At 56.0% G+C, this 113,943-nt stretch carries 105 protein-coding genes, 1 tRNA gene and 4 pseudogenes (1 of these 110 only partly in view); 45 read left to right on the top strand and 65 right to left on the bottom strand.

From position 1 onward, the window contains the following. The first annotated feature begins 332 nt into the window (after positions 1-332). From ftsK to cysG, 6 genes are all read left to right on the top strand, one after another. Positions 333-2,747, top strand: coding sequence for a DNA translocase FtsK (ftsK, locus tag RAC97_RS04565; RefSeq protein ID WP_375097612.1), 2,415 nt, complete (start codon positions 333-335; stop codon positions 2,745-2,747). A gap of 61 nt (positions 2,748-2,808) precedes the next feature. Further along, positions 2,809-3,432: an outer membrane lipoprotein chaperone LolA gene (gene lolA / locus RAC97_RS04570; protein ID WP_375097613.1), complete on the top strand. Its 624-nt coding sequence runs from the start codon at positions 2,809-2,811 to the stop codon at positions 3,430-3,432. Between the two features lie 11 nt (positions 3,433-3,443). After that, positions 3,444-4,769, top strand: coding sequence for a replication-associated recombination protein A (locus RAC97_RS04575; RefSeq protein ID WP_375097614.1), 1,326 nt, complete (start codon positions 3,444-3,446; stop codon positions 4,767-4,769). Further along, positions 4,766-5,140: a fluoride efflux transporter CrcB gene (crcB, locus tag RAC97_RS04580; protein ID WP_375097615.1), complete on the top strand. Its 375-nt coding sequence runs from the start codon at positions 4,766-4,768 to the stop codon at positions 5,138-5,140. The genes RAC97_RS04575 and crcB overlap by 4 nt, the downstream gene beginning before the upstream one ends. A gap of 30 nt (positions 5,141-5,170) precedes the next feature. Beyond that, complete coding sequence (serS, locus tag RAC97_RS04585) at positions 5,171-6,451, top strand: serine--tRNA ligase (RefSeq protein WP_375097616.1); 1,281 nt, start codon at positions 5,171-5,173, stop codon at positions 6,449-6,451. Beyond that, positions 6,452-7,840, top strand: a complete 1,389-nt coding sequence (gene cysG, locus RAC97_RS04590) for a siroheme synthase CysG (protein ID WP_375097617.1) — start codon at positions 6,452-6,454, stop codon at positions 7,838-7,840. It abuts the gene before it with no gap. A 37-nt stretch (positions 7,841-7,877) separates the two neighbouring features. Here the strand turns inward: cysG and RAC97_RS04595 are convergent, their stop codons facing one another. The 8 genes from RAC97_RS04595 to RAC97_RS04630 form a co-directional block, all read right to left on the bottom strand. Then, positions 7,878-8,837, bottom strand: a complete 960-nt coding sequence (locus RAC97_RS04595) for a glutathione S-transferase family protein (RefSeq protein WP_375097618.1) — start codon at positions 8,835-8,837, stop codon at positions 7,878-7,880. 96 nt (positions 8,838-8,933) lie between these two features. Further along, complete coding sequence (locus RAC97_RS04600; RefSeq protein WP_375097868.1) at positions 8,934-9,917, bottom strand: glycosyl transferase family protein; 984 nt, start codon at positions 9,915-9,917, stop codon at positions 8,934-8,936. A gap of 14 nt (positions 9,918-9,931) precedes the next feature. Continuing rightward, positions 9,932-10,267: a TusE/DsrC/DsvC family sulfur relay protein gene (locus tag RAC97_RS04605; protein ID WP_375097619.1), complete on the bottom strand. Its 336-nt coding sequence runs from the start codon at positions 10,265-10,267 to the stop codon at positions 9,932-9,934. Beyond that, the gene (gene tusB / locus RAC97_RS04610; RefSeq protein ID WP_375097620.1) at positions 10,264-10,575 is read right to left on the bottom strand and encodes a sulfurtransferase complex subunit TusB; all 312 of its coding nucleotides are present in this window, start codon (positions 10,573-10,575) and stop codon (positions 10,264-10,266) included. The genes RAC97_RS04605 and tusB overlap by 4 nt, the downstream gene beginning before the upstream one ends. Next, positions 10,575-10,934 carry a sulfurtransferase complex subunit TusC gene (tusC, locus tag RAC97_RS04615; RefSeq protein WP_375097621.1) on the bottom strand — a complete coding sequence of 120 codons (360 nt, stop codon included), beginning with the start codon at positions 10,932-10,934 and terminating at the stop codon, positions 10,575-10,577. Before tusC ends, tusB begins: the two co-directional genes overlap by 1 nt. A 1-nt stretch (position 10,935) precedes the next feature. Next, entirely contained in the window at positions 10,936-11,328 is a 393-nt protein-coding gene (gene tusD, locus RAC97_RS04620; protein WP_375097622.1) for a sulfurtransferase complex subunit TusD, read from the bottom strand. 84 nt (positions 11,329-11,412) lie between these two features. Next, positions 11,413-12,798 (bottom strand): nucleobase:cation symporter-2 family protein, encoded by a 1,386-nt coding sequence (locus tag RAC97_RS04625; RefSeq protein WP_375097623.1) that lies wholly within the window; start codon positions 12,796-12,798, stop codon positions 11,413-11,415. 123 nt (positions 12,799-12,921) lie between these two features. Further along, positions 12,922-13,593, bottom strand: a complete 672-nt coding sequence (locus tag RAC97_RS04630) for a Bax inhibitor-1/YccA family protein (protein ID WP_375097624.1) — start codon at positions 13,591-13,593, stop codon at positions 12,922-12,924. Between the two features lie 144 nt (positions 13,594-13,737). Here RAC97_RS04630 and RAC97_RS04635 point away from each other — a divergent pair. The 7 genes from RAC97_RS04635 (at position 13,738) to RAC97_RS04665 (ending at position 25,084) form a co-directional block, all read left to right on the top strand. Continuing rightward, positions 13,738-13,825 (top strand) — tRNA-Ser (locus tag RAC97_RS04635). A 648-nt stretch (positions 13,826-14,473) separates the two neighbouring features. Beyond that, the gene (locus RAC97_RS04640) at positions 14,474-18,268 is read left to right on the top strand and encodes a hypothetical protein (protein WP_375097625.1); all 3,795 of its coding nucleotides are present in this window, start codon (positions 14,474-14,476) and stop codon (positions 18,266-18,268) included. A gap of 379 nt (positions 18,269-18,647) precedes the next feature. Further along, positions 18,648-18,809, top strand: a complete 162-nt coding sequence (locus RAC97_RS04645; protein WP_155737851.1) for a hypothetical protein — start codon at positions 18,648-18,650, stop codon at positions 18,807-18,809. 287 nt (positions 18,810-19,096) lie between these two features. Further along, on the top strand, positions 19,097-20,149 hold the full coding sequence (locus RAC97_RS04650; protein WP_375097626.1) for a ComEC/Rec2 family competence protein: 1,053 nt from the start codon (positions 19,097-19,099) through the stop codon (positions 20,147-20,149). Further along, a complete protein-coding gene (locus RAC97_RS04655; protein ID WP_375097627.1) occupies positions 20,133-21,440 on the top strand; it encodes an ABC-three component system protein in 1,308 nt (435 codons plus the stop codon). The genes RAC97_RS04650 and RAC97_RS04655 overlap by 17 nt, the downstream gene beginning before the upstream one ends. Continuing rightward, a complete protein-coding gene (locus tag RAC97_RS04660; RefSeq protein WP_063425432.1) occupies positions 21,424-21,963 on the top strand; it encodes a hypothetical protein in 540 nt (179 codons plus the stop codon). Before RAC97_RS04655 ends, RAC97_RS04660 begins: the two co-directional genes overlap by 17 nt. After that, positions 21,953-25,084, top strand: coding sequence for an AAA family ATPase (locus tag RAC97_RS04665; RefSeq protein WP_375097628.1), 3,132 nt, complete (start codon positions 21,953-21,955; stop codon positions 25,082-25,084). Before RAC97_RS04660 ends, RAC97_RS04665 begins: the two co-directional genes overlap by 11 nt. 57 nt (positions 25,085-25,141) lie before the next feature. On the opposite strand, the gene mobH is transcribed toward RAC97_RS04665, so the two are convergent. After that, on the bottom strand, positions 25,142-26,896 hold the full coding sequence (gene mobH / locus RAC97_RS04670) for a MobH family relaxase (protein ID WP_375097629.1): 1,755 nt from the start codon (positions 26,894-26,896) through the stop codon (positions 25,142-25,144). Positions 26,897-27,117: 221 nt separating this feature from the next. Here mobH and RAC97_RS04675 point away from each other — a divergent pair, with 221 nt between their 5' ends. Next, complete coding sequence (locus tag RAC97_RS04675) at positions 27,118-27,312, top strand: hypothetical protein (protein WP_375097630.1); 195 nt, start codon at positions 27,118-27,120, stop codon at positions 27,310-27,312. Between the two features lie 126 nt (positions 27,313-27,438). Next, complete coding sequence (locus RAC97_RS04680; protein ID WP_375097631.1) at positions 27,439-27,804, top strand: histone-like nucleoid-structuring protein, MvaT/MvaU family; 366 nt, start codon at positions 27,439-27,441, stop codon at positions 27,802-27,804. Between the two features lie 86 nt (positions 27,805-27,890). Here RAC97_RS04680 and RAC97_RS04685 read toward each other — a convergent pair whose 3' ends face one another. The 3 genes from RAC97_RS04685 to RAC97_RS04695 all read right to left on the bottom strand — a co-directional run bounded on the left by RAC97_RS04685 (position 27,891) and on the right by RAC97_RS04695 (position 29,900). After that, the gene (locus RAC97_RS04685) at positions 27,891-28,829 is read right to left on the bottom strand and encodes an ArdC family protein (RefSeq protein WP_375097632.1); all 939 of its coding nucleotides are present in this window, start codon (positions 28,827-28,829) and stop codon (positions 27,891-27,893) included. Positions 28,830-28,913: 84 nt separating this feature from the next. Further along, entirely contained in the window at positions 28,914-29,237 is a 324-nt protein-coding gene (locus RAC97_RS04690; protein ID WP_379671403.1) for a hypothetical protein, read from the bottom strand. A 297-nt stretch (positions 29,238-29,534) separates the two neighbouring features. Further along, positions 29,535-29,900: a DUF3085 domain-containing protein gene (locus RAC97_RS04695; RefSeq protein ID WP_375097634.1), complete on the bottom strand. Its 366-nt coding sequence runs from the start codon at positions 29,898-29,900 to the stop codon at positions 29,535-29,537. A 436-nt stretch (positions 29,901-30,336) separates the two neighbouring features. Between RAC97_RS04695 and RAC97_RS04700 the strand changes: the two genes are divergently transcribed. Next, the gene (locus RAC97_RS04700) at positions 30,337-30,699 is read left to right on the top strand and encodes a hypothetical protein (protein ID WP_375097635.1); all 363 of its coding nucleotides are present in this window, start codon (positions 30,337-30,339) and stop codon (positions 30,697-30,699) included. Here the strand turns inward: RAC97_RS04700 and RAC97_RS04705 are convergent. From RAC97_RS04705 to RAC97_RS04775, 15 genes are all read right to left on the bottom strand, one after another. Next, on the bottom strand, positions 30,688-32,229 hold the full coding sequence (locus tag RAC97_RS04705) for a conjugal transfer protein TraG N-terminal domain-containing protein (protein ID WP_375097636.1): 1,542 nt from the start codon (positions 32,227-32,229) through the stop codon (positions 30,688-30,690). The two genes, RAC97_RS04700 and RAC97_RS04705, sit on opposite strands and share 12 nt — an antisense overlap. A 9-nt stretch (positions 32,230-32,238) precedes the next feature. Beyond that, a complete protein-coding gene (locus RAC97_RS04710) occupies positions 32,239-32,544 on the bottom strand; it encodes a hypothetical protein (protein ID WP_375097637.1) in 306 nt (101 codons plus the stop codon). Next, the gene (locus tag RAC97_RS04715; RefSeq protein WP_375097638.1) at positions 32,541-33,896 is read right to left on the bottom strand and encodes an integrating conjugative element protein; all 1,356 of its coding nucleotides are present in this window, start codon (positions 33,894-33,896) and stop codon (positions 32,541-32,543) included. Before RAC97_RS04715 ends, RAC97_RS04710 begins: the two co-directional genes overlap by 4 nt. Then, complete coding sequence (locus tag RAC97_RS04720; RefSeq protein WP_375097869.1) at positions 33,896-34,786, bottom strand: TIGR03756 family integrating conjugative element protein; 891 nt, start codon at positions 34,784-34,786, stop codon at positions 33,896-33,898. Before RAC97_RS04720 ends, RAC97_RS04715 begins: the two co-directional genes overlap by 1 nt. A 299-nt stretch (positions 34,787-35,085) precedes the next feature. Then, positions 35,086-37,827, bottom strand: coding sequence for a conjugative transfer ATPase (locus RAC97_RS04725; protein WP_375097639.1), 2,742 nt, complete (start codon positions 37,825-37,827; stop codon positions 35,086-35,088). Beyond that, complete coding sequence (locus tag RAC97_RS04730) at positions 37,827-38,246, bottom strand: TIGR03751 family conjugal transfer lipoprotein (protein WP_375097640.1); 420 nt, start codon at positions 38,244-38,246, stop codon at positions 37,827-37,829. Before RAC97_RS04730 ends, RAC97_RS04725 begins: the two co-directional genes overlap by 1 nt. Then, entirely contained in the window at positions 38,209-39,717 is a 1,509-nt protein-coding gene (locus RAC97_RS04735; RefSeq protein WP_375097641.1) for a TIGR03752 family integrating conjugative element protein, read from the bottom strand. Before RAC97_RS04735 ends, RAC97_RS04730 begins: the two co-directional genes overlap by 38 nt. Next, entirely contained in the window at positions 39,707-40,513 is an 807-nt protein-coding gene (locus RAC97_RS04740) for a TIGR03749 family integrating conjugative element protein (protein WP_375097642.1), read from the bottom strand. Before RAC97_RS04740 ends, RAC97_RS04735 begins: the two co-directional genes overlap by 11 nt. After that, positions 40,513-41,151 (bottom strand): PFL_4703 family integrating conjugative element protein, encoded by a 639-nt coding sequence (locus RAC97_RS04745; protein ID WP_375097643.1) that lies wholly within the window; start codon positions 41,149-41,151, stop codon positions 40,513-40,515. Before RAC97_RS04745 ends, RAC97_RS04740 begins: the two co-directional genes overlap by 1 nt. Then, the gene (locus RAC97_RS04750) at positions 41,148-41,549 is read right to left on the bottom strand and encodes a TIGR03750 family conjugal transfer protein (protein WP_375097644.1); all 402 of its coding nucleotides are present in this window, start codon (positions 41,547-41,549) and stop codon (positions 41,148-41,150) included. The genes RAC97_RS04745 and RAC97_RS04750 overlap by 4 nt, the downstream gene beginning before the upstream one ends. A gap of 7 nt (positions 41,550-41,556) precedes the next feature. Continuing rightward, the gene (locus tag RAC97_RS04755; protein WP_375097645.1) at positions 41,557-41,934 is read right to left on the bottom strand and encodes a TIGR03745 family integrating conjugative element membrane protein; all 378 of its coding nucleotides are present in this window, start codon (positions 41,932-41,934) and stop codon (positions 41,557-41,559) included. Positions 41,935-41,949: 15 nt separating this feature from the next. Then, a complete protein-coding gene (locus RAC97_RS04760) occupies positions 41,950-42,189 on the bottom strand; it encodes a TIGR03758 family integrating conjugative element protein (protein WP_375097646.1) in 240 nt (79 codons plus the stop codon). Continuing rightward, positions 42,176-42,511, bottom strand: coding sequence for an RAQPRD family integrative conjugative element protein (locus tag RAC97_RS04765; protein WP_375097647.1), 336 nt, complete (start codon positions 42,509-42,511; stop codon positions 42,176-42,178). Before RAC97_RS04765 ends, RAC97_RS04760 begins: the two co-directional genes overlap by 14 nt. Before the next feature lie 192 nt (positions 42,512-42,703). Then, positions 42,704-43,123 (bottom strand): helix-turn-helix domain-containing protein, encoded by a 420-nt coding sequence (locus tag RAC97_RS04770; RefSeq protein WP_375097648.1) that lies wholly within the window; start codon positions 43,121-43,123, stop codon positions 42,704-42,706. Between the two features lie 242 nt (positions 43,124-43,365). Further along, positions 43,366-43,929 carry a thioesterase family protein gene (locus RAC97_RS04775; protein ID WP_375097870.1) on the bottom strand — a complete coding sequence of 188 codons (564 nt, stop codon included), beginning with the start codon at positions 43,927-43,929 and terminating at the stop codon, positions 43,366-43,368. A 109-nt stretch (positions 43,930-44,038) separates the two neighbouring features. Here RAC97_RS04775 and RAC97_RS04780 point away from each other — a divergent pair, with 109 nt between their 5' ends. Further along, entirely contained in the window at positions 44,039-45,010 is a 972-nt protein-coding gene (locus tag RAC97_RS04780; RefSeq protein WP_375097649.1) for a GlxA family transcriptional regulator, read from the top strand. Positions 45,011-45,161: 151 nt separating this feature from the next. On the opposite strand, the gene RAC97_RS04785 is transcribed toward RAC97_RS04780, so the two are convergent. The 23 genes from RAC97_RS04785 to RAC97_RS04895 form a co-directional block, all read right to left on the bottom strand. Further along, the gene (locus tag RAC97_RS04785; RefSeq protein WP_375097650.1) at positions 45,162-45,890 is read right to left on the bottom strand and encodes a TIGR03747 family integrating conjugative element membrane protein; all 729 of its coding nucleotides are present in this window, start codon (positions 45,888-45,890) and stop codon (positions 45,162-45,164) included. A gap of 34 nt (positions 45,891-45,924) precedes the next feature. Then, entirely contained in the window at positions 45,925-48,051 is a 2,127-nt protein-coding gene (gene traD, locus RAC97_RS04790; RefSeq protein WP_375097651.1) for a type IV conjugative transfer system coupling protein TraD, read from the bottom strand. Between the two features lie 9 nt (positions 48,052-48,060). Further along, positions 48,061-48,522: an integrating conjugative element protein gene (locus RAC97_RS04795; protein ID WP_379671404.1), complete on the bottom strand. Its 462-nt coding sequence runs from the start codon at positions 48,520-48,522 to the stop codon at positions 48,061-48,063. After that, positions 48,519-49,073 (bottom strand): transglycosylase, encoded by a 555-nt coding sequence (locus RAC97_RS04800; RefSeq protein WP_375097653.1) that lies wholly within the window; start codon positions 49,071-49,073, stop codon positions 48,519-48,521. The genes RAC97_RS04795 and RAC97_RS04800 overlap by 4 nt, the downstream gene beginning before the upstream one ends. Then, positions 49,055-49,771 carry a TIGR03759 family integrating conjugative element protein gene (locus RAC97_RS04805; protein WP_375097654.1) on the bottom strand — a complete coding sequence of 239 codons (717 nt, stop codon included), beginning with the start codon at positions 49,769-49,771 and terminating at the stop codon, positions 49,055-49,057. Before RAC97_RS04805 ends, RAC97_RS04800 begins: the two co-directional genes overlap by 19 nt. A gap of 10 nt (positions 49,772-49,781) precedes the next feature. Beyond that, a complete protein-coding gene (locus RAC97_RS04810) occupies positions 49,782-50,450 on the bottom strand; it encodes a hypothetical protein (RefSeq protein ID WP_375097655.1) in 669 nt (222 codons plus the stop codon). Further along, the gene (locus RAC97_RS04815) at positions 50,447-50,965 is read right to left on the bottom strand and encodes a PilL N-terminal domain-containing protein (RefSeq protein ID WP_375097656.1); all 519 of its coding nucleotides are present in this window, start codon (positions 50,963-50,965) and stop codon (positions 50,447-50,449) included. Before RAC97_RS04815 ends, RAC97_RS04810 begins: the two co-directional genes overlap by 4 nt. Positions 50,966-51,095: 130 nt before the next feature. Further along, complete coding sequence (locus RAC97_RS04820; RefSeq protein ID WP_375097657.1) at positions 51,096-51,812, bottom strand: hypothetical protein; 717 nt, start codon at positions 51,810-51,812, stop codon at positions 51,096-51,098. Between the two features lie 65 nt (positions 51,813-51,877). Next, entirely contained in the window at positions 51,878-52,372 is a 495-nt protein-coding gene (locus RAC97_RS04825; protein WP_375097658.1) for a JAB domain-containing protein, read from the bottom strand. 61 nt (positions 52,373-52,433) lie between these two features. Continuing rightward, entirely contained in the window at positions 52,434-52,691 is a 258-nt protein-coding gene (locus RAC97_RS04830) for a hypothetical protein (protein WP_375097659.1), read from the bottom strand. A gap of 60 nt (positions 52,692-52,751) precedes the next feature. Continuing rightward, a complete protein-coding gene (locus tag RAC97_RS04835) occupies positions 52,752-53,264 on the bottom strand; it encodes an STY4534 family ICE replication protein (protein ID WP_375097660.1) in 513 nt (170 codons plus the stop codon). A 742-nt stretch (positions 53,265-54,006) separates the two neighbouring features. Further along, positions 54,007-55,986, bottom strand: a complete 1,980-nt coding sequence (locus RAC97_RS04840; RefSeq protein ID WP_375097871.1) for a DNA topoisomerase III — start codon at positions 55,984-55,986, stop codon at positions 54,007-54,009. A 258-nt stretch (positions 55,987-56,244) separates the two neighbouring features. After that, on the bottom strand, positions 56,245-56,673 hold the full coding sequence (locus RAC97_RS04845) for a single-stranded DNA-binding protein (protein WP_375097661.1): 429 nt from the start codon (positions 56,671-56,673) through the stop codon (positions 56,245-56,247). Beyond that, the gene (locus RAC97_RS04850; protein ID WP_375097662.1) at positions 56,670-57,173 is read right to left on the bottom strand and encodes a DUF3158 family protein; all 504 of its coding nucleotides are present in this window, start codon (positions 57,171-57,173) and stop codon (positions 56,670-56,672) included. Before RAC97_RS04850 ends, RAC97_RS04845 begins: the two co-directional genes overlap by 4 nt. Then, positions 57,170-57,925: a PFL_4669 family integrating conjugative element protein gene (locus RAC97_RS04855; protein ID WP_375097663.1), complete on the bottom strand. Its 756-nt coding sequence runs from the start codon at positions 57,923-57,925 to the stop codon at positions 57,170-57,172. Before RAC97_RS04855 ends, RAC97_RS04850 begins: the two co-directional genes overlap by 4 nt. A gap of 182 nt (positions 57,926-58,107) precedes the next feature. Beyond that, positions 58,108-59,304 carry an STY4528 family pathogenicity island replication protein gene (locus RAC97_RS04860; protein ID WP_375097664.1) on the bottom strand — a complete coding sequence of 399 codons (1,197 nt, stop codon included), beginning with the start codon at positions 59,302-59,304 and terminating at the stop codon, positions 58,108-58,110. Beyond that, positions 59,298-59,849 carry a DUF2857 domain-containing protein gene (locus RAC97_RS04865; RefSeq protein WP_375097665.1) on the bottom strand — a complete coding sequence of 184 codons (552 nt, stop codon included), beginning with the start codon at positions 59,847-59,849 and terminating at the stop codon, positions 59,298-59,300. The genes RAC97_RS04860 and RAC97_RS04865 overlap by 7 nt, the downstream gene beginning before the upstream one ends. A gap of 16 nt (positions 59,850-59,865) precedes the next feature. Beyond that, positions 59,866-61,437, bottom strand: a complete 1,572-nt coding sequence (locus RAC97_RS04870; RefSeq protein ID WP_375097666.1) for a ParB family protein — start codon at positions 61,435-61,437, stop codon at positions 59,866-59,868. Positions 61,438-61,520: 83 nt separating this feature from the next. Continuing rightward, positions 61,521-62,408, bottom strand: coding sequence for a ParA family protein (locus tag RAC97_RS04875; protein WP_375097667.1), 888 nt, complete (start codon positions 62,406-62,408; stop codon positions 61,521-61,523). A gap of 4 nt (positions 62,409-62,412) precedes the next feature. Further along, positions 62,413-62,628, bottom strand: coding sequence for an AlpA family transcriptional regulator (locus RAC97_RS04880; RefSeq protein WP_375097668.1), 216 nt, complete (start codon positions 62,626-62,628; stop codon positions 62,413-62,415). Positions 62,629-62,741: 113 nt separating this feature from the next. Then, positions 62,742-63,479 carry a hypothetical protein gene (locus RAC97_RS04885; RefSeq protein ID WP_375097669.1) on the bottom strand — a complete coding sequence of 246 codons (738 nt, stop codon included), beginning with the start codon at positions 63,477-63,479 and terminating at the stop codon, positions 62,742-62,744. 1,112 nt (positions 63,480-64,591) lie between these two features. Next, on the bottom strand, positions 64,592-65,569 hold the full coding sequence (locus RAC97_RS04890; RefSeq protein WP_375097670.1) for a hydroxymethylglutaryl-CoA lyase: 978 nt from the start codon (positions 65,567-65,569) through the stop codon (positions 64,592-64,594). 77 nt (positions 65,570-65,646) lie between these two features. Beyond that, positions 65,647-66,570, bottom strand: coding sequence for a LysR family transcriptional regulator (locus RAC97_RS04895; protein ID WP_375097671.1), 924 nt, complete (start codon positions 66,568-66,570; stop codon positions 65,647-65,649). Between the two features lie 150 nt (positions 66,571-66,720). Here RAC97_RS04895 and RAC97_RS04900 point away from each other — a divergent pair, with 150 nt between their 5' ends. The 3 genes from RAC97_RS04900 to leuD are packed head-to-tail and all read left to right on the top strand — an operon-like array spanning position 66,721 to position 70,032. Next, positions 66,721-67,926 (top strand): CaiB/BaiF CoA transferase family protein, encoded by a 1,206-nt coding sequence (locus RAC97_RS04900; protein ID WP_375097672.1) that lies wholly within the window; start codon positions 66,721-66,723, stop codon positions 67,924-67,926. Between the two features lie 46 nt (positions 67,927-67,972). Beyond that, on the top strand, positions 67,973-69,391 hold the full coding sequence (gene leuC / locus RAC97_RS04905; RefSeq protein WP_375097673.1) for a 3-isopropylmalate dehydratase large subunit: 1,419 nt from the start codon (positions 67,973-67,975) through the stop codon (positions 69,389-69,391). Next, complete coding sequence (gene leuD / locus RAC97_RS04910; RefSeq protein WP_375097674.1) at positions 69,388-70,032, top strand: 3-isopropylmalate dehydratase small subunit; 645 nt, start codon at positions 69,388-69,390, stop codon at positions 70,030-70,032. The genes leuC and leuD overlap by 4 nt, the downstream gene beginning before the upstream one ends. A 269-nt stretch (positions 70,033-70,301) precedes the next feature. On the opposite strand, the gene RAC97_RS04915 is transcribed toward leuD, so the two are convergent. Continuing rightward, a complete protein-coding gene (locus RAC97_RS04915; RefSeq protein ID WP_375097675.1) occupies positions 70,302-70,703 on the bottom strand; it encodes a winged helix-turn-helix transcriptional regulator in 402 nt (133 codons plus the stop codon). Positions 70,704-70,829: 126 nt separating this feature from the next. Between RAC97_RS04915 and RAC97_RS04920 the strand changes: the two genes are divergently transcribed. Together RAC97_RS04920 and RAC97_RS04925 are read left to right on the top strand one after the other, a co-directional pair. Further along, complete coding sequence (locus RAC97_RS04920) at positions 70,830-71,825, top strand: zinc-dependent alcohol dehydrogenase family protein (RefSeq protein ID WP_375097676.1); 996 nt, start codon at positions 70,830-70,832, stop codon at positions 71,823-71,825. A gap of 1 nt (position 71,826) precedes the next feature. Next, positions 71,827-72,256: pseudogene (locus RAC97_RS04925) on the top strand (transposase); the annotation flags it as partial. Between the two features lie 265 nt (positions 72,257-72,521). Here RAC97_RS04925 and RAC97_RS04930 read toward each other — a convergent pair. Next, positions 72,522-73,625, bottom strand: coding sequence for an NADH:flavin oxidoreductase (locus tag RAC97_RS04930; protein ID WP_375097677.1), 1,104 nt, complete (start codon positions 73,623-73,625; stop codon positions 72,522-72,524). Between the two features lie 109 nt (positions 73,626-73,734). On the opposite strand from RAC97_RS04930, the gene RAC97_RS04935 reads away from it, so the two are divergent. Together RAC97_RS04935 and RAC97_RS04940 are read left to right on the top strand one after the other, a co-directional pair. Beyond that, entirely contained in the window at positions 73,735-74,625 is an 891-nt protein-coding gene (locus RAC97_RS04935; protein WP_375097678.1) for a LysR family transcriptional regulator, read from the top strand. Positions 74,626-74,667: 42 nt separating this feature from the next. Beyond that, a complete protein-coding gene (locus tag RAC97_RS04940) occupies positions 74,668-74,973 on the top strand; it encodes a hypothetical protein (protein ID WP_375097679.1) in 306 nt (101 codons plus the stop codon). Between the two features lie 146 nt (positions 74,974-75,119). Here the strand turns inward: RAC97_RS04940 and RAC97_RS04945 are convergent, their stop codons facing one another. Both RAC97_RS04945 and RAC97_RS04950 read right to left on the bottom strand, forming a co-directional pair. Continuing rightward, positions 75,120-76,301 (bottom strand): hypothetical protein, encoded by a 1,182-nt coding sequence (locus RAC97_RS04945; protein WP_375097680.1) that lies wholly within the window; start codon positions 76,299-76,301, stop codon positions 75,120-75,122. Positions 76,302-76,432: 131 nt separating this feature from the next. Then, positions 76,433-77,785, bottom strand: coding sequence for a purine-cytosine permease family protein (locus RAC97_RS04950; protein ID WP_375097681.1), 1,353 nt, complete (start codon positions 77,783-77,785; stop codon positions 76,433-76,435). A gap of 441 nt (positions 77,786-78,226) precedes the next feature. Between RAC97_RS04950 and RAC97_RS04955 the strand changes: the two genes are divergently transcribed. From RAC97_RS04955 to RAC97_RS04985, 7 genes are all read left to right on the top strand, one after another. Then, complete coding sequence (locus tag RAC97_RS04955) at positions 78,227-78,745, top strand: MarR family winged helix-turn-helix transcriptional regulator (protein ID WP_375097682.1); 519 nt, start codon at positions 78,227-78,229, stop codon at positions 78,743-78,745. A gap of 72 nt (positions 78,746-78,817) precedes the next feature. Beyond that, positions 78,818-80,869 carry an NAD(P)-binding protein gene (locus tag RAC97_RS04960; protein ID WP_375097683.1) on the top strand — a complete coding sequence of 684 codons (2,052 nt, stop codon included), beginning with the start codon at positions 78,818-78,820 and terminating at the stop codon, positions 80,867-80,869. A gap of 36 nt (positions 80,870-80,905) precedes the next feature. Continuing rightward, the gene (locus RAC97_RS04965) at positions 80,906-81,895 is read left to right on the top strand and encodes a LysR family transcriptional regulator (protein WP_375097684.1); all 990 of its coding nucleotides are present in this window, start codon (positions 80,906-80,908) and stop codon (positions 81,893-81,895) included. Positions 81,896-82,118: 223 nt separating this feature from the next. Further along, the gene (locus RAC97_RS04970) at positions 82,119-82,703 is read left to right on the top strand and encodes a flavin reductase family protein (RefSeq protein ID WP_375097685.1); all 585 of its coding nucleotides are present in this window, start codon (positions 82,119-82,121) and stop codon (positions 82,701-82,703) included. Between the two features lie 244 nt (positions 82,704-82,947). Then, a complete protein-coding gene (locus RAC97_RS04975) occupies positions 82,948-83,607 on the top strand; it encodes an isochorismatase family protein (protein WP_375097686.1) in 660 nt (219 codons plus the stop codon). A 24-nt stretch (positions 83,608-83,631) separates the two neighbouring features. Continuing rightward, positions 83,632-84,522 (top strand): polysaccharide deacetylase family protein, encoded by an 891-nt coding sequence (locus RAC97_RS04980; RefSeq protein WP_375097687.1) that lies wholly within the window; start codon positions 83,632-83,634, stop codon positions 84,520-84,522. A 77-nt stretch (positions 84,523-84,599) separates the two neighbouring features. Continuing rightward, positions 84,600-85,679, top strand: a complete 1,080-nt coding sequence (locus tag RAC97_RS04985) for an LLM class flavin-dependent oxidoreductase (protein WP_375097688.1) — start codon at positions 84,600-84,602, stop codon at positions 85,677-85,679. A 115-nt stretch (positions 85,680-85,794) separates the two neighbouring features. Here the strand turns inward: RAC97_RS04985 and RAC97_RS04990 are convergent. The 3 genes and pseudogenes from RAC97_RS04990 to RAC97_RS05000 form a co-directional block, all read right to left on the bottom strand. Next, positions 85,795-86,085: pseudogene (locus RAC97_RS04990) on the bottom strand (methyl-accepting chemotaxis protein); the annotation flags it as partial. Continuing rightward, positions 86,068-87,093: pseudogene (locus tag RAC97_RS04995) on the bottom strand (PAS domain-containing protein); the annotation flags it as partial. The pseudogenes RAC97_RS04990 and RAC97_RS04995, both read right to left, overlap by 18 nt. Before the next feature lie 1,610 nt (positions 87,094-88,703). Further along, positions 88,704-89,918, bottom strand: coding sequence for an MFS transporter (locus tag RAC97_RS05000; RefSeq protein ID WP_375097689.1), 1,215 nt, complete (start codon positions 89,916-89,918; stop codon positions 88,704-88,706). 101 nt (positions 89,919-90,019) lie between these two features. On the opposite strand from RAC97_RS05000, the gene RAC97_RS05005 reads away from it, so the two are divergent. Further along, positions 90,020-90,358 (top strand): ArsR/SmtB family transcription factor, encoded by a 339-nt coding sequence (locus RAC97_RS05005; protein ID WP_375097690.1) that lies wholly within the window; start codon positions 90,020-90,022, stop codon positions 90,356-90,358. A 150-nt stretch (positions 90,359-90,508) separates the two neighbouring features. Further along, positions 90,509-91,678, top strand: coding sequence for an MFS transporter (locus RAC97_RS05010; RefSeq protein WP_375097691.1), 1,170 nt, complete (start codon positions 90,509-90,511; stop codon positions 91,676-91,678). 46 nt (positions 91,679-91,724) lie between these two features. On the opposite strand, the gene RAC97_RS05015 is transcribed toward RAC97_RS05010, so the two are convergent. Next, positions 91,725-92,618, bottom strand: coding sequence for a LysR family transcriptional regulator (locus tag RAC97_RS05015; protein ID WP_375097692.1), 894 nt, complete (start codon positions 92,616-92,618; stop codon positions 91,725-91,727). Between the two features lie 201 nt (positions 92,619-92,819). Between RAC97_RS05015 and RAC97_RS05020 the strand changes: the two genes are divergently transcribed. Together RAC97_RS05020 and RAC97_RS05025 are read left to right on the top strand one after the other, a co-directional pair. Further along, a complete protein-coding gene (locus RAC97_RS05020; RefSeq protein ID WP_375097693.1) occupies positions 92,820-94,181 on the top strand; it encodes an FG-GAP repeat domain-containing protein in 1,362 nt (453 codons plus the stop codon). 83 nt (positions 94,182-94,264) lie between these two features. Next, the gene (locus RAC97_RS05025; RefSeq protein WP_375097694.1) at positions 94,265-95,410 is read left to right on the top strand and encodes a metallophosphoesterase; all 1,146 of its coding nucleotides are present in this window, start codon (positions 94,265-94,267) and stop codon (positions 95,408-95,410) included. 428 nt (positions 95,411-95,838) lie between these two features. Here the strand turns inward: RAC97_RS05025 and RAC97_RS05030 are convergent, their stop codons facing one another. Then, entirely contained in the window at positions 95,839-97,230 is a 1,392-nt protein-coding gene (locus tag RAC97_RS05030) for an aldehyde dehydrogenase family protein (protein ID WP_375097695.1), read from the bottom strand. A 230-nt stretch (positions 97,231-97,460) separates the two neighbouring features. On the opposite strand from RAC97_RS05030, the gene RAC97_RS05035 reads away from it, so the two are divergent. From RAC97_RS05035 to RAC97_RS05060, 6 genes are all read left to right on the top strand, one after another. Further along, positions 97,461-98,363: a LysR substrate-binding domain-containing protein gene (locus RAC97_RS05035; protein ID WP_375097696.1), complete on the top strand. Its 903-nt coding sequence runs from the start codon at positions 97,461-97,463 to the stop codon at positions 98,361-98,363. A gap of 461 nt (positions 98,364-98,824) precedes the next feature. After that, a complete protein-coding gene (locus tag RAC97_RS05040) occupies positions 98,825-99,205 on the top strand; it encodes a hypothetical protein (protein ID WP_133973017.1) in 381 nt (126 codons plus the stop codon). Positions 99,206-99,208: 3 nt separating this feature from the next. Continuing rightward, positions 99,209-100,087: an alpha/beta fold hydrolase gene (locus RAC97_RS05045; RefSeq protein WP_076384822.1), complete on the top strand. Its 879-nt coding sequence runs from the start codon at positions 99,209-99,211 to the stop codon at positions 100,085-100,087. Positions 100,088-100,205: 118 nt separating this feature from the next. After that, positions 100,206-101,567 carry an MFS transporter gene (locus tag RAC97_RS05050; protein ID WP_375097697.1) on the top strand — a complete coding sequence of 454 codons (1,362 nt, stop codon included), beginning with the start codon at positions 100,206-100,208 and terminating at the stop codon, positions 101,565-101,567. 70 nt (positions 101,568-101,637) lie between these two features. Next, positions 101,638-102,513 (top strand): NAD(P)-dependent oxidoreductase, encoded by an 876-nt coding sequence (locus RAC97_RS05055; RefSeq protein WP_375097698.1) that lies wholly within the window; start codon positions 101,638-101,640, stop codon positions 102,511-102,513. A gap of 265 nt (positions 102,514-102,778) precedes the next feature. Continuing rightward, on the top strand, positions 102,779-103,171 hold the full coding sequence (locus RAC97_RS05060) for a carboxymuconolactone decarboxylase family protein (protein WP_375097699.1): 393 nt from the start codon (positions 102,779-102,781) through the stop codon (positions 103,169-103,171). Positions 103,172-103,352: 181 nt separating this feature from the next. Here RAC97_RS05060 and RAC97_RS05065 read toward each other — a convergent pair whose 3' ends face one another. Beyond that, entirely contained in the window at positions 103,353-104,093 is a 741-nt protein-coding gene (locus tag RAC97_RS05065) for a YkgJ family cysteine cluster protein (RefSeq protein WP_375097700.1), read from the bottom strand. A 326-nt stretch (positions 104,094-104,419) separates the two neighbouring features. Between RAC97_RS05065 and RAC97_RS05070 the strand changes: the two genes are divergently transcribed. From RAC97_RS05070 to RAC97_RS05085, 4 genes are read left to right on the top strand one after another with little or no spacing between them, the layout of a single operon-like run. After that, positions 104,420-105,076, top strand: coding sequence for a 2Fe-2S iron-sulfur cluster-binding protein (locus tag RAC97_RS05070; protein ID WP_375097701.1), 657 nt, complete (start codon positions 104,420-104,422; stop codon positions 105,074-105,076). 1 nt (position 105,077) lies between these two features. Continuing rightward, complete coding sequence (locus tag RAC97_RS05075) at positions 105,078-106,055, top strand: FAD binding domain-containing protein (protein ID WP_375097702.1); 978 nt, start codon at positions 105,078-105,080, stop codon at positions 106,053-106,055. 16 nt (positions 106,056-106,071) lie between these two features. Continuing rightward, the gene (locus RAC97_RS05080) at positions 106,072-108,309 is read left to right on the top strand and encodes a xanthine dehydrogenase family protein molybdopterin-binding subunit (protein WP_375097703.1); all 2,238 of its coding nucleotides are present in this window, start codon (positions 106,072-106,074) and stop codon (positions 108,307-108,309) included. 2 nt (positions 108,310-108,311) lie between these two features. After that, positions 108,312-109,286: an XdhC family protein gene (locus RAC97_RS05085; RefSeq protein ID WP_375097704.1), complete on the top strand. Its 975-nt coding sequence runs from the start codon at positions 108,312-108,314 to the stop codon at positions 109,284-109,286. A gap of 387 nt (positions 109,287-109,673) precedes the next feature. On the opposite strand, the gene RAC97_RS05090 is transcribed toward RAC97_RS05085, so the two are convergent. From RAC97_RS05090 to RAC97_RS05110, 5 genes and pseudogenes are all read right to left on the bottom strand, one after another. Further along, positions 109,674-110,360 carry a GntR family transcriptional regulator gene (locus RAC97_RS05090; protein WP_375097705.1) on the bottom strand — a complete coding sequence of 229 codons (687 nt, stop codon included), beginning with the start codon at positions 110,358-110,360 and terminating at the stop codon, positions 109,674-109,676. 237 nt (positions 110,361-110,597) lie between these two features. Further along, a pseudogene (tnpC, locus tag RAC97_RS05095) lies at positions 110,598-111,674 on the bottom strand (IS66 family transposase); the annotation flags it as partial. 431 nt (positions 111,675-112,105) lie between these two features. Continuing rightward, on the bottom strand, positions 112,106-112,567 hold the full coding sequence (locus RAC97_RS05100) for a hypothetical protein (RefSeq protein ID WP_186598329.1): 462 nt from the start codon (positions 112,565-112,567) through the stop codon (positions 112,106-112,108). Beyond that, entirely contained in the window at positions 112,564-113,031 is a 468-nt protein-coding gene (locus RAC97_RS05105) for a DUF6152 family protein (protein WP_375097706.1), read from the bottom strand. Before RAC97_RS05105 ends, RAC97_RS05100 begins: the two co-directional genes overlap by 4 nt. Before the next feature lie 61 nt (positions 113,032-113,092). Continuing rightward, positions 113,093-113,943, bottom strand: partial view of a type 1 glutamine amidotransferase domain-containing protein gene (locus RAC97_RS05110; RefSeq protein WP_375097707.1) — the 3' portion only. The gene runs 46 nt beyond the window's last position; the window shows 851 of its 897 coding nt (coding positions 47-897); its start codon lies off the right edge, out of view — the gene reads right to left on this strand; it ends in the stop codon at positions 113,093-113,095.

Genomic DNA, 113,943 nt, shown 5'->3' on the forward strand with positions numbered 1-113,943 from the left:
CAGCTCAGCCTGGAATATCGAGGCTAAGCCCGCTCTGACGACCGATGCTGGGTGATCTGACTGCTGATAAGGGAATTTCCCACGATTCATTCGCCATCCGGCACCAACCCGGACATTTGCTGTCATACCTGTGCAAAAATACAGCATAAGCCTTTGTCACAGAACAAAATGCGTGCTCAAATTGCACCCATGGAAATCGCTCCTCCGTTCATGCGCCGTGCGGCGTACCGTCATGGCGGCAGGTGGGCAGTAATGTTAAAAGTAGTGGTTCGCCAGTCGGCGACCGGCCCGGACCCTATTTAACGCGCAGCGAGCGCAGGAATAGACGCGTTTTGAAGAAATCCACCACAACCCCGACCCCCTTGCCCGTGCCGCTGTGGCGCCAGCAACTGCATTATCGCCTCAAGGAAGGCGCGCTGATCGCCGTCGGTGCGCTGTGCCTTTACCTGTGGATGGCGCTGCTGACCTACGACAAGGAAGACCCCAGTTTCAGCCACACCAGCAACATCGACCAGGTGCAGAACGCCGCTGGTCGTGCCGGTGCCTATTTCGCCGACATCCTGTTCATGGTGCTCGGTTACTTCGCCTACATCTTCCCCTTGCTGCTGGCGATCAAGACCTGGCAGATCTTCCGCGAACGCCACCAGCCCTGGCAGTGGAGCGGCTGGCTGTTCTCCTGGCGCCTGATCGGCCTGGTGTTCCTGGTGCTGTCGGGCGCGGCCCTGGCGCATATCCATTTCCATCCGCCGGAAACCTTGCCGTTCTCGGCCGGCGGCGCCCTGGGCGAGAGCCTTGGCGACCTGGCGCGCAACCTGCTGAACGTGCAGGGCAGTACGCTGATGTTCATTGCCCTGTTCCTGTTCGGCCTGACCGTATTCACCGACCTGTCCTGGTTCAAGGTGATGGACGTCACCGGCAAGATCACCCTCGACCTGGTCGAGCTGGTGCAGGGCGCGGCCAACCGCTGGTGGGAGGCACGCAATGAGCGCAAGCGCCTGGTGGCGCAGCTGCGCGAGGTGGACGAGCAGGTCGACGAGGTGGTCGCCCCGGTGGTGGTGGACAAACGCGAGCAGGTCAAGGCCCGCGAGCGCATCATCGAGCGCGATGATGCCCTGACCAAGCACGTGGTGCAGCGCGAAACGCAACCGGCCCCGGTGATCATGCCGACGCCGGTGAAGGCACCGGAGCCCAGCAAACGGGTAATGAAGGAAAAACAGGCGCCGCTGTTCGTCGACAGCGCCGTGGAAGGCACGCTGCCGTCCATTTCCATTCTCGACCCGGCCGAGCAGAAGAAGATCGAGTATTCGCCCGAGTCCCTGGCCGGCGTCGGCCACCTGCTGGAAATCAAGCTCAAGGAATTCGGCGTCGAGGTGGCGGTGGACTCCATTCACCCAGGCCCGGTGATCACCCGCTACGAGATCCAGCCTGCGGCCGGCGTCAAGGTCAGCCGTATCGCCAACCTGGCCAAGGACCTGGCGCGCTCGCTGGCGGTGACCAGCGTGCGTGTGGTGGAGGTCATTCCCGGCAAGACTACCGTGGGCATCGAGATTCCCAACGAGAACCGCCAGATGGTGCGTTTCTCCGAGGTCTTGTCCACGCCACAGTACGACGAACAGAAATCGCCCGTCACACTGGCCCTGGGCCACGACATCGGCGGCAAGCCGGTGATCACCGATCTGGCCAAGATGCCCCACCTGCTGGTGGCCGGTACCACCGGCTCCGGTAAGTCGGTGGGCGTGAACGCGATGATCCTGTCGATCCTGTTCAAGTCCAGCCCCGAAGATGCGCGGCTGATCATGATCGACCCGAAAATGCTCGAACTGTCGATCTACGAGGGCATCCCGCACCTGCTCTGCCCGGTGGTCACCGACATGAAGGACGCCGCCAACGCCCTGCGGTGGAGCGTGGCGGAGATGGAGCGTCGCTACAAGCTGATGGCTGCCATGGGCGTGCGTAACCTGGCGGGCTTCAACCGCAAGGTCAAGGACGCCCAGGAAGCCGGAGAGGTCATCCATGACCCGCTGTACCGCCGCGAGAGCATGGAAGACGAGCCGCCGGCGCTGAAGACCCTGCCGACCATCGTGGTGGTAGTCGACGAGTTCGCCGACATGATGATGATCGTCGGCAAGAAGGTCGAAGAGCTGATCGCTCGTATCGCACAGAAGGCGCGGGCGGCGGGTATCCACCTGATCCTCGCCACCCAGCGTCCGTCGGTGGATGTCATCACCGGCCTGATCAAGGCCAACATCCCGACCCGCATGGCGTTCCAGGTGTCGAGCAAGATCGACTCGCGGACCATCATCGACCAGGGCGGTGCCGAGCAGCTGCTCGGCCACGGTGACATGCTCTACATGCCGCCGGGCACCAGCCTGCCGATCCGTGTTCATGGCGCGTTCGTCTCCGACGACGAAGTTCACCGCGTGGTGGAAGCCTGGAAGCTGCGTGGCGCGCCGGACTACAACGACGACATCCTCAATGGCGTCGAAGAGGCCGGCAGCGGCTTCGATGGCGGCGGTGGTGGCGGTGGCGATGGCGATGATCCGGAAGCCGATGCCCTGTATGACGAGGCCGTGCAGTTCGTGCTTGAAAGCCGCCGCGCGTCGATCTCGGCGGTGCAGCGCAAGCTCAAGATCGGCTACAACCGCGCCGCCCGCATGATCGAGGCGATGGAAATGGCCGGTGTCGTGACCCCGATGAACAGCAACGGTTCGCGCGAAGTGATTGCCCCTGGCGGCCCGCGCGATTGATGAAACTCCTGCCGGGCGCCAACGGCGGCGCCCGGCTTTTCTACGTTCAATGAGGATTCCCATGCGCGCGATTCGCATGCTGTTGGTTTCTGCCCTGGCTGCGGCCAGCCTGTCTGCCCATGCCGGCGAGCAGGACGTCCAGCGCCTGACCCAATTGCTGGAAAAGTCCCAGACCATCACCGCCCGCTTCTCCCAGCTGACCCTGGATGCTGGCGGCACGAGCCTGCAGGAGACCAGCGGCGAGATGGCGGTCCAGCGCCCAGGCCTGTTCTACTGGCACACCGATGCACCGCAGGAGCAGGTGGTGGTATCTGACGGCCAGAAGGTCACCTTGTGGGATCCTGACCTTGAACAAGCCACGGTCAAGAAACTTGACGAGCGCCTGAGCCAGACCCCGGCGCTGCTGCTTTCCGGTGATGTATCGAAGATCAGCCAGAGCTTCGACATCGTCTCCAAGGAGCAGGGCGAGGTCATGGACTTCACCCTCAAGCCCAAGACCAAGGACACCCTGTTCGACTCGCTGCGCGTATCGTTTCGCCGTGGCTTGATCAACGACATGCAACTGATCGACGGCGTGGGCCAGCGCACCAATATCCTGTTCAACGGGGTCAAGGCCAACGAGCCTATCGCCAAGAGTAAGTTCCAGTTCAAGATCCCGGAAGGCGCTGACGTCATCCAGGAGTAACGAGAGGCACCATGGACCTGTTTCGAAGCGAACCTGTTGCCCAGCCGTTGGCCGCACGCTTGCGTCCATCCAACCTGGACGAGTATGTCGGCCAGGAGCACCTGCTGGCTCGCGGCAAGCCGCTGCGCGAGGCGCTGGAACAGGGTGCGCTGCATTCGATGATTTTCTGGGGGCCGCCGGGGGTGGGCAAGACAACCTTGGCGCGGCTGCTGGCACAGTTCTGCGATGCTCATTTCGAAACGGTGTCGGCGGTGCTGGCTGGGGTCAAGGAGATTCGCCAGGCGGTAGAGGTGGCCAAGCAGCAGGCCGCCCAGTATGGCCGGCGCACGATCCTGTTCGTCGATGAAGTGCACCGCTTCAACAAGTCCCAGCAGGATGCCTTCCTGCCTTATGTGGAAGACGGCACGCTGATTTTCATCGGCGCCACCACGGAAAACCCCTCCTTCGAATTGAATAATGCGCTGCTGTCGCGTGCGCGGGTTTACGTGCTCAAGAGCCTGGACGAGCCCGCGCTGCGCAAGCTGGTAGACCGTGCCTTGGCAGAGGAGCGCGGCCTTGGCAAACGCCAGTTGAGGGTGGGTGACGAGGCCTTTCGGATGCTTATGGCTGCCGCAGATGGCGATGGTCGGCGCATGCTCAACTTCCTCGAAAACGCCTCGGACCTGGCCGAAGACGGCGGCGAAATCGACGTCGAGCTGCTGCAAAGCCTGCTCGGCGACAGCCGCCGTCGCTTCGACAAGGGCGGCGAGGCGTTCTACGACCAGATCTCGGCCCTGCACAAGTCGGTACGCGGCTCCGACCCCGATGCAGCGCTGTACTGGTATGCACGCATGCTGGATGGCGGCTGCGACCCGCTGTACATTGCCCGCCGAGTGGTGCGCATGGCCAGCGAGGACATCGGCAACGCCGACCCGCGGGCACTGAGCCTGTGCCTGTCGGCCTGGGATGTGCAGGAGCGGCTAGGCAGCCCCGAGGGCGAACTGGCCGTGGCCCAGGCCATCACCTACATTGCCTGCGCGCCGAAGAGCAACGCCGTATACATGGGTTTCAAGGCTGCCATGCGCGAGGCGGCCGAGCACGGCTCGCTCGAGGTGCCGCTGCACCTGCGCAATGCCCCGACCAAACTGATGAAACAGCTCGGCTATGGCGAGGAATACCGCTACGCCCACGACGAGCCGGATGCCTACGCCGCCGGCGAAGACTACTTCCCCGAACAACTCGAGCCGCGCCAGTACTACCAGCCAGTGCCACGCGGCCTGGAACTGAAGATCGGCGAAAAGCTGCGCCACCTGGCCGAGCTTGATCGCACCAGCCCTCGCCAACGGAGAAAACCGTGATCGCACTTGTCGCCGCCGTCAGTGCAGGTGGTATCGCTGGCACCCTGCTGCGCTTCGCTACCGCCAGTTGGGTCACGGCCCACTGGCCACGCCACTTCTATCTCGGTACGCTGGCGGTCAATCTGGTGGGCTGCCTGCTCATCGGCTTGCTTTATGGCCTGTTTCTGAACAAGCCATTGGTGCCGGTGGAACTGCGCGCCGGGCTGATCGTCGGTTTCCTGGGCGGGCTGACGACGTTTTCCTCCTTCTCGCTCGATACCGTGCGCCTGCTGGAAAGCGGGCACGTGCCGTTGGCACTGGGCTATACCGGTATCAGCGTGCTAGGCGGGCTGCTGGCAACCTGGGCAGGCCTTGCCCTGACACGATTCTGAACCAACACATACATACAACGAGAGAACGATATGCTCGATTCCAAACTGTTACGCGGCCAACTCCAGGAAGTGGCGGACCGCCTGGCCTCACGTGGCTTCAGCCTGGATGTCGCGCGCATCGAGTCCCTGGAAGAGCGCCGCAAGTCGGTGCAGACCCGTACCGAACAGCTGCAAGCCGAGCGTAACGCCCGCTCCAAGTCCATCGGCCAGGCCAAGGCCAAGGGCGAGGACATCGCTCCGCTGATGGCCGATGTCGAGCGCATGGCTAATGAACTGGCCGCTGGCAAGGTGGAACTGGATGGTATCCAGGCCGAACTGGACGGCATCCTGCTGACCATCCCCAACCTGCCGGACGCCAGCGTGCCGGTCGGCGCCAGCGAAGACGACAACGTCGAGGTGCGCCGCTGGGGCACGCCGAAGGCGTTCGATTTCGAGATCAAGGACCACGTCGCCCTGGGCGAAATCAGCGGTGGCCTGGACTTCGAAGCCGCTGCCAAGCTGTCCGGCGCGCGTTTTGCCGTGCTGCGCGGCCCAATCGCCCGCCTGCACCGCGCCCTGGCGCAGTTCATGATCAACCTGCACACCGGCGAGCATGGCTACGAAGAGGCCTACACCCCATACCTGGTGCAGGCTCCGGCGCTGCAAGGCACTGGCCAGCTGCCGAAATTCGAGGAAGATCTGTTCAAGATCAGCCGCGAAGGCGAGGCCGACTTCTACCTGATCCCGACTGCCGAAGTGTCGCTGACCAACCTGGTCGCCGGCGAAATCGTCGATGCCAAGCAACTGCCGATCAAGCTGGTCGCCCACACTCCATGCTTCCGCAGTGAAGCCGGTGCTTCCGGTCGCGATACCCGCGGCATGATCCGCCAGCACCAGTTCGACAAGGTTGAGATGGTCCAGGTGGTCGAGCCTTCGAAGTCCATGGAAGCCCTGGAAGGCCTGACCGCCAACGCCGAGCGCGTGCTGCAACTGCTGGAGCTGCCCTATCGGGTGCTGGCCCTGTGCACCGGTGACATGGGCTTCGGCGCGGTGAAAACCTACGACCTGGAAGTGTGGGTACCGAGCCAGGACAAGTACCGCGAAATCAGCTCGTGCTCCAACTGCGGCGACTTCCAGGCCCGCCGCATGCAGGCGCGCTGGCGCAACCCGGAAACCGGCAAGCCGGAGCTGGTGCACACCCTCAACGGTTCGGGCCTGGCCGTGGGCCGTACCCTGGTGGCGGTGCTGGAGAACTACCAGCAGGCCGATGGTTCGATCCGCGTGCCTGAAGTGCTCAAGCCTTACATGGGTGGCGTCGAGGTCATTCGCTAAATGAACTACCTGCCGCTGTTCCACAAGTTGCGTGGTGGCCGGGTGCTGGTGGTCGGCGGCGGCGAGATCGCCTTGCGCAAGGCGCGCCTGCTGGCCGACGCCGGGGCCATCCTGCGCGTGGTGGCGCCGGAGATCGACGGCCAGCTGGCTGCGTTGGCCAAGGAAGACGGCGAGGTGCTGGTGCGTGGCTACCAGGTCGATGACCTGGACGGCTGCCGCCTGGTGATTGCCGCCACCGACGATGCGGCGCTCAATGCCCAGGTCTCGGCCGATGCCCAGGCACGTAGCCTGCCGGTCAACGTGGTGGATGCGCCGGCCCTGTGCACGGTGATCTTCCCGGCTATCGTCGATCGCTCACCCTTGGTGGTGGCGGTATCCAGCGGTGGCGACGCGCCAGTGCTGGCGCGGTTGATACGCGCCAAGCTGGAGGCCTGGATTCCTTCGGCCTACGGCGAACTGGCCGGGTTGGCTGCGCGTTTTCGCGACAAGGTCAAGGCGCTGTACCCGGACGTCAACCAGCGTCGCGGCTTCTGGGAGAACGTGTTCCAGGGGCCGATCGCCGAGCGCCAGCTGGCGGGCCAGGGCGGGGAGGCCGAGCGTCTGTTGCAGGCGATGGTCGATGGCGCGCCGGTGCAGCAGGGTGGCGAGGTGTACCTGGTAGGTGCCGGCCCTGGCGACCCGGACCTGCTCACTTTCCGCGCATTGCGTCTGATGCAGCAGGCCGATGTGGTGCTGTACGACCGCTTGGTGGCCCCGGCCATCATCGATATGTGCCGGCGTGATGCCGAACGTATTTATGTCGGCAAGCGCCGCGCCGACCACGCCGTGCCCCAGGAGCAGATCAACCGCCTGCTGGTCGATCTGGCTCGGCAAGGCAAGCGGGTGTTGCGCCTGAAGGGCGGTGACCCGTTCATCTTCGGTCGAGGCGGCGAGGAGATCGAGCAACTTGCCGAGGAGGGCATTCCCTTCCAGGTGGTGCCGGGTATCACGGCGGCCAGTGGTTGTTCCGCCTATGGTGGCATCCCGTTGACCCACCGCGACTATGCCCAGTCGGTGCGTTTCGTCACCGGGCACCTGAAGGACGGCTCCAGCAACCTGCCCTGGCATGACCTGGTGGCACCTGCGCAGACCTTGGTGTTCTACATGGGCCTGGTCGGCCTGCCGACCATCTGTGCCGAGTTGATCCGTCATGGCCGCGCGGCCAGCACCCCGGCGGCGCTGGTGCAGCAAGGCACCACGCGCAACCAGCGGGTGTTCACCGGTACCTTGGCAGACTTGCCAGGGCTGGTGGCGCGCCATGAGGTGCATGCGCCGACCCTGGTGATCGTGGGTGAGGTGGTGCAACTGCGCGAGAAGTTGGCGTGGTTTGAAGGTTCGCAGCAAGACTGATTGATGGTTGGGGCCGCTTCGCGAAGCGGCCCCCGCTTTATGCCTGCCAAATCCCCTTGCCCGCCAACCGCGCCCGATCATGGGCCAGGCCGAAGTCCTGCAATGGCCCCTTGGGCACGATGCCAGTCGGGTTGATGGTCTTGTGGCTCAGGTAGTAGTGCTTCTGGATATGCTCCATGTCCACGGTGCCCGCCACGCCCGGCCACTGGTACAGCTCGCGCAGCCAGTTGGAAAGGTTCGGGTAGTCGGCCAGCCGCCGCAGGTTGCACTTGAAATGCCCGTGGTACACCGCATCGAAGCGCACCAGCGTGGTAAACAGGCGCACATCCGCCTCGGTCAGATATTCACCAGCCAAGTAGCGCTGACGGTCCAGCAACCGCTCCAGGTGGTCCAGCTCGCTGAACACTTCGTCGAATGCCGTTTCGTAGGCTTGCTGGGTGGTGGCGAAGCCTGCCCGGTACACGCCGTTGTTCACCGCTGGATAGATGCGTTCGTTGAGTGTATCGATGGTCGCACGCAGCGGCTCGGGGTAGAGGTCCAGGCGGTTGCCGGTCAGTTCGTCGAAGGCGCTGTTGAAAATGCGGATGATCTCGGACGACTCGTTGTTGACGATGCGCTTTTCCTGTTTGTCCCACAGCACGGGCACGGTAACGCGGCCGGTATAGTGCGGGTCGTCCTGGGTGTAGCGCTGGTGCAGGTACTGCAAGCCATCCAGCGCGTCGCCGGTGGAGCCTTGCTGGGTGTCGAAGGTCCAGCCCTGCTCGAGCATCAGCCAGCTGACCACCGAGACATCGATCAACGGCTCCAGGCCTTTGATGGCGCGCATGATCAGCGTGCGGTGGGCCCAAGGGCAGGCCAGCGATACGTACAGGTGGTACCGGCCGGCCTCGGCGGCGGGCAGGGCGTTGCGGCGCTGCGCGTTTTCCCGGCGGAAGGCGCCGTCCTTGCTGTTCTGGTACCACTGGTCATGCCAGCGGCCTTCAATCAAAAGGCCCATGCTGTGCTCCTCGAAACCCGATTGTTTGTCGTTGGAGCACAGTCTAGGGGAAACCGTTCGAATGAATAGCGCAAAGACTGCGGGGTTTCTATCGGGTTACTCGATGCTTTTTCGCGTTGCCCAATACCCACGTGCTGTCTCGAAGGCTTGCTCACGGCTGTGACCGAGGCCGCGCAGGGCCAGGGCCATGGTCGCCACGACGGCCAGTTCGCCATAGCTGTCTTCGGCCTCGCCACGCCATAGGGCCAGCAGCTGCCCCGGCTGCAACGATGCGGGTTTGACATGGCGCTGGGTACTCAGGGCCGGCCATTCCTCGTCCCACGCCTCGCCGGCTGCCGTACCGTACAGGTGGCTGGTCACATCGGGATTGATCTCGATCTCGCCGCCGTCTCCCTTGATCACCACGGCAGGGTCGCCGAGCAGGCGGCTGGCCTCGCGGTGCACAGCCTGGTAGCCAGGGTGGAAGATGCTTTGCAGGCCGCAACGGGCCGACAGCGGGTTGAGTACGCGGGCCAGCGAGTGGATGGGGGAGCGCAGGCCGAGGGTATTGCGCAGGTCGATCATCCGCTGCAGCTGTGGCGCCCAGTCTTGCAGGGGAAAAAAGGCCAGGCTACGGGAATCCAGGGCCGAGGCTACCGCTTGCCAGTCGCGGCACAGGGGGATGTCCAGTAGTGCCAGCAGTTGCTCGCTGTACAGGCGTCCAGCGGTATGGGCGCCGCCACCATGCATCAGGATGCGCACGCCATTGCCGGCCAGACAGCGTGCTGCCAGCAGGTACCAGGGCAGGTGGCGTTTCTTGCCGGCGTAGCTGGGCCAATCGATGTCCACGGCAATGCGCGGCGCCTCGAGGTGGGCGCGTACCGCTTCGGTGAAACCGGCCAGCTCCTCGGCGCTTTCCTCTTTGTGACGTAGCAGCATCAGGAAAGCGCCGAGCTGGGTGTCTTCGACCTTGCCTTCGAGCAGCAGGGTCATGGCGGCGCGGGCCTCCTCGCGGGTAAGGCCGCGTGCGCCGCGCTTGCCTTTGCCGAGAATGCGCACGAATTCGGCGAACGGGTGTTCGGCCGGGGTTTCCAGGAGCAGCGGGCGAGGTTCGGTCATATGCAATTGGTCGGTTTGGGCAGGCCCGCCAGCTTGGCGGCGAGTTTGGCGGGGGTGCCGTTGAACAGGCGATTCAGATGCGGGCTGTTGCCCTTTTGCGGGCCGAGCTTGAGCGCGGCGTACTTGATCAATGGGCGCGTGGCGGGCGACAGCTGGTATTCGGCGTAGAACTGGCGCAGCAGTTCCAGCACTTCCCAGTGGTCTGCAGTCAGGGCGATGCTTTCACGCTGGGCCAAGGCCTCGGCGACAGGGTGCGACCAGTCTTGCAGGTCGACCAGAAAGCCATCCTTGTCCAAGGCGACCTGGCGGTCCTCAATGATGAGTTCGTTCATAGCCAGCCGTTGACCTTGTCGAAACGCAGTGACAGCTCGACGAACGCCGGGTAGTCCACCACTTGGGCAGGCTCGCCGCGCTGGTCTTCTTCGTGGAGCGCCCGGGCTTGCAGGTCTTCCTCGAGGGCGTAAAGGCGGCCCTCAAGGTTTGCAGCCCGCAGTTGGATGCAGGGCTCGCTGCCCGCGCGTAGGGCGTACACCGCATCGCCGCACAGCAGCAGGCCGTCGTCGGGGCCCAGCAGCCGCAGACAGCTGGCCAGGCGCTCGTCGCCGAAGGGCGAATGGCTGATTACATGCAGGGTTGTCATCAAAGCGTTACCACGTGGTCGAAGCGGGCGATCAGGGCCGCCAGGGCGGTGTCATCGAGGATATCTACCGGCAGCTCGAGGTCGCCGTTATCGAGGCCGCGCTGGCGCAGGCTATGGCCGCAGGCGAACAGTTCCTCGACGCCGAACATCGGCAATGCCTGCAGGTTGGCAGCCAGGTTCTTCTGCTGCAGCTGGGTGGGTTGCTGGCCGCTGGCGAGCTGGAACACCCCATCGTCGAGAAACAGCATACCCAGCGGCAGGTCGAACGCGCCGCCGGCCAAGGCGATGTCCAGGGCCTCGCGGGCCGATGGACCATTCCAGGGCGCCTGGCGGGTGATGATCAGCATGGATTTGGCCATTTCAATCGCCTCCGAAGCAGACCAGGCGGTCGGCAACCTGCGCGGCTTCATGCAGTTGGCCCAGCCCCGACAGGTCCCAAGGTCCTGACAGATTCACCGCCGGGCGTTGGTAGCGGCTGGCTTCGGTCTCGTCCAGCACGCCGCGGCGCAGGGCGGCGGCGATGCACACCACTGCATCCAGGCGATGGTCGTCGACGAAGGTGCGCCACTGCGCCGCAACGTCCAGCTCGTCCTGGGGCGCGACGATGTTGGCAGAGGCGCTGTGCACACCGTCCTGGTAGAAGAACAGGCGGGTAATCTCGTGCCCACCGGCCAGCGCCGCCTCGGCGAAGCGCAGGGCGCGGCGCGAGGAGGGGGCATGTGCCGGGGAAAACACCGCAATGGCGAATTTCATGGAACGCTCGCGTAAAAGAATGCCGCCATGATAAAGCAAAAAGCCCGCGCCTGTGGACGCGGGCTTGTGCGGGTAGGGGCGCGGTCAGGCTTGTCGCTGCTCCTGGCTTTGCGGCAGGAACCAGTTCAGCACCAGGGCGCAGATGCCTCCGGTGGCCACGCCCGACTCCAATACATTTCGCAGGGCTTCCGGCATGTGAGCGAGGAACTCGGGCACTTGCGCCACGCCCAGGCCCAGCGCCAGGGACACGGCGATGATCAGCAGCGCCCGGCGGTCCAGGCGGGTGCTGGCGAGGATATTGATACCCGAGGCCGCCACCGCGCCGAACATCACCATGGCCGCGCCGCCCAGCACTGGCTCCGGCACCGCCTGGATCACCCCGGCGACGCTTGGGAACAAGCCCAGCACCACCAGCATGAGGGCGATCCAGATGCCGATATGGCGGCTGGCAATGCCGGTCAGCTGAATGACCCCATTGTTCTGGGCGAAGATCGAGCTGGGAAAGGTGTTGAACAGCCCGGCCAGGAGCGAATTTGCGCCGTTCACCAGTACGCCGCCCTTGATCCGCTGCATCCACACCGGGCCTTCCACGGGCTGGCGCGATACCTTGCTGGTGGCGGTGACGTCGCCGATGGCTTCCAGCGAGGTCACCAGGTAGATGACCAGCATCGGAATGAACAGCGCCCAGGAGAAGCCCAGGCCGAAGTGCAGCGGCACCGGCACCTGGAACAGCGCCGCTTCATGCATGCCGGTGAAGTCCAGGCGGCCGAGGTAGCCGGCCAGCGCATAGCCCACGGCCAGGGCGATGACGATCGCGCAGCTGCGCATCCATACCAGTGGAATGCGGTTGAGCACCACGATGATCGCCAGCACCACGCCAGACAGCAGCAGGTTCTCGCCATTGGCGAAGGTGCCGTTGGCCATGGCGCTGAAGCCGCCGCCCATGCTGATGAGGCCGACCTTGATCAGGGTCAGGCCGATCATCAGCACCACGATGCCGGTCACCAGCGGGGTGATCAGGCGCTTGATGAACGGCAGGATGCGCGAAACGCCCATTTCCACGAAGGACCCAGCGATCACCACGCCAAAGATCGCCGCCATCACGCCTTCGACCGGGGTGCCTTGCTTGACCATCAGCGCGCCGCCAGCGATCAGCGGGCCGACGAAGTTGAAGCTGGTACCCTGGACGATCAACAGCCCGGCGCCAAATGGCCCGAAGCGCCGGCACTGTACGAAGGTAGCGATGCCCGAGATCACCAGCGACATCGAGACGATCAGGTTGGTGTCTCGCGCCGATACGCCCAGGGCCTGGCAGATCAGCAGGCCAGGGGTGACGATCGGCACGATGATCGCCAGCAGGTGCTGCAATGCCGCGAGCAGGCCGATCAATGGACGCGGCCGGTCTTCAAGGCCCAGGACCAGTTCATTGGCAGGCGCTTGCGCCTCTGGGCCGTGTTCGAGTGAACTCATGGGAAAGCTGCCCCGGAAGAAAAAAGGAGCGCATTCTACGGGCCACGAGGGGATAGGGATAGGGGCCTGGCAAACGCCCATGAAAAAGCCCGCCGAAGCGGGCTTTTCGGTACTGCAGGTGAATCAGTCGTCACGACCCATGATGCCGAACAGTTGCAGCAGGCTGACGAACAGGTTGTAGATCGACACGTACAGGCTGATGGTGGCCATGATGTAGTTGCGCTCACCGCCATGGATGATGGCGCTGGTCTGGTACAGGATGCAGACCGACGAGAACAGGACGAAGCCGGCGCTGATCGCCAGTTGCAGGCCGCTGATCTGGAAGAAGAAGCTGGCGACAACGGCGCCCAGCAGGACGAAGAAACCAGCGGTGATGAAACCGCTGAGGAAGCTCATGTCCTTGCGGGTGACCAGCACGTAGGCCGACAGGCCACCGAACACCAGGGCGGTCATGGCGAAGGCGGAGCTCACGACTTCGGCGCCGCCGGTCATGCCCAGGTAGCGGTTGAGGATAGGACCGAGGATGAAGCCCATGAAGCCGGTAAGGGCGAAGGTGGAGACCAGGCCCCAGACCGAATCACGCAGCTTAGCGGTGAGGAAGAACAGCCCGTAGAAGCCGATCAGCACCACGAAGATGTTGGGGTAGCCGACCCGCATCTGCTGCGCGACGAAGGCCATGACACCACTGAAGACGAGGGTAAGCGCCAGCAGGCTGTACGTGTTGCGCAGGACCTTGCTGACCTCCTGCTGCTCGACCTGCTGGCCGTGTTGTACGATGTAATCCTGTTCGCGCATGGCGACACTCCTTTGGATCCTGTGGGTTTGAAACCGGGTTCGAAACGTATGGTTGCAAAGAGCATAACAGAGCCTTCGCAACCCGCGACACAGAGAGTTTGACAGCTTGTTTCATTACGGTATGATTGCCGCCGCAAAACAGCTGGAAGCGTGGCCGAGTGGTTTAAGGCAACGGTCTTGAAAACCGTCGATGGGCAACTATCCTAGAGTTCGAATCTCTACGCTTCCGCCACCAATTCTCATTAAAGCCCTGATTATTCGGGGCTTTTTTGTATTTAGCCGCTTTTGGTCCCCCATCTGGTCCCCCATTTTTTGTTCGGCTTCCTCTGGTCTTCTGCGGATTCTGGTGGACGTGTTGCTTTAATGGGAGCCTCATGACGCCCGTCAGGACGGGGGCTGTTTGTCGCAAACGGCGCAGGTGGGAGATATGCTTGGCCCTTACCGACAGCTTTCGTCCCACAGGAGCTGGTACGCAGCGCCTAGTCATTTCCCGGCCGCACTCTTCTGGCACGATGTCTTCATACCCCCGCTTTTTTAAACGCAAAGGCGGCGCTAAGGCACTGCTGAGGCGGTGCCTTATCTCGGAACTCTAGCAGCTCAGTCTCGCTGAGCGGTGAGCCCTGGCGATCTTTCGCCGCCTTAAGCAGTGATACAAGTAACTGTCTTTGTTGCGCCAGCGCCGGCTCTCTCATGGGGAATAGCGGCCTAAGGGACCGCGATGCTATGCAACCCCGCCACGCCTCTCAAGGCACGAGGAAGACGCTAAACCTGGCGATTCGGCGCCCAGCCGGTGACCAGGGGACTTACGGGCAGAAGAAGATTCCTTCATCTAGCTGCGCGCACGAAATTCAAATGCGCCCCTGCCCCCTGGAGTGGTAGCGTGACCGGCTATTTTAGTGGTGTAAGGAAGCATGGGGTGGATACGGCTCGTCTCATTCAAGATCTCGAGAAAAAGATCGACTTTTACGAACGTCCGAACCGGGGCGCCCCCGACGTCGTCACACCCCTGCATGGCTATATCGCTGGGTTGCTGGCGGCCGGCACTGTTTATCCTCGCGTACTGAACCGCGCCACGGTGCTCGGCCTTTTGCAAGGACAGGCGACCTGGTTGCATGACGAGGAGGGCTGGCAGCCGTTGAAAGACTCTGTGCCGCTGGTCGAACTTGAGCAGCAGCGTGTGGTGACCTTCAAAAGTGGGCTGCTGGAGGTGGTCAGGCCGGTTCCCGTCGCCGACGACATGCCGCAAAAGCTGAAGCAACAGCTTGCGACAGTGGCTTCTCTTTATGACATCAAACACGGTGGCGACGGATGGGTGGCGCCGCATGTGCGCGTCGATGAGTGCTTTGTCACCGAAGTGGGCCACCTGCAAGCATGCCACAAGTTGTCTGCGTCACACGGTGGGTACAAGATTTCCTTCGAGGATGAAGACCTTGTCGGGGTCGGCACGCTGCTGTGGGAGCAGTTGAGGGCCTCAAGGGCGAAGCCGGAGGTTGCGTTCGAGGAATGGTGGTTAAAAATGGTGCTGGCTTGCGGGCGGCCGTATGTTTTTCACCTGAAATTCCGCTCCGCACATGCGCGCGAGGATTTTCTAGCCTGTGCATTTCAGTACGTGATGGCTGATGACTCCCTGCAGGACACTTGGGAGCAATGCGCGGCGGATATCGCGTTGTCCGCGAATGGCATGAATGCCATCGTGCGACCTGCACGGCGGGATTCAGATGAGGTGCTTACCGGCTCCGTTGCGAGCGTGCAGGAGGCCTATTGCCCAGCACTGGAGTTGTCCCAACTGGACGACGTGATCGAGTGTTATCGGCGCCTGCCGAACGAGCGTGTTTTTGATTGTTTCCAGTGGTGGAAAGAGGCGAGGAACTATTACGACTACGAAACGACTCATCATCTCGTGGCAGGCATCGTGAAGTATGAATGCGAAGAGGGTGCACGGCGCGACAGTTTTCCTTACACGCGCCTTTTGTTGCAGCACTCGACACAGGCGCCGCATCTGGCAGAGATACTGTTCAGGAAAATTCACTCTTCACGATATGCGTGCTTTCTGTTGCGCAACAGGGCGACCAGTCACATCGGATTAATCCAGATCCATGAGTGGTTGCACCGTGGCTCTCAGCGATTGTCAGACCGTTACGACTACGACAGGGCGTGGCAGCAACTGGTATTCGCCCAGGCCCTGGAGGTGTATGCCATCGCCCACGATGAGCCGATTGACGCCGAGGTGGCCATGGACACCGTACTGGCGATCGCCGAGGTGTTCGCCTGGATGGCGGAGCGTGAGACCGCATCTCATGCCGAGGGCAAGGGGCTGCTGGCGGGCTTGAAGCAGGCAGTCGAGCGTATGGAGTATCGCGGACCTGAAGACGGCAGGGCCTCGCGTCTGTTCAAAGACCATTGCCATCTGGCTGCTGATTTTTTGGTGGCCAGGCGCAAGCGACTGGTGGGAGGATATGACGAGCTACCAGTTGCTGAGTGGATGTTTTCGTTCTGGTGCATCGAGGTGTTGTCAGAGGGGTACACAGGTAGCGATGCGCGCAAAAAAGCGGGTGTCGAACAGGTTGCCACGGTATTGGCAAAGGACTACCTGAGGCATCTGAAGCAGCGCTTCACTAGCGCTTGTATCGGCATGGATGACGGTTCCGTGTTCGACAGCTTTGACTGGAGTGGGCTGCTGCGCTGTTGCAATGAGCGCCTGCGTCGGAGAGTGATTCATGCCTTTGATGATCTACTCGCACATGACACTGGGGCCACTGAAGAAAGTCACAGGGGGCTATTTGGCGCGGTAAGGACTCATTTGCGTTTTTTACTACGGCTTGTCGTCGATACTGAACTTAAATGCAAGAAAGATGTTTTCGATGCCTTGCTTTGCTTGATTCAGGATTTTGGATTTGCCGCCGATCGCTTGGCGGGGGTATTCGAAGTTTTCAACGATAGTGTTGGTCACAGCAAGGTCCAGCTTTGGGCGCGGGTGTGCCAGGCAAGCAACGTGTTCACGGAAGATGACTTCACGAAGTTCCTCGGTGTACTGCAGGAGCGGCCAACGCCCCTTGGCGGGTGGCTTGAGCTGTATGAGGCGACGCGATCGTCTGCAAGAAAGTCGCGTATTCTCGTGCAGTTGGCCACGCTGGACTTCGAGGCTGAAAGGATTGTCTGGATTCCAGAGATTTCCCGTGTGGCAGTGATGGCGGCAAACGCCGGCCAGTTAAAGCTTGCACAGCGTCTGGTGAAGTATGGCGCTTCCTGTAAGCGCAGCCATTCCTCTGTCTCATTTGAGCCGCTGGACGAGTTGATTGCGCTTAAAGCGATTGCCGACGACGTGGCCCTCAACGATAAGGAACGGATTGCCAAGCTAGACGCGTTCCTCGACGCCACAACGGAGGTCAGTGATGAGGCCTCTCGGTATGCCCGGCAGTTAAAGGCGAACTGTTATCTAAGGGTCGATGCCCAGCGTGCGTTCTACCTGTTCGATGCCCTGCTGAAGGAGCGGCGGCAGATCGCCTATGCGACAGGAAGGCTCAAGGCGAGTCGTGCCCTCGCAGAACGAGAGGGGGTGAACAAGGTAGGTAGCGAGAGCTGGCAACGCTATGTGCAGTGGCGCGAGGTCTATCAAGCTGTTGAGTCGCAGCACGTGGGTGTCTTGGATTTTGAGGAGGCACTGGGGCTGCTGTTGGAATGCAAGCAGTGGCAAGAGTTTGATGGTCTCTGGTGTGAAGTGCCGGAGCGCTTTCTGTTGTCATGCGAGCTTACGCATGTCCGTTGTGCGTACCTTCAAGAACAAGGGCGGGTGGAGGAGGCGCTGACGTATTTACATGAGGTCGAAAAGCTGCATATCGAACTACCTGCCGAGCAGAAGCAGGCATTCGAAGCGCTGGAAAGGGATCTCAGCAAGAACAACGCCTTGCGCTTGAAACATTCTCCTTATGTGATTGACCTGTACATCAAGCCCAACCACACGCAGGCAAGGGTCATGTGGCAGGAAATCCGCGCATTGCCACCGCTCGAGCAAAGCCTGGTGTTTGGTCAGGCAGAGCAGGGCGATACTTTGGAAGCTTTCCTTGCAAACAATCTGTACGGAGTGGCCCAGGAGCTTCTGACGCGAAAGAACAACTTGTACCGCCCCACGGACGGTAACGCACCAATGTCGATAGACCAGGAAAACATGATCAATGACTGGTTGACTTCGCTGCTGGGCCATCGTTTGGATTACTTGAGCTGGACGGTGAAAGACCAAGCGAGGGTGGGCAGTTCTGCCTCGAAAAAAGGAGTAGGGGAAATTGATGGAGGCATCTACGTAGGCACGAATTGCATTTCGATTGTCGAGGCCTTCCGCCTGCGCCGTTTTGAGCGCAAGACTGTCGAAGACCACCTTAACAAGGTCGCAGGATACAACTCGTTGGGGGTTACCTCTATTGCCATTGTCGTCTACTCGACCGGCGACTTCCGGTGTTTGTGTTCTGAGTACGAGCGGTGGGTCAATGAAACCATTTATGCTGGGTTTGACAGTCGGGGTACCCTCACGCTGGATAAAGAGCATCCTCATTTGAGGGGCTACCGGGAGACGCGGCCGGTGAACGGCTCGTCTGTCCATATTTACCACTATCTTCTGGATCTTCGTCTGGACTCGGCTGACGACAGCCATGAAGCGCCGGCCGCTACCCCACAGGGGTAGGTTGATCGCCTGGGGCTGGTCATGCCATCTGGAAAGATGGGAGGCCCCAGAGTGGCACCACAAAGGCTGCATTCTTTACGCTTCCTTTCTCCCTAGCTTTACGCCGTGTGCGGATTCTAGCGCCGTTTTTTCCGCCCCCACCCGCACTCGAGATGAACGAGACGCTACCCGTGAGCCAGATCGCAACAGTTGAAACCCTCGCCCAAGCCGACAGCCCGCCCGCCTCGCAATGCTGACCGTCACCATCGGTATGGTCTACGGCGGCACCAGCCCGCTCTACCCCTGAAGAAACTATTCAACGCCCATTTCGGCATGCAGGGCATGTCGAAGTCGTACTCGGGATTCTGTCGCTGGGTCTGGGTGGTGTTGATCAAGTGGTGTGCTGTTCACCCTGATCGAGATCTTCCCGGGGATCGCCGTGTACTTCGTGGCGATCATCGGCCTAGCCGGTGATTTCGCGCTCAAGCTGAAGCTGCCGTTCCTGACCTGGATGGTTTTGTTCGGTCTGACCATGCTGTGTCGTGATCCCTGGCAACGTTGATGAAGTATTGAAACCACTGATCGGTGTGCGGTAGTTGTTACACTAAATGCGCAACGTCGCGGCTTTGAGATTAGGTCAGTATTTCTAACTGCGAAAATACCGATCGATAACTGCGTCGAGGAAGTGCTACATGTCCATCCGATTCGCCTCACATACGGAGCCGTATCCCTAGCGCTGGAGCAAACGCGGGGAGGAGGGGGCAACTTTGTACTGATCTGTCCAGCCTTGGAAGTTTTCCGCGCACCGCCTATGCTACTGTCATTTTGACAGCCTGGCAGGGAGTTTTGATGGCTATCGTTGTCCGCGTTCTCAAAGCGAGGCATGGAGACTGCATCCTGGTCAGCCATGAGGGGCCTGGCGGGGTGTTCAATCTGCTGATAGATGGCGGCACGTCTACCACCTTCAGGCATGGGCCTCGGCAGCGTTATGCCGGAGCGCTATGCAACTCCCTTGATGAGCTGAAAGCCAAAGGGCAGCGCATCGATCTCGCGATTCTCACCCACATTGATGACGATCATATCAATGGGCTCATCAAAGCCTTTGAGAAGCCAGGTTATCTAGGCGATATGGTCAAATCCATTTGGTTTAACTCTTCGCGATTGATTACACGCCATTTTGACGTGCCTGAAATACCCGAAAATAACATCGAGTTGCTTGACGATGATCCGCAAACAACAGTCAAGCAAGGGAAAGATCTTGAGGAATTGCTTGATAAGATGGGCTGTTCTCGGGCTCCCATTATTATGGAAGGGCAGACACATCAAGCGGGCCCCTTCACACTCAAGGTGTTATCGCCTGGCAGGAAACAGCTTGAAAAACTGTTGCATGTATGGCCCCCTGAAGTGGATGCTGGAAAGACATCGGCGCACGAAACTGACTATCATTTAACGCTTCAAGATATCTGGTCAGACGATAAATTTCAATCTGATACCTCTGTTTACAACGGCAGCTCTATAGCATTCATACTCGAAGCTGATGACCGGCGTATGCTTTTTCTGGGTGATGCACACGATGGCGTAGTGTGCGAAAGCTTGCGGGCTAGTGGCTACAGCGAAACCAATAAGATTCAACTGGATCTTGTTAAGCTGTCGCATCATGGAAGTCAATACAATACCAGTAGTGATTTGTTGGGATTGCTGTATTCGCCGATTTACATCGTATCTACTGATGGGTCTAGGCATGGTCTTCCTAATAAAAGGACGGTGGCCAGAATTATCAAGTATACGCAGGGTAAAGTGTATTTCAATTATCATCATGTGGTTGCCCCTTTGCTGCTGGCTCATGAGATTGAAGAATACTCTTCTCGTCTAGAAGTGCTCGAAGATGAAATTAGATACTAATAAAACAGTTTCGGAAATTATGCAGTCGTACTGCGTGATGGTTAACGGCGGAAGCGGTGTTTTGATGAATGCCATGACGCTGGAGTTTTCCTACGTGCTCACGGCTAGGCACACGGTGTTTGAGGAACCCGCTAAAAACGTGGTGACCGATCATAATCAGAACGCCATTGAAGTGCTGGGGGTCATGGTTTTTCCCAAGGTGGGCCAGCAGGAACCTTTAGATTGTGCAATATTAAAAATCGCACATCAGGCAGGACTATCTCAAAAATCTTGGACTGCTGCTAACTTGCCTCCCATGGCCAATCTTACTTTTGTGGGTCTTCCAAACGCGGAAAGGGCTAGTGCAACACCAATCAAGCATCGGACTGGTCAAGCAGCCAGCGTGGTCAATGACCTTATAACCATGGAACTGGCGGGAATTCCGAGTAAGGAGGTCATTCAGGGGATGTCTGGGGGGGGCGTTTACCACATTGATGATGATTGTCCGTATCTGGTGGGCGTGGAGTTTGAAATGGAGGCCACTTGTCTGGATCACCAGTATGGTCGCGTCGAGTGTCATGGGCTCGCTCGTTACAATCAACTCCTCACCCTTCATTCTAGTGCGCCAATGGTTCCTCCACATCTTGAGTGCTTTTCGAGGATGCGAGATCGGATTTTCGCGTTTAATGTGTATGATCCAATTAATGTTCAGAACTTAAAATCTGCATTGCTTGCTTTTGCAGATTCATTGATCAAGGGCGGAATGCCTCCACCCTACGAAATCATGACGCGCTATGATACCCAGTTATTGCTAGATTCAGGAGAATCCAGCGTGCTGGAAGCCCGGGAGTTGTGGGTTGCATATCTGGAATTTGTTGTGATATCCGCAATAATGGACGGTACTGGAAGTGCAGATAATGGCTACATCAGTCGAATTGATAAGAAGCGTCGTCTGTTGTACACCGCCGACTCCACCAACTGGCTTCGCCGATTGGATGAGATTCTTAAGATAGCTCGTAAATTACTCGACAAAGATGGCACCCTCGTAGTCGCCTCGCCTGATATTGCCGCAAAGCCTGTTCCTAAAGATTTCATGCTTAAGAATGTTATTGGCAACATAGCAGTCGTCCCAGGTAAACCATTTTCTATCGATGAAGTTGAGAGTGAGATTTATACTAGTTATAAGCTGACTCATCTTGAGGGGTTGCGCAACAGCTGCGTCATCGAAAGAGAGGATGAGTACCGAAATTTGGCTCCAGGGAATATTCAGTTGCTGGAGCTCAGGAAGAATCTGGATGAAATTATTAATTAAAGATTGCAATTTCGATTTTCTCGCCGCCGAGTTCGATGGCATGGCATTTCATATGTTTCGGTCTGATGATGCGTTATCCTATATTTCGTGTATTGCCTGCTTGTGTCATGAGCCGTCAGCTATCGTGAGAAACTGGCGTGTAATCCAAAATCTTGTATCGGTCCACCACCAACCTCCCGGGAATCTTGCTGCCTGGAACGTCTATATCGCTTTTGTGACGATTGGCACTGTGCCGATTTGGGATAAATACCAGATCGAGAATAACAAATATGCTTCTCGGAAAATAATAATCGATGGGCTTTCTAAATGGCCAACCCTTGAGCAATTGACTGATCATTTGGAAGAGCAGCTCTTAGGGGCAGACTTAACGCTGGATCCCCGTGTTGCGGAATCCCGGGAGCCGTTACTGTCACTGGAGAAGTTCGTACGTGGCGCGCCGTTAGATCAAAAGACGGAGTCCAAGGAAAAACGCGCGTCAATGATTAACGAAATCATAGAATCTCTGAAAAAAAATGAAAATTAAAAAAGTTGAAATTGAGGCGTTTCGCGCTTATAAACTAAAGTCAGAAGGCACATTTGATTTCACAAATTCCGATGATCTGCCCTCTAATTTCGTGGCGATATTTGCTCCTAATGGATTCGGTAAAAGCTCGTTTTATGATGCAGTCGAATGGGCGGTCACGAATCATTTGGAGCGATTAGGTGGAGACTACAATAGAGCTAATTATGAGGGTGCTGCGCGCGCGACTAAGGATGCAGGCAAAGGACAGGAGATCCTCCGAAACAAATATATCGATGACGACGAAATTAAAACTCGGGTGGTTGTTTCAACAACCCTTCCACTTCCTTTTGCGCGAGAGTTTGGGAGAATACGTGCAAACGGGCGTGACTTACGTTTTGGAGAAAGAGGTCGCGAGAACGAATATTTTCGGCGCGTCATCTTGAGCCAAGATGAGATCGACAGGTTTCTTCGAGAGGCGAAGCCGCAAGAACGCTACACGAAGTTTATGGAAAGCTTCGGTGGGGAGACTGAGAAAGTACGTAAGGAATTAACGGTACTCATCCAAGACAACCGAGTTGAGCTTCAGGCTTTGGATTTGCAGCGCGAGGATATTATTGCTGAGCTCAATCAGCCTGTTGATCTCTCCATCTTTGATGGTTTCAATGCGGTGGCCACACAACTCAATGCTGCTGGTGAAAACATCGCGTTGGCGGACGAGAATTTTTCCGCTCAAACAGAGCATGCGTTGAGTGCACATCTTGTATCCCGGCAGCATGAATTGAGCGTAGAGCGCGAAGCAAATATTCGGTCGATTGAAGCTCTTACAGATAGACTGATAAAACTCCCTGAGATTGAACTCCACAGCCAATTCATCATTGGCCAAAAGGCGATTTCTGGCCGGCTTGATCATGGCGTAAAAGATGCTGATCGCTATGAAGAGCTTCTGAGTGCTCATGAACAAAGTTCAAGTGATGTTCGGGCAGCAAGTCAGCGTTCCGCGGATATTGCTAGTGTAATTAATCATTCTGTTGGGTTCTTCCAGTCTGAGTCACGCCTCAATGATATCGCTAAACGCCAACTGATACTGGGAGAGAGCCGTCCAGGCCATGCCGCAGAACTTTCGGGATTAGCAAAATCCTTAGATGATATTAACCAGGACCTCAAGGCGGCTGATGATCGCTCTGCCTTTCTAAGGAACTCTATTGATAATGCTGGACCGGTATATGCTGAGCTAAAATCCAATCGCGCGCGCATTGATGTGATCACTCAGCAAATGGCTGAAAAAGAAGTTGCGGCTCGCCTGGATGCAGCAAAGTTGGAGCACCTTCAACTCGATCTGAAACAGATCTCTGGTTTCAAACTTACTGATAACTTTATTCTGTCTACAGCTGAAGGTGCTAAATATCTAGGTCAGGACAAAATTGAGCGCTTGACCAAGTGTTTTGGTGAGTTGGAATCCATTGACCTCCATGACAAAACTGTGCACGCAACTCAGACAGCCTTGGCTGACCAGATGGGCGTGCACGAACGTTTGATCTCAACCGGCCTGGACTACCTTAGTGCATGGCCGTCCAATATCTGCCCGCTATGTAGCGCAACCCACTACGATGCAGAAAAACTCAGAGAGAAAGTTAGGTCTCAGACGTTGCTGTCGCGGCTGAGCCAGGAAAACGCGGACCTGCTCGCACAGTCCGAAGCACGTCGTAAGAATCTGCTGGAAGAAGTAAAATCTATCACGCGAATTGCGGAAGAGGCACATGGCCAGCATTTGGCTGATCTTCGCGGAAAAATCAAAGAATTGAGTGCAAGGCTGGAGTTCATTGATCGAGACAAGTCTGATCTAGAGGTGGAGAAGCGTGCCTTAGAAGATAGATTCAATACCCTTGATAAAATTGTGTGGAGTCTCACCCAAGATGAGCTTATAACCCGAGCCCACGCCGAAATTGCTCAGCTTTCTGTCAAGCGCTCCGGATTTGTGAATCGTCAAGCTGAGTTGTCTGAAGAAATTTCACAGCTTACTCGTAGAATTTCACAAATTGATGCCGATTTGCAGGCGCTTACAACGGAAGCCGGTACCCTCAAGTCGCAAACATCTTACCAATTGGTCTCTAAGTATCTGGTCAATAATGGTGTCAGTTCAGCCCAGTTGTCTGAGCACTGCCAATCCGAGAAGAGTAAAGTTGAAGCGCAACTTGCTAGCGCCAAGGCCGAAGTTAATGAGCTTGCAGCTCAGTGCACTGCACTCCAGCAAAAGATGGTGTCCGATGGCACATGGGTGAATTTTGCTCAACTTCGATCTCAGAAGGAAGGGGTCGATCTGCAGTTGGCACGCGCTCAGTCCGCTATTAACGCGTTCTATGAAAGTCTTGCTACCTTCGTTGTTGTTCGCTTGCAGGATAGTTTAGATCAAGTCCAAGCGCTGATTAATAGCGAGCTGCAAGCCCGTCGCGTGCGCTCCGAGCAACTTGAATCCACGGAAAACAGTTTCAAGCTGCTTTTGGAACTGATGACTTCCTTCAAACCCTACCTCAAGCGCTTATCCCTTCAAAGTGAGTTGGCTGATCTGGAATTGCGGCTAGATCAGCGTAATCAGGTGGACGCGCTTCTGAGTGCAGAGCGGGAGTCTGTGATCGAGCAACTGAAGACATTGATTAAAAATTTCTTTTACGAAGATCTTATAAATACTATCTACAGGAAGATTGACCCACACCCTTCATTCAAAAAGGTGGAGTTCAAACCGGATTTTGAGTCTTCTAGCCCCGGATTGAATATTGTCGTGAGTGACGAGAACGGAATTTTAATTTCGCCAATTCTGTATTTCAGTGCTGCTCAGTCAAATATCCTCAGTCTTAGTGTGTTTTTGGCCAGCGCGCTTCACGCCAAGGATGATCATGGGAATCCGATCGATGTAGTTATGATTGATGATCCTATTCAATCAATGGACTCCATCAATATTCTCTCGACCATCGATCTGTTACGGAGCATCTGCCTCCAGTTCGATAAGCAAGTTATTATTTCTACTCACGACGAAAATTTCTTTGGGCTTTTGCAGCGGAAAATTCCTGCGGAGATTTTGGGTGCGAAGTTCATGCAGTTGGAGAAGTTTGGTGTGGTAGTTCCGGTTGAGCCATTCCTTAACTAGCATGTCGTCACGGAAGAGATGGATTTGCCCCTTTCGTGACGCACTACCCAGCGGCGGTTATTTAAGGTGGTGGTGTTCATTTGGCTGAACTTGCACTGGATGCAGTGTGAGGAATTTGTTGCTGGCTGGAGGGGTGCTACAAATTATATTGACGTTTCGAATCAGATAGCCGTTGAGTAAACTGGTTTTGCGCGGACCTTGGACACTGCAGGTCCAGATGTTTTGCCCATTTGGCAGTTTTAGATGGATGCCCATTTTTTCAAAATGGCGTTGAATGCTCCGCCAATCTTTTTTCATTCCGTGGCCATTGGCGCTCTCCGGATGCTCAGTGATGTACAGCTGGAAAATACCAGGGGTGACTAAGAAGAGCATTCCATTCACTGTGTGAACCTTGGCCTTGCTGTCGTTGACCACCAAGCGATGAGTATGGATTCCGTCGCGCAGCCACTCAAGAAAGGCAAGCCCCGCGGCTTCCTGGGGTGCCGCAGCGGCGGATTGAAGGCTTCCCGTACTTGATCCAGTATCCAGCTCGCTTGGCACTTGCAACATGTCCAGCAAATCGTCGAGATAGTCAAAATCCTGGTTCGGGTGCTCGGGTACGGGCTGCTTTCCTTCCGGCGTTGGTTGCGGTAGATCCAAAGCAGACTCGCAGGTTTCACCGGTCGGCAGGGAACCGTCTGTTATCGGCTCTACCTTGCCCCTAAAGCAGTCTGGCCGAGGGTCATCGGCCCAGATAAGACTTGGCTGCAGACGAAGAAAGGTAAAGCGCTGTTGCCAGTTATCGTCTGCGACGGTCGCGCGCCATACCGCTTTGCCTTCGGGTGTTGCATCCACCAATCCATGGGACTGCAACTCATCGAACAGGGCGATATTGGAGGAGGGGATGCCATCCACTGCCTGAGCCAACAGGTGGGCGCGCAGTTTGTCGGTGGCGATCTTGCTGACCAGCCACAGATGGTCTTCGGTGAGCCAGCCGGACGCGCCGGGCTGGTTGAATTTGAACTCGTTTTTGACCAGGTGACGCAGGCCCGTGAGCAGGTGATGCTGCAACGAGTTTTTGGGGGCCTGCAGGGCCTTGGTGGGGTTGGCGCCGATATTCTGCGCGGTGGAGACCCGGTCAGCTTGCAGCACTATTTCCCCGAGGGTACCGGCATGCTCGTAGTGGTTGGTCAGCAGAAACAGTAGGTGGCCCCACAGGATTGGATAGCTGCTGAGCCAGTCGAGCTGGCGGGATGTCAAAACTTGTGTGTACAGCAGCCCGGTGGCGGCGCCGTGAAGCTTGTAGTCGCGGCCGACTATGTAGCGAAAGCGGTAGGGCTGGGTCAATGGACCGTGCCAGGGGTGCCACACCTCACCATTCTGATACTCCACCTGCAGGTCGACGGCAATCTTGCCAATGTCGTGGAGCAGGGCGCCGTAGGCAATCGCTGCGCTCCAGGCGTCGGCCTGCGCGGCTTGGTCTTCTGGGGCAGCACCGCTGGGCAGCAGATACGACTGGCGCAGCTTCAGGCTGCAGGCCACCAGTTCTAGTCCATGGTCCAGCATGCCGCCCGGGTAGGCATGGTGGTGGCTTTCGCTGGCAGGGAGTTGCTGTACATAGCTGGCGTAACGGCGGATCGGGTCGAGGTAGAGCTGATCGAACTGAGACCGGGATAGCGCAGTGTATTCCCAGATGCGCTCCAGCAGCTTTTTGCGGTGGTCGGCACCGAGCAGGGATTCAGAGGAGAGCGGGAGGATAAACCCCTCGGGCGCTGCAGCGAGCGTGGGCTCCGCGGCATTGCCTTTTTGATGTTTGAACCACCAGCGCTTCATCGCGGTACCTGCCTTGCATTTAGGAGGTCCTTTTGCTTTTTCGGATAGGCCTCTTACCCTTGTGCCCCCTTCCATTGCCACCGTTACCCTTTACCGCCTTGGCCTTTTTCGCGAGTGCGAAAATTCGAAGCCTGGCGCATCAGGTTACCTGTGATATCGGAATGGCCTGTCCTTTTCCCGGGAGGTAGACTGTCCGACATTATTTCGAGGAATGTGGCCTGATGACGTTGAGCGATGCCATTTTGATCGTGCTACTGGCTGACCGAGTTCTTGGGACGGATGCTGCTATTCGATCGGCCGCTACGCGTTGCGCGAAAAAGCTGCCACGCAGTCAGCGCGACATGCTGTTCAAGATCGGCAACAGTGCTGCACCTCGTGAACTAGTGGGCCACCTTTGCCAGTTCTTGCAGGACTGATTAGTCACATAGAATGTGCACATGTTGAAGGATGAAAAATTAGCTGAAGAGCGAATTAACGCTCGGCTCGTACTTGTGCCTCAGGTAATATCGCCACACATGCCCCAACCCTAGGAAAGACTTCACATGTCCAAACTTGCCGAATTCAAAGCACTGGAAGCTCAACTGGCTGCTCAACTTCAACAGCTGGACGCGATGAAAAACGATTCCGGCCTGAAGCAGGAAATCGAGTTTGAACAAAAGCTCAAGGCTCTGCTGGATGAGTACGGCATGAGCCTGCGCCACGTCATCACCATTCTGGACCCGTCCAAGGGCGTGAGCGTGGCCACCTCCAGCGCCGCCACCGGCGTACAGCGCAAGCCGCGTGAGGTCAAACGCTACAAGCACCCCCACAGCGGCGAGATCGTCGAAACCAAGGGCGGCAACCACAAGATTCTCAAGCAGTGGAAGCAGGAGCACGGCTCGGATGTCGTCGAGAGCTGGCTGCAGTAATCGCTTGCTTGATTGCAGCGGCCGATGCTCGGCGTTGCAGGCAAAACAAAGGCCCCGGTTGGGGCCTTTCTATTTGAAGTGAAAAGTCACGCCGTTAGCCGTTCGGTCGTCTCGCTGGCCTGATCCAACTGCAGCGCCAACAGGTATTCAGACGCCTCACGTGCCTGACCGCTGGCGCGGAAGATGGCGCGCTTGTCTTCTTTGAGGATTTTCAACCAGGACGCCAGGTACTCCTCGTGGCGCAACTCGCCCTGGGTGCCGGTGAGGGCGCAGAGAAATGCTGCTCCCATCTCCGCGACTAACTCCTCGAAGGCGTAGGCTGCAGAGCCAAACGCGTGCCCGCCCGTGATACCTTCCCGGTTGAGGCGGGCGTGATGACCCGACCAGTGCGTCAATTCGTGTAACGCGGTTGCGTAGTAGCTGCCGACGTCCACGAACTGGGCCTTGGTGGGCAATTGGATGAGATCCCGTATCGGTAGATAGAATGCGTCATCCCCGTAGCGATGCTCGATACGTGCGCCGCTGGCGGCCAACAGTCGCTCGGCAGGTGCATGATCGATGAACGCCACCGGATCTTCACTCTCATCGTGGTGCTGCTCTTCGTTGGGTAGTCCCTCGGTCTGCTCGATGTTGAACAGGCGATGCGTCCGCAGTAGCGCGAATTGCACCATTTTGACGTTGCCTTGCTCATCAAGGACGACCTGACCGTCTTCGTCGTGCGCTTCCTTGCTCATGGGTTTGTACAGCACCGCGAGGGTCGATTGCTCGCCCTTGCGTACGTGACCACCAGCTTTGCGCGCCTGGTTGTAGGTGAGCCAGCGATCCTGGCGGTATCCGCGCAGGCCGGCTTCGGCCCACAGCAGTGGAATGTTGATGCCGGCATAGGGTCGCCGGGTGATCGCGTTAATGGGGAAAGGTGCGTCAGCACTTGAGCCTGAAGTGGTCCAGGGTTTGATCCAGGGGATGACCCCTTGGCTCAGGGCACTAACAATCTTGTTGGTGACGCCCAGGTAAATATCGGACATGACGTTCTCCAGTCAAAGAAGGGGAACGCTGCCCGGCCGGGAAGGGTTCCCGGTGGGGTAAGTGGACAGTGGTAGTGCGGGTGTTCAGGCCGATGAGATGTCCACACCGATCTCATGTGGCAACCGGATGTGCAGAAAAACAGGGCCGGTTTCTGGCGTGATGTGAGTTACCTGAAAGTGAGTGACTGCCGCCGAGGAGCGTGAGTCGCACAGGAAGGGCTGACCGAGCAGCAACTTGAGCGATTGGCGCAAGTGTTGATCTACCGAAGCCAGAGCGATGCCCAGTACGGCTTGCAAGCGCTGTCCTGATTGCGCGACTGTGTCAGTAGCCGTACCGACCTCGGCGATGAATTGCCATACGCCAGGGCTCAGGACAATGGCGGGTAAGGAGCGGTTATTCCTGGACACTGGTGCCTCCCGGGAGCTGATCCGGCGATGGCTTCACGAACAACTCGGGGGAAGCCCCATCGCCACACCTCACACTGTGAACTGGGCGTGTCTAGGCATTAAAACGCGCTTGTCTGTGGGGTCAATACCCGATAAAGGGTACCGAACAGGGCAAGTTTCCACCCGCTTCCAGCAAAGGCTTTCCATTCGAAAGGTCCAGATGAACGGCTGCTGTCGGCGTAAAGATTGAAGTGGGCGATATCCCAGAGAGGCACTAGCTCGTGCATCCCTGGGACATCGAGGGTGTTACGAGAGCATTCAGGAATTCCCAGAGAGGGCAATCTCGGCAGTGACGTACAAGTGGGTGGATGTGGCTTCAACTACCAGCGACCCGTTGGTGCCGCGTAAGCTTTCCAGAACGGGATCATCAAGGTCGAAGTACTCGGCAAAATCATCGCCGCCGAATTCATCGTGGGCTCGATTCCACCAGTTGTCGAAGTTGTCGACCTCAGGGTTGCAGCCAGTGGCGTAAGCCACGCGTTTACGGCCGCCGCCATCTGGCTTGCTTTCGCCGATCTCAGACATGAGGTAGACACCGTGGTCCTTGACCAGTATCACTCTGCAACCATTGATACCGGCCTCGGCCAACACGGCTTGAAGTTCAGTGCCTGTAAAACGCAGCATGATGAGATCCTCCAGAAGGTGCGGAGGAATGCCACCCGACTGGGAGAATTCCCAGCACTGGAATGGATTGAGTAGGGGGCTTTGAGAGCGCGGGCTCGGTGAGCCCGAAGGGTTAGAAGGCGTCCATCACCGGGGAAAGGTGATCTTGCGAGCTGCCAAACGCGAATCGCATTTAGGGACAACCATCACAAGCGTGACGTAGCCTCAAAGGTTATGGCTACCTGGGGTGCTGGAAACCAGCGATTGCACTTACTAAATATCAGGCAAGCTGGGTTCGGTCAACGGTGGGCCAGATGCAGATTTAGGGTTCGTGTCCATATCGGTCCAAGGCGATGTATTAGTCCGCTGCTGAACGATGAGCGGTGCTGTTCGTGGGTAGGAAAGGAGTAGACTAAAATCTTGGATCCAACGGGCTATCAGCCTGTGGAGGTGTGAGATGAAGCAGGTCCCTAGTCATTCATTTTCAGGCCGTATGGGGTTTGGCCTTGGTAAAGTCTGGCGAATTTTGATCTCCAAGATAGTTAGCTATCAAAGCTCGTCTCAACGTCCACGTAATCATTTTTTGGTGATTGCAGGTGGAAAGTTGCTTTGCCTGCTTGGTCTTGCTGCCGTTGCCCTCACTTTTTCTTTGCTGATCATCACAAACTTGGTAGTTACTTTGATTCGCAGTTGGTGGTACACCGCCGAACCTATGGCAAATCGAGAAGAATCAGTCCCAGATGCGCTGGGAGCTGACCTCTACATCGGCGATTACGATAGCAATGGCCATTACATAGGCGACTTTAAGTCACCTGATTGATTTCTTGCCTGCACTCGTCAGTTGCGCTGTGCCTTTGCTTGCGGCGTCAGTTGCATTCTTGCCCCCGCTTGCCAACATGCTCTGGATCCCGTTACCAACGGCATAGCCTGCCCAGCTCATGGTGCCCACGAACAAAGCTGGTAAGACAATGAACATTGCGCCCATCACGTACTCGATCACCTGCGCGGTTACCGTCCCATCCATGAACCCTGCCGTTGGCAATGTTAAGAGCGCCTGGTCCGTGGCAGAGACCTGGTGGTACAGCGTGTCCAGCATGCTCGAGTCTATCCAGCGGGCGAGCTCCCACCAGAACGTCAGCATGTGCAGCGTGAACAGCGCGAAGGTGATCGTCATCAACGCCTTTAGCTGGTAGGTGCTGATCAGCAGCACCAGCGGCAGGCAGATGATCGTACCCATGATCAGAAAGGCCTGAACCATCGGCAATGCAGCGCGCAGCGCATTCATCGCCGGGAAGTTGCTGAACGAGCCGAGGGCCAGGCCGGTGTTGGTCGCCAGATTGTTGAGCCCCTGCGTCAACGAGCCGCCTCGGGCACTGCTGCCGTAGTCCTGGAACACCTGACCAGGCGTCATGCTCAATGACTGCTGCCGTGGGCTTACTAGCTCACGCAGGGTGGCATCTTCGATTTCAGTGGAGCTCCGCCCGGTCAGCCAGCCGCGCAGTTGCGTGAGCAGACTGGGATCGACCTCGGCGACCAGGCGGTCGCGCAAACCGACCGTGATATCGCTCCACCATTGCTTACAGGTAGGGTAACCCGCACCGCTGTTCAGCCGGGGCAGGGAGGTATCACGCGTTTCGTCATATGGCCAATCAACCCGGGGCGTGCGTGAGCGGTCCGTGTCGTAATAGCCAGGCGTGTTGAGCAAGAAGGTTGAGCCGATCCAGGACGCATCGTAGCTCTGCGATTCGTCCAGCTCGGGACGGTTGGTAAACAACCGCGAGCGCGAAAAGCCGTAGCAGTCGCGGGTAAAGTCAGCAACTTCCTGCAGCAGCACCTGGTCATTGATCCGCGAGCTGTCGATTTCCATCCGCATCTCACGGATATCGGGGGCGCAGGGGATGGACGCCGTCGCTGCAGCGGTAATGCCCTTGCTCATGGCATGCACCAAGTACCACCACACCGGCACATTTGCTGATTTCTCGCCGATGGTGTTGAAGGTGGTTCCCCAGGCCGTGTCGGCGGGTTTTGCCATCGAGATACCACAGCGCCGGCTCGCCGAATCGTCGAAGGCTACGGAGGACAGGTTGAGTGGGAAAAACGGCATGCAGCCAAACAGGATGACGACGTAGCTCATCCACAACCGGTTCTCGACGCGGGGGATCGACAGCAAGCCCTTGTTGCCCTCGTCGGCGCCCTGTTGGCGGGCGGATAACCACTCCTGGAGGATGATCGCCCCAAACGGCGCGGCGAACAGTCCGGTGTCCGCCAGCGTGTTCCAGATGCCGTTGTTGATGATCCAGGCCAGCAGCGACAGGTAATACTCGAGGTAGCTGTTGGTGCTCATGTTCATGGCTGCACCTCACACACGCGAGAGTTCGACCAGGACGATCGAGCCGAAACCGATCAGGCCCAGGCGCAAGAGCTGTTGCTGGTCTTCCGGGTGCGGCCGCAAGCGGAGTGCTGCGCTCCAGCCGAGGAAGATCAGGACGTACAACAGGGCGCGCCAGCAGGCGAAATAGGGCGTATACCGGCGTGCTCCCTCGAACCAGTCCAGCTGAGGGGCGCTCAGCTGCAGCGCCGTACAGGCAAACAGCAACGAGGCCATCATGGCGCCGAGGATCATCAGGACTAGAACGGCCTTGCTCCTCGCAGAAAACGGCATCATGGCGTGCTCCTTCCCTGATCCGCTCGCTGCAGGCGGTCTGGGCGTGGATCACGCTGGTCGATATTGCGTGAGGCATCGGCGCCACCGGCGTGGCGATCGAGGACCAGGCTGGCGGTATTGGTGGCCAGCGCTTGGCGCACCTGTAACTCGGTTTGTAGCAAGCGTATTTCGCGCTCCAGTGTTTCGACGTTGCTGTCGAGGGCGGTGGTGGCGGGCTGCGCCGACGCCACATTGGGCTCACGACTACCGGCGAGTAACGTCCGCTGCAGCAGCATCGCTTTGTAGATCACGCTTGACAACGCGGTCTCGCTGGCCAAACGTCGGGCCAGCAGGTTCTGGTCGGGGTCATCGCGCAGGCCCTCGATGACACCGCGCGAGACCTGCAGCAACGGGCTGGAGACTTTGCCCAGGTTCTCCGGTGTGGGCTCCTCAGTGCCCGACAACATGCGCTGCAAGCCCTCGAGGTGCTGGGTGTAGGTTTCCTGGATCAGTGGCGTCAGTCCTGCACCCGCACTCACGCGCAGCGTCTCGCAATCGTCACAGGTCTCCACCTCGGTTTCGCCGAGCACCCGGGTGGCCCACTCAGTCGCCTCGACGGGGCTCGACCAGGCTTGGCAGATCGCGCCGCTCTGACAACTTGAGCCGATCGCCGAGGCGTCTTCGACCGAACGGTTGTGCAGCAGGTTGTAACCCGCTTTGACCACGTCCGAGGTCACCCGGATTGGCGCCTGGCCATGGCCGCCAGCCTTGTGCCCACCGACCCAGCTGACGCCGTTGTTGCCGTTGTTGGATTCGGTGTCTTTCACCGCCGTAACGGCATCACCGTCGGACTGCTCCAGGTTGTGCTGCATTTCTTGGTTCTGCGCCAGCGCCCCCCAACCGGCCTGGTCCACCTTGTCAGCCATCTTCGCCGCCATCGCCTGGCAGGTGAGCTTCGAACGGTCAAAGTCGATGCGCCCCTGCAGCACCCCGTTGCTCAGCAGTTCATACAGTCCAGGGTTGGCGCGCTGGATGATCATTGCCGGCAGCGACATTACCGCCTGGGTGGCGTTCTGGATGACGTTGCCCATGATCTGCTGGAAACCCTGAGTGGCACCGTTGAGCTGGTTCTGCAGGGTGTTGGAGAGGTTCATGTTTCCGCACATCATGTTCGCCCGCCAGGACAGCCCCACGCCGAGTCCGCTGGGGCGGTAAAGCGAGGAGGGCGCGCCCGCTGCCGATCCGCCACCAATGGTGTACATCACCCGGTCGTCCAACACCTGGGCCTGATCGCCCAAGTGGTAGCCGCTCTCGGCGGCGTGGCCGGCGGCGCACACGAAGAGACATACCAACCCGAGCGAGAGGGTGTTCATCATTGGCCTCCATCAAAGTCGATGCTGAACAGGAAGGTCTGGCCCATACGTTGGCAGCATCTGTACGGGCGCCACAACGACCAGGCATAGGCGCCCTCGACACTTTGGATCGTTGGGCTAGGGAAGATGGCGCAGGTGCTTTGCACCACCGGTGCGAGCAACTGCCAACGGTGGTTGTTGATGTTGTTTTCTATCACTGGCTGCGGCGGCCAATAGCCAGGCGATGGCATCGGCTGCAGCGGCAGATACACGTGTGGCTGGCCAACGCGGGTGATGAAGTCGCTAGCGCGCTGCGCCATCACTGCGGCGGCCTTGAAGTCGTCGGGTTGTACCAAGAAACCCTGGCGGGGGTAGACGTTGCCCCACATATTGCCGAGGGCCTGGCTACCGATCTCACGCATGCCTGGGATAAGTGCCCGCAGGTAAACGGACTCGGGGATGGCATGGCGCCAGGCCAGCGGATCGAGCGTGCTAAGGTAGTAGGGCGCAAGCGGCACCGCCCCGCTCGGACATGCATAGCCGAAACTTTGCGCCAGGGCCGTCAGGGCAGCGCCGCCGGGATGCCCGATGCCGTCGACATTCTTGAAACGGGGCAGGTTGTTGCGCTGCAGCGAGGGCGTGATCAGGTTGCCCCCGCCTTGCGACAGGGGCGTTGGCGCCGACAAGGCAGACATCTCGCCCCAGGGATTGCTGCCGGTATCGGCATAGCTCGACACCACCAGCTCGGGAATGAAGTGCCGGACCTTGGGCGAGGTTCGCACCGTGCAGCCGAAGGGCGTGCACAGCAGCCAATAGCAAATCCCGACGACGCGGTACTCCAGACACTGCGGTGATGTGACGGAGGCAATGATGGCGGGGGTGGTCAGCGCCAGGCACTGCTCGGCAGCCATGAGCAACGCGATCGCGACGAAGGCGCGACCTCTGCCAGGTTTGCTCGGCTGTGGCGTTCGGCATGGGACATTCAGGTTCATCGGCAGCGCTCGGCAAAGGGCAACGGTGTGCATCCATGCGCCGGGTTGAAGCATCGCGGATCAAGCAGAGGAGGGGGACGGACAAACCGAGACTCGTACATTCGGTTTCTTCAGTCGCCAGGGAGGCTGCGTTTAGTCCAAAGTAACCGCTGTAGTACAAGTGTACTCCTGACGCTTTTTATTCATCAGCAGGCCCAGAACATCGTGTGTTCCGAGGTTCAGGACATGCCGCGAAGGCGATCGATTTCCGCCGCAATCCGAAGCGCGGCCTCGAGCTCGGACAGCTGATGCGCTTCCATCAACCGCCAGCGTTGAGCCTTTTCCTCGGGCTCGGTCATGGCCAGGGCGAGGTACAGGCTTGGTGGTACCGCGCGAAACAGCGTTTCCAGCTGCTTCGACAAGACCACGCCCTCGGTGTACTTGCCCGAGGCCTTGCTCGCCGACAGCAGCAGGGTCTTTTGTGCCGGCGTGAGCTTCTTGAAACGAGCAATTTCTTCGATCTCTGCTGGCGGCATGTTCAGGCAGATCCACCACTCGATCATGTTGAGCATGGTCTGCGCCGCATCGGGGAAGTCGGCCAGGTTCTGCGTTGCCAACCAGAACCAGGCACCGAGCTTGCGCCACATCTTGGTGCCCTTGACCACGAAGGGCGCCAGCAGCGGGTTTTTAGTGATGATGTGGCCTTCGTCAGTGACCATGATGATCGGACGACCGAGGTACTGGTCGCGTTCGGCAAGGTTGTTCACGGTGTTCATCAGGCTGATGTAGCTGATCGACATCTGCGCCTCATAGCCCTCGCGGGCATAGGTGGCGAGGTCGACGATCGTGACATCGCTTTCCGGCCAAGGGGTGCCTGGTCGGTCGAACAGCGCACCCTCGAAGCCCTGGCAGAACAGGTCTATGGACTCGGCCATTTCCTGGGCCCGCTCACGACGTTTGTCGGGCAGGTGGGCGTCGCTGGCTACTGCTCGGAGGGCGTCACGCACATGGCGCGTCATGACCTGCTGATCGCTGGCCGCACAATGCCTGGCGGCGTCGAAGATGCATTCGCGGATCAGGCTACGGTCAGCCCGGGTGAGGCGGGCCTCTTCCTTGGCTTCGCCCCCGGTGATCATCAGGCGGGCGGTGATCTCCAGCTCGCCCAGCACATCGCGCTGCTCGTCACTGCCCGAAGCGTCTTCATCCAGGTCTTCGGTCGAGAGACTGGCGACCTGGTCGGGCCGCTCGATCAGCCGGCGTGCATCGGCAAAGGGGGCCAAGCTCAGGCCACTGCCTGGTTTGAGCTGGACTTTGTTGACGCTAAGCCCGAGGGTGGCGAAGTAGTCGCCTTGCAGGCCGAAGGAGTTGCCGGCTTCGACAATGAACAGGCGCGGCCGGTACACGGCCATGACCTGCATCAGGATCGAGACCAGGGTGGCCGACTTGCCGGCGCCAGTGGGGCCGAACAACAGCAGGTGGCCATTCATGGAACGGTCGAAGCGGGACAGGGGATCGAACGACAGCGGGGCGCCACCTCGGTTGAAGAAGGTGATCCCTGGGTTGCCGGTACCGATGCTACGCCCCCACAGCGGCAGGAGGTTGGCGACATGCTGAGCGAATAACAGCCGGGTGTACCAGTTGCGTTTATCCCGCGCGGGGTTGTAGACCATCGGCAGCCAACGCACGTAGCTGTTGCAGGCGGCTACTTCATCGCCTTCGCGCACCGGTTGCAGGCCGGCGCCGAGCAGTACGTTGGCGGCCTGGATCGAGCGCTGGCGCAATTGCGGCTCATCGGCGCCACGCAGGTACAGTGCCAAGGTGCCGCGGTATAGCTTGTGCTGGCGGCCAATCAGCGCGCGGGCCTCTTCCACGTCCTGGCGGGTTTGGGTCGAGGCCAGGTTTTCGCCGATGGCTTTGCGCGCCAAGCGGTTGAGTTGCTCCTCGAGCACATCCTGGGGTGTGATGACCAAGGTCAGGCTCATGACGGCCTGCTCGGGTAACTGGTCAAACAGGGCGTTGAGCGCCTCGCCCTTGCGGGTCTCGCCGGTCAGCTGGCCGATGTGGGGTGGCCTGCGCAGTTTGTCGACCACCATCACCGCGTGCGGTTGTTGATCGAAATACCACAACCCCTGCTCGCTGTCCGAGCGTGGCTCCTGAAAGAACAGTCGCTCGGCAAAGTCGTGGTCGAACGGTAGCGACAGCCCATCGCCGTCATCGATCTCCGGGTAGGGCACGCGTCGATAGAATGCCGCTGGTGATTCGCCCGTGACGGTGGGGGCTGGGTTGAACCAAGGCAGCAACCAGGCGTAGAAGTCACGTCCGTTCAGCCGACGAGGATTGACCCCGCAGGCCTGTAACGATGCCATTAGGCGGTCACAAGTCCTTCCCAGCAACTGAGCGGGGTTTTGCCCTTCGTCGTCGGCCTGGTCACCGAGCCAGCGATAGACCACCAGCCGAATCCGTCGATTGCTGCCGCGCCAGGGCAGGTGCGACACGACATGGTCGTCGAACAAGCCGCCTGGCTTGGCAATGGCATCGAGGTGGTGTTGCATCGAGGCGAGGAAAGCGGCGGTGAACGGTGTGCCTGTCGCCCGTGGTGCCACGTACTGTTCCAGGCGCTCCAGGTAAGGGGAAAAATCACTGTCGTCCTGACAGAAGAACGGCACCACCCAGGGTGCCTGGTCGAGCTCATCGAAGCTGTCCTGCAGCGCATCTTCCAACGCGTCGCGCGCCGCCATCAGCCATTCGGGCTCACGACCTTCGGTGCCGATCGGCTGCAACTCGAACACGGCGCCCACCGAGCGATTGTCGTCCAGCAGAAAACACTGCTCCTCCTCGAGGTATTCGACCCAGGGCAAGTGGTCGGTGAAGCTGGGGTTGTGTGCGTACTGGGCGGCCTCATCCGCACACGTGGCGCGTCGACGCTGCGACGCCCGCCAGGGTTGCCAGCGCGGCGACGTGCGATCTGCATCCTCGTCCATCACAGATCGTCCAGGCGTTCGCCGGGCAGTGCGTACTGGACCTTTTCGTACAACGGGAACACGGTCGAGTAGCCGGGCACCGGCGCCTGCTGGGTACCGGCCAGGTGCGGGTAGACGTACATCACCAGGTCGGGATTAGGCAGGCGTGGAAACTGGGCGCGGATCTCGTTGGCGGCTGTGCGGGTGTAGCCGCTCTGGTCCTTGATCAGGCGCTCGGGATCGAGCACCGGTCGGCGCAGCTCTCCGCGGGCCTCTTGCAACTGCTGCTGCGTGCCGATCGCGCCGCCGCTGTTCCAGATATCCAGCATGGTGTGGTCGCCGTGGGGCAGCATTTCGTCCTTGCTGGTGGTGCAGCCTGCCAGGTGCAGGCACAGCAGTAGGCTAATCCAGGTCCAGTACCGAAACGGATGGGCGTTCATGGTTCACTCTCCGGCCTTTGGGTTCGTAGTCGATGCTAATTTCGTGATCCAGATGCAAGGCCACCTTGGCCCCCGGCGGAACGTAAATGGCGGCGAAGGCTTCGCCGTAGAGCTTGTTGATCCAGTCACGAATGTCGCCGATGCCACCACTGATAACTGAGTTCAGCGCGCTGTTGCCGCTGTTCTGGGACAGCCCCAGGCTGCCACTGGCCGAGTTGATGAATGAGGTGTTGGTCTGTTCGCTGCCTAGCGCTGCGGCGACGCCGGCACCGGCTGCGGTGATCAGGCTCTGGCTGCCGAGGTATTGCTGGGCGTTGGAGCGACGCTCGCCGGCGATGCAGGGAATGCCGTAAGGGTCGGAGATGTAGCCGAGGCCGCCGCGGATTTTTTCGGAGTCCGAGGTTTGGGCGCTGCTGCGGTTGCGACTGACCACCTTCTGTGGCTGTGGCACCGTGCGGACGGTGCCGTCGCTGAAGACAAAGGTGATCGACTCGACCTGGCCGCGCACGCAGGACAAGGTCCAATCGCCGGCCGCTGTACCGCTCATGACCGCGCCGACGACGTCAGGCAGGTCGATGCCGTTGGCGGTGAGGTTGTCCGGTCCCACCAGCACCTTGAACGGGTAGGGATCGTTCACCGTGCCGTCCACCGGCACCCGGCCAATCAGGGCGGTCATGGCGATCGAGCCCATCAGGGTCGAGTTCTCGGGGAGGGTGTAGACCGGCTTGGCCCCCTCGGCCCTATCGTGAGTGTTTTCCAGGTCGCGCTCGCCCTTGGCCACGGCGCGCAAATGGTCCTGGCCTCGGTCGATGGCGTTGTTGTCCAGGCCATGTAGATCCTTGAACTTCGAGGTGAGCGTCGATAACGGACCCTCAGCTTTGCTGGCTCCCTCCTGGCCGGCACGTGCATTGGATGGCTCGATCCACTGCAGCGCATCCGCTGGCGGTTGTGCTCCGGAGAATTGTTGCTCGTCACCCGGTTCGAGACCGAAGCCCACGGGTACGTCGGACTTCACGGCCGGCTTGTTGGTGAGTTGGTCCTTGAGCCGGGACAGCAGACCCTGGGTCTCGCGGTGCTGTTGCTCGGCTTTCTGCCGGGCATCGTTGGCCTGCTGACGCTGCTCGGTGACCTGCTGGGTGACACTGGTCAGCGTGCTCTGGATCCGGCTGTCGATGTTGCCTTCGCGCGTGCGCAGGCGGTTGTTCTCGGTCTGCAGCGTCTCGTTGCCTTTCTTGAGCGATAGCATCTCGCTGCGCATCGCCTTGACCTGGCCGATCAGCGTGGCCACGGTGTCGCGCGGCGTGTCGCCGGCAATGCCGAGGGCCTTGGCCTGGTCTGGACTGAGGGCGGTGTTTTCGGGATCATGGGCAGGTGGAGCGTCCGGCGCCGCCACCCAGGATTTGCCGATGATCAGCACGATCCCCAGCAGGACCGCTGGTACCAGCCATTTCAGCAAACCGTTAGCTTTCATGATCGGCTGCCTCCGGTGCAGGCGGTGGCAGCAGCAGTGCATGCTTCAGGTCGCCGCCGCGGGTGATGAGGTACGCCACGGTGGTGTCTTCAGGTGTTCCAGCGTGCCCCAGGTACTCGTGCTGGAAGGTGGCGGCATACAGCGTGGCCTGCAGATGACGCGGGTCCAGCGTGACCTTACCCGTTCCACGGTTGACGATCTTCACCGCCGTCACCCAGTAGTCGCCCAGCCGCCAGGCGGCGAGCCCCTTGATGGCCACGTGCTCGGTCGGCAGTAGGGTGCTGAACCCAGAGAAGTCGCCCAGTGGGACCTGACGCACACCAGGCAAGGGCGCCACGGTGCGCAGCGGCGCATACAGGTTCTGCGCCGCGAAGCGGGTCAGCACAACCGGTACTGGCGTCGCTGCCGGTGCTGCGTCCTTCGCTGTGTCCACGTCTGGTGCCTGGGCCTGAGCAACGATCTTGACCGGCTCCAGCGCCTCGCTGCCCTCGAACGCTTCGATGTCGACCAGGATGATGTCCCCCGACTTCACCGACTGCAGCTGCAGTCGAGTAGGGGGGATGGCTTCCGACGCACGCAGATACACCGTGCCGCCGACCGACTGCACGCGCAGCTTGCTGGTGATCGCACTGGGCAATCCGACGCGGACATCCTCATCCAGCATCAGGATACGTTCCTGGCCCACCGTCAGCGGCACGGCCAGTGGCAGACGGTCCCAGTACTTGACCTCAACGGCACCCACGGCGGAGCACCATCCAGCGATCGAGACCAGCATCAGGATCAAGACACGCATCATTATGCACCTCCAGGCAGCGTCAGCTTCTGCGGTGTGCCTTCGTAGCAGTCCAGGGCCAGGCCCCATTTGTTGTGCTCGGGGTCGACGTCGAAGCGCACCACGCGCAGGGGGTAGCGCACGACCACGCGCTTCACTGGCTCGGCGGCGTAGTACTCGTCGGCATTGAGGTCGAGCCTGACCAGCCAGCTGTGCTTATCCAGCTGCTTTACCCGCAGGTCGGGATCATCGCTGTAGCCACGACCCAGCACCTCGTACACGCCGCGCACGCGGCCGCGCAGTTCGCCGGCCGCCTTGCGGTACTCGAAGTCGCCATCGAAGAAGGTTTTGCAGGCCGGGGTCAGGTAGGGCTGCAAGGCGAAGATGGCGCGGTGGTAGTCGACTTCGCCGTCGGTGGGCCAGCGGTTTAGCTGGCCAAAGATGTACAGGGCGAAGGCATAAATGTTCTCGGGCGGCACATCCCACCATTTGCGTGTACTGCCGGAGCGAAGGTCCGGCGGCACGTTGATGGTCAGTTCGGAAGGGGCGGATTGCCAACCGTACCAGAGCCCAGTGCACAGCAACGCCAGAACTACCACGGCGAGGCGCAGGCTCAGAATATGCGCCTGCTGCGCATCCACCTTGTTGCGGAAGCGGCTCATGGGGTGGTCCTCGCAGGCCGGCGCGTGCGCCGGACGGTCCACGGGCCTGAGTGCAGGATCAGGATATGAGCGCCGATGCCCCAGTGCACCGCCAGCTGCCACTGCAGGCGTCGATACAACCAGGTCTCAGGGCGGGCGCGTTTGGCCCGGCGCAGCAGCTTGCCGCCACCGAGCAGCACCAGCGCCATACACAGGAACATGCAGGTGGGGAGGGTGGCGATGGAGGCGGTGGCCACCGCCAGCGGTGCGCCGAGAATCAGGCCCAGTACGGCACCGACGATTAACGCGACCCACATCTCGTCGTTGGTGAGACCGCGCAGGACGGCTGGGTCGCGGTTGAGGCGTTCCGGCAGGAAGGTCAGCGTGCCGTCGGGGAGAGTGGCAGGGACGTCGGACATGGCAACCTCACAGGATCGTGGCGGCTTTGGTCAGGAACCACAGGATCACCACCACCAATAGCGCGCCGACACCGACCACGGCGCCGAGGTCCTTCCAGGTCTTGCGCTGGTTCTGCACGTCGGCGTAGACCGAAAGCGAATGCCAAGCCACACCCAAGAAGGCGAGGGTAGCGATCAACAGACCCAGCAGGATTCCGCCGTCATAGGCGTAGTTCTTGATGGTGTCGATCAGGCCTGAGCCCTCGCCGCGGGATGGTGCTTCCATGGTCGGCAGATCAGCCCAAGCCAGCGTCGAACTCAGCAGTACCAAGCCGCCGAATAGGGCTTTCGAACTGGTAGTTCGCAGCAGGAGAAGCGGGCGATGACAACGACGGGAGAGATTCATGGCAAGGTCTCTTGGTTACGACAGCATGAAAAACATCAGCACGATCAAGGCGAGGGCCAGACGCAGCGCGCTGCCGCCGAGCGTACCGAAATTGAGATTGCCGGCCGCCCAACCGCGGTAGCCGGTCCACAGGGCCCAGGCGCACCAAAGCAACGCGAGCACCAGCACCGAGGAGCGCCACAACACGGAACTGAGCTGCGGGGAAAACCCGGCAACGGCCGAAAATGCGCTGAGTTGGGCGTCAGTCATGCTCATCGAAGAGGCTCGAGTGAGGTGCTTCAACACGGTACTGACCGGCCAGCTCGACTAGGTCGGCAGGCTGCGCGCGGGAGGGCGATAGGTATTTTTGGATGCCTTCACGCGCACGTTTTAGGTCTGCCGCAAACCTCGCATAGTCGAAGCGATAGCGCGCTCCATCGATACCATCCGAGCCGCGTCCCGCACGATCGGCCAACAGCTCGATGGAAGTGAGCTGTTGTTGCACGAGTCCCAGATCCGAGCGCTCGCGATTTTCTTGCGCGACAGTTGGGAGTGTTGCCAGGTAAATCACAAGCAACGGGAAGGCATGCATCCTCATGGCGGTCTCCAGAGTGATCTCTGGTCACCACCATTACTGCGCGGGCGAGTTGAGGCACGAGTTAAATGGATTCTCGGCCTTTCGTTTTCTGGTGTGGAAGGGCTTGAAGTTGCGACATTAAGCGGGATACCTACCTGTTGTCGCTGCAAGATTACGAACGCTGCAGCGAGCACCCAAGAGGCTCGCCAGCTATCAGTCGGTGAATGACAGCTCCGTCTGGCGTGCCCCTGGAGTGCGTGGCGTCATTGTTGCTCGAGGACTGCGTAAACTAATCGGTGTAGGAGTCGCAGATAAGTCATCCCCCAGAGTAGCCTGTAGTCCCGGTATTCGACCCTCCGACTCAAGTGCTCGAATCTCGTTCCTAGTCCTGACCAGCAACTCATTTGCAGTCTGCCCAGTATCCTCGCTCAGCGTCAAAGCCACCAGCGTCAAAGGGCTCACTTCCAATCGCTCGCTAAGCTGCTCAAGTTTGTCCAGCGTGAGGCTCGATCTACCCGTTTCGAGCTTGGACAAATAGGTGCGGCTGGTCGTATCGGCAAAACCGCGTTGGGTGATGTTGCGCTGACTGCGTAGTGCTCGAAGTACATGCGCAAACGATGACTTTAACGTCATGAAGATACCTGAGGAGTGGAGCGAGCAGGTGCATTTGGCGGTGACTTAAGTTGGGGAGGCGACCCGCTCAGGCCAGTTGATTCCACTCTACCATACACTCTCGAACTAGGCCCTGTGGCTACCTCAGCCATCCTGCGAGTGTCTGCTCTGGACCCATGCGGTTTCTCGCAAAAGGACAGCAACCGGCCAGCGGTTGAACATTTAGAACCCATCAAAATTTCTTTCCCGTCAACACCTCACGCTCATTTCGCTGGTTGCGGCTCTTCTGACTGCTCTGCCTCGCGCAGTCCGGCGCTCAAACCATCGCAACTGGCCGACCATTCAGCCAGCCAGCAAGGCAGTGCTGGCGACTGCTTATCCAGGCCTATTGCATCCGCAAATTCGGCGGGTGCGACAGTGCCTTTTGTACCGCGAAACAACCCGCGCATGACCACGACCGCAATTACTCGGCCATTTTTGACAAAGCGGTGTTCGACAAAGCTCCACTTGTGGTCCCAGCCAAGCATGCGCGTATGAATTTCAAAGCGCTCGAATAGCTTGAGCTCTCGGCGAAACTTGCCCCACACATCGCCCACGATCGGAATTGCGCGGTGTTTGAGTGCCACGCGAAACGCGCCGCTGCGAAGCACATAATCCATTCTGCCAACGTCGGCCAGAGTGAAGTAGCGGCCGTTGGTAACGTGCCGGTTGAAGTCCAGATCCAGTGGCCAGACGCGTAGATGCACCACCGTAGTGGCGAGACCGTGCACAGGGCGACGCCACGGTCGGCGCAATAGCATCAGGAGAAGGCGAAACCATAAGTTCATGCAAAAAATACCTGTTAGAGCGGGTGAGTGCCGCACTCTAGGCGCAGTGTTCGGGGTAAGGTAGATGCAGAAATGACTAATTTCATGCCAATTGCGCAAAAGGATTTTCATGCACGTCACGCTTCTCCTGGCCGAGTACAGCTCACAAGCTTCTGCCTCTCTGGCAATAGAGGTACTGGATGCAGCAAACCGCTTGGCGGCTCCTGCCGATAAGCCCTTTACTGTGTGCGTCGCCTCGTTGGATGGTCTGCCTGTGAGCAATGCCCTAGGGCAACCCATGCCCGTGGATGCAGGGCTCGATACGATTGATAGAACAGACCTCGTGCTGATTCCTGGTTTTCTCTTCAGCTTGCGCGAGGCACTGCCGGCTTTTGCACAATACGGTAGTTGGTTGCGTCACCAGCACCGCCAGGGCGCAATCATCGCCTCTATGTGCACCGCCGCCTTTATGCTCGCCGAAGCCGGCTTGCTCGACGGTGTAGAGGCCACCACTCACTGGGCGTTCGCTGACTTTCTACGCCGGCACTACCCGAAGGTCTGCCTGGATGAGCGCCGTATCCTTTGCGAAGACGGTCGTATAATCAGCAGTGCCGGCGCGAGTGCTGCCATGGACTTGCTGTTGCACCTGGTTCGCCGTTTTGCCTCGTTTGAACTGGCACAACAGTGTGGCCGTTACTTGTTGGTTGACAGCGTGCGCAGCGAGCAGACCGTTTATATCAGTTGGTCTATGCCACGTGGTCATACAGACGAGGCGGTCATGCGAGTGCAGGACTGGATGGAGGCCAACTTCGCCGAACCCAACAGTATCGCCCAGCTAGCCGATCATTTCGGCTTCGGTGTGCGTAACTTCAAGCGCCGCTTCAAAGAAGCCACTGGCCAAACGCCACTCAACTACCTCCAGGCTCTGCGTCTGGAAAAGGCCAAGCAATTGCTGGAAACCACACGCCTAGGTTTTGAAGTAATCACCAACCGAGTGGGCTACGAAGACAGTAATTCGTTCAGGCGGCTTTTCTGCAAGCGTATTGGAATTTCACCCGCGCTTTTCCGAAAGCGCTTTCTTCGGCTTCCGCCGAGCACGTAAACCTCGGCTGCCTTGGTCCACTGCACTGTGACCACCAAAGCGATCACCGAGCTGAGCGGAGTGCATCAAGCATCCTCGCGTTTGGACCATAAGCGCCCGCTGCTGGCTGAGTACGCATCCCCTCTGTAGGGCAGCTTTTGGTTGCAGCCATTCAAAGATATTTTTTGAATGTTGTAGAGGTGATGGCCACCATGAAACCAAGCAACGAAGCACATGGTAGTAAAACCCAATTTGGATTCAGCGACCAAGGAAGCGACAGATAGATTACCCAAGGGCTGATTATCAGCGGCAGCAGTGTTCTCTTGGCTCGGTGATAGATAAAACTGCTCTCCCTGCCCGCTCCGAATTTTCGCAGATCTCGCCGCATCAACCCGTCCACTAGGCCGGTAAGCACTGCAAGCAAGAAGAGGGGGGTGGCCAAAGTGAGCACGGCTAAGCGCACTACGAAAGTGAAGACAGTGAATAGGGATGCCAGCAAGTAGTCTTGGCCAGCGACATACGTTTGAGCAAGCTGTCCTTGCAGCGAGGCCTCGCGACTGAGTAGTTTCAGGTTGATATCGGACTGTGCCCAGCCGGATTGGACCACAACCCAATCGCTGAGGCGCTCAAGGATTCTCGCGGCCTCGAGAGCCGGTTCTTGCACGAGCAGCGAGCACTTGAAGTGACTGCTGAGCCAACCAAGCTCACTCAGCCACATGGCATAACTATGATGCCAACCCTGTTCGGGCCAGAACCACAACATGCCCATTAACTCCAACAGAATTGAGAACAGCAAGGAAGCAAATAGCAGGCCTAGCAACCGTAGGCAGAGCTCAAACGTACCGAAAATGAAACCCGGTCGTCGTTGTGGGGAAATTGGGTTGTTTTGGGCGGTAGGCATAAAGGCTCCACGGTGTTCGCGGGCACGCAGCTGCTCACGGCGCGCGTTTACTCCCAGGAGGAGGCATCTCGGGATCGAAGTCGACCGTTGGTGCACCGCCAGCACTGCTCCACCAATTCCCCGCATTGGCGTTGTATGACTCGCGCATGCTTGCAGCCAGGGCCTGCAGATCCGCCGGCATCGCATCGTCGCTGGCCGGCTTCGGTAGCGGCATCCGAACCTTCCATAGCTGTCCGCCTTCTTGGAACGAGAACATCTGTCCCTTGGGCAAAGCGATGATGTGCGCGGGCTCGATCAGCGGCACGGCGGTGATGGTCACGCGGTCTTGCGAGGACGACGTGAAGTCGGTTCGGGCGTCAGGGTCAGCGGTGTCCGTTGCACCAGAGACAAGGGTACGCGTCTGCACGTTGACCTTGGGCAACTGATTGGTCAGCAGTTCCGCGGTCGCGGTTTCCCGCACGCGCAGCATCTGCAGGGTGTTGAAGTTGCCGATGACCTGGCCGGCTTTGGCCCGGCTGCCGATGCGTGCCTCGATATCGCTCAAGGTCTGGGTGTACGCGGTAACCTGGATACCGGCACCGCCACCCTTGTTGATCAGCGGGATGAACTCGTCGCCCATCAATTCGTTGAACTCGTCGGCGTGCAGGTTGATGGGCACCTTGTCGGCCGCGCTGGAGGAGCCCGGCAGGCCGTGGTCGATGCCGTGTTTGTAGATGTACCCGGCGACGGAGACCAGATCGGCAAACATCGAGTTGCCGACTGCGGCGGCGACTTCGGCATCGGACAGTGCATCCAGGCCGACGTAGACGATGCCACGTTTACGGATGACCTGGAGCCAGTCGAAGATCGGTCGTGGATCGGCCAGGTCGGCATAGTTAGGGGCCAGCAACTGGGCCGTCTTGCCGCTGGTGAGCTTCTCCAGCAACGGCAGCAGCGAGGCGACGATCTTGTCGAAGTAGGTGCGGTCGTAGCGCACCGCCGATCGCAGGCCATCCATCACCGGGTCGAAGAGGCGCTTGGTGGTCAGGTATTGCTCAATGGCGACCACGCGTTTCTCGCGGCCGATCATGTGCCGTGGCACGTTCTTCTCGTTGAGGCGAGCTTCGAGATCAACGATGGTCTTCCAGGCCTGCGGGTCATGACGGGCGAAGAAGTGTTGGGCGTACTCGATAAACAGCGCGTCGATGTTCACCACATGGCGCTGGATCTGCAGGTAGTCCGGGCGTCGCCCCAGCTCGATCAGGGCCCGGGCGATGATATTGACGAAGCGCCAGGCGAACTCACGAAACGCTGCGGAGTTGCCTTCGCCGCTCAGTTGGCCAGCGACACGGGTGGCGACTTCCGAGATGCGACCGAAACGGCCAATGGCATTGTAGCGTGCGGAAATCTCAGGCCAGCCCAAGTGGAAGACGTAGAATTCGTGTTCACGGCCTGCCCGTCGCGCCTCCACGTACATGCGCTTGAGCAGGTCGGCATCACCTTTGGGATCGAAGACGATCACCACTTCCTGGCTCGGCCGGTGGATGTCCTGGGTGATGTAGACCTCGGCCAGGCGCGTCTTGCCGACGCGGGTGGTGCCCAACACCAGGGTATGGCCTACGCGTTCGCCCAGTGGCATGGAAGCTTCCTGCTCATTGGGCTCGACGCCATGCAGCAGCGGTGAGCCGCCCACCGGCGGCAGCGGTCGTACCGGGTTGAGTGGGCTGTCCCAGGCGGTCATCCGGGGCAGGAGGGAGAGCCCAGGCGGCGCTTTTTCCAGCACATGCTCCAGTCGCCGGGCCCACTGGTAGGCCGCAGACTGGTTAACGTAGCGGGCGAGCGCGGGGTCCTGCGCCTCCTGCAAGCGTTGGGTGTGCAGGCGGCTCCAGCGAAAGCCTCGGCCCATGAACAAGCGCTTGCTGCTGACCGGGATTTGCCGGCTGGTCAGCGAGTAGCGGGGCAGGCGGCGGATGTTGCGCCGATAGCGCAGGACAATGCGGGCCTCGTTGAGGCGCTTGAGACCGAAGGCCGTGTAGGCCAGGGCCATGCCGGCGCCGACCTCCGGCGACAGGGCCACCGCCCAGGGCGAATGTAGGCACAGTGCACTGGCGCCGACGCAGATCCCCACGGTGTACAGCTCCACCGCAGGGCGCAGCAGGGATTCCATCGCATGGTCACCCATGGCGGTACCTCACTGTTCCAGACCAGTCGGTGTGATCAATACCGGGTAGTGCTTCAGTTCCAGCCGCTCGGCGATGTCGTCGCCACTCACCGGCCAGATGGCCAACCCAGGCGCGACCGCCTGGATGCGCTGCAGCGCCGCGGCATCTGCGACCTCAACGGCCAGGCCGTTGGCCCCCAACTGCTTCAAGGCCGGCGCGTGCTGCGTCAGCCACGCCAATGAGGCGGCGTCCGCCCCAACCAGGAACAGTGGGGCTATGCCTGGCAGGTCCAACGCTCTGCGGGACACATCACCCGGCGTGAGGCGCGCGCTGTGCACCGGCATTACCCAGCTCAGTGTGCGTGGGTCGGGTCGTTCAACCGGCGCGGCCGATTCGGTGGCCATTGCAGGAGGTGTCGGTACAAGCAATGCTCTGGCAGCCAGCGACCACACCAGCCAACTGATCAGCCTGCCCCGACGAACATCAATCATAAGCGTGGTCCTCCACGGCTGGGCGTGGTGGCTTCAACGCGCTGCCAGTGCTGGCTGAACTGCGTGCGGTAGCGCGCCGCCGGGGCCCCTCCCGCAGGCCGGTGATAGCGGCCGGCGGCAATGACCCAGTCACCGGCGTCGGCGTAGTGCTCGCGCAACAGATCGGCGGTGACGGCGAGGTTGGCGCGCGGATCGAGGGCATCGCAGGCGGTGGGATAACGCTCCGGGTGATAACCCAGGTTGGTCTGGCCCAGGCCGACATCGATGCGCTTGGGATCATGCCTGTTGAGCGCCACGGTGAGTGCGCTGCAGGCTTGGTCACGGGTGGCGAAGCGCTGTGGCGTACCGGCTACATTCAAAGTCCACGGCCAGGGGATGAGCTGCCCACGCAACGGCGTGCCGCTCTCTTGCTGGGCAATGGCGAACAACACTGAGGCTGGGATGCCGGCCTGGGCGGCGGCCAACTGGTATGCCGGTGGAGGGGGGCCGCCTGCTTGGGCGACAGTCACCCCCATCAGGGCCAGGGCGAGGGTCAGTCGACGCGTTTCCATTTCCCTTCCACCTGTTGAAAGCGCGCGGGCAGGGGGCGGCTGGCGCCGAGGGCGAACCAGCGACCGCGGTCGTGATTGAGGGTGACTTGGCCGCTGCCGACCTGGGCCGGGGTAACGCCTACCGTACGCGCCCATTGTCGAATGCGTGCATCGTCGCCCTGGCTGCCGACCAGGTAGATGTCTAGGTGGGCGCCCGTGCTCAACCATTGGCGGAGGCTAGCCTCACAGGTCGAACACGGATCCTCCACAAACACCGCATAGCGCGGGTTGCTCGATGAGGCTGCGGCATCGCTCATCCCCTGTACCGGCAACAGTCCCGGGAACAGCCGCGTCCAGGCCGCAGAGTAGGCTTTCTGATAGGCCAGTTCGCGTTCGGCACGCTTGGCTTCGAGGCGCACCTGCAGCTCGGCGTAGCGCTGACGCTCCTGGTCCGAGTCGGCTTCCACGCCCAGGGTGGTCAGCGGGTCGAGTTGCGGTGACCAGTACCGACGGGGACCGCTCTGCAGGCGCTCGAACTTGGCCCATTCATCATCGGTCAGGCCCCAGGCCTTGGCCTGTGCTGCGGATCGCGCTTGCTGCAACGGGGCCTGCTCGCTGGACTGCAGCTGAGTTTCAACCATGGCGGGTTCGCTCCATCCCGGGCCTGTCATCAGGCAGATGGGGAGTAGCAGCAGCGAGAGGGTGGTGAACCGGACCATATGCACCTCGTCACGGCAGGGGCAGCGAACGTTCGCCGAGGCCAGGCACCTGGAATACGGCCTGATTCCGGCGAAGGACCTTGAGCTGCCAGCCGTTAAAGCTGTCACCGGGCTGTAGCAGGTGGACGGTCGACAGGACATGCGCGCCGGCTGGCAGGGCCGAGACAAACCGGACATCGCCACGGGTCTCGACACCCAGCAAGGTAAATGGCGGCGCCGGGGTTTGGGTTTTGGCGGCCGGTTTGGCGTGGGCTGCAGGCTCGGGTTGTGCAGATGGCGCAACCGGTCGAGCCACGAGGGCGTGGATGGCGGTTTCGGCGTCGCCCAGTCGCTGTTCCAGCGCGGCCAGATCGGCCTTGGTCGGACCCGGAGATACCGCTCCAATGGCCTTGAGCGAAGCGCTCACTTCATCCAGCTGTTTGCTCAGCGTTGTGAAGGTCGCATCCTGCTGGCGCTGGTGCTCGCCGAGCGCTTTCACTTGCGCTGGAAGTGCCGCGAAGGTGGCGCCTAGTGCATCAAGGTCCTGACGCAGCGCCGGGACTGGATCGGCTGGCGCATTTTCCGCAGCGACCAGGAGCCCGGTCAGTTGTTGCTGGTGGTTGTAGGTCACGGCGGCCAGTACGGCGGCACCGAGGCACAGGGCCCCGAGCACCAGGGCCTGAAAATGATGGACCTTCATGGCGCAATCTCCAGGGGCGGGCAAGGTGGGGCGGGTATCGGTGCGCGAAGCGCGTAGCACACGCTGCGTTCGACCGGGTCGATCACGAGCCGCCAGGCCGGGCCGCCCAAAATGGTCAGGGCGTCCAACAGCGCCATCGGCCCGAGTCGGTGCTGCACGGCCGGCAGGGGGCGGCTGAACAAGGTGGTGACCTCGGCGCGGTTGGTGCAGAGGGAGTAGCCCGAGCGCTGCAACACGTGGCGCAACGCATCACCGACCGTCGCATGCAGCGCCGGTGAAATCTGCACGGAGATGAGCTGGAACAATGGCTGGCGTTGTTCCAGCGTCGGTCGCGTGCTGACCAGGGTGTAGCGGTCTTGGCGGACCCACGCCGGTGATTCTGACAACGGCTTGGGCGGCGTGATCGGAGCTGGTACGGCTTTGTCTGGTGCCTCCGGTGGGGTGATGGCTGGCGGCATGCTGCAGCCCGCCAGCGCGAGTAGCAGAGCAAGGTAAGAAAATGCGGGCGTGTGCATGAGCAGGTCTCGAGAGAAGGTGCCGACACCTTGGCAACGCGTGCGAGCTACACCCACTGAAAAACCGAAATTGCCCGCCCGGTTTATCGGGCTGAAGGCACAAAAAAGGCGCCCTCTGGGGCGCCTTGCGTCAATCGTCAGCAAACACCGGCAGTCCCGGCAGCAGGGCTGCATCCGGATCGAACACCAGGAAGCGCGTGTCGGCCTGGCCGGCCAGCAACAACAGGGTCATCAACACTGGCGGTACCTGTTCATCCAGCAGGCGAGTGCAGACGTCCGCCGCTGAGCAACCGAGGTCCTCCAACTGGCCGCTGCTGTGCCAGGGTGTTGAGTACAGCTTACAGCCGACGGAGCGGTTGCTGACCAACTGGAAGCATTCAAAGAAGCCGGCCGGTCGTTCGCTATGGGCAAGCTGCTCGAGGTAGGCATACTCGTTGGCCGGCAAGTGGGATGAGCTGATCTCCCAGCTGCGGCTGTACTGGCCGGTGGCAAAGGACAGCTGCTGCATCAGGTGGTCCGCCGCTTCCTGGCTGGGAAGGTCGCCGAGGTGTACTGGGCCACTGAGCTGCTCGGCCGTGACTTGGTACAGCACGGTAGTGACCACACCGTCCGCGGGTAACTGCATGTGAAGGAAGCCCGAGGCATCCTGACCTTCCGTGATGACGGCGCAGTCGTCATCGAACACGCAGGCCTGAGAGTTGATGTGATCGTCGTCCAAGTCTAGCTGGGCGGTGTGCAGGGGACGGTAGCAGGGCGGGTACTGGTCGTCGTAGTGGATCTGGACGACGCGCTCGCAGGAGAACGCATGGAAGCCGCGGGCGAAGGGGTTGGGGGTTGAGGTGAGCATGGTGGCGCTCCAAGGAAGAGGGAAAGCCACCCCCGTGCAGGCGGTGGCTGGTTCAAGGAGGAAGGCTAGATCCAGCCGTAGTTGGCCAGGGGCAGGGGTTGACCTTCACCGACGATGATGTGGTCCAGAACACGGACCTCGACCAGCGCCAAGACTTCGATCAGACGTGTCGTCAGCACGCGGTCGGCGTCGCTGGGCTCAGGGCAGCCGGAGGGGTGGTTATGGCTGAGAATGACGGCGGCGGCGTTATGTGCCAGTGCCTTGACCACCACTTCGCGAGGGTAGACCGAGGCACCGTCGATGCTGCCGAAAAATAACACCTCGAAGTCCAGCACGCGGTGGCGTGAATCGAGGTAGAGCAGGGCAAATACCTCGTGGTGGTAAGGCGCCAAGCGCAGCTTCAGGTAAGACGCGGCGTCGGCGGGAGTGACCAGCACTTCGCCGCGTTGGAAGTAGCGTTGATCCAGCAACTGCAGGGCTTCTTTGATCAACGCATCTTCGTCGGCGCGCAGGGTCAGGGCCGGGTCGAGAGGCTCGACCAGGGTCAGTGGGTTGTTCATGAGCGGAACCTCGTGTGCAGGAGCGCTCCGGGAGGAGGCCCCGGGTTGTAGGATCAGGCGGTCACAGGCGGGTGAAGCGATGACGGGGGCCGTGTAACGGGGAATGGCAGGCTTCGCAGGGGGGAGTGGAGAAGGGGTCGATGCCGGAGCCGGTGTCCGGATCGAAATCGGCGCTGAGTGGCAATAACACCCGCAGCTCCTTACGCATGTGCGCGATTCGCTGGTCGACTTCGGCCGCGCTGTAGTACAGCGACAGCGCGCTGAAGTCATCGTAGGCCACGGCGTGCAGGCAATCCTCACAGAGCCAGTAACTCTCCATGGCAGCCTCCGGAGGTGAGAAAAGGCGCTCATGCGAGCGCCTCTGTGGTAGGCGTCAGTCTCAGGCAGGCTGTGTGGCCTGGTTCTGAGCCTGATCGGCACTGTGTGAAGGATTCGGCGCATGCTCTTCTGCCGCTTCGGACGGCGGTTCAGCCGAGGAAGCATCCTGCCGAGCTGGCGCTTTGTAGGTGAGCTGACCGTTGACCTTGATCCACTCGATGAAGATCAGCCGACCTTTGAGGCTGGCACCGGGTTGGCCTTTGCGCTCACCTTTTTGGTAGGTGAAGGCATCGACCCAGAGGTCGCCAATGCGAAACGCGATCAGCACTTTGCGTTCGGCATGGACATGCTTGAGGTGTTCGCGGATCAGCCGTTCGGCTTCGCCGCCAGCGACCTTGCAGTCGAAGCGGGTGTATTCGACGTCATCAGACGCGCCGTGCAAGGCGGCGATGTCGCAGGCCATAAAGGGCTGGCCGCGCCGCACTGGCACCTCGCGCACGCGGTTCAAGTAACCAATGCCTTGGGTGTGCAGGTTGAAGTAGGTGGTGGGGGCAGCAGTGTTTGCTATGGTCATGGTGAATCTCCTGTTTGCGAGAAACGCGGATATTCACCGGCCCTGGCGGGGGTGAGTCCGCAAGGGAAGGTCAGGTGCAACAGTAGTGGTGTAAGAGCGCTCATCATCGCGGGGAGCGATAACCGTGCGAGCCGCCGAGCGCTAGTCGCACTTTGGGAGGAACCACTCTGGGGAGAGCGTAGCCTTGGAGGTTCCGGCTACCTGGTGCTGTCAACGACAGCGCGGTGCAATTCATCTATAGAACGGTGCGCAGCGCCCGTCAACGGCGATTTTGACTGGGTTCAGAGGCGTGGAGGTGGGTGGCGCGCAGTGGACCCAAGCGCGCGAAAAAATAGCCCAACGGTCGTCAGGCTAGGAACAGAAGGGCCACCTTTGATCCGGTCCATTGACAGCGAAGTCGTCGCTTCACTTCAGCTGTCGCGTCACCCTGATCAACCGACCCTTGTCGTGGCCTGGGTCGGGATAACTGGCACGCATCCGCGCACAAACGGCGCCCGTTTTTTCGCCGGCGGGCACCGGCGCTGAGCATCGTCGCCGAAGCGGATGACCCCTACAGCCTGTAGCAGGTCGCACGGGTCATCCGTCTCGGGAACCTTGAACATCCGGAACAGTGATACAGCGCGGTGAAAGAGGCTCCGAACTCAACGAGTCTGGCCGAGCTGCCCGGAGCGAATCGGCCTAGGGTCGCCAAACGGCGAGGGGCCTGTTCACTACACCAGCGACTGGGCCCAGCGTCAAGCAGTCAGGTCCGCTTCGGCTTGGCGGGTGCTGCGCTGTCCTTCACTGCCTTGGTGCCCTTGCAGTCCGGGTAGCGCACACAGGACCAGAAGTTGCCGGTGCGGCCTTTGCGCTGGCGCATGGGGCTGCGGCACACGGGGCAGGCGGGACCTTTCGAACGGGGTAGCTGCAGGTTCAACGAGGTCTGGCTGCGCACCACCTGGGTGACCCAAGCCGATTGCTTGGCGAGAAACGCCTCGACACTCAGCTGACCGGTCTCGATCCGTGCCAGCGCCTGTTCCCATACCGCAGTCATGACCGGATCAGCCACCTCACGCGGAACAGCCTCGATCAACGTGTGGGCGGCCGCAGAGGCCGCCAGGCTGCGCTTTTTCTTGGCCAGGTAGCCGTGATCGATCAGGCCCTGGATGATCGCGGCGCGGGTGGCCTCGGTGCCGATGCCAATGCTGTCTTTCAACGTTTGCTTCAGGCGCACGTCGGCCACCTGGTTGGCGATGGTTTTCATCGCTTTGACCAGTGTGCCTTCGGTGTAGGGTTTGGGCGGCTGGGTGCGCTGCGTGTTGACCTTGGCGTCTCGCACACCAACCGACGCACCTTCCTGCAAGGTGGGGAGCCGCTGCGTTTGCTCGGTCGGTTCGCTGGCGTCGGCTTCGTCGATCACGGCCTTCCAGCCACGTCCCTGGATCTGCTTGCCGCGGGCCACCAGCTGATCGGCTTGGCTGCGCAGCTGCACCTGGGTCTTCAGAAATTCGTGGTGAGGCAGAAACTGCGCCAGGTAGCGGGCGCGGATCAGTTTGTACACGGCGCGCTCGTGCTCGGACATTTGATCCAGCGGGATCACCACGGCGGTGGGGATGATGCCGTGGTGGGCGGTGACTTTGCTGCTGTTCCAGGCGCGGGAGCGTCGTGTCGGATCAAGCTCCTTGAAGCGCTGGCCAAGCCCCGGCTCGGCTGCGGCCAAGGCCTTCAGTACGCGCGGCACTTCGTCCAGCATGCTCTCTGGCAGGTAGCCACAGTCGCTGCGGGGGTAGGTGGTGGCCTTGTGGGTTTCGTACAGTGCCTGCGCCACACTGAGGGTTTCCTGCGCGCCTAGGCCGAGTTTGGCTGAGCAGACTTCCTGCAGCGTGCCCAGGTCGAACGGCAACGGCGGCCCCTCTGTCACGCGTTCAACGTCGACCCGCTCAACCTGTACTGACCCCGCTGCAGCCAGGCGTCTGACCGCCTGCTCGGCTGCTGCCTGATCTATGCAGCGTCCGGCGTCATCACAGTGTGCAGGCAGGGGCTGCCAGCGCGCCTGGAATTCAGCCCCGCCAATGTGCAGTACGACGTCCACGGTCCAGAACGGCCGGGCAACAAAGCTGGCGATGGCGCGATCACGTTCGACCACCAGACGCAGGGTTGGCGTCTGTACGCGTCCTACGGGCAATGTACCGTCAAAGCCGGCGCGGCGACCCAGCAGGGTGAACAGTCGGCTGAGGTTGATGCCGACCAGCCAATCGGCGCGGGACCGGGCGAGGGCACAGTGGTACAGCGACAGGGTGTGCTCGCCTGGCCGCAATGTAGTCAGCGCCCGGCGAATCGAGGCGTCATCGAGGGCGGACAGCCACAGGCGCAGGACCGGCCCCTGGTACTGGCAGCGTTCGAGGATCTCCCGGGCAATCATCTCGCCCTCGCGGTCGGCATCGGTGGCAATCACCACCTCGGCGCAGCTCTGCAGCAGCCGACTGATGGATTTCAACTGCGCGGCCACCTTGGGCTTTACCACCAGTTTCCAGTGCTGCGGGATGATCGGCAGGTGTTCCAGCGACCAGCGCTTGAACTGGTCGCCATAGATTTCCGGTGGTGCGGTCTCCAGCAGGTGGCCCACGCACCAGGTCACAGTCACTCCAGTGCCCTGTAGGTAGCCGTCACCGCGACGGTGGGCATGCAGCACCCGGGCGATGTCGCGGGCTTGGGACGGCTTTTCGCAGATGTAGAGGCGCATGGCGTGGCCCTCTCGGTCGGATACCTGTCGCATGGAGGCACCCGCAAAAATGTGTATTCGGAAAGCTCATATAGCGGCAGTGAGCGATCCGCACCCAGGGCTACAAGGCCGCGCACTGGCCGACGCTCCTTGCCCTGAGCCAGTGCCTGGTGTAGGTCAAAGGGCGAGCGTGGTGGCGGTGTGGAGTCACCCGCGGCGTAAGGCCCGGGCACTGAGCGGTACCGCGCTGAAGGGCTGTTTCCACTGACGTCCACTCCATCAAGAGGGCTTGCGGCTCGTTTTCTTGCCGGCCGGCTTGCGATTGCTGCCAACCCCTTCAGCGGCTTTCTCGCGCATCGACACGCTGGCCAAGCGATGGGGCAGGATGCCGATGTGTCGCGCTTCGACCTTGAAAGTCACCCGGGCATTGTCCTCGCTGTCTTCCCATTCGTCCTTGACCATCCGGCCCATGACCAGGACACGCATGCCTTTCTGGTACAGGGTGCTCCAGTGCTCGGCATCTCGGTGCCAGAGCTCGACCGGGGCCCAGAAGCCGCCGCGGTCTTCATAGCCGCCCTCGCGCGGTACCGGATTATCGAAATAGACGTTCAGCCGCAGTAGCCGCTTTGGCTCGTCCGGGGTGTTGTTGAACTCCTGAAATTCAGGCGGGCTGCCGATGTTGCCTTCGCCAACAAAGAACGTGCTCATGGGTGTTTCTCCTCAGTGGTGAAATCGGAAAGGACATCATCGGCATGCCCGAGCTTGATGGCGCCGGCGATGACCTGGCGATAGAGGGAGTTCAGGCTGCTCATCTGCAGGTTGAGGACCACCCGGTTGGCCTCCAGCTGATACAGCGCCTGCCGCAGGTCCGGGAGCAGCAGCGGATGTTTCATTGCCTGCACCCATGCTTCCACGCCCATGCGCTTGAAGTCCGGACTGCGCCAGCGCAGAAAACAAGCGCCCTGGGAGCTATGCTGGACGCTCATTCGCAGTTCGAGCAACGAGAAGGGTGGCTGCGCCATGATCGCCAGCATCCCCGTCATCAGCGCTTCGAGCTGGTGGCGCAGATGTTGGAGTGTCTCAGCGAACTGCAGCAGCTCCCCCTTACCCTTAAAAGGCTTTAAAAGGCCTTTTAGGGAGGCACTCTGTTCAACCTCGCGATAGGTCTCCGATGACAGGCAATGAGCGATCGCTTCGGCCAGGGTCATGCGTCAACCCCATCGGCGGGGGCGCCGGGTGAATGCTCTACTTCGGCCTCGGTTGGATCGGAATCGGTGGGCAGTGTGGCCTTGGTGGTGCGCACGATGGGCGGCGCAAATTGCGAGCGGCGCGTACCCTCGAGAATGTCCGGTGGCGGTGCGCCAAACTTGTCGATGGCCTCGCGGGCGCGGGCGTTGTTGGCGGCTATGTCGTCTCTGCTGACGCCGGCCAGCCGGTACAACTGCGCCATGCTGAACAGGCTGCGCAGCAGGTGAGCGCCACGATCGATCCAGTGTTCCATGTCGACTCGGCCAATCAGCGCGGTGTGGTGGGCGAGCAGTACCCGGCGTACCAAGGCGTCATAGTCGGTCAGCAGGTAGACCGCGAGAAATCCCAGCTGGCTGCCGATGAACAGCGGCAGTGTGACGGGATGTATGTTCAGGTTGTCGCCGATGTTGACCTGGGGGGGAAGGTCGCGCTCGACCAGTTTGATCTGTTCGGTCAATGCCAACAGCTCGGCCCTGGCCTGCAGCACCTTTTCTTCCAACTGCAGCATGAACCAGTCGGCGAAGGGATCATCTTGGCTGCTCGCTTGCTTGAGTAGGTTGGTGACGCTGATGTAGCCCGCCATGCCCATGATGGCAAACACACCCTCGCGTCCTGCACGACCCTGCCACAGTCGCGCGGCGTGATGCGTATGCAGGGTGAGGGTAATGCTGCTGCGCAGTGAACCCAGGTTGAGCTGGTAGTGGTCGACCATCGCCAGATCCTCGCTGTCTGAATGACGTGGAGGATCTGCGCTCCGGGGCGGCCTGGCAGTGATCAATGTGAAGGAGATGAGCTCGCATTGCGCGCACCTTTGATGGTATTGGCGTTGATGCCACTGTGATCAATTCCAGTGAATACCACTCGGAGTTGAAGACTTGGATACTCAGCCAACTGTTAGGTCGTCCCATTGACGACACCGCAGCGAAGCTTGAGCTGCTCCAGATATGCTTTGGCCAGCGGCGAGGCCACCCGGCTTCCGGATTCCCGTGAGCGACTATCAGCCGGCTCCCGCGCGCGTATGCGCTTACGCGATGACGGTGGTGCATCACTGCGAGCGGCCCACAGTGTGAACTCACCCTGGCAGGCTCGTTTGATCAGCCCCAGTAGATAGGCAATCGGATTGCGGATTTCGCCGCGGCTACAGCGAACGGCCGCTTCATTGATTACCGCTTGTTGCTGTTCGGGTTCGAGTTGGCGCAGTGCCAGGACGGCCCGACGTTGTTCAGTCGGGCTCAACTGCAGACTCTCAGGCCAATCAGTGCGGCCACTGGCGGAGACGTTCGGTACTGTACTTTTTTTGCTCTGTTTATGTACGGTACCGCCCTGCACTGGATTCCGAACGGCAGCAGATTGCGGGGTAATCACGCCAGGTTCGGAATTGCTCGAGGGCGGTACGGTAAACCGAACGCTCTGCGTCTTCCCAAGTTCGGAGTGCTCGACGATGCTGGTGGTATGCAGCGGCAAGGCCTGTTGAGCGTGCGGCGTGGTAGGTGAAACGATTATGGTCGAGGTCTCGTCATCAGCCACTAGCGGGTCCGCGCGTAGTTCCTGGACAATGTGCTGGGCGAGATCGCGCACGCCTTTGGTGGCATGAGACAGGCTCTGGCTGATCAGGGGAAGATAACCCGCATCCAGGTCGATGGCTTGCCTTGGCGTCAGCGGCGCATCGTACAGCACGTAAACACAACCGCGCAGGCAACCGTGTTCGTCACGATGCCGTTCACTTAGACTGAGCCAGCGGGTGGCACGCAGAACGTTCAGCGCGCGGGCGATTGTCTCGCGTGAAGCCTGTGCGCCACACGGGCTGGTCGCCAGGTACGGTTGCAGATCCTGATAGCGTGGAGTCCGCATTTGCCGCTCGGTAATCAGCCAGCGCAGCACCAGCCAGAGGTTGCGCTCCACGGGTGTGAGCCGGCGATCTTGTAGCAATCCCAAGGGTAAAGGATCGGTGCTGCCGTGGTACACAAAGCCTGGTCCCTCTGCCAGCGCACGAGCGGCCTTGGCTTGCTCGGCCTGTTCCAGACAGCGCTTGAGGGTGACAAAGCTCTGGCGAACCACATCTGCCCAGTCCACGGTGTAGAAGTTCAGCATGGAAGACCTCCGTACAACTCGATCTGTTGCCAGATCAGAGTCAGGCTGATGTGCTGTTCTTCGGCGAGCATCATCATCGCGTCCAGCGGTTCACTGTCCGGATCCCCAGCCCGCAACTGACGCCAGCGGTTCCATACCGCATGCTCCTGTGCCTCGCTGAGTTGCACGGGGCGACCGCGGTGGGTCTCAATTTTCAGGACTCGCCGGCGTAGCGCTGTTTCCGAATGGTCGAGGCCGAAGCAGCGGTACATAATGTTTGAACTCGCCCCTAACTTGAGTGCGCGGTTGATCAGTCGCTCGTTCAGTTCGTCGCGTTCGGCCTGAGCGATCAGACGACGCAGGACAGTGGTGTCGACCTTAATCTCGACCCAGGCGATTGTAGAGTGCGCAAGATGCGACAAGGTCGTGGGCGGCAGCGACTGCAGTACTTCGATGTCCTCGTCACCAAGACCCAAGGCCTTGCACCGTTGCAGGCGGCCATGGCGCAGCTCATGCAGGACCTGGTTCAACATGGCGTGGTTCAGTAAATTGAACGACGAGCTCATGTGGTACCTCCGGGTGTCAGCGGGTAGACGACAGAGTGAGTTCGATAAGGCGTCGAGAAAGGCGGATAAGTAAAAACAGCTGCGCCAATTGAGGGTCTGGAAGTCGCTCGATGCCGATTGCGAGCGCTGGGCGCTCAATCAATGGAAGGTCGTAGACACCTAGCAACAGTTGGCCGAACAACGCTGCCGGAAGCTGTTGGCGTTGTTCCCAGGCTACGTCATCCTGCACGCGCAGAAGTGCGCCCAAGAGCAATTGAATTCCGGTGCGATGGGGTGTCGAAGGTGCTGCTGAGTCGGGTGCCAATGTGAAACCCAGGCCTTCTTCCGTGGCGCACACCATGTGTCGCGCACTGGCATAGCTGGCGAGCTCGCTGGCAAGGTCCGCGCAGGCCTGGCGCAGTTGTGCCGGGTCTTCCATCTCAGGTGGTAGCGGCCACACGGTTTCCAGTGAAGCCGGCAAGAGAAGACTTCCGGCATTTCGGAGTTTGGCAGGCTGAGAGAGCGGTGGTGCAGTTGGTCGACGCTCCTCCTGAAGCGAGGCAGTGGGGGTATGCGTAAGGCCTGTCTGATCTGGCACGGTATTAGCGGCTTGCTCAGGGTCTACCTGTTCCGACGAGTCAAGCCCTGAGAGTGCAACAGCATCTCTATTGGGAATCGTGTCAGTTTCTTGGATCGGTTTCCGCGGGAGCGAAGGGGATACTGTCGGCGTAGGCAACAGACGTGGTTGCTGACCTGTATCCTGGACCAGCTCTAACGCCAGCAGACGGGGTGATTGGTTGAGGGCTTTCGCCATGTGCGCGAGCAACTCGTCTTGCAGCTCAGCGGTGTCCAGCTCTGCGTTTGCGCAGTCGAAGGTACACAGTACCTCCTGCCACAGAGGGATGAACTCCAGTCCGGCTGCGGTGTAACGGTTCCATACCGATTCGGCGCGCCGCCGTAGACTGATGATTCGCTCTATGGAAGGTTTGCCCAGCCCGGCATACAAGGTTTGCGGAATCGCAGGCAGCAGGTGGTCCAAGGTATCCAGCATCCGGCTGATATGAGACTGCGAGATGGGGTAGCCGCCGGCCGATAATTGCGCCGCCAGTTCACGCTGACTCAGGCTATCGCCGTCTTCCAGCAACATATCCCGGAATTTGGCCACAGCCATGGCGCGCTCAATGAAGGTGAGTTGGCCGTGCAGGTCGCTTTCTGCCAAGTGCCCCAGCAACGTGTGGCGTTCTGACTGCCATGGGCGAAACAAGCAGTGGATGCGGAAGAAGCGATCTTCGTGAGTTTCCTGCCACAACTCCCCGAGGATGCTGAGGCGGGTGTTGCCACCGTTGCGGATGATGAACATCAGCTCGCCGGGTCGGCGTGTGATGGATGGGGGCTGGTCAAGGCCACGATCGCGGATTGACTCCTTCAGTTCCTGATACAGCGGGTTGCGGATGAAACGGGGGTTATGTTCATAGGGACGCAATTGCTCAAGGGTCACAACCATCGGCATGTCACAGTCGGGGTCGGCGGGCGATACTTGTGTTGCCCGCTGTGGAAAGTGCCCGTGCTGGAGCTTTCGTGTGATCTCTTCGGAGGAGGGTGGTTTCATGAACTTGCCCCTGATCAGTCAGTGCAGACGGCCCGACTCAGGCTTTCCCGATTCACTGCGTGGATGGGGCAGCGAGGGGCACGCTAGGCTGGTCGGCTGGTGACGCATTCCACTAAGGCAATGCTGTTGGTGGATAAATGTGTGGGGCGCCTGGTAAAGGCCAATTGCTGATCCCACTCAGGAAACAGTTCATGTGCCAAGGCCCGCATGACATCGGCCGCACAGCGGCTGCGAGATCTTGGAGCAGCCTTTGGCTCGACCCGATGTACTGGTAATCCCAATGAAGCAGCGTTGAGGTAAGCGACACGATCGGGAATTACCGTATTGCACACGCTGACATGCGGGTCGGTGGCAAAGGTGCTGCGCAGACTCTGCATGATCAGACAGGTGTCGCGGCGGTTGGCCTTCACCTGGTTGAGCAACAGCTTGACTGGAGGCAAGTCCATGCCGAGGTAGCGATAGGGCTCCAGCTCCTCGAACAGCCCGAGCGTCCCGCGTCGTAGTTCCCGTGCCGCAAGCATTTCCGGTGGCAGAGGGCAAAGGGCGCAATCGGAGGCGAGAATGGCCATCTCCACAACCACGCTACGTGCGCCTTGAGTGTCGACGATGAGCACATCGAAATGATCGGCAAACGCTGGTAGTAGGTTGCGCAGACGAAGTCGGCCATCGGGCGCGTGCAGGAGCAAGGTCCCTAGATGTCCGGCACGGTCATTGGACACGATCAGTTCAAGCCGCGGGATACTGGTGATGGAAATGATCTGCTCAGGAACTGTGAGCCGCTGCGAGATCAGTTCGTAGCTGCCGGCGTCACGGGCCTCACCCAGGGCGTAGTAGCTGGACAAGGTCGGTTGACTGTCCAAGTCCAACAACAGCACCTTCAACCCCGCGTCGGCGAGTAAGCCACCGAGGTTGGCGGCGACTGTGGTTTTGCCGGCACCACCCTTGGTCGAGATCAGCGAAAGGACTTTCATGGATCTACTCCCGAACCGATAGGCGATCCTGAACCCACTGCTCGATTTCCAGCGAGTCCCAACCCACCGCTCGTGTACCGATGCGTCGGCATTGCGGGAATAGTCCGGCCTTCATGAGGTTGTAGATGTGCGAGCGCTTGAAGCCGGTTATCTGCTCCACTTCATCGCGACGCATGATGTGGCGGGTGGTCGGCAGAGGGGGAGGGCTGGTTAGTTCCATCATGTCACTCCGTAGCACCCTTTGGCGCGCTGTGGGATGTGACAAACAGTGAAGGTTCATACTGCTGAAAAAACATTGTCAGGCAATAACGGCGATTGCCTGACAATGCGGTCTTAACTCCGTGCGGCTTGGGCCAAATGTCTGCGCGCTTCGGCAAACCTCCGATCAAGGGTGCTTTTGCTTAGGCCGGGTATGCCAGCAAACCGCCGAGTGATTTCTTCAACCAGAGCGGCTTGGGATTTGTAGATTGACTGAACTCGGCCGTTGTTCGATTTGCCCAACGTGACCTCCAGCACTGCGCCAACTATCACCTTATGCATGCCTTCGGATGCCGCTGAGGGTATGCCGCTGGCCTCGAGCTTTCCGGCTAACTCTTTGTTGAGGGCAGCGACTGTAGCGATATCCTCAAGAGCTACGGCAAGTTTCTGTCGCATGTCGTTGATGGCTCGCTGCGCCGTGTCAAGCTCTGCTTGTTGTGCCAGGTAGGCATTCAGACTGACGCATTCGGAATGATCGAGGCGCTGTGAAAATAAGAATGCGGGCTTTTCAGCCGGGTAGTTACGTGCGAACCACGCCAGCAGATCAACACGTCGAATGGACCAACACTCCCGGTGAGTCTGGTTGTCTGCAGTGACTGGACGCCCCAGACAGGTCGCCTGTAACTCACCGCTGACGATGGCGTCATAGAGGCACTCGACGTAGATGTGGAGAAATGGCCATTGCGGGAAATGCTTGAGCAGGTTTCCGGGGCGAGAGAGATCGACGCGTAAAATCTCATTTTCGTGATCGGCAAGGTCACACCACAGAATCGCGGCATCAATCGGGTGGTAAGAGCTTCTGACCGAGATCATGGCACACAGTCTCCTACTGCGTTCGTCCCAGAATCGCTGTCGAGGGCGTTGCTTGGCCTCTCTCGAGCGAGCCATTTACCGTAAGAAAAATGATCCACTTATGATGACAGTTATTCCTTCTGATAGTTCTGCCTTTACTGATCTTAGGCGGCTGTCTAATGCGACTTTCTATTTTGGACGATTCGGGGGGGAGGGCAGAGATAATTTTTATTTTGGCACGATGAATTCTACTCAAAGCTTCATTGATTTTTAATCATAGTAAATGTCTGGTGTGATGGATTTTGTGCGAAGTGTGCTGAGGTGGGCTTAAGGTTTTTTGTTGGCTTTCTTAGGGATAGGCTGGCTTGGTGTGGTATTTTGATTGGGATGGTTAAATGGTAGTCTGGATTATAATTGTTTTTTCTTGGTTGTGAGTTTGGTGTGCGGATAATATTCCTAAGTTTTTGATGTGAATGTTGTAGTGGAGTGTTCTCAAGTGTAGAGGTGTTTAGGTGATCGTAATAATCTTTCGCAATTTTCTCAGGGAGGATTATTTTAGAAGCAGAGCGTCATTAGCACCTATGCAAGGAATTGGTTGATTTTTGCGTTGTCTAATAATCCAGGTACGGGTTTTTTCTACATCAAATATCTGCCCCTGATCCATGAGGGAAAGGACCAGATCGTCTTCAACCCGATAATGTCCGCAAACGGGGCAGTCTCGCTCTTCCCAAGGTCCCTCACATGCTATGCGAGATGCTGCTCCTACGCATACTAGGCAGTTCATTGTGCTATTCCGGATTTTAAATTTAATTTGAATTGCGCCTATTAAGGTGCGGGGTGTTTAAGTTTTTGTTAACTGTGGTGGTGTTCTTAATTCGGGTGAGTCGTATCCATGTTTACGTGATAGTTAAAGAAGATGTATGGTGTGCCCAAGTCAGAACAGTGTCTTTTGCTTTCTTTGCAGGCGGTAAGCCTAGCGAATTGCATTTTTGTAGTTCGCGGATTTTAAGCGTCTTAAGCGTCTTAGGCGTTCGGCAAAGCTGCAATGTCACTCAACTCATTGTCAGATGACATTACAGTCCGCTTTCATCAACTCACAGTAAAGTGCCAGTAGTAGACCTTATGGTTCACTACTAAGAACTCGTAGAACGACCTAAAGCGTGCTCCCTGGCGGTTTTGACGTATGCAGGAATTGGATGCAGATCCAAGGCGTGACCAGCTTTCAGGACTTGTCCCGGTACATCATGACCAACGAGACCTGGGAGAAGGGCTGCGCACTGGATAAGGTCACGCAAATCAACGCCCGTGTTGTATCCCATCAGTTCCAGCATATGCACCATGTCTTCAGTACATACGTTCCCTGATGCGCCTGGTGCGTAAGGGCAGCCGCCTAAACCACCAAGCGATGCATCGAAAACTCTCACTCCAGCTGAAATTGCTGCCAGGACGTTGGTTAAACCCATGGAACGTGTGTTGTGAAAGTGGGCCGTCAATGGTACTTCGGGGAAAGTCTGAATGAACCTTTTACACAGTGAATGAACCTGCGTGGGCCATGCCATACCAGTCGTGTCGCAAAGGGTGATACTGGTGATGCCTATTCCTAAAGCCATCTCGACCCAATGCATTACATCATCTGCCGATTGGGTACCTTCCATTGGGCAGCCGAATGCGCATGACAACGACAGGTTGAGCTCCGTTTTAGAGCCTTTAGCTGCCGAGCTGACTTGATTCAACTGTTCAAACGATTGCTGATGCGTCATGCGCAAATTCGCGAGGTTGTGTGTCTCGCTGACGGACATGACGAGATTCATTTCGTCTACGTTGCAGGCGAGAGCTCGCTCTGCTCCTCGAGCGTTGGGGACAAGCGCAACCATCCCCACACCTGTTGGGCGATTGATCGCTGCCATCACTTCGTCAGCATCGGCTAGAGCTGGAATTGCTTTTGGAGAGACAAAGGAGGTGACCTCGATTTTAGATACACCAGTTTTGCTCAGGCGGTTGATCAGATCGACTTTGAGCGCTGTTGGGATGATCTGAGACTCAATTTGAAAACCGTCTCGTGGAGCAACCTCGTTGATCCAAATTCGTTGGTTTGGATTCTCTTCAAACATTCTTCGAGTCCTCATATTAAGACCTTTCGCCGCAGTCTCGAGCGTGCCGAGGGTTGAGACAAGTGATTCTTCATCATTCAAGCCATCGCCGATGCCGATGGCGCGCCGTCGGAGGTGGCGGCTGCCGTTAGGTGTTCGAAAAGCAGCCGGGAGGGTGCAGGGAGGGAGTCGAGATCGCGAACGATGATCTGTAAGTGACGGACTGACCAGGGTTCGTCTAGCTCCAGTGTTGTTAAGAGCGAGCTGGATCTGTAGGGCTCAACACTTGCCAAAGGCAGCACACCGATACCCAATCCCGCGGAGACCATGTTGCGGACGCCCTCGAAGCTGCTGGCTTGGATCCTAACTTTGAATTCATGCCCGCAAGCATCTGCTGCTTCTTTGCAAAGCTTATGGATGGAAGATCCTGGTTGGAGTCCGATGTAATCGAATTCAAGCGTTTCGGAAAACGAGACCTTACTTAGGTGGGCAAGCTCATGCTGCTGCGGAACGATGACGACCAAGGCGTCCGTTTTATAGCGATGGCTGGACAGCTCCCCAATCTGGATCGTTTCCGAGCAAATGCCTATATCTGTGGAGCCAATCGCAACTGCCCGCACGACCTGGTCGCTGGTTTGCTCCATCAGATCAATCTTGATCTGTCCGTTACTTTGCAGGAACGACTCAAGGTCTTTGGGAAGGTACTGCACCATCGCCGACAGGTTCACATGGATGCGGGCGTGGCCGCGTATGCCTTGAGAGTACTCATCAAGCTCGCCCGCGATGGTTCTTAAGTGCTCAACCAATTTTTTCGCGTGATGGTAGAGAGCCTCTCCTGCCGGCGTCGCTGAAACGCCACGGCAATGGCGATAAAGCAGGGGCGTGCCGACATCACTTTCCAGGTCACTCATTCGTTTGCTGACGGCGGAGGCCACAAGGTGTTGCCGCAGGGAGGCCTTGGCCAAGCTGCCTTCCTCTACGACTGCAATGAAAACCTTTAGTGACTCTAGATCGAAGCGCATATCGGAGAACCTGATTGTGATGCTCGGGGGGTGGTATCTGGTTTGGCGATGGCTGCCTTCTTTATTCAGAAATTCTCAACCGGGGTGTGAGGGAGCAAGCTGACTCTCGTTGCATACGTGTATGCGAATAAATCGAATAAGGAGGCAACCGTGACTCATTCAGAGCAGCCAGGCCCACTAAAAGGTGTGCGTGTCATCGAAATGGGAACCTTGATTGCGGGCCCATACGCTGGCGCGCTCTTGGCTCAGTTTGGCGCAGAGGTGATCAAGATCGAATCGCCATCTGGCGGAGACCCCTTGCGCAAATGGAGAAAGCTTCATGAGGGCACCTCGCTGTGGTGGTACTCCCAGAGCCGAAATAAAAAGTCCCTGACCCTTAACCTCAAGCTTCAGGAAGGTCAGGCGATCATCAAAAGGCTGGTCGCCACTGCAGACATCTTGATTGAGAATTTCCGCCCGGGATTGCTGGAGTCCTGGGGGCTGGGCTGGGAGCAGCTTTCAGCGATCAATCCGAATCTGATAATGGTGCGGGTGTCGGGTTACGGCCAGAACGGCCCCTACAGCAAGCGCCCCGGCTTTGCAGCCATTGCAGAGTCGATGGGAGGGCTGCGCTATGTGAGTGGTTACCCGGATCGTCCACCTGTTCGTGTGGGTGTTAGTCTCGGGGACAGCTTGGCATCGCTGTATTCTGTGATCGGTGCATTGATGGCCATGCATCACTTGAAATCGAATGGCGGGGTTGGCCAGTACATCGACGTGGCGCTGTATGAGTCGGTGTTCGGCATCATGGAAAGTCTGATTCCCGAATATGCCATGTTCGATCACATTCGAGAGCGCACGGGATCAAGCTTGCCAGGCATCTCCCCATCTAATACCTACCCTTGCAGTGATGGCCGCTACGTCATCATTGCCGGTAATGGGGACGGTATTTTCAAGAGGTTGATGGTTGCTATGGGCCATCCAGAACTTGCAGATGATCCTCGCTTCACTGATAACGCTGCACGAGTCCAGCACAACGGGTTGCTTGACGAGCTCATTACTGCTTGGACGATGCGACACACGCTCGAAGACGCACTGCAGATTCTGGATGAGGCGGATGTGCCTAGCGGCAAAATCTATTCCGCAGCAGATATTGCGACAGACCCCCAGTTTGCTTCACGAGGAATGATAGAGAAGCACACGCTTCCTGATGGGCAATCTGTTGATCTTCCGGGGATCGTGCCAAAGCTGTCTGCCACCCCTGGTTCCACTCAGTGGGTAGGCCCGCAATTAGGTGAGCACACGGCCGAGATTCTTGAGTCCATTGGCGTCAGCTCAGCCGAAGCACAGCAGCTTAAGGCCGCCGGTGTCATCTGATCGGTACCCGATCACTTCATTCGATTAAACCGTACAAGAGATGATCATGAGCTCTCGCACACTATTTGAAAAAGTCTGGAATCGGCACGCGGTGCACGACACAGAGGACGGCCATACCCTGCTGTATATCGATTTGCACCTGATTAATGAGGTGACCAGTCCACAGGCCTTCGACGGCTTGCGCATCAACCAGGTGAAACCATGGCGCCCGGAGTCGGTTCTGGCCACTGCGGATCACAACGTACCTACGGTGAATCGTGACAAAGGCATCTCTGATCTGATTGCTCTCAAGCAGGTTGAAACACTGGACCGCAACTGTGCCGAGTATGGTCTGAAAGAGTTTGACATGCTTGATCCCCGTCAAGGGATCTTGCACGTGATCGGCCCGGAGCAGGGTGTGACTTTACCGGGTATGACCATTGTCTGCGGTGACTCGCATACCACCACTCATGGCGCATTTGCGGCTATTGCGTTCGGTATCGGTACCTCTGAAATTGAGCACGTACTTGCGACGCAGTGCCTGGTGGTGAAAAAGCTGAAGACCATGCGCATTTGCATTGAAGGCGAATTTCCAGCGGGCGTGACTTCTAAGGATATGGCCCTGGCATTCATCGGTGCAGTTGGAACCGCTGGGGCAACAGGGTATGCCTTGGAGTTTGCTGGCGGCACAGTTGAGCGGATGAGCATGGAGGCACGCATGACCCTGTGCAACCTTGCCATCGAAGCTGGAGCACGCTGTGCGATGATTGCCGTTGATGACACGACGGTGAATTACCTGAGAGGTCGCCCACTTGCGCCAGTTGGCGAACGTTGGGACGAGGCCGAGCGGTACTGGCGCACATTGCATAGCGACTCGGATGCGCAGTTCGACCGATCTATTAATTTTGATGCATCGACCATCAAGCCCCACGTCACCTGGGGTACCTCACCTGAGATGGTCGTCACCATCGATGGGGTTGTCCCTTATTCTTTTTCCGTTTCGGACAGCGTGGAGCGCAATAGCCTTGATCGGGCGTTGGCTTACATGGGGTTGGTACCAGGTACCCCCATTCGGTCTATTTCACTGGACAAGATCTTTATCGGATCTTGCACCAATGCTCGGATTGAGGACTTGCGAAGTGCAGCAGCGGTGGTCAAGGGCCGAAAAGTGGCCGACAACATCGTACAAGCCTTGGTGGTTCCTGGATCTGGCTTGGTGAAGAGGCAGGCAGAAGAGGAAGGGTTGGATCAAATTTTCATTGAGGCTGGATTTGAATGGCGTGATCCAGGGTGCTCAATGTGCCTGGGGATGAATGATGATCGACTGAATCCTGGTGAGCGCTGCGCCTCAACTTCAAATCGGAACTTTGAAGGACGGCAGGGGGCTGGAGGGAGAACCCATCTGGTGAGCCCTGCAATGGCCGCAGCGGCAGCGATCGCCGGTCACTTTGTCGACGTAACTGATATCACAGGTAGTCCCCAATGAAGGCATTCGAGACTCAAACTGGTCTTGTTGTACCAATTGATCGTTCCAATATCGATACCGATGCAATATTGCCCAAACAGTTCTTGAAAATGATTGAGCGTACTGGCTTTGGTCCGTATCTGTTCGATGACTGGCGATACCTTGATCGAGGAGAGCCTGGCCAAGATTGTAGCATGAGGCCACTGAACCATGATTTCACTCTCAATCAGGCACGCTATCAAGGGGCAAGTATTTTGCTCGCGAGGGAGAATTTCGGTTGCGGCTCAAGTCGAGAGCATGCGCCTTGGGCACTCTCAGACTGGGGGGTAAGGGTCATCATTGCGCCCAGCTTCGCAGAGATTTTCTATGGAAATTGTTTCAAGAATGGATTACTTCCGATTACATTGAAAAACGATGATGTGAATAAGCTCTTTGAGGCTGTCGAGGCGAAACCTGGATATTCCTTGTGCATCGATCTACAAAACCAATGCGTGGTTTTGCCTGATGGCAATGCGATGAGCTTTGATATTGACCCGTTTAGAAAAAACTGCCTCATGCTAGGGCTGGACGATGTAGGCGTGACGCTTGGGAGTCGAGATAAAATAAAAGCTTTTGAAGACGAACGTAAGAAGCTTGAGCCTTGGATCTTTCTTCGTAGTTGAATATTATTTACATAACGTGGAGTTAAGGGTTTATGATTTTACCAAGTACGGGGTAATCCGATAGATATCTAAGCGCCCGACCACGCATCGGGCGCTTTACATTGGAGGTATAGGTTTCATAATGGCTATTTCCAACCTAGCCAATACCTATTAGCTCCTTATCTGGGTTCATAACATATCTTCCAGTGCTGCTGAAGTTAACGCCTGAGCACACAGTTCTCCTTGTTTATCGCTTGCAGCTTTATTTTTTGCAATAGACGTCTATTTAATTAGTCCGCGTCCTCTTGAGGTACAGCCGCAGCCTTTCGATTTTGTTCAAGTTTATCAAGTAGCGCAGAGTTGTCTTCAGCCCACCGGTAGAGCGCAAGTAAGGGTTCAACAAAGCTTTGGCCTAAATCGGTCAGGGAGTACTCGACCATCGGCGGCACAACTTCAAAAACCTTGCGGTTGATTAAGCCTTCGCTTTCGAGATCTCTCAGGCTTTGTGTGAGCATCTTCTTGGAGACACCAGGCATGCTGCGCTGCAGTTGTCCCGTCCGGGACGGCCCGTAGCTAAGGACGTACATGACCATGGATGACCATTTTGGGGTGAGGAGTGAATGAATGCGCCGAGGTGGGCACGTCTCCTGCACAACGATTCTTTCACTTGGAGGTATCTTTGCTGGATCCATTGTGGTTACCTTATGGTGCCTACGTTTCAAAAAAGTGCCTAGTGGACGCTTTATGATCTTGGTGTGAAGATATCACCAAGCAACAATTCTGTCGCTATCCATCACACGTGAAACGAGGTAATCAACATGTCTTCAAATAAAACCATGCGCGCTCTTGTTCTCGATGATTATGCAGGCAGTCAGTTCAAAGACACGCAGGTACCGCGGCCTGAAGTAGGCCCAGGTGAAGTTCTAGTTCGTATTGTGGCCAGTGGTGTGAACCCAATTGATTACAAAATTCGTACTGGAGTAGCACCGTATGCCATGCCTGAGCTCCCGGCAATTCTCGGCACCGATATGGCTGGTGTAGTCGAAGCCATAGGTGAAGGCGTTACCGAGTTTAAGCCTGGCGACGAAGTGTATGGTCTTACGGGGGGGGTGCGCGGCCTGCAGGGCTCACTGGCGGAGTACGCTTCTGTCGACCCAGCGCTACTTGCGCTGAAACCGAAAAACCTTAACATGCGGGAAGCGGCTGCAATCCCGCTAACGTTCCTGACAGCCTGGGAGGGGCTGGTTGATCGTGCCAAGCTCAGCGCTGGTAAGCGCGTCCTAGTTCAAGGCGGTGCAGGTGGCGTCGGTAACATGGCTGTCCAAATTGCTACAGCGTTTGGAGCTAAAGTTTACGGCACCGTCAGTCATGAAAAACGCTCTTACGTCGAGCGTTTTGGCGGCACCGCGATTAATTATCTGACCACTAGCGTTGAGCAGTACGTGACTGAGCACACTGATGGCAAAGGGTTTGACATCATTTACGACACTATCGGTCAGTTGGATGCGGCATTTGTTGCGATTCAACATTATGGGCATATAGTAAGTTGTGCTGCATTTCAAGAACACAACCTCGCGCCAGGTTCGCTCCGATGCATGACCCTCTCAGGAGTGTTTGTGCTTTATCCGATGTTGAGTGGCGAAGGTCGTGCGCACCACGGTGTAATTCTGCGTGAAGCTACTCGTCTGGCAGAGAGCGGTAAGTTGAAGCCAATTGTTGACGAGCGTCGCTTCTCTCTGTCTGAGGCGCATGCGGCCCATGACTTGGTAGAATCTGGAGCGTCGACCGGTAAAGTGGTTATCGATATAGCTTAACAGCTCGACGAAGAATAAGTAAGGCAAGCACGATCGCGAGATACTCCAGACGAAGAAGGGAAGTCAGTGTTGCTTCGTTCGGGGTCAAAGCCCATATCGGCGTCGGTGATGAGTCGGGTCTGGTGCCCAGTGTAGTGGTTGCAGCAGCCAACGTTGCCGACGTTACACAGGCTGCCAAACTGCTCCACGGTTAGCAACACTTTGACTGTGTCGGCGCCGGTTACACCGGTGTCGACCGCGAAGAGCACTCAAGGTGCAAAGTCATCTGGAAAATTACAGTACGGTTCAGCACGTACAAAAAAGTACGTGAAGCGGAGCGTCTTATATAAGCGATCCGCAAAAACCGAGAAAGCTAAGACTAGGCTCGCGCCAACGCCGCACAGATGGAGACGTTGTTCGCCTTGTCGAACCTATGGATGACGCGCCGATATCGCAGATGGGCGTGGCGCGTGCGCGGGATGCAAAAAATGGTAGCGGTGAGCTGTATCGAAGCGGCCAAGCGGTTTGAGAGACGGAGAAATTGACCGAATCTCCTACGTATGTTGTTTTTCTGAAGTTTCTGGTGGCTTGATAGCCGGAGAAATACCCGGCTACTTCAGATCTCCTTAGCAGGAGCAATTAATCATGATGATTTTTTGCAGTGGTAGTAGGGGTAGAGTTATTTATGGTTATTATAGTTTATATTGTTGGATAATGTTATGGGAGGTTGATTTCGTGATCTTTTATGTTGGCGATCGGCTGCAGGATAGATGGATCAAAAGCCCCTGTCTCTATGTTGTCTCGCCATTTGTTTGGGAGATCTGGATTGGCAAGAGCGGCTTTTCCGATTGCGATAATGTCTCCACCTTCCTCAAGTGCTTGAGCGGCGTTCTCAGGGGTTCCGAGGTCGCCATTCGTTACTATCGCAGTATTAGGTGCAAATTTCCTGGCAAGCGATAGTAAACTTGAAGAATTATTTAAAAATGCTGGCATCAATGCATTGTGCTCTGTCACATGTATGAAGTCAATTTCAAGGTGTTCTAGAGTACCAAATATGATTTCAGCGGCGGCTTCACCTTCGGGCCATTTGTGGTAAAAGTCATTTACCTTGCCTTGCGATATTCTCAAACCAACAGGGGCAGTATCAGTGACTGCCTTCACTGCGTGGACAACCTCAATAATCAGCTCCATGCGCTTCTTTAGCGACCCGCCCCAACGGTCGGTTCTGGTGTTACTGTAATCGGTAAGGAATTGGTCAAGGAGGTATCCGTTAGCCCCATGAATTTCAACTCCATCGAATCCAGCTAGGTCTATGGAGAGAGCGGCAGATCGAGCAAATCCTGTAATTGCATCAGCAATGTCCTCTTCTGTCATGACCCTTGGCGTCGCGAATGGGCCATCGCCGTAGTACTGCTTTAGCTTTTCTCCTTTTGGGACTATTGCCGATGGTGCGATAGGGCCTTTTCCGAATCTACTCCCGTGGGTGAGAGCTCCAGCATGCATGATTTGAGCAAATACGGCCGCATCGTGGGCATGGATGCGGTTCGTTACAGAGCGCCAAGAGCGAGCTTGCTCTTCATCGCTCATGCCGGGTTGGTAGTAATAGCCGGTGGAGTGTTTTTGATCGATGTACACGCCCTCGCTGATCACTAGACCGAACCCGCCTTTGGCAAAGCGCTCGTAGTAGCATGCCATTGCTTCTGTAGCGTTTCCCTCTTCAGTGGCACTGACTCGGCTCATCGGGGCGACAGCGAGTCGATTCGACAGTTTCACATTTCCTATAACGAAGTCTGATAAAAATCGCTGTTTGGTGGCTGTCATCGTTAATTCTCCATATCCTCATAATTGCTTAGCCTTGATAGTATGTTTGATGTGAATTGTTCGTAAACCTCTGAAAGCGTTAAGTCGCTTTAACAAAATTGGATATAGTATGCAGACTTGTGATCTTGCAGTGCTAACCGCAATCGCAGCTCAAGGTAATCTTTCTAGCGCAGCGAGATATCTCGGAATTTCCCCCATGAACGTATCCAGGAGATTGGCTGCGTTGGAGCGAGAAGTGGGAGTGCGCTTGGTTCAGCGCTCGACACGCTCAGTTTCCCTAACGCATGAAGGTGAAGCATTTCTGCCATATGCAGAAGCCATGCTGAGCGCTCAGGAAGCTGCTCGTCGAGCCCTGAGCAAAGGGGCCGGGATAGCCAGTGGTTTGCTCAGAGTTACATCGCCGACGGTATTTGGCCAGACAGTCATCATGCCAATGATCCCTGCGCTGCTTCGCAAGTATCCAGGATTAGAGATAGATCTGACTCTTGGTGATACCATCATCGATATCGTAGGGTTGGGCCTTGACGTTGCAATTCGTATCGCCACCTTGCAGGACTCAGCGCTCGTGGCGCGGAGTTTAGCGCCTAATCCCCGGGTGCTTTGTGCCAGCCCCGGCTACTTGGCCGAGCATGGATTGCCTGTGACAGTCGACGATCTTTCCAGGCACACGCGCATCGCGTTGCATGCTATGCCCTACTGGCCGTTCGTACGGCAGCAAGAGCGCATAACAGTTAAAGCTGAGGGTGGCTTTTCTGCTAACAGCGTCGAGGCAGTACGTTTCGCCTGCAGACATGGAGTAGGCTTGGCACTTCTGACTTATTGGGATGTTCAAGCTGAGTTGTCAAGTGGAAGTTTGATAGCAGTCGAGCTGGCTGATGTTAGCCACGAGCAACTTTCTGTTACTGCTGTGCTTCCTTCGCGTTGGCATGTTCCACACCGGGTAAATGCCTTTCTAGAGGAATTGGCGAAGACAATGCGATCCATAGAGCGAGATAGATGAAGGTAGTACGAATGACAGCACTAGAATCGCTAGAAGTTTTTCTTGAACACTAAACTGTTCTTTATGGCCGAAACTTGGTTGGCAGCACTTGGAGACGATAGATATTCTAAGCCTCCTATGCTTGGAGTAAAGATAGATTTTCTCAACTCTGCTGTCGGCGCGCTTCCCGCCGGTTGGCCCCTAGAAAGAAAGCAGGCCCACAGCATCGCTGATCAGGTTAGCAACCGGAGTTCTGAAATGATGAATTCCTTAAGACTGTCCGAAGAAATGAATGATGTATATGAGCAGATTTTTCCGGGTTCTTGGTTTGCTGATGTGGGTGGTTGTATAGCTCAAGGAACCAATTAGCTATGCATTGAGGGCCATGCGTGTGAGTCATTCCCAGGTAAAAAAACCACCTAGCCTTAGCGCTAGGTGGGAGGACGGCACAACGGCCAAAGGAGATTTCTTAAGATATCAGAGTTTGTCAATGAGTCTAGAGTTAGAAAACTCGACTAGAAATAATAGCCGATGTTGGTGTACAACTGGTTTTCCCATTGATTTGAGCCACCTGCACCTGCGCTTTGAGTGTAGCTGCTAGCACCTACATAAGGATCATTTTTACCGTTGAGCCATTCCACAGCGACGAAAAAACGGCCCACAGAAAATGAAGTTCCCAAAATAAAGCGCTGAGAGTCCTTGAATGTGCTTTCATCTTTGTCAAACAGGCTGTAGTTGCCGTAGACCTTGATGTTTGTGAGCCAGCCAAACTTATCTGCTATGTCGTAGCTCAAGTCTGCGACGTACAAGTCACCTTTGGACGCGACATTGAAAGTTCCATCCAATGCGCCGAAAGACACGAGCTTGTCGGTTCCAGGATTTTTAGGGTTCATGACTTGGCGAGCGGCTTGCAACTGTACACCCCAAGGGCCATTTTTGCCCTTATAGTGTATTGCCACGGCATTGCGCCGGCCTTTACTATCGGTATCTCGATTTTCCAGTGATGACGTCAGAATAGATCCGCCGACCTCAGACTGCCAGTTACCCATCTTAAAGTTTCGAACCAGGCGGGCAGCGACAATATCCCGCTCTTTATTGTTACTCCCATCTACGACATAGTCATCCGCAGCCGCGACGCTTGGAGACCAAGTTCGTCCGCCTCGGCTCGTACCTTTCCCTTGGTCAGCTGGGCTGATGTAGTAGCCGCCCTGAAAGTTCCATTCGCCGACTTGTTGAATATATTTTACGCCGAGATCTTGAACGTCTTCGAGGCCAATGACGTTGCCTAATGTTTCAAAAAACATGCTCCCGAAGTATTGCTGGAGACCGAAAGGAACTTTATTTAGTCCGATCTGTACTTGTCGGTTTTCGTCAAACTTATAGCCGATCCACGCGTATTCTGGGAATGACACATCACCGAGCTTGTCCGTAGTAGCCCTGAATGGATAGTCACCACCATAGAAACGGTACTTAGCAGCACCAATCCAGCTATCTGATGTGTAGGTAGCGGTCAGCATGACATTATCCAAACTGAATTCGGATATGTTTTCATCTGGATCGAAGTCGCCACGGGCGCGAACTGCACCACCAATGTCCAAATTATCCGTAACCGCGATCGCGTAGGCGGGGCAGTCCATTAACATTAAAGTTGGAAGGCATGCCAGGCCGATCAGTTTGCGTTTAGTGTTCAGGTACATCGAGGTACTCCTTTTCTTATGGGTGTAGCTGCCCGTACGGCCACAGAGAGGCTGTGGCACGTTGGGCTTTTATTGGTATTAGAGTTGTTGGCTGTTCTTATGGGCGTTAGGTGTGCTCAGCCACACTTATATCAGTTTGTGATCGCAAACCAATGACGCTTGGCGGAGTTGAGTAGTACCCAGTATGTGAGGAATGCGGTGAGGAAACTAGCTGGTGCAGAGAAGCTTGCGATCGCCGGATTATCTATATTGAGTAGTACCATTCCGACAAAGGCTGCCAAGAACCATGCGGCAAGGCCGCCTGGATTGTATGCTGGGATTCGTTCTTCCTGATACTCGATAATATCACCAAACAGCTGGCTGTACTTTGGTGAAAGGATGTGTGCTAGCGCAACTGATACCCATGCGACCACAAATATACTTTGGTACGCAAGTGCTTGCAAAATGTAATGGAAGACATTGAGTCGCATCAGGGCGTATACCGCAATGCCGGAGATAATCGCGCAGAGTACATATGGCAATTTTACACTGAAGCGGGAGATGAATGTCTGCAAATTCGTCGCGGCTAGAAAGAAGTTTGCGGTGTTGATTCTGGTCTGGCTAACCCATACAAAAAGAAGGCCCCAAAAGCCCATTAGCTCGACAATGGCGAGTACAACGCTTACCTCGGAAACTTCGCCTTGCGTTGCAATGGTTGCTGCAAGGAAAATTCCAACTACTCCATTGATCACGAACGTGAGCAGATAAAATGGGATTCCGAAATTGAAGCTCGCGTGATAGGAGGTATCTTCTTTGCGACCGAATCTGGCATAGTCCCAAGTGAACAACATTAATACCCAGACGCCCATGTAGTAGGTAAAACAATCCCACCAACCGTTTGCTACTGGGCCGTTAGCCGGGCTTAGATCCAGCCAAGCCGAGTTGTAGCCAAATTTGGAGATTGCAATCCATACCACAGCTGCTAGACCTATTAAGTAGATCGGCATTAGTAGCATATTCAGTTTGTCGAGCCAATTCTGGATGCTGCCCATGATTAGAATTACGCTGTAGACAACTACAATCAAATAGGCCTGGTCCAGGGATGCCTGAGAGAAGTAGTGCTTGATGGCAATTGCTATCACTGATCCTTCGAATACGCAGTAGTACACGACCGTCACAAAAAATATAAGCGTCGCCAGGGTGGAGCCGCTTCGTCCAAAGAGAATACGTGAGAAGACGGAACCAGACAGGCCAGTTCGAATAGCGAATCGAGCAATGATCGAGTTGAGAATTCCATAGGAAATAGTTGATAGCACCAGCCCAATAATCGCGTTCATCGTCCCGAAGCGAATCGCAAGGGTTGCGGGTACCACAAGAAAGAATAAGCCACTGCTCACGGCCCACCAGGCCATTGTCAGTGAAAATTTTCCCATGCGTTGATCTTCGGGGACGGCGATGATCGACATTTCAGCGGGGTCTTCGGGTCTTTTTATTGTTGTGGCCATGACGAGAGTCCAAGTCTGGAAGGAGGAGACTCGATCCTAGCAACCTGATTTTTCCCGAGAATTGCTGGATGGGGGACTACCCTTTCTCGTTTCGGTAACGATCTGATCACCGACGAGAAAGCTCACCAGATTGAACATCTGAAAGCGATGTCCTTAAAGGCTTTCACGGCGGGGGGTGGTGCCTGGAAAGCTCGTTTTAGAGCCATCATCAGCCTGATGGGGCGCAGTTTTTTCTTTGGAGCGAGGTCGACGCTCCTCCAGTCGGTTGCCGGAATTTCGGCGACGGGCGGGGGATTGCCCAATTGACAAACCCCCGTTCTGGCGTAGTATCGATTTTATGTAGTGTTCCATTTAGTTGATCACAACCTAAAAAGGGTGGTCATCAAAGCGCCTAGGCTGTATGGCGTGATCCGGTGGTCGACCTTTGCGAGCTAAGCCGCTATGAATAATGAAAACAAAGAAAAAACTGCAGTCCCGGATCTCTGCTCCGGCGGTGTTCACAATCCAGATCAAGCCCTAAGCCCTGAGGGCTACGAGCACCTGCTGCTCGAAAATCAGATTTGCTTTGCGCTATATGCCAGTGCAAATAAAACCATCCGTACGTACGCCCCTTACCTAAAGCGCTTGGACATTACCTACCCGCAGTATTTGGTGATGCTAGTGCTGTGGGAGCGCAACACCACCACTGTCGGGCATTTGCAAGCTGCTTTGAATTTAGAAACAGGCACCTTGAGCCCGATGCTCAAGCGTATGGAGGGGCGGGGCCTGATAACGCGCGAACGTGATAGCTCGGATGAACGTGTCGTCAAGGTAAATCTGACCCAGCAGGGCAGAGCTATGAGAGAGCTTTCCTCGGAGATCCCGGCAGGTTTGCGCTGTACAATTCAGTACCCTGTTCCAAAAATCGTATCTCTTCGCGAGCAACTCAAAGACTATCTAGCGTCTTTCAAGGACGATTAGCCAAAGGAAGGCTGTACTGAAGGCCGCCCAAATAAACGGGCGCAGAGGGTCTAAGTTCAGAGGCTTACGTCAATGGATAACACTACTGCTATACATGAAGTTTCTCAACCCGAGCTGGTTAGAATCTGGGAGCCATTACGTATTGGTTCCACCACGGTGAAAAATCGAATCATGATGACGGCCCAGACACTGTTGTATGGAAATGACAATGTCCTCGGTGATCGGCATGTGGAATACTACCGTGAGCGTGCTCGTGGTGGCTGCGCTCTGTTCATCTGCGAACAGCAAGGTGCCTTTCCTATCGCTAAAGGTTCGTTCCATGAGGGGTGCACTGCTTGGGAGGAGCGATGCATTCCGCAGTACGCTAAGCTGGCAGAAGCCGTTCACGAGCACGGTGCACGTCAATTCGTACAATTGTTTGGGGCAGGTGTTCATGATCGTGGAACTATGATCATGGACGAGTGGCATCCGCTCTGGGCTGCTTCACGAATACGTTCTATCACTCATAACGAAACACCGCTCGTGATGGAGTCACATCACTTCGAAGACGTTATTAAAGGCTTTGGCGTATCGGCACGCAATGTTCAAGCGTCAGGTTGTGATGGTGTTGAGCTGCATGCAGCCCACAGTTACTTTCTTGGGCAATTCCTCAGCCCGGCCTATAATAAACGAAATGATAAGTACGGTGGATCAGTTGAGTCTCGTTGCCGGCTAATATTAGAGGTTGGTGAGGAGGTGCGTCGTCGAGTAGGTGGGAATTTCACGCTCGGTGTTCGAATCTCCTTTGATGAGTTCCTGGGCGAGGCGGGAATTACTCCCGAACAAAGTGAAGAACAACTGGAGGTTCTCGCGTCGTCGGGCTTGTTTGACTTCTTCAATATAAGTGCTGGCGGATATCATACGCTACACAAAGCGGTCGCGCCGATGTCAACGCCCGAAGGCTATCTTTTGCCATTTGGGCAACGTGCTAAGGCAATTGTTGGTAACCGTGCCAAGGTATTTATAGTCGGTCGAATACTAAGTCTTTCAACAGCAGAGAGTGCTTTGAGAGGCGGGATGGCCGACATGGTGGCTATGACTCGCGCCCAAATGGCAGAGCCGAGATTGATTGCGAAGACCGTTCTCGGTCGTAGCGATGAGATTGTGCGCTGCATAGGTGCTAATGAATGTATCGCCCGAATATTCGAAAATCGCCCTGCAGCTTGCTTGATTAACCCTGTGGCTGGACGAGAGTGGAAATGGGGCGAAGGAAAGCTCGTCGCTGTAGATGCGAGCCAGCAGAAGAACATCGTAGTAGTAGGAGCTGGTCTCGGAGGAATGCACCTAGCTCAAATTTGTGCGCGACGTGGCCACAAAGTAACGTTATTGGAGAAGCAAGGATATCTTGGTGGACGGTTGGATCTTTTGCGACAGTTACCCGAAAGGGGGGAGTGGGCTAACGCCATTGATAATTTGCGGCGCGGACTGAAAGCCCATAATGTCGATCTAAGGCTGAATACGCATGCAGATGTAGATGTTCTCACCTCTTTAAAACCAGACTGTGTGGTTTTGGCCACGGGGGCGCGTTTTGACATTTATGCAGCTAGTCCATTTCGCCCGGATCGGGAATCTATTCCAGGCTGCGAGCAGTCCAATGTCTACGATGTCGAGTCCGCATTGCGGTTGGCATTGGGAGCTCCCGAAAAGTTAGGGAAGAGGATTCTTATCCTTGATGAAACTGGAGAATACCTGCCGTTTGGTCTCGCAGAAATGCTAGCAACAGCTCCCGGTGTTAATGTTGAAATTGTTAGTCCTCATAATGTAGTTGGAGGTGATGTGCAGCGCCGACTTGAATATCAAGTAGTTGTGCCGCGCCTTATCGATCTTGGCGTTATCTTGACCCCTCAGCATAATATCCAGTCAATTAATGGCTGTTTTGTTGAATTGCTTTCTAATTGGGGGGGTAAGAGTCGTATAGAAGAAGTAGACAGTGTTGTGCTCTCTATTGCTAGAGTCCCGAATGATGACCTGTATCATTCGTTGCAGGGAAAAATTTATAGTTTACATCGTATAGGCGACTGTTTAGCGCCACGTGCTCTATCAGCGGTCATGTATGAGGCGGAAGAATTGGGGCGCACCCTTTGACTGTAGATCGAAAAGTACTAGCTTGAGGTATTCATCATGGCATCCCGTAGTCGTTCGTGGAAATCGCTAGGTATAGACTTTGTCACGTTACGTGTTTACGCCGCCGCAATAGAGGAGAAAAGCTTGGCAGCGGCTGCTGCGAGAGAGCACCTCGCTCTCTCCGCAGTTAGCCGAAGAATTGCTGATCTTGAGTGTCGGAGTGGAGTAACACTTCTAAATAGAGATTATCGCGGTGTAACACCTACTTCAGCTGGTGAAGTACTGTTTGCGAGATTAGGAACCGCTTTTGCACTGTTTGAAAGCATAGCCGCAGAACTAGACGCATTGCGAGATGGCACACTGGGATCGGTCCGTATGCAGGCGCACATGTCGGCTGCAACGATGCTGTTGCCGGAACGGCTCTCGGCCTTTTGCGAGAGATTTCCGCAGGTGCAAGTTGAGCTGGAGGAAAGCTCATCTGCAGAAATTATTCATAATTTGCAAATGGGAAAAATTGACCTTGGATTTGTATCGGGTACAACACCTCCTAGTGACTTAAGCTGCATGACTTGGTACGAGGATGAATTGGTGGCAGTAATGCATCCTAGCCATCCAATGGCAGTTGATGATGGCGTGTGCTTTTCGAGAATAATGAATTTTCCCTTCATCGGATTGCAGAAAGATAGCGCCCTGCAGGTGTTGTTTGACGCTCACGCAAAAAGCAGTGGTTTGGAGCCGATATTTAGAGCTTACAATACCAGTTTCGAAAGTGTTCGGCGTATGGTTGAAGCTGGGTTGGGTGTTTCTATACTTCCACGCCTTGCAGTTGCTCCTTATGAGAATAATCAGAAAATTGTTTTTCGACCTTTGCTTGAGTCATGGGCTAAGCGTCCATTGTTATTATGCTACAGAGATTATGATAGTTTGTCCGAAGCGGCGAAAATGGTGATAAAGCATGTGGTCCTCTTAGGAAATGATCAGCTGCTTGATAGTCCAAACTTACTGTTTCGTGAACGAAAAAGCATGCTTGATAAGAATTCGTGTTGAGTATGGCTACATAGCTAAAGTTACTACCTCGCACTGCCGGTTTTCTTGGCGGCCAGATCTCGTCGATAGCGTTCGTGAAACTGCAATACGGCCTTGCTGTATTGGTAATGGACGTAAAGCTGGTTAATGTCATACTTGTAAATAAGGAGCTTCGCCTGGTGCGGCGCCACTTTTCCATCGGGTGGTGGGTTGCGCTAATAAAAAATACGGCAGGAGAATTAAAATGAAGAATAATAGTGTGTCTTCGCAAGTTCAGAGTATTGATCAGCATTTTGGGTGTGTGCCAGTCAAGATGTTTCCTCTGGTGCCGGAAAAAAATCAAAGCAGCTCCAGAGAGCTAGTTTCCGCCTTCAAGCAAGCCATGCGCGCCCAGGCTTCAACTGTGTGCATCCTGGCAACTCAGGTTAACGGTGTTCGCTCGGGAATGGTCGCAACTGCCGTTGTTGCGGTGTCGATGGATCCTCCGAGTTTATTAATATCGGTGAATCAGCAGGCTGGCATGTATGCACCGGTGATGCAAAGCAGGCGCTTCTCAGTAAACTTTCTGACTGCTGGTCATGATGATCTAGTGGAAGTTTTCAGTGGCGGAGCAAGAGGTGAGGCACGATTTAATTACGGCGAATGGGCAGAGCGGGATGAAGTGCCAATTCTGAAAGATGCATGCGTTTCTATGACCTGTGTTACCGAGAAAGATATAGTTTATGGGACTCATCACTTAATGATTGGCCGTTTGTTGCACGTGCATCACGTTGACTCTAGTCAAGCATTGATTTGGCAGGGTGGTCGCACTTATTCGCAGATTTCGTGAGTCACGGGTTTGTATTGCTATATTTTAATCGGTTAGCGGTTGGTGTTGCTGCTTGTGGAGAAACTTTTCTGATTTAGCGTCTTTCTAAAAACTTGAAAGGGCATAGTCCGCTTTGAGTTTGGGTGGGGGTCGTTGTTGGAGAATGTTGCTTTGCCAAAATGCGTATTGTTGAGTTCGGCACTCTTGTGCATGATATTTCTTATTAAGAAGGCTCGTCTTTGGCTGGCCAGAGTGGAGAATAAAAATGATTAAATCCTCAGTGGCGAGTAGTGTCTCCGAAAACTATGCGGGTGTTTGGGATAACCGCGTTGGTTTTGGTAAAAAAGCAGCGTTGCTAGTTATTGACTTTGTCAAGGCCTATACCATGGACGGGGCGCCATTGTTCGCCGCTGGTGTTGCGCCCGCCGTTGAGCAAACGGTGGGGCTGCTGGAATCAGCTCGACGTAATGGCATTACTGTTATCCATACGGTAGTTGATTACAACACTTCAACATTTTTCGATGGGGGCGTTTGGGTTAAAAAAGCTCCGGTTCTTAAATGCCTGGTGCAGAAGCCTTTTAGCGATGTATGTGAAGGTGTTGAACCGCTTGAAACTGAAACAGTAATCTCCAAACAGTACGCCAGTGCATTTTTTGGAACCAGTCTAGCATCGATGCTCACAGCTGCAGGTATAGACACAATTGTGCTCGCTGGTTGCTCTACGAGTGGCTGTATTCGCGCAACGGCAGTTGATGGTGTCCAGAACGGATTTCGTGTGATTGTCCCAAGAGAATGTGTTGGTGATCGTCATGAAGGTCCACATGAGGCGAACTTATTCGATATTGATAGTAAGTACGGCGATGTGGTCACCCGGCAGAGCGTGATCGAATTCTTCGATGCTTTCGTCGAGCGTCCAACCATTTAATTACCTGGCTCAGGAGACTTTTTTATGAATAAACTTACTCAAACTCGGCATTACGACTTCGAGCCTATTATAAGCCGAACGCCATTGAAACTTCCAAATGGTGCTCGCGTCGCTGTCGTACCGTTTATCAATATCGAACACTTTCCTGAGAATATTCCGGGTACTGCGCTTGTTCCTGGGACTACAAAGTTTTCCCCAGATGCTCTCAATTATGGCTGGCGCGATTACGGAAACCGTGTTGGCCTGTGGCGTATGATGGAAATCATGGATTCGCTAAAAATGCGCGGTACGGTATGTCTGAATTCTGACATTATTACAGAATATCCTCAAATTATTGAGGAGGGCGTGCGTCGAGACTGGGCATGGATTGGTCACGGTATCAATAATGCCGGTGCTAACTTCCTTGCGGATATTGATGAGAGGAAAGAGCGTCAGATAATCAGTACAGTTTTGGATAAAATGGAAGCAGCGCTTGGTCGTAAAACAAAAGGCTGGCTTGGGCCGTTCTTGACCGAAACTATTAATACCCCGCACATCTTGGCAGAGTTAGGTGTTGAGTACCTTTGTGATTTCACCGCTGACGATCAGCCTTTCAAGTTTAATACGCGCTCTGGTAGTTTGATTTCAGTACCGTATTCTGTAGAGCTCAATGATATTCCTGCAATTATGAATATTGGGCTTTCTGGCAAAGACTTTGGTGACATGATCATTGATCAGTTTGACGTATTGTACGAGGAGGGTAGATCAAATGCGCGTATTATGCCTATTTGCCTGCATACCTTCTTGGTTGGCCAACCATTCCGGGCTAAGCACCTGAAGCGTGCATTTGAGTATATTGCAGGCCACTCTGATGTTTGGCTGGCAACAGGCGACGAAATAAATGACTGGTATCGGGCCAGCTATCTCAATAAGTAAATAACAATTTAATAAAACAAGCCAGTTTCTGCCTTGTTGAGGCGTTTGGCTAAAAGCTAGTGATGATGGAGGTTGTGATGGAATTTGGTATTTTTCTGCCTAACGGCAGCAACGGTTACATCCTTTCTGAAGGTAGCCCGGTTTACGAGCCGACTTTTGAGCACAACCTTCAAATCACCCAGGAGGCCGAGCGTATTGGATTTGACTACGTTCTCTCAATGATCAAATTCAGAGGTTTTGGTGGCAAAACCGGCTATTGGGATCATTGTCTGGAGTCATTTACTCTCACGGCAGGTCTTGCGGCAGCAACTAGCAAAATTCGATTGTTCGCCAGTTCTGGTATCCCGAGTCTTCACCCGGCATTGGCCGCACGCATGATCTCCACTCTGGATGATATCAGCGGTGGGCGGGTGGGACTGAATATTGTTACTGGATGGAACCGTCCAGAGTATGATCAGATGGGGCTTTGGCCATCGGACAACTATCACTCAGAGCGCTACGATTACGCTGCTGAATATGTTGAGATCGTGCGCTCATTGTGGAAAAACAAGCGTACTACTAAGGTGTCCGAGCATTTTCAGCTTGAAGACTGCAGTTGCTTGCCGATGCCAAAGAGCGACATAAAAATCTGTTGTGCAGGCCAGTCACCCAAAGGCGTTGAGTTTACAGCTCAACATGGTGATTACTGTTTTGTGATGGCTCCGCCTTCACGCCTGAAAGGTTTGACTCAGGCTGCCGCGGAAGCATCTGCGAAATTTGATCGCAAGGTGGGTACACTTGCCTGCTTTACGTTGATTGCAGCCGAGACTGACGAGGAGGCGCATGCACTGACTCAGAAGATAATTGATCAAGCAGATCAAGGTGCTATTGCCAACATGGTTGGTAGCGCGCAGATGGATACCAATAAAGGTGGTACCAGTGATAACCTGCGTGATGCATTGAAGCAGTCGGCGGCTGATGGAAATATGGCTTATATGAGCATTCCGGTTATTTCTGGATCTTATGAAACGGTGGCGCGAACCATTGATGAAATTGCGGAGGAGTCTGGCATTACCGGTATCATGTGGACGTTCCCGGACTTCATTCAAGGTATTCGTGATTTTGGCGAACATATTCAACCTAAGCTAAAGTGCGTAGCAGGAAGAAAAGCAGCCTAAAGTAAAAAGGAGCAACTATGGCAGTAAGAAAATACCAGTTATTTTTTGTGGCATAGTAAAAAAGGGGCGTGTCTCAGGCACGCCCCTTTTTTCTTCTAAACTACTCAGATATTTTTATCATGCTTGCTGCTTGTTGTGTGGCTTCTGTAGTGCGGGTGGCTAATTTCCTGACTTCGTCAGCAACAACGGCGAAGCCTCGACCTGCATCACCGGCCCGCGCAGCTTCAATTGCTGCATTTAGGGCAAGAAGATTTGTCTGACTGGCAATGCTTTGGATCGTACAAACAATTGCTGTCAGCTGCTGGATATTTTGCTCAAGACCTGCCCTGTGCCTGGCTTGCGTATCGCGCATTTCCTGCTCTTCATGTTCTAAATGCACGTCGACCAGAGCACCGACAACCCGCACAGGAACTCCATATTCATCTCGTTTCGTTTGACCACGCGCCCGAAACCACCGATATTCTCCAGATTTCAAACTCAACCGATATTCAATGTCATAGGGCGTTCTACCTGACTTGTCGTTCAAATGTGCAGTGAATGCTTTCATGCATAAGTCTTTATCGTCAGGGTGAATTCGCGAGGCCCAACTATTCAATACATCAGGAAATTCCTCAACCGATTCAAAACCCAGAAGCCGTCTGAATTGCGGTGACCACCAGAATGGATTCCGTGGGTTTACGGGATCTCCCGCGATAACCTCCATGTCCCAGAGCCCATCGCTCAGCATTTCTCTGGCAAGTTCAAAACGAGTGAAAACTATGTCAAGCTCCTTTTCCTTCTCCTTTCTATCATGAATATCAATTAGCGAGCCTGCGACTCTGATCGGAGTGCCTTGCGAGTTACGAAGTGCTTCTCCTTGTGCAGAGAACCAACGATATTCTCCGGACTTCATGGCTAGTCGATATTCGATTTTATATGGGGGGTACTCTGATCGGCTAGTAACCAGTCGTTTGAATGCTTCCATAGTCGACTGCTTATCTGCAGGGTGTAACCTGTCAGTCCAACTGTCTAGCGTGTCAGGGAAGTCCTGTTCATCGCTAAATCCAATCATTGTTCTGAGCTGTTTTGACCACCAGAATGGACTTTTTGGATTTAGCGGGTCCTCGATCAAAACCTGCATATCCCATAAGCCTTCAATCAATGATGAGCTTGCCAGATCAAAGCGGATTTTTAAATTTTCATATTGCTGCTTGACTTCGTTGTTTTGTGTTTTCTCGTTGCTTAGCTCTGTTTCTGTCGAGGAGAGTTTTGCTTCTAGGGTATGGCGCTGTGTTTGTATGGTGTGCCAGATATTTAGAATTAATTTTGAATTATAGCTTCCGTCGTCTACTGGTTCTTTTTGATGGTCTTCAATAGCGGAAAGTAATCGGTTAAGGGCTTTGGTCGTTTTGCGGCTGGACGGGAGTTTGAACATTTTTATTCCATTTTATATTTCGGAGACGTTATCGATGCGAATATCATTGCGCCTTCCCAGCTGGCGACTCGATGCCGCTAGGTGGTACGGCGTTAAGCACGCAACCACTATGCTGCTGGTTGACCTTAAGTTAGGCAATTGCCCGTTCGCGTAACGCCATTTCTCAAAGCGCGATGGGGTCGCATGATTATCTTCAAAACTTGAATTTATGACTGGCAAGCTGAAGGCAATCTGCTCCAATGCGTGATGCAGTGAGCACTTTGGAAGCTGTGAGATGCCATCTTGGTTGGGAGGTGTGATGTATTTTGACTTAGATTAGTAGTTTATTAATTTTGAACCAACTTTTTTATTGTGGGTGTTCTCAGGCACTGCTTGTATTATTGTTGTTAGGGGGCGCTGAGTAGTGCGAGTGCTCATTTTCGGAAAATTATCGAGGCCAGAACTGACGCCGCTAGAGAGATATCTATTTTTTTATAAATTAGAGTTTAGAGTCGACTTGAGTTTGTATGGGGTTGGTTAAAGTTTTACGGGTTGAATTATTGCCTATAAATCGAATTTCTATCTCAAGGGGGACGAAGTGGTCACCTCGTTAGAGAGCGGCCTTTAATACTCATGGCATCACTTATGCTTTGGGGCATACAGGGCGCATTAAGCTAAGCTCTTCGATTTCTTCACAGCGAGTTCTACATGGAGCGCCGCAATGGCCTCATATAATTAGGCGACCTTAGATGCCACACGATTGGTGCTGTGACTTCTGGTTTGCTGTTCAGCTAGGAGGCCAAATTGGCCATTCGAATGTCTAGACGCTTGAGACTCTGCTCAACGGCATCGATCACATGAGTGCCGGCCTCCGTGGGGGCGCAGGCAGATCTTCTGCGCTCAGTACGGGCCTTTTGCTGCCCCTTGGGCTGAGCTAGCCAGCCCCGGCGATTGGACTGCATGTAATCAATCCAATGTTCTGATCGGCGCACAACTGCACCATCTCACGCTCGTCCTCCCGATACATCGGATTCAGATGGGTTTGCATGATCGAGAACTTCGCTCAGTTGTTGTAACGGGTAACCTCCCAAGTAATGGCTAGTTATGAGGCATACATCGACGATGCGCCGATGTATCTGGCGCTCCCTGATTTAGCTATGCCATGCAGCGTCCCCATAGTGTCCTCGATGGGATTGTCATAGTCTCATTGATGGGTTTGGTAGAGGCCGATATGTAGTTGATGGCCAGGCGCTTGAGAATAGCATCGAGCTTTTTAATGATTGTCTCGCGGGAAAGACCCTTAGCGTTACTGCTTGCAGCTGCCTCGCCTCCCGCAATTGAGGATATTACCTTGGCAGCGAGACCAATGTCGTTGCGGGCAGTTTGCCAGGGATTATTTCAGAGGTACCTGCTGAGTAGCCGTGTCAAAGAAAGTTACGTCTATTGTCTACTGCATGCTTGAGCATATGACGGGAGGCCGCTTCGTCAAATGCCCAGGCATGATTACTTGATTTGGGTTAGCCTTATACATCCTAGGCAGGTATTGGATACGTCACGGCCGGTCTTCCCAAGCTTGATATACTTCATGTGATTTCCATTTCAACGTAGAGTTGTGCGGATCACGAGCAGGCCTAGCCGCGAGGCGCGGGCATCAGCCATTTCACAGAAGCGATCAGCAACATGAGAACTGCAGCGGCGCAGACTCCGGCCCACTGGTAGGCGCTCCAGGCCCAGGCACCGAACGCAGAGCCAACGGCAGCACCGCTAAAGTAGCAGAACATGTAGGCGGTCTGAATGCGGCTCTGAGCAGTTGGTACAAGTTTGAAGATCCGACCTTGGTTTGTTACGTGTCCGAGCTGGACACCAACGTCCATGATCAGGACGCCGATACCGATCATGATCAAGCTAGTACGTCCGAAGTAGAATATTAGGTAGGACGAAATGGCTAGGCCAATCATCAGGCCGGTCAGCCGACGTGGGTTGGTACGGTCGGCCAAATTGCCGATAACGGGGCTGAGTAGTGCTGCTGCAGCGCCCAGCAGGCCATACAGACCAACGGCCCGAGGGCCCAGGCCGAACGATGGATCCTCCATCAGGTGAATCAGGCTAGACCAGAACACCATGAAGGAGCCGAACAACATGCTGCCAAACAAGCAGGCCTCACGTAGGACAGGCTGTTCGCGCAGTAGCTGCCAGACAGTCGCGAGCAGGCCTATGTAATGTCCATTGTAGGTGGGTTCAGTGCGAGGCAATGCCTTTGCCAGGAGGATGGCCAGTACGGTCATGATGACACCTGCCAGCATAAACATCGCTCTCCAACCAAACGCAGCTCCGACAAAACCGGCGACGGTACGAGCCAGCAGTATGCCCAGCAGAATACCGCTGACCATGAACCCGACCACTCGTCCTTTCTGCTCTGCTGGGGCGAGATGGGCCGCGAACGGAACCAAAAGTTGTGGTGTCATGATGCACAGGCCGTACACGAAGCTCAGGATCGCGAGGATGTGCAGGTTCGGTGCCGCGGCGATAGCCAAAGAACCCAGGCCGGTGAGCGTTGAGAACAGCACGACCAGGTGCTTACGCTGGAGCATGTCGCCCAGCGGTACAAGGAACAGCATGCCCAATGCATAACCAAACTGGGTCAGGGTCGGGATCCAGCCGACAGTCTGCGAGTCAACCCCGAAGGTGACGCGGATCTGATCCAGTAGGGGCTGGTTGTAATAGATGTTTGCGATCCCAACCCCAGCCGCTACAGCCATCAACCATAGCAGTGGATTTGTAAGTGTCGGGGTGCTTTCGGAGGTTTGACTGCCTCTTGTCGCAGTGGGAAGGGTGTTGCTGGACATGGCTGCTTTCACTCTCTAGACGTGGCTTACCAGCGAAGGTACGATGAAAGCCATATCTTGCCTTTCGATAGGTAAATGTCAAGCCATACCTTGAGGTTTTCATGTCTGAACTGTTACCACAACCGACCAGAGCGGAAATCACGCTGGACGGTATATTTCGAGCACTTGCGGAGCCCCTCCGCCGTACAGCCATTGCCGTCCTGGCAACAATGCCTGATGGAACTGAGCGTAGTTGCGCTTCGTTTGGCTTTCCTGTTGCTAAGGCCTCATTGACCCATCATTTCAAGGTATTGCGTGAGGTTGGGTTGATCAGTCAGATCGATTATGGAAATAGGCGTGCGTCAATACTTAGGCGTGAGGATATCGATGAGCGATTTCCTGGGCTGCTTCAATTGTTGGTAAATGAGCTGAATGAGCAATATGTCTCTGATAAGCCCTAAATGGCTTTTGCTATCAAGGTTATCTCTACTGAATAATACTTGGTGTTTGTGTCGCCCAAGACAGACATTTTTGTGTTTCAGTGAGTTTTTGGTAGGGTTTAGGAGAGGCTTGATTTATATGTCTGTTTTTGAGGGCGGCTTGAAAGTATCATGAATAATTCGGTCAATCCTAGGGTTTATGTTCTAACTTTAGCTGCCTTTGTGATGTTGTCCTCGGAGTTTATCGTTGCAGGGTTGTTGCCGCAGATCTCCGTCGCTCTCCAGATTTCTCTTGGGCAAGCCGGATGGCTCGTGACCGCATTTGCGCTTGGTATGGGGATTAGTGCCCCAGTTATCGCAGTGTTCACACATCGTGCCAGCTTACGGCGACTGCTAATCGTTGCCTGTATTGCATTATTTCTAGGGAATACTCTTTGTGCCATAACTGATAACTTTTTTATGCTATTGATTGGGCGGGCGCTTGGCGGTTTAGGTGTTGCTATGTTTTGGACAAACGCATCTGTTGCAGCTGCAGCGATGTCAGCACCGGAATTTCGTAGTTTGGCTGTATCTCGGGTATTGATCGGGGTATCTATTGCATCCGTAATAGGTGTGCCTATAGGAAAGGCAGTAAGTGATGCTTCACATTGGGAGAACGCACTGGGGCTGATGTCCGCGCTGAGCGCAATTGCCTTACTCATGGTTGTCAAATGGATATATGTCGCTGACGATGCCTTACCGAAAGCCTCAGGAGGCATAGGTATGCGTCTGCGTGTACTTCTCGATCCTGAAATTGTATGGGCATTATTGAGTTACCTCCTGGTGTTCGGTGGAATCATGGCTGTCTTCAGCTATCTCGCTACCATGATGATTCGTTATGGCGGGTTTCCATCGATTTATGTGACCCCATTGCTCGCGTTGTATGGGATTGCCGATATTTTTGGTAATTTAATCGTAGCCAAGCGTGTTCCAGATCCTTTGGAAGGAATGCTAAGGAGGTTGTTGCTTGTCTTGGTTGCTTCTTTGTTTGCCATATCGTTGTTCGGTGCAAGTATTTATTTGTTGCCTTTTGCAATTCTGGCTGTAGGTAGTTGCCATGCGGCTGTAGGATTAATGACTGGTATTGATGTCATGCGCCGAGCGGGGCCTAACGCGCAACTGGTAGGAGCGATGAATGTATCAGCAATTAACCTCGGTATCATGCTTGGGAGCGTAACGGGCGGGTTGCTAGTGGATCGTATTGGGGTGGAATATATCGGTTTTCTGGGAGGAGGATTTGTCATCACTGCACTAATCGTCAGAGCAAGGCTTTCGCCTTCCAAGCCAGTGCCGTTGAATTAGCTCAGGCGAAAGTGTTGTGGAGTAAGCGGTCAAACATGGCATGAAACTATCCTTGGTACCGTAGGCTGTCTACTATTAGTTGAAACGCGGGAGGAGTCTGCCGACGGCTTGGGTAATACAAGTAGTAACCAGGAAACTCGGGGCACCATTGGTCGAGTACGCGTACGAGACGGCCAGTTTTAACCTGCTTGGTGACCTGTGAGTCCAGCATCATAGCAAGTCCGAACCCAGAAAGGGCCGCTTCAAGGATCATTTCAGGCCTGTTAAACGCTACCTGGCCGGTCACACGTACCTGGTGCTGCTGACCATCCTTCTCAAAGTACCATGCTGAAATGCCACCCGAACTTGGAAAGCGTCGGTTGATGCATCTGTGTTTGCTCAATTGATCGGGGTGCGTAGGCACGGAGTACTTGGCCAGATAGGTAGGAGAGCCGACAACAACGCATCGCTCTGCGGGCCCTATCGGGACGGCAATCATATCCTTATCCAGGTTCTCACCCAGCCGAATGCCTGCGTCATAGCGATCTGCGACGATATCTACAAAACCATTATCAACGCTCACCTCCACTTGAATGTCCGGATACTCGGGTAGCAAGCGGTTCAATGCAGGCCATAGGATTGTCTCGGCGACATGATCGGCGGAGGTAATGCGGATGGTGCCGGCCGGCTTGTCGCGTATATCGGTCAGCGTCGCCAGTTGGGAGGTGATTTCTTCAAGTGCAGGCTTGAGTGTTTCCAGAAGCCGTTCACCGGCTTCGGTCAGCGATACGCTGCGGGTTGTGCGAGTGAGTAGGCGTATGCCCAGTCGATCTTCAAGGCGCTTGAGTTTATGGCTTAGCGCTGACTGGGATGTACCGAGGCGTCCTGCGGCACGGGTAAAGCTTTGGGCCTCTGCTACGGCAACGAATGCCGCAAGGCTCCCCAACTCATCTTGAAACATTTAGTTACCTGTGTCATGAAAGGGTGTTTATGCTGCCACGCAAAGCTTATATCTCAACGAAGCACCGTGCTACACCCCCCATTCATGATGTCGCGTCATATGCCTATTCGCCAATGAGTCTCTAATCAATCCGATTCACACCGGCAATAATGCAGCTTTACAGCTGAGATCTATTTGCATGCATCACTGGAAGGATCGCATATGAAAAAGGGTTTTAATAGTGGTCAACGGGCTCTCGCTTCTATTTTCATCACCGCGTTTTCGTTAACCGTTCAGACGTCTCATGCCGCCAAGCCAGGTGACGCATTTCACGTTATTGTGGAACGTCCTTCTAGCTCCTACGCAGATGTAACTGGAACCAATGTTCCCATTGTGCCGATGCTCCATGTTACAGATTCGGTTTTCATCGATGTTGACCTGGACGGTGATCTCGACGTAGTGGTATCGGTCGAGCATGGCGTCAACCGCCTCTACTTGAATGACGGTCATGGCGTACTCAGTGAGTCCTCAGGGGCCTTCGGAAATGTCATACATGACAGCGAGCATGTCCGGGCCGCTGACCTCAACAGGGATGGCATCCAGGACGTAGTCTTTGTCGCGGAAGCCGATGAGTTTCACCAGCTGTTCTTCGGTGATGGTAAGGGTGGGTTTATTGATGCGAGTGGTCGACTGCCGGCATCGAGCCAAGGGAATGCGTTGGCGCTCGGCGATGTGAACGGTGACGGCTTACCAGATATCGTGATCGGCAGCACAGGGGAAACGGACTATGCCCCGGATGCAGAGATAATCCCGGCCAGGAACCTGCTCTTCTTGAACGACCCGAAGCAGCCTGGCCACTTCGTCGATGCCACACGGTCCCATCTGCCGGATACCAATGACCAAACCGAGGGGGTTGTTCTGGCCGACATGGACAGCGACGGTGATCTGGATATGGCGATAGCGAGCCCAGCCCACCCCAACCGACTCTTGCTTAATGACGGAAAAGGGCACTTCAGCGATGCTTCGGAGCGGCTGGATCTGCAAGCTCCTATGGAGACGCGGGAAGTCCATGTCCTTGATGTAAACCGAGACGGATTGCTGGACATCGTTTACTTCAATATTACTAGTAACAATTTTGGCTGGGACAAAAATCCACAGACACGCCTTCTGATAAACGATGGCAACGGCCACTTTCGTGATGAAACCAAGGCGCGTTTGCCATCTCACACGTTTTCCAGCTGGGCGGGACGGGTGGTTGACTTTAATGCAGACGGTAGCCCGGACCTATTGGTCGGCGCTATTCAAATCCCTGGTTTTGTGCCGCTTCAGGTTCGCGCCTGGCAGAACGATGGCAAAGGCTATTACGAAGACGTCACTGATACTGTTGTTCCCGGTATTACGGTCGGTCGGAGCTGGAGTATGGGGAAAGGGGATCTGGATGGTGACGGTAAAGAAGATATATTTATTGGCGGGTGGGGTACACAGGCCCGTTTACTTCTGACCGATAAACAAAGTTACTTGGCATCCCTTGCGCCCGTACCCTTACTGAAACCGCGATCTGCCAAGCAGAAAGAAAATGATTAGCACGATGTAGTCAACACGCGAGCCGGCGGCGCCCGAAGACTGGTCTCTAAGTCGCTTCGTTGCTCTTGACAAAGGAAAACAGAGTGTTTCATACGTACTTGACGATTGCATATCTATACGTTTCCGCGCGATTCGTTTATCCGCTACCGCTCTCCAAATCGACGAGGCTGATGATAGCAGGCCTTTTGCTTATTATCGCAAAATATCATTATTGGTCGTTGCTTATTTACGGAGACATGTGGTCGCCTGAATTACCATATCACGCAGTCTTGATGCTGGGCTGGCTGTTCTGCGCCTTTGTACTGTTGGTGGTGTTTGTCTTGATCAGTGACATTGCGCTCCTGGTCATGATGCTTATGAAGCGGGGCATTTGGTTTACCAAGTACAACGTTCAAATCAGGTCGGCATCCCTATTGGGCGCACTGATCCTAGGGGGGGTTGGGGTTCAGGAGGCGATCAAGGTGCCCGCGGTGCGAAAACTGGAGATTGTGATCGAGAATCTGCCTGCCGATCTCGAAGGATTCAGAGTTGTTCAACTTAGCGACCTACATATCAGCCGCCTGTTTCCAGAGTCCTGGATTCAGGCTGTTGTAGAGAGAACGAATGCGCTTTCATCAGACTTGATATTGATCTCGGGTGATCTGATTGATGGGTATACAGACGTTCGAAGTCAAGATGTAGCACCCCTTGCAGCGCTAAAGGCAGCGCACGGAGTTATCGGTATTCCTGGAAATCACGAGTACTACTTTGATTATTCAGCTTGGGAACCGGTGTTCGAGAGGATGGGGATTCGAATGCTGAATAACGAGCATATTCGAATTCATAAAGGATCGGCAGGCTTAACCATCGCCGGTATTACTGACGAGTCTGCCCCCCAGTACGGTTTTGCTGGACCGGATCTGACAAAGGCCCTGCAGGACCGAGTTATCAAAGATCCTGTTATCTTACTCAGTCATCGACCTCAGGGCGCGCGGGCTAATGCAGAAGCAGGTGTGCAGCTTCAGCTCTCAGGACATACGCATGGTGGCATGATTTTCGGTTTATCCCAAATCGTAGCTTATGCCAACGAAGGATTCATCTCCCGTGATTACGATATTAACAGAATGAAACTATATGTCAGCAACGGTACTGGGCTATGGATGGGGTTTCCTATTCGCTTGGGAGTGCCTTCTGAAATTACTGAATTCACTTTGAGGTCGCCAAACAATAAGTCGCTTGGCGAAATTTAAACTCTTGGCCTTGTTTTTCCCGATACCTATCAAAATTTTCTGCTTTGTATACATGTGCTTGATATTTCGGTCCGGTGAGATCCTGGCAAGCTTTCCTGAGCACCCAGTGAGCTAAATTTGATACTGCAAATCCTAATTATTCGGCGTAAATCGCGCCAAGGTTAAGTATTTGCTCTGAGTCTTGTGTAATACGGATGCACTTCTTCCGCAGCAGCCAATGACTGCTGGGGAAGAGGTACACTAGTTAAGGAAGGAAAAGCAAAGTATTTCCATTATTCAATTTCAGTAACTGATAAAAAGGATTTTCGGGATGAGCAAGTCACCCATTTCGGCTGATGAGCGTAATTTTCAAAATTTTCTTAAGTAATTTATCGCACGATGCCGCATTTTCGCATGTGGAGGTCGTGGACGACTCGTATTTTGTTAGGTCAGCGGCGGTCAATCCAGACGGTTTGCACATTACAAAACTCATGCAGGCCGAAATGGGAAAGCTCCCGTCCAAAGCCACTTTTCTTGACGCCGCCAATCGGCACGCGAGGGTCGGAAGCGGTGTAGCCGTTGATGAACACCCCGCCGGTCTCCAGCCTAGCCGCATACTGCTTGGCTTTGGTGACGTCAACTGTCCACAGGCTTCCAGCAAGTCCGAATTCACTATCGTTGGCGAGCTCAATGGCATGTTCCGCGCTGTCTGCCACGATGATGGAGGCGACCGGCCCAAAGACTTCCTGAACGAAGGAGGTCATCCCAGGCTTGACGTCAGCCAGAATAGTTGGCTCGTAGTAGTTGCCGTCACCTGGAATCTTTTTGCCGCCCAGCAGTAAACGAGCTCCCTCATTGATCGTCGCTTGGACTTGGCCGTCCAGCTCTTCCCGAAGGTCGAAGCGAGCCATTGGCCCGATGTAGGTGGCTTCGTGGATCGGATCACCAATCTTGAGCTGTTTAACGGCTGCTACGAACTTCTCTTCGAATTCGTGAGCCACGGCCCTTTCGACGATGATCCGCTTGGCAGCGATGCAGATCTGGCCAGTGTTCTGGAAGCGTCCAACAGTGGCGGCCTTCACGGCTTCATCGATGTCGGCATCGGCCAGAACAATGAAAGCATCTGAACCACCCAATTCCAGGACACATTTCTTCAGTTCTGCTCCAGCTTGAGCGGCGATGGCAGATCCCGCACGTACACTACCAGTGACTGCGATGGATGCGATGCGAGGATCCTTGATCGCCCGGCTTACGCCGCCTGGTGTGACGTTGATTACCTCAAAGAGGCCTGCCGGAAGTCCAGCGGCCTCCCACGTCTGCTGCAGCAGGTAGGCGCAACCCATGACATTAGGTGCATGCTTAAGAACGTATGGATTACCTGAAAGAATGGCCGGGACGGCGCCTCGCAGGATTTGCCAGATTGGGAAATTCCAAGGCATCACAGCCAGAACTGCGCCCAGTGGGCGGAATTCGATGAACGCTTGGTTGTTTTCCACCAGCGTCGGTTGGGGTTCCAGCATCGATGGGCCGTGTTCCGCATACCACTCGCACAATGTCGCAGTCTTCTCAACCTCGGCGAGCCCTTGACTGACGGGTTTGCCCATCTCGACGGCCTCCATTCGTGCTAGGTCGGCAGAATTGGTACGCAGCGCGCGAGCCATGTTGGTCAGGATAGCCGCACGCTCCACGACAGGCACTGTTCGCCACGTTTCGAAGCCTCTGTGTACGCGCTCCAACGCCTCATCAAGCTCGGCATCGGATTGGTAGGGATATCGAGCTACGACCTCGCCAGTGGAGGGGTTTAGCGATATGGCTTCGGTACGGTAGTCCGGGTAGACCATTTTCTTTCTCCTCTTAATCAGCCATCGCGCTTCTGCCTCTGGGGCGTTGGGCGCATGTCGGTGTGCGGGGGTTGCATCTGCAGGAGCTCGTTGCATCCTGAAGCTTTCATCGTATCCCTGTATTACAATAATTTTGTATTTTCTTTTGCTTCTTAACCCATACCATACGCCGGATGGGCATCGGCAAAAAATGAATATTTCAGAATGATCCATTCTCTTTTGGTGAATTTATGGACCTAACGCAGCTTGAGATTTTCCGGGCTGTTGCAGAGGAGGGAGGCGTGACCGCTGCGGCGCAGCGCCTACACCGTGTACCCTCGAACGTCACGACAAGGCTGAAGCAACTGGAGAGCGAGCTGGGTGTTGAGCTCTTTATCAGGCAACGGCTGCGCCGGTATTTGTCTCCCACCGGGGCAGTCTTTCTGGACTACTCCAGGAAGATCCTAGATCTAGTGAGTGAGGCAAAGGGGGTAATCAAGGGTGGCGAACCGCATGGCATGTTTGCCATTGGTTCATTGGAGAGCACGGCAGCCGTGAGGATGCCGGCGGTTCTAGCAAGCTTTCACCAGCACTACCCCGCAGTGCAGCTCGATCTGACAACTGGCTCCTCAGCAGAAATGATCATTGGCGTCAGCGAGGGTCGCTTCGCAGCGGCGTTCATCGATGGGCCGATCGGGCATTTGGCATTGGATGGTCAAAAGGTCTTTGAAGAGGACATGCTGGTCATCGCTCCGCGCAAACACGCACCTATTCGGCACCCGCGTGATGTGGCCGGCGAGACGGTGTATGCCTTCCGTTCAAATTGCTCATACCGTCGCCACTTCGAAAACTGGTTTGCATCTGCCAGGGTTCGGCCGGCCCGTGTTTTCGAAATGGAGTCCTATCACGGGATGCTCGCTTGTGTGTCCGCAGGTGCTGGGATCGCGATGTTTCCGAGGAGCATGCTAAGCGCGATGCAGGGGGCCGAAATGGTGGAGTCGTTCCCACTGTCGGAGTCATTCTCGAAGGTGGAGATCTGGCTGGCCTGGCGAAAAGGCTTCATGCACCCAAACGTGAGTGCTCTCCTTCAACTGCTTAGCCCTGACCTGCCGCAGAGTGATGCTGCTGACCCCTTAGGCAAAGCCACGGCTTAAGTTCTTTAGGCCAAAAAAAAAGGCCGCCCCAATGCTACAGGGCGGGCAAAGACGGTAAGCAGACCAGCGTTACCTGAGTTCACCCGTACGGCGTAGGAGCGCCGTGGCTGAGCAGGGTGACATCGCGAAACATAGCGCTGCTCGATCTGCAAAAAAACTGAATTCGAAGGAAGGGATCGTTCTCGCAAAGAGAATGTTCTGGTCAAGCCCTTGTAGCCCGCGCCCCGCAGAATACGGGGGATAGAGCAGTCTAGGAAATTTTTCATCAGGGACTTGCAACTCGTCGCATAGGGGGTATATTGGCGTTGAGTAGCGGTATTATTGTATTACAATCATAACGGGTAGCTGCCGAATCGAAGGCTCCTAGGTGGCTCTGGAATCGAGACCGGTATGGCAGGAGCTGTACCAGCGCCATACCGATCGCAGGGATGCGAAATCAACAAAAATAATCAGGTGACGATATGCCTATCATCAATATTCAAGCCTTTGAAAAGGTCGCCAAAACGGATCCGGAATTCGTTCGGGAGACTCGCTATTTCAACGGTACCCTCAAGCTGGTTGCCGGTTCAGAACAGCATCACCTGACCTTCAAGGAAGGGAAACTGGAAGCTGTGGAGTCGGGAGCTCCGGACGACACACAAACCGAGATCATGGTCAAGGGCACACCTGAACTGTGGAAAGAAATGCTCGCTGAGAAGCCGAAGCCGTTCTTCCAGAGCCTGCAGTCCACAGCCATCAAGCACGGCCTGTCCATCAGTGACAGCCATGCCACCTTCGCCTATCTGCCAGCACTGAATCGGATGATGCAGCTGCTCCGCAAAATCCATTCGCAGGAGTGCTGAAAAATGGCCAAGCATGATCCAATTGTAGGTCGCTATATCTACCTGAACGTCCAAGGCATCGAGTACCGAGTGTATTACGAAGAAGCAGGACAGGGTATCCCACTGCTGGTTGGCCACACCGCAGGTTCCGACGGTCGCCAGTATCGTCATCTGCTGTGTGATGAAGAGGTCACCAGCAAGTTCCGCGTCATCGCGTTCGACCTGCCTTACCACGGTAAGTCCCTGCCGCCGTATGGGGTGAACTGGTGGGAGCAGGAATACAAGATGACTCGCGACTTCATGCTGGACTTCCCGCAAGCACTGAGCGAAGCCCTGCAACTGGACTCGCCAATCTACATGGGGTCGTCGATGGGCGGCCATCTGGCAATTGACCTGGCGCTGTACCGTCCGGATCACTACCGCGCCACCATCTCGGTTGAAGGCGCGCTGCAGTCCGCACAAGAGTACGTTGATGTCGGTATGGCAGGCATCCGTCGGGAGTTTGACAACCCCAATGTCAGCCGTAACTCCATCGGCGCGGCAATGATGCTGAACATCTCACCGTATTCGCCAGAAGCGAACGTGCGTGAAATTCAGTGGGAGTATATGTGCGGTGGCCCAGGCGTCTTTGCCGGTGACCTGAATTATTACTATTACGAGCACAACGTAACTCCGGAACAGGCACGCACTATTGATACTAGTAAGTGCATGCTCTACCTTCTGACCGGCGAATATGATCCGAACACTTCGCCTGCTGAAACTCAGATGGTAGCTGATCTGGTTCCCGGCGCTAAGTTCTGGCCTATGGAAAAGCTGGGGCACTTCCCGGCCACCGAAGACTACACGGCCTTCAGGGAGTATCTGCTCCCCATCCTGAACGAGATTCACACCAAGTCGTTGTAATGTCCGGACGGGAGGCAGTAGCAGTACTGTCCTCCCATCCAAAGAACCGCGATTTAAAACAACAAGAATGATTGGCGTATCTGCCAGTCAATAAAATTCTACTCGTGGAGTATTAAAAATGTCTCAGTGTCCGGAAAATGGTGCTTGGCGACCTGCGCCCGTGACTAATGCTCAAGTAAAATATGCAACGCTAGTGGCATTTCTGGCTTGGACATTTGCTGTTTACGATTTCATTCTTTTCGGCATGTTGTTGCCAGAAATTGGTAAAGCGACAGGTTTGGATGATGCTGCTCAAGCGCGCCTCGCGACCTGGGTAGCTTTTGGTACGGTTGTTGTAGCGCTCGCAGTAGGGCCACTGGTAGATCGGTTCGGTCGTCGGGCTGGCATGGTGATCACTGTGGGCGGCGCGGGTATCTGCTCTGCGCTGACGGCAGGGGCTGGCTCGATCGGAACATTGATGCTCGCCCTCATCCGATCGCTGGCTGGTCTTGGCTACGCCGAGCAAGGCGTCAATGGTGCTTACCTGAGCGAGCTGTACTCCGCATCGAAGGATCCTCGTATTGCGAAGCGTCGTGGCCTGATCTACAGCTTGGTGCAAGGCGGCTGGCCAATTGGTGCACTTTTGGCAGCGGGGTTGACCGCAGTCCTGCTTCCTCATGTCGGCTGGCAGGGGTGCTTCATTTTCGCCGCATTCCCTTCCCTGATCGTAGCGTTTATGGCAACGCGCTTGCGTGAAAGCCCTCAGTTTGAGGCGCTGAGCAAAATCAAAGCACTTAAGGCTTCGGGCAAGAACGGTCAGGCTCAGGCGCTTGCCCAGAGCCAACGGTTGGAACACGAACACTCTGCCGGGCTGGCAAGCGTGCTTAAGGGTAAAGCACGTCGAGCCACCCTGTTACTTGGTTGTGCGCACCTTCTTAACTGGTTCCCCGTTCAGATCTTTAGCGTTTTGGGCACCACAGTACTGATGAGCGTGCACCACGTTTCTTTTGGCAATTCGCTGATCATCCTGCTCCTGTCCAATCTGGTGGCCTATCTCGGATACCTAACCCACGGTTACTTCGGCGACCGCTTTGGTCGACGCAATGTAATTGCTGTGGGATGGATGCTGGGTGGCGCTGCGTTCTGGGCCATGCTCAACGGTCCTAGCGAGACGTGGATGGTCATTGCTCTTTACAGCATCGGCCAGTTCTTCCTGATCGGCCCTTACTCGTGCCTCTTGTTCTACGTCGGTGAAAGCTATGACTCCTCTGTGCGGGGCACCGGCGCATCGATCGTCACGGGCATTGGCCCGGTAGGGGCAATCATTGCCAGCGCGGGCTCGGCGATGTTCTTGGGTGCTGGTGATTCCTGGTTGCAAGCTGCAATCTGGTTTGGCGCTGTCCCATGTGTACTGTCTGGCTTCATGCTGTTCTTCGCTGCGCCAGTGAAGCAACACGCCGAAGAATTTGAGGTTGCTCAGTCCGGCCACGGTTCGGTTTGAGAAATGGATAATGGGCCCCGTCGATTGACGGGGGCCTCAACGGTTTATTTGCGAAAGGTGGATCACGCGTATGTCTTTACCCAAAGTTCTTTTCATCGGTCTCGGCATGATGGGCCGTCCTATGGCCACCCACATTGCCAAGGCCGGCTACCCGTTGATCGTCAGTGACATGAACGAGGTCACTGTTGCCGAGCTGTGCAACGAAGTTGGCGCATCCGATTTGAAGTCGGTTGATACGATCAGCGACGTTGGCATCGTCATCACCATGCTGCCCAACTCCGCCATTGTTCGAGATGTCCTGGTCGGCAAACAACGTATTGCTGCTCAGGTAAAAAAGGGCGCAGTGGTCATCGACATGAGTTCGTCGGAGCCCCTACAGACTCGCGAGCTGGCTGCTGAGCTTGAGGCTCTGTCGATTGGCTTGCTCGATGCTCCAGTGTCGGGTGGCGTTAAGCGTGCAGTATCCGGCACCCTTGCCATCATGGTGGGCGGTACCGCTGAACTGGCCGCGCAATATGACGCACTGTTGACCAAAATGGGCAAAACCACGCATGTGGGCCCTGTTGGCGCCGGTCATGCGATCAAAGCGTTGAACAACTATGTCTCCGCAGCTGGTCTGCTGGCCGCTGTTGAAGCGCTCCATGTGGGCGAGAAGTTTGGGCTTGATCCGGCAGTGATGACTGATGTCCTGAACAGTGCGTCTGGCTCTAACAACGCCACCCTCAACAAAGTGCATCAGTTCATGCTGAACGGCACCTATGCCTCGGGTTTTGCGCTTCAGCTGATGGTCAAAGACCTGAAAATCGCTGTCGCACTGGCGGAGCAAATGGGCGAGGACATGAAGCTCGGGCATGAGTGCCTTGAGGTGTGGATGGATGCTGCTGAAGAGTCCAATCCTCGCACTGACCACACTGAGATGTATCGCATTGTGGGTCACCACGGCTGATAGACCTGGCATTGCTGAATGACTTGTCGGCAATGCCTGTACCTCCGATCTGAGCCTTACCGTGTAATGCCTAGCTAAATAGTAAGGGGCAGGGGGATTATTTGCCTCCACCTCTGCTGGGACGCTTTGGGAAGCAGTGGGTTCAAGGTTTCAAAGCATATCGCTAGAGCGCAGCCACCCCTATTGGATGCTCTAGCAGAGCTACATACACCTAAACACATCGCATCAGGCGCTTCAAAGCGTTGCATTTACAGAGGAAAATACCATGAGCAGCGAACTGTTCGAAAAAGGTTTCAACAACCGTAAAGCTGTACTGGGCGCTGCCCACGTAGAGCGTTCCTGGTCAGCCGCCGATGACTTCAACAAGCCGATGCAGGCGCTCGTCACTGAGTACTGTTGGGGCGCCATCTGGGGTGATGACACGCTCCCCTTCAAGACCCGCAGCCTCCTGAACATCGGGATGCTGACCGCCATGAGCCAACACCATGAGCTCAGTGTTCACGTCAAAGGCGCTCTCACCAATGGCGTAACGAAGGACGAAATTCGCGCCGTCCTGATGCAAGCGGGTATCTACGCCGGCGTGCCGCTGGCCCTGGCTGCCTTCCGCGTTGCTGGTGATGCAATTAAAGCTTGGGAAGAAGAGCACAGCGCTCGATAGTTCCCCTTTTGCCTAGGGTCAGACTCGGCCGATCCTAGGCATCTCGACTCCGTAATCGCATATGTATGTTCTTATTTGCTGATGCCACCGTTCTCAGGTTTTCAGTTTTGATAATAGTTGGTTTACCGCACGGGGCGGCTCTTGTGTTATTAGTTCGTGCGTGCTGTGCGGAAACTTACCATTATAGCTGAATGTAGAGGTGCTCGACCTCCAACTCATTGACGTGTATGCTTGCATCGAGCAAGTAGGATTTTACGCTAGGTGTATATGTTTGTACTCTCCACTCTTTGGGTTGTGCGTGCAAATTATTTTTGCTTTCAGTTATTGCGTTTAATAGTTCTATTTGAGTTGGAAACTGAACTATTATTCCATCTGTTTTCCATGCGGTTGTGCTCAGGCTCAAAAGTTCTGATATTATAACCTTTCGTTCTGCTTCTGAGTGGTCAGCGTTGCGTGAAGCGAATATAAGAGTTTGGTATTTTTCGCTTGGCTGACTTTGTGAGTATATTATTTCGCCACTGCTCCACGCTTCCGTGGGACAGATTTTTAAATCTTTGTTCATTTTTATGAATGGATTTATTTCGACAGGATATATTTGACAGACCAAGGGGCGATTTTGGTATGTGCCGCAGAGGTTATTTTCCATAAGGCTGGGGCATTGATTTAGCGCATCACCAACCAGTATGCAAATTACGCTTATTTCCGAGTCTTTGGACTTTCTTGGGGCTGAGCGTTTTAAATGGTATGCGTACTCATCTGGCGTAAGTCTCCAGCTGGCTTGGTCAAATGCCTCACTTGCAATACCCACACGTCCACCACGCTCTATCCATTGCAATGCTTCGTTGACTGTTAATGGGATTAGACGCCCTTTGCAACACTTACCGCACTCTACGCAGTTGTACTTTTCTTGGTCTTCAGTCATCACGATATTCTCAATTTAGGACCGCCTTGCCCCGGGCTTGCACTAAACTAGCAGAGTGCCTGGCGTTGTCTTCTAGGTTTTTAATATTGGATGTTAGATTCTAATGGCGTTAAGGCATTTGTTAATACGCTGCGCAGATTATGGCTTTTAAGGCCAGCGCTCAAGGATTTCAGTGATTGATGAGCATTATTTGATGCGGCGTTTAATTTTTTACACTAATACACTTGCAGTTTTTTGGCTATTTTCGTTGTCTTACTAGCCAGAACCACTTTCCTATCAGGCAGTTTGCCAGTGGTTGCAACGGTTGCGATGTATGAGGGAATGATATGACCAGTAATGGGAACAAGGGCGATGAGAACGATATCGGTAAGGAAGAGAGCTTGAGTTCATCCCGCCGTGGCTTTCTGAAGCTCGGTGCTTCAGGTGTGGCAGCCGCGACTGTCTCTACTTGGTTGCCACAAGCCGTGCTAGCTGCGAGTCCGGTGGAAGATGTCGCTTTACCGCAAGCCGGCGAACGGCGCATTCGTCTGAACGTAAATGGGCAAGTCAATCAACTGAACGTACCTGTTAATGCTGTCCTGCTTGATGTGGTACGTGACCGACTACGCCTGACCGGGACTAAGAAAGGTTGCGACCACGGGCAATGCGGTGCGTGCACGTTAATAGTGAATGGCACGTCCATAAACTCCTGTCTATCCGTGGCAGTGCAACATGATGGCGATGAGATCCTAACTATTGAGGGGCTGGCTCAGAACGGTAAGCTCCATCCTTTGCAGGATGCCTTTTGGGAGCACGATGCCTACCAATGTGGCTACTGTACTAGCGGGCAGATTATGAGCGCCTACGCCTTGCTCAAGGACCCGAGTATCCCTTCAGATGATGCCAGCGTCCGCGAGGCTATGAGTGGTAACATCTGCCGATGTGGAGCCTACAAAAATATCCTCGCTGCGATTCAAGCTGCGCGTGCAAAAATGGAGGCTTGACATGCGCACCTTTGATTACGTCCGCGCTGCATCCACTGCTCAAGCGTTATCCCCACAGTCTCTATCAAGGAGCTTTTTGGCGGGCGGTACAACCCTGCTCGATCTTGTCAAGCTTAATGTCATGCGGCCTGCGTTGCTTACAGATATCAATTCTCTCCCGTTGCAAGCGGTCGAAGTTATACCTGATGGGCGTTTGCGCGTGGGGGCATTGGTTACAAACACCCAGTTGGCTCAACACCCTGTTGTGAAGGCAAGTTACCCTGTGCTGAGCCAGGCCATTCTTGCTGGTGCCAGCACCCAGTTGCGCAATAAGGCCACGACCGGCGGGAACATCATGCAGCGTGTTCGCTGCAACTATTTCCGTGACGGCATCTCTGCGTGCAACAAACGTCAGCCAGGATCAGGATGCGCCGCCATCGAAGGGCACAATCGCAGTGTCCATGCGGTGTTGGGGACCAGTGATCACTGCATCGCCACACACCCTTCCGATATGTGCGTCGCGATGCTCGCGATCGGTGCCACCGTGACTGTTGTGGGACCAAATGGCGTACGGGAGATCCCGTTCGAAAACTTCCACCTGCTACCAGGTGACACCCCCTGGCAAGAGCATTCCTTGGACAAGGACGAGCTGATTACACATGTCACACTCGCAGCACCTTTGACTGGGGCTCGCTCGCATTACATTAAGTTGCGTGATCGGCATTCATACCAGTTCGCGCTGGCCTCTAGCGCGGTCATTGTCATGATGGAGGGTCCGCTTATTAGCCAGGCGCGTATTGCTTTGGGCGGCGTGGCTACCAAACCGTGGCGTGCGAAAGAAGCAGAGCAGGCGCTGATTGGTAAGCCTGTTAACATCGAGGTATTCACCTACGCCGCGCGACTAGCATTTGAGTCGGCCAAGGCCTTCTCGCAGAACGGATACAAAATCCCGTTGGGCCAGCAGGCCATTATCCGCAGTCTGCGCGAAGCGCTCGTTTAGTTCTGAGGTTTTGAAGATGACCGAGAAAGTTATCGGCGTCAGCCAGCGCCGTTTAGATGGCCACAAAAAAGTATTAGGTGCCGCCAACTACGCAGCCGATGTCTTTAAACAGAATCTGAGCTATGCCTATGGCGTATACAGCACCATCGCGCATGGGCGGATCGTGTCGATCGACGAACGAGCGGCTACGAAGATGCCTGGCGTTATTAAGGTCCTACACCACGGCAACATCGGCGAGCTGCACCGATGGCCAGAGTCTTTCACCCTGACGGATGTTCGAACCGTAACCTACGCAGATGAAAAGCGCCTGCCGTTCGAAGATGACGTCGTCAGCTATCCGGGACAGTTCGTCGCTCTGGTGATTGCAGAAACCTTCGAGCAGGCGCGCGCAGCAGCACAGCACGTCCTTGTGGAATACGTTAATCAGCCAGTGATTGCCAATCTGCAACAAGGGCTAAATCAGTTAGCGCCCAAGGAAGCTGCCAACGGTCACTCCAGAGGCAATGTAGCTCAAGGGCTGGCAACGGCAGCGCATCGCATCGATGTAACGTATTCCACTCCTGTGGAAACCCATAGTCCGATGGAAATGCATGCCACCACAGCCTGGTGGGAGAATGGTAGATTGTATGTCTATGAGTCTACTCAGGGCGTGATTAACCATCGCAATGTGTTGGCTCAGGCGTTCAATTTATCTCCGGATCGGGTTGAAGTAAACGCTCCGTTCATTGGCTCCGGCTTCGGCGGTAAACTTTTTCCGTGGCCGCACTCGATTGCCGCCTGCGCTGCAGCGCGGGCGGTCAAAAGGCCTGTTCAATTGGTTATGCCTCGGGCGCAGATGTTCACCAGCGTGGGTCATCGCCCCGAAACCCAACAGCGTCTACGTCTTGGGGCAAGCGCGTCTGGCAAGCTCGTCGCGATTAGTCATGAGTCCGTCAACAGCACCTCCGTTACGGACGATTTTGCTGAAACGTGCGGCAGCGTGACCAAAAGCTTGTACTCTTGCAGCAACGTGTTGGTGACCCACAAGACGGTGGGTATTCACCGTGGCACTCCAACTTCCATGCGTGCTCCTGGAGCTGCGCCTGGTCTGTTCGCGCTCGAATCGGCCATCGATGAACTAGCCCAGGCATGCGGTTTAGATCCGCTAGTATTCCGTCAGCAAAATATCGCCGACATTGATGAGAGCACCAATCTACCCTGGTCAAGTAACCATCTTGCCGAAGCGTTGCGCTTGGGCGCGGCGAGGTTTGGCTGGGAGCACCGCCGGAGCCCTGTGGGTTCGATGCGTGAAGGGGACGAAGTCATTGGCTATGGTATCGGCGCATGCAACTGGGAGGCATTTCGCCTGCCCGCCGAAGCGCGCGTTACATTCAAAGTGGACGGAACAGCCCTCATTGAGTGCGGTTTGCAGGACATCGGTACCGGTACCTACACTGTACTAGCTCAAACCGTTAGCGAGTTAACCGGTTTGCCGCTGCAGCGTATCGAAGTTGATCTTGGCAGCTCGACATTTCCACCAGGGCCGCTGTCGGGTGGTTCCTGGGTCACCGCGAGCGCGATGCCGGCGGTCGCCGAAGCCACGCGAGAGGCATTGCGAAAGCTTCAAGGTTTTGCAGTCAACAGCAAAGGGCCGTTTGCTGGGCTCGCACTTGAGTCGTTGAAAACCGACGGAGGAGCGATTGTTGCCGAAGGCCGACGGATCAACTTCGCTGACATCCTAAAAGGTCAGAGACTTTCCCGTGCCGAAGGTATCTCAAGTACACCAGGGGCGGACACCAGTCGCTTCTCCTTCCGGTCGTTTGGGGTGCATTTCGTTGAAGTTCGTTGGGATTCGGGGATCTCCCGTTTACGTGTCTCTCGTGTAGTAAGCGCTATAGACGTCGGCAAAGTGGTAAATCCAATTGCAGCGAGAAATCAGGTCGAGGGCGCTATCATAATGGGGATCGGAATGGCGTTGTTCGAGGCGGCGGAGTACGACCCTCGTAACGGCCTGCCGACTAATAACAACTACGCCGAGTACATGGTGCCGGTGCATGCGGATATGCCTGAGATCGAGGTAATACTGCTTGATTATCCGGACTATCGCCTGAATGAGTTCGGCGTACGCGGAATAGGTGAAATCGGTGTGACCGGCCTCGCTGCAGCGGTAGCGAATGCCGTATATCACGCAACTGGCAGGCGAATCCGTGAACTGCCAATTACTATGGACAAGCTGATGACCGGGGGCACAGTTGGCACTGGGCTCGATGCGTAAAGATGAAGCATCTTGACTTACAAGTCGCTGAACAGGCGCTTGCTTGGCTTCGAGCAGGCTCCAAGGTATGGCTGTGCACAGTGGTAGCAACGTACGGATCTGCCCCACGAGAGCCTGGCTCCATGTTCGCTACGCTGGCTAGCGGAAGGAGCGTGGGCTCGCTCTCGGGGGGGTGTGTTGAAGAGGATTTCCTTGAGCGTGTGGCGGACGGACAATTTAATACTGGTAATCAGTTGGTCCGCTATGGCGAAGGGGGGCTTGCCCCGACTCTGGCCCTTCCGTGTGGTGGTGTACTAGAAGTGCTGGTTGAGCCTGTCGAACCTGACATGTATGCCATCGCCCACCTGTTGAGTGTTGTCTCTGCATTGCGGGGAAAAGATGCGATTACACGGTGTATTGGCCTGGGAGGGAACACCCGAACCCTCGAAACAATTGACGCCAGCAGCGGCCGGGTAACGGTGAGCGATGAACGGGTCTGCATTTACGTTGGGCCAAGTAAAAGGCTGCTCGTGGCGGGTTTATCACCGGTTGCGGAGTACTGCATTGAGCTGGGCCTTATGCTTGGATATGAAGTTGTCGTGTGTGATCCGCGGGAAGAACTGATCCGTCCAGCCACTTTCAAGTGGCCGCAGTTGCAGGTGCTGCAAATGTTGCCTGCGGTGTTCATCGAAAACGGCGGTTGCCACGTGGCTACTGCAGTTGTGGCTTTAACTCACGACCCTCGTCTTGATGACCTGACGATGATGGCGGCATTGCTGAGCGATGCTTTCTACATTGGCGCGATGGGTTCCAAGCGGACCAGTGAAAGGCGTCGCGAGCGTATTGCGCGCATCGGCCAATTTAGCAAAGAGCAACTGCTGCGGGTGAACGCTCCGATCGGGCTGGCATTGGGTAGTAAAACTCCAGCAGAGATTGCAATGGCGGTCATGGCCGACGTCATACGCTCAGGCAATGGAGTGGCGCGAACCGAGCTTTGAGGCGAGCATGAATGTGGCGCGCATGCTCAATAACCTGAGTATTTGCTGCGATTTGTTACAGGGCTTCATACGCGCGATGACGCGGACGTCACGAATGTGCCTCTATTTGAGGTTTCAGGTTGAGCATTCACGGTTCTGAAGTCTTGGCTTGCGTTTGACATAGGGGCTTTCATAGAGACATGTCGGCTGCTTGGAGGCGGGCAACTGGAAATCGTACCGCCAGGCAAATTCATGCATGCCGGAGCGATGTAGAGGATTCATTCGGTTTCTGGTAGACAGTTCTGTAACGTCGGTTAAGCGAAGACCGTAGTGGATGCGCAGCTAATTTGAAGTGAGTTGTTATTCTGATTTTGAACTGAAAAAGTGACTCGGCAAGCTATGAGCGTCTTACTCAGGGTTAGCTATGGCGGATTCCAGCATTTCCATTGCGGCGTTTTCCGCATTCTTGATATGCAAGGTCGCCATCTTCTGTGCGCCTTCCGAGTCACGTCTTTTGATGCGCTCCAGTAGTTCATCAATCTCTGTCAGGCTTTCGTGAAGCCGCTCTGGCCGCGAGAAGGAGGTGGCTCGAAGCAAGTTGATTCGAGTCAGCAGGCCATGCAGGACTTCGGTAATCAGTTGGTTGCCACACCCGCCAAGCATGACCTCGTAAATTTTTGACTTTGCTTGAATCAAGTTACGACGATCCGGGTTCGTAGCTTGCTTATGCAGATTTTTTACCGCTTTTTCCATTGCTGTGATTTCGCGGTCAGAGGCCAAGCGTGCAAACTCGTGCGCTGCGAAACCCTCCAACAATGCGCGCAACGCGTAGAGTTGACGCGCCTCCCCAATATCCAGGCTAGCAACCACTGGCCCACGATGTGGCACGATCACAATGAGTTTTTCAGCCTCTAGCTTCCGCAGTGCCTCACGCAGAGGCGGGCGGCTTACCGCGAGCATCTCGCACAACTCGCGCTCGACCAGTCGCTCACCCGGTGCGAATCGACCGTTCATAATTGCTTCGCGCAAGAAGCTTTCAACGTGACCGCGCAGCGTTTCAGGTCGGCTCATTACCGGCATATCATCACGGGCCATTCTCGCTCCTCACCGAAACGGCGATCAGGCCGTTCACGGATTTTCAATCTGATTATAGGATGAGCAGATTGTATACCAATACGCTTGACTCCAACCACTTCTCAACAAACGGCGAGCCGTCAGAGCCACCTTTCCGGTGAAAATGCATTGGGTATGGGAGGCTAATCAAATCGAGCACCTCGCTGGTACTCTGCTATGTCAGGTCTCGTCGGTAGGTTCCCGGGCTCACCGACATGGCGAACGTTGCGATGAGAGCTTGTCTATCGGCAGGTGCCCGGCCTCCACGTAGCGCACCAGTTTGCTTCAGTTGTTCGCCAGGTAGCCCAACGCCTTGTCCGAATCACTTTGCGGCGTCATCTGCGGCAACGTCTTTTCCAGCCATTTGCCCAGTTCGGCCAGCACCGGCGCGCTCTGTTCGTGCCGCACCTGGTACAGCGTGGCTTCATCGGCCTGCTCGATCCGGTACAACATGTTGACCATGTTCAGCGCAATGTCGGCTCGTCCGGTCTTGCCTTTGGGCTGGAGCTTCTGCGCGTCCACGAACTTAGGCCGCACATGCGCCCAGCAGCCCAGGCGCTCCACGCCCGGTTGTTGCTTGAGGGCGTTGTAGCCCGAGTAATCGTCGGTCATCAGGTAGCCACGGTAGCCGGCAATCAGGGGCGAGGGGACTTCCTGCTCGCGGCGGGTGGAATGGTCGAAGAAGATCACCGGTTGGTCCGGCGGGCCGCCGGTCTGCGTCCACATCTAGGACGGGCTGGTGGCGTCGCGACCTGGATCTTTCAGAACCTGCAGGTGGGGTTCGTCGCAGTGGACCACGCGGGTTTCTAGCAAACGGTCACGCATCAGGTTGATCAGCGGCTGTAGCCCATCGCCGCACTCGATTACCCAGCGTGCCAGGGGCCGGCGGGAGACATCCACACCGTGGCGCCCCAGTACTTTTTCGAAGCGGTACAGCGGCAGGCCGCCGGCGTACTTGGTGGTCAGCAGCATCGCCAGGACACAAGGGCTGGTCAGGCTCTTTTCGATGAGTTGGCAGGTTTGTCGGCAGTGACCCGTGCTGCTTCAAAAACACGGCAGCCATAGACCTTGTGCACCTGGCGGGTCACACGGATCTGCATCGGCACTATGTCCAGTTGTTCGCTGATCTCTTCACCCATCCATCTCTTGTTTGCGGCAACCGTAGGCACAGGTCTGCGCGTGGTCAGGCAACGCATGAGTGATCTCGAGAGAGGGCAAATCCGCCGGCAGCGGCTTGAGCTTGCCGCGACGCTGTGTGGGTTTGGCGGATTCTTCGTCGCTGTCTTCGCCCGGGGGGGGGAGGGCGGCCAATCTGCTGACCTATGACGAGCGGGACGTTGCGTGATACCGCTGCGCAACGAAGCGATATAATCGGGCTGTTGAGTGATCGTTATAATAAGCAACCGATGCTGGGTGATCAAGCAGATGTAGGTGTCACCACTCTTTGCGCATTGTCTTTCTTATTTGCGTAAAAATAGTATAGAGCAGATTGGGATAGTATCTGATATGAGCGATGGAAAATATTAAAGCTGCCAAAATCGCAGGCTCTCTGGATAGCCTTGAGTCAACATTTTTAAAGTGCATAGTGCAGAGTTCCCCTAAATTATCCTGGCTCGCCGATTGCGGAGGCCCTTCTGTTTCAGTTCAAAAATCGATCCGTCCATGGCTCATGGACGTGCCAGCTAAGTGTAGGCTTCTGTATGCTTTTCTTGGTTGAGGTCTCAGACCTACAGGCTCCAATAAGGGATAAGTGCAGAGCAAGTAAGAATGGAGCTCCATAGGCCAAGAGATAGAGATGCAGAAAGGCGCATTTTCTTTTCAGATCGTCCCCGGCGAAAGATGTATTCAAATGTCAGTGCGTTCAAGCCAGCCATTAAAATGAGAATGATCTTAAGCCGCAATGCGTTGTTTTCCCATAGAGCCTGTGGCTGAGCCGAAAATAGAAGAAAGCCTCCGGCTGCCGCGACAACGAAGCCACACCATACGAGGCCCATAGTCTGATCGTGCAGTTCGAAAACATCAGTATTTTTTTTACGACCCAGAATTCGTAAGTCGAATAGCATCAAAGCACCAAACAGTACGCCCGCACCTCCCACATGTAACGCACGCACGTAGGGATACCACGCGTCCCGCACAAGACTGGCGATTGTCGTGTCTCCCCACCACGCGAGAAAAATGTCAACGTTCACTGATTACAGCCTTGGGTTTCGGTCTGGACGCGACCGTTGCGCACGACCTCGCTGCCATCGTCTAAGCGAATCCACTGGACGCGCAGCTGATGAGGTGCTTCGCAATTTCGATAAACAATTAAACTCACCGTATCACCCGTTTTGAGTTTTCCATCTAGGCTATTAAAACGCTGAATTGGTGGAAACTCAACTCGTACAGTCTTACCGATATAAGCAGGATCGTTCAAGGGGGAGGTCGTTAGGAATTCTACGCTGCTAGGATTTTTGATTCTCGTTTCTTCGGGTTGAACAGCTAGTTCGACAATTGCATGTGGATACTGAAATACAGCTGTTTCGACTGTGCCTTGAAGCCAAAGTGGGCGGGTCGTGTCATATTTTCCAGTAAACCCGTGGTGGGCGAATGCAGTCGTGGAAATACACGCGAAAATGGCACCTGCGGAGATGACTTTTGATAAAGTAAACATAGGAGGCCCTTTAGGTAAGTGAGGTCTTGGGAGAGATTAAGGTCTCCCAAGACTACGTGTATTACTTGGATGCGGGGCGTCGTTGTGCTACTTGTGCGTCCAGTTTACGCACCATCGCTTCTGCAATCATATGAGTGGAGTTCGGGTTCTGACCGGTAACAAGCTCACGATCTTCAACGATAAACGGGGTGCCGGGGGCCTTGACGAGCACGTTACCGCCGGCTGCAGTTAGCGCATCCTCCATATAGAACTGGATGTCACCGCCCAAGAATTTTTCGACAGATTTTTCTTCTGTCGTCGAATAGACGGTCATGTTGTAGCCTTTATAGATCCAATTGGGTGCGAAGTTTGTCGCAGCCGAAACATCATCGGATACCATAGCGGCGCGAAATTTTTCAGGGTTGTCTGTAGACGATGACAGCGCAATTGGGCCATGGCAGAGTAAGCCTGTAGCTTTTCCGGAGGCGTGGAACTGTCGCAGCGCCATCCCCAGGTTTTTATCTTGCATCAGGTCTACCATTGGGGCGTGGCCGCCAGGTAAGTAAATGCCATCGAAGCTATCAAGGCCGCTATGTACCACTTCGCCGAGAGTTTTAGGCTTCTGCATCCCGGGGTAGGTCGTTACGAATCGCATCGCGTCTGCAAGCTTAGCGGCACTACCTTCGAAATGTTCCGCCGTGATGGAGTTGGCATCAAGCGCAGGTGTATTTCCGTCAGGTGTCGCTATCACAACTTCATATCCAGCCTTGATGAAAGTTTGTGATGGAACGACTAGTTCTCCAAGAAAATAGCCGGTCGGATGCGTGCGGCCGTCCTTAAAGGTGAGGGTATTGGAGCTCGAAGCAACGAGTAGCACGCGACCCTTGTAGTCAGATGTGGCGGCTCGATCAGCAAAAACGGTCGACGAAAGAA

This window comes from Pseudomonas sp. LS_2, assembly GCF_042709235.1.
GTDB lineage: Bacteria > Pseudomonadota > Gammaproteobacteria > Pseudomonadales > Pseudomonadaceae > Aquipseudomonas.

What these genes read in the sequence shown, in the direction of transcription:
- lolA (WP_375097613.1), top strand. Translation starts at nt 2,809, where the DNA reads ATGCGCGCGATTCGCATGCTGTTGGTTTCTGCCCTGGCTGCGGCCAGC.
- RAC97_RS04575 (WP_375097614.1), top strand. Translation starts at nt 3,444, where the DNA reads ATGGACCTGTTTCGAAGCGAACCTGTTGCCCAGCCGTTGGCCGCACGC.
- serS (WP_375097616.1), top strand. Translation starts at nt 5,171, where the DNA reads ATGCTCGATTCCAAACTGTTACGCGGCCAACTCCAGGAAGTGGCGGAC.
- cysG (WP_375097617.1), top strand. Translation starts at nt 6,452, where the DNA reads ATGAACTACCTGCCGCTGTTCCACAAGTTGCGTGGTGGCCGGGTGCTG.
- RAC97_RS04595 (WP_375097618.1), bottom strand. Translation starts at nt 8,837, where the DNA reads ATGGGCCTTTTGATTGAAGGCCGCTGGCATGACCAGTGGTACCAGAAC.
- RAC97_RS04605 (WP_375097619.1), bottom strand. Translation starts at nt 10,267, where the DNA reads ATGAACGAACTCATCATTGAGGACCGCCAGGTCGCCTTGGACAAGGAT.
- tusB (WP_375097620.1), bottom strand. Translation starts at nt 10,575, where the DNA reads ATGACAACCCTGCATGTAATCAGCCATTCGCCCTTCGGCGACGAGCGC.
- tusC (WP_375097621.1), bottom strand. Translation starts at nt 10,934, where the DNA reads ATGGCCAAATCCATGCTGATCATCACCCGCCAGGCGCCCTGGAATGGT.
- tusD (WP_375097622.1), bottom strand. Translation starts at nt 11,328, where the DNA reads ATGAAATTCGCCATTGCGGTGTTTTCCCCGGCACATGCCCCCTCCTCG.
- RAC97_RS04625 (WP_375097623.1), bottom strand. Translation starts at nt 12,798, where the DNA reads ATGAGTTCACTCGAACACGGCCCAGAGGCGCAAGCGCCTGCCAATGAA.
- RAC97_RS04630 (WP_375097624.1), bottom strand. Translation starts at nt 13,593, where the DNA reads ATGCGCGAACAGGATTACATCGTACAACACGGCCAGCAGGTCGAGCAG.
- RAC97_RS04650 (WP_375097626.1), top strand. Translation starts at nt 19,097, where the DNA reads ATGGCTATCGTTGTCCGCGTTCTCAAAGCGAGGCATGGAGACTGCATC.
- RAC97_RS04655 (WP_375097627.1), top strand. Translation starts at nt 20,133, where the DNA reads ATGAAATTAGATACTAATAAAACAGTTTCGGAAATTATGCAGTCGTAC.
- RAC97_RS04660 (WP_063425432.1), top strand. Translation starts at nt 21,424, where the DNA reads ATGAAATTATTAATTAAAGATTGCAATTTCGATTTTCTCGCCGCCGAG.
- RAC97_RS04665 (WP_375097628.1), top strand. Translation starts at nt 21,953, where the DNA reads ATGAAAATTAAAAAAGTTGAAATTGAGGCGTTTCGCGCTTATAAACTA.
- mobH (WP_375097629.1), bottom strand. Translation starts at nt 26,896, where the DNA reads ATGAAGCGCTGGTGGTTCAAACATCAAAAAGGCAATGCCGCGGAGCCC.
- RAC97_RS04675 (WP_375097630.1), top strand. Translation starts at nt 27,118, where the DNA reads ATGACGTTGAGCGATGCCATTTTGATCGTGCTACTGGCTGACCGAGTT.
- RAC97_RS04680 (WP_375097631.1), top strand. Translation starts at nt 27,439, where the DNA reads ATGTCCAAACTTGCCGAATTCAAAGCACTGGAAGCTCAACTGGCTGCT.
- RAC97_RS04685 (WP_375097632.1), bottom strand. Translation starts at nt 28,829, where the DNA reads ATGTCCGATATTTACCTGGGCGTCACCAACAAGATTGTTAGTGCCCTG.
- RAC97_RS04695 (WP_375097634.1), bottom strand. Translation starts at nt 29,900, where the DNA reads ATGCTGCGTTTTACAGGCACTGAACTTCAAGCCGTGTTGGCCGAGGCC.
- RAC97_RS04700 (WP_375097635.1), top strand. Translation starts at nt 30,337, where the DNA reads ATGAAGCAGGTCCCTAGTCATTCATTTTCAGGCCGTATGGGGTTTGGC.
- RAC97_RS04705 (WP_375097636.1), bottom strand. Translation starts at nt 32,229, where the DNA reads ATGAACATGAGCACCAACAGCTACCTCGAGTATTACCTGTCGCTGCTG.
- RAC97_RS04710 (WP_375097637.1), bottom strand. Translation starts at nt 32,544, where the DNA reads ATGATGCCGTTTTCTGCGAGGAGCAAGGCCGTTCTAGTCCTGATGATC.
- RAC97_RS04715 (WP_375097638.1), bottom strand. Translation starts at nt 33,896, where the DNA reads ATGAACACCCTCTCGCTCGGGTTGGTATGTCTCTTCGTGTGCGCCGCC.
- RAC97_RS04720 (WP_375097869.1), bottom strand. Translation starts at nt 34,786, where the DNA reads ATGGCTGCCGAGCAGTGCCTGGCGCTGACCACCCCCGCCATCATTGCC.
- RAC97_RS04725 (WP_375097639.1), bottom strand. Translation starts at nt 37,827, where the DNA reads ATGGACGAGGATGCAGATCGCACGTCGCCGCGCTGGCAACCCTGGCGG.
- RAC97_RS04730 (WP_375097640.1), bottom strand. Translation starts at nt 38,246, where the DNA reads ATGAACGCCCATCCGTTTCGGTACTGGACCTGGATTAGCCTACTGCTG.
- RAC97_RS04735 (WP_375097641.1), bottom strand. Translation starts at nt 39,717, where the DNA reads ATGAAAGCTAACGGTTTGCTGAAATGGCTGGTACCAGCGGTCCTGCTG.
- RAC97_RS04740 (WP_375097642.1), bottom strand. Translation starts at nt 40,513, where the DNA reads ATGATGCGTGTCTTGATCCTGATGCTGGTCTCGATCGCTGGATGGTGC.
- RAC97_RS04745 (WP_375097643.1), bottom strand. Translation starts at nt 41,151, where the DNA reads ATGAGCCGCTTCCGCAACAAGGTGGATGCGCAGCAGGCGCATATTCTG.
- RAC97_RS04750 (WP_375097644.1), bottom strand. Translation starts at nt 41,549, where the DNA reads ATGTCCGACGTCCCTGCCACTCTCCCCGACGGCACGCTGACCTTCCTG.
- RAC97_RS04755 (WP_375097645.1), bottom strand. Translation starts at nt 41,934, where the DNA reads ATGAATCTCTCCCGTCGTTGTCATCGCCCGCTTCTCCTGCTGCGAACT.
- RAC97_RS04760 (WP_375097646.1), bottom strand. Translation starts at nt 42,189, where the DNA reads ATGAGCATGACTGACGCCCAACTCAGCGCATTTTCGGCCGTTGCCGGG.
- RAC97_RS04765 (WP_375097647.1), bottom strand. Translation starts at nt 42,511, where the DNA reads ATGAGGATGCATGCCTTCCCGTTGCTTGTGATTTACCTGGCAACACTC.
- RAC97_RS04770 (WP_375097648.1), bottom strand. Translation starts at nt 43,123, where the DNA reads ATGACGTTAAAGTCATCGTTTGCGCATGTACTTCGAGCACTACGCAGT.
- RAC97_RS04775 (WP_375097870.1), bottom strand. Translation starts at nt 43,929, where the DNA reads ATGAACTTATGGTTTCGCCTTCTCCTGATGCTATTGCGCCGACCGTGG.
- RAC97_RS04780 (WP_375097649.1), top strand. Translation starts at nt 44,039, where the DNA reads ATGCACGTCACGCTTCTCCTGGCCGAGTACAGCTCACAAGCTTCTGCC.
- RAC97_RS04785 (WP_375097650.1), bottom strand. Translation starts at nt 45,890, where the DNA reads ATGCCTACCGCCCAAAACAACCCAATTTCCCCACAACGACGACCGGGT.
- traD (WP_375097651.1), bottom strand. Translation starts at nt 48,051, where the DNA reads ATGGGTGACCATGCGATGGAATCCCTGCTGCGCCCTGCGGTGGAGCTG.
- RAC97_RS04795 (WP_379671404.1), bottom strand. Translation starts at nt 48,522, where the DNA reads ATGATTGATGTTCGTCGGGGCAGGCTGATCAGTTGGCTGGTGTGGTCG.
- RAC97_RS04800 (WP_375097653.1), bottom strand. Translation starts at nt 49,073, where the DNA reads ATGGAAACGCGTCGACTGACCCTCGCCCTGGCCCTGATGGGGGTGACT.
- RAC97_RS04805 (WP_375097654.1), bottom strand. Translation starts at nt 49,771, where the DNA reads ATGGTCCGGTTCACCACCCTCTCGCTGCTGCTACTCCCCATCTGCCTG.
- RAC97_RS04810 (WP_375097655.1), bottom strand. Translation starts at nt 50,450, where the DNA reads ATGAAGGTCCATCATTTTCAGGCCCTGGTGCTCGGGGCCCTGTGCCTC.
- RAC97_RS04815 (WP_375097656.1), bottom strand. Translation starts at nt 50,965, where the DNA reads ATGCACACGCCCGCATTTTCTTACCTTGCTCTGCTACTCGCGCTGGCG.
- RAC97_RS04820 (WP_375097657.1), bottom strand. Translation starts at nt 51,812, where the DNA reads ATGCTCACCTCAACCCCCAACCCCTTCGCCCGCGGCTTCCATGCGTTC.
- RAC97_RS04825 (WP_375097658.1), bottom strand. Translation starts at nt 52,372, where the DNA reads ATGAACAACCCACTGACCCTGGTCGAGCCTCTCGACCCGGCCCTGACC.
- RAC97_RS04830 (WP_375097659.1), bottom strand. Translation starts at nt 52,691, where the DNA reads ATGGAGAGTTACTGGCTCTGTGAGGATTGCCTGCACGCCGTGGCCTAC.
- RAC97_RS04835 (WP_375097660.1), bottom strand. Translation starts at nt 53,264, where the DNA reads ATGACCATAGCAAACACTGCTGCCCCCACCACCTACTTCAACCTGCAC.
- RAC97_RS04840 (WP_375097871.1), bottom strand. Translation starts at nt 55,986, where the DNA reads ATGCGCCTCTACATCTGCGAAAAGCCGTCCCAAGCCCGCGACATCGCC.
- RAC97_RS04845 (WP_375097661.1), bottom strand. Translation starts at nt 56,673, where the DNA reads ATGAGCACGTTCTTTGTTGGCGAAGGCAACATCGGCAGCCCGCCTGAA.
- RAC97_RS04850 (WP_375097662.1), bottom strand. Translation starts at nt 57,173, where the DNA reads ATGACCCTGGCCGAAGCGATCGCTCATTGCCTGTCATCGGAGACCTAT.
- RAC97_RS04855 (WP_375097663.1), bottom strand. Translation starts at nt 57,925, where the DNA reads ATGGTCGACCACTACCAGCTCAACCTGGGTTCACTGCGCAGCAGCATT.
- RAC97_RS04860 (WP_375097664.1), bottom strand. Translation starts at nt 59,304, where the DNA reads ATGCTGAACTTCTACACCGTGGACTGGGCAGATGTGGTTCGCCAGAGC.
- RAC97_RS04865 (WP_375097665.1), bottom strand. Translation starts at nt 59,849, where the DNA reads ATGAGCTCGTCGTTCAATTTACTGAACCACGCCATGTTGAACCAGGTC.
- RAC97_RS04870 (WP_375097666.1), bottom strand. Translation starts at nt 61,437, where the DNA reads ATGAAACCACCCTCCTCCGAAGAGATCACACGAAAGCTCCAGCACGGG.
- RAC97_RS04875 (WP_375097667.1), bottom strand. Translation starts at nt 62,408, where the DNA reads ATGAAAGTCCTTTCGCTGATCTCGACCAAGGGTGGTGCCGGCAAAACC.
- RAC97_RS04880 (WP_375097668.1), bottom strand. Translation starts at nt 62,628, where the DNA reads ATGGAACTAACCAGCCCTCCCCCTCTGCCGACCACCCGCCACATCATG.
- RAC97_RS04885 (WP_375097669.1), bottom strand. Translation starts at nt 63,479, where the DNA reads ATGATCTCGGTCAGAAGCTCTTACCACCCGATTGATGCCGCGATTCTG.
- RAC97_RS04890 (WP_375097670.1), bottom strand. Translation starts at nt 65,569, where the DNA reads ATGTTTGAAGAGAATCCAAACCAACGAATTTGGATCAACGAGGTTGCT.
- RAC97_RS04895 (WP_375097671.1), bottom strand. Translation starts at nt 66,570, where the DNA reads ATGCGCTTCGATCTAGAGTCACTAAAGGTTTTCATTGCAGTCGTAGAG.
- leuC (WP_375097673.1), top strand. Translation starts at nt 67,973, where the DNA reads ATGAGCTCTCGCACACTATTTGAAAAAGTCTGGAATCGGCACGCGGTG.
- leuD (WP_375097674.1), top strand. Translation starts at nt 69,388, where the DNA reads ATGAAGGCATTCGAGACTCAAACTGGTCTTGTTGTACCAATTGATCGT.
- RAC97_RS04915 (WP_375097675.1), bottom strand. Translation starts at nt 70,703, where the DNA reads ATGGATCCAGCAAAGATACCTCCAAGTGAAAGAATCGTTGTGCAGGAG.
- RAC97_RS04920 (WP_375097676.1), top strand. Translation starts at nt 70,830, where the DNA reads ATGTCTTCAAATAAAACCATGCGCGCTCTTGTTCTCGATGATTATGCA.
- RAC97_RS04930 (WP_375097677.1), bottom strand. Translation starts at nt 73,625, where the DNA reads ATGACAGCCACCAAACAGCGATTTTTATCAGACTTCGTTATAGGAAAT.
- RAC97_RS04935 (WP_375097678.1), top strand. Translation starts at nt 73,735, where the DNA reads ATGCAGACTTGTGATCTTGCAGTGCTAACCGCAATCGCAGCTCAAGGT.
- RAC97_RS04945 (WP_375097680.1), bottom strand. Translation starts at nt 76,301, where the DNA reads ATGTACCTGAACACTAAACGCAAACTGATCGGCCTGGCATGCCTTCCA.
- RAC97_RS04950 (WP_375097681.1), bottom strand. Translation starts at nt 77,785, where the DNA reads ATGGCCACAACAATAAAAAGACCCGAAGACCCCGCTGAAATGTCGATC.
- RAC97_RS04955 (WP_375097682.1), top strand. Translation starts at nt 78,227, where the DNA reads ATGAATAATGAAAACAAAGAAAAAACTGCAGTCCCGGATCTCTGCTCC.
- RAC97_RS04960 (WP_375097683.1), top strand. Translation starts at nt 78,818, where the DNA reads ATGGATAACACTACTGCTATACATGAAGTTTCTCAACCCGAGCTGGTT.
- RAC97_RS04965 (WP_375097684.1), top strand. Translation starts at nt 80,906, where the DNA reads ATGGCATCCCGTAGTCGTTCGTGGAAATCGCTAGGTATAGACTTTGTC.
- RAC97_RS04970 (WP_375097685.1), top strand. Translation starts at nt 82,119, where the DNA reads ATGAAGAATAATAGTGTGTCTTCGCAAGTTCAGAGTATTGATCAGCAT.
- RAC97_RS04975 (WP_375097686.1), top strand. Translation starts at nt 82,948, where the DNA reads ATGATTAAATCCTCAGTGGCGAGTAGTGTCTCCGAAAACTATGCGGGT.
- RAC97_RS04980 (WP_375097687.1), top strand. Translation starts at nt 83,632, where the DNA reads ATGAATAAACTTACTCAAACTCGGCATTACGACTTCGAGCCTATTATA.
- RAC97_RS04985 (WP_375097688.1), top strand. Translation starts at nt 84,600, where the DNA reads ATGGAATTTGGTATTTTTCTGCCTAACGGCAGCAACGGTTACATCCTT.
- RAC97_RS05000 (WP_375097689.1), bottom strand. Translation starts at nt 89,918, where the DNA reads ATGTCCAGCAACACCCTTCCCACTGCGACAAGAGGCAGTCAAACCTCC.
- RAC97_RS05005 (WP_375097690.1), top strand. Translation starts at nt 90,020, where the DNA reads ATGTCTGAACTGTTACCACAACCGACCAGAGCGGAAATCACGCTGGAC.
- RAC97_RS05010 (WP_375097691.1), top strand. Translation starts at nt 90,509, where the DNA reads ATGAATAATTCGGTCAATCCTAGGGTTTATGTTCTAACTTTAGCTGCC.
- RAC97_RS05015 (WP_375097692.1), bottom strand. Translation starts at nt 92,618, where the DNA reads ATGTTTCAAGATGAGTTGGGGAGCCTTGCGGCATTCGTTGCCGTAGCA.
- RAC97_RS05020 (WP_375097693.1), top strand. Translation starts at nt 92,820, where the DNA reads ATGAAAAAGGGTTTTAATAGTGGTCAACGGGCTCTCGCTTCTATTTTC.
- RAC97_RS05030 (WP_375097695.1), bottom strand. Translation starts at nt 97,230, where the DNA reads ATGGTCTACCCGGACTACCGTACCGAAGCCATATCGCTAAACCCCTCC.
- RAC97_RS05035 (WP_375097696.1), top strand. Translation starts at nt 97,461, where the DNA reads ATGGACCTAACGCAGCTTGAGATTTTCCGGGCTGTTGCAGAGGAGGGA.
- RAC97_RS05040 (WP_133973017.1), top strand. Translation starts at nt 98,825, where the DNA reads ATGCCTATCATCAATATTCAAGCCTTTGAAAAGGTCGCCAAAACGGAT.
- RAC97_RS05045 (WP_076384822.1), top strand. Translation starts at nt 99,209, where the DNA reads ATGGCCAAGCATGATCCAATTGTAGGTCGCTATATCTACCTGAACGTC.
- RAC97_RS05050 (WP_375097697.1), top strand. Translation starts at nt 100,206, where the DNA reads ATGTCTCAGTGTCCGGAAAATGGTGCTTGGCGACCTGCGCCCGTGACT.
- RAC97_RS05055 (WP_375097698.1), top strand. Translation starts at nt 101,638, where the DNA reads ATGTCTTTACCCAAAGTTCTTTTCATCGGTCTCGGCATGATGGGCCGT.
- RAC97_RS05060 (WP_375097699.1), top strand. Translation starts at nt 102,779, where the DNA reads ATGAGCAGCGAACTGTTCGAAAAAGGTTTCAACAACCGTAAAGCTGTA.
- RAC97_RS05065 (WP_375097700.1), bottom strand. Translation starts at nt 104,093, where the DNA reads ATGACTGAAGACCAAGAAAAGTACAACTGCGTAGAGTGCGGTAAGTGT.
- RAC97_RS05070 (WP_375097701.1), top strand. Translation starts at nt 104,420, where the DNA reads ATGACCAGTAATGGGAACAAGGGCGATGAGAACGATATCGGTAAGGAA.
- RAC97_RS05075 (WP_375097702.1), top strand. Translation starts at nt 105,078, where the DNA reads ATGCGCACCTTTGATTACGTCCGCGCTGCATCCACTGCTCAAGCGTTA.
- RAC97_RS05080 (WP_375097703.1), top strand. Translation starts at nt 106,072, where the DNA reads ATGACCGAGAAAGTTATCGGCGTCAGCCAGCGCCGTTTAGATGGCCAC.
- RAC97_RS05085 (WP_375097704.1), top strand. Translation starts at nt 108,312, where the DNA reads ATGAAGCATCTTGACTTACAAGTCGCTGAACAGGCGCTTGCTTGGCTT.
- RAC97_RS05090 (WP_375097705.1), bottom strand. Translation starts at nt 110,360, where the DNA reads ATGGCCCGTGATGATATGCCGGTAATGAGCCGACCTGAAACGCTGCGC.
- RAC97_RS05105 (WP_375097706.1), bottom strand. Translation starts at nt 113,031, where the DNA reads ATGTTTACTTTATCAAAAGTCATCTCCGCAGGTGCCATTTTCGCGTGT.